The sequence below is a fragment of the Pontimicrobium sp. MEBiC06410 genome (assembly GCF_053601615.1).
The window spans coordinates 1-115,343 of sequence record NZ_JBSHNT010000143.1; the positions used below are offsets into that span (position 1 = coordinate 1).

Sequence of the window (115,343 nt, forward strand, 5' to 3'; positions counted from 1 at the left end):
TAGTTTCTGCTTTATTTATTATGCGCATTAAGTTTTTATCGTTTTCAATGGCTTTAGTGTTAAGCCTAGAAATGTTAACATTACTTTTTAATGCTGTTTGTTGTACTTGTAAAGTATCGTCTTCTTTTTGGCAGTTAAAGGTTAAAAAAGCTATGGATGCACAAAACGCTACTCGTTTTATATGTTTTAATAGTGTCATGTTTTTAAATTTTAATTATTTATCAACCTAGCACATAAACATTTAAAATAATCTGCGAGTAGCTTTACCTTGTAAAACAATGCTCTAATGGGTAAGTGTAGTTTCTATTTTTTCATGTTTTTAGTTCGTTTAAAATTATTGTATTAGTTAGCGTTATTATAGTGGTATTTAGTAAAACCATCGTTTCAATGCGTATCCCTTATATTATTAATTAGGCTTTAAAAACAATACGCTAGAGGCATGCGCCAAAATCTTATAAAAACGATGTTTTAAACCTTTATGTTTTAGCATACCCAATACAGCAAATGTGGGCATACCAATAAATAGGAGCTTTTCTTGTTTTAAATAACGTATGGTGCTTTTATTTATAGCCTTTACAGTCTTTTTGTGGTGTTTTTGGAATACAACTAGCCTTAAATTAACATCTCGCAGTTCTGTAGCTTTACAGTTTTTTAAATCGGCTTTATTTAAAGGCGTTTCGGGTTTACGTATTAAAAACTTAAAGGGTGGCTTATCGTTAAAATAAGCGAGTGCCTCTGTAGTGGTTTTTACTAAAAATACATCTACAAAAGGATAATAGTTGTTAAAATAACATTCTAAGTTCTTTTTATACTGTTCATCTTCGCTAGCTATTATTATTTGTAATGGGGCTATTTCTATAGTCACAATACTCATTTAATTTTTTTATGATTAATAGTTGTTTTTGTCTTCTCAATACAAGATTGAGAACACAGATATAAAAAGACCCTAGCTTTTAGGGAAAGCTTTAAAATAGGGAGCTGGTTAAGGGTCTATTCTATGTTTTTGTTTAAGTATATACAAGCTAGCATTGTATATACTACAGCCATTAATAATTCAACTTATAAATTATTTTTAGGCATATATTTATAACGCCTATAATTAAAGGGGCGTTTGTTTTTTATGTACATTTGGTAGTTAAGGGTGTTATTTGTGTTATAAACACCTTTAATACAAAACAAATATATAGAAAAATATCTCAACTTAATAATAAATGGAGAAAAATATCTCAAATTTAAAACAAAGAATGCTTCATTATATAGCATTTAAAGGTTTGAGTAAGCGACAGTTTTATATAGAAACAGGCATTGCAAATGGTGTTTTAGATAAAACCACTGGACTTTCTGAGGTTAATATAGAGCGATTTATCTCTACTTATAAAGAGGTGAGTTCACGTTGGTTACTTACAGGAATGGGAAGTATGATTTTAGATGATACAGAAGAGCGTATTGAGTGTTCTGAAATAGATGTAGAGTGGAATGAAAAAATGAAAGACGATAAATGGAGGTTAAAGTTTGAAGCCGAAGCTGCTAAATGGGCTTTGCAACAAGCTACGTTATATAACAACCAAAAATAGCATCTAGATCTTTTATATCCATATCTTTTATAGCTAAATGAAACGCGTTTAAATTAGCCTTCTTTTCTTTTTTTAACTTTTCAATATAAAGAGTTAAATCTATATCTAATTCTTCCAAAAATTCTTCAGGAAAACAATCAGCATCAGTTATCTTCTTTTTTTGATCCTCTTTATCCGACATTATCCAAAGTTTTTTTTATGAGTTCTCCTCTTAAGAGTTTATGCTTTTCTAGTGTTTCATCTTTTAAGTCCTTTTCAGATTCATAAATGTATCTAAAAAGCTTTCTTATAATATTTTTAAATTTTTCTTCTGAAGTTAAAAAACCTTTTTGAATTTTAGATAAAAAGAGACCAGAGCAGATAGACAATATTAACATGCTAAACCAATAAAAATATGGAGGGAAGTCTACAGTTCCGAATAATACTTTTTTGGGTAGGAATAGATTTAATAAAAAAAATGAAGAAACAAATAGAAACATATTTGCCCCAATTTTAACCAATTCTTTGTATTTACTTATGGTTTTAGACGCGATAAATTTCATAAACAGAGCAGAACATAATAAGGAATTAATTCTCCCAAAGGCGTTTAAAAAAGAAGACATATATCTATAACCAAATATGCCTTCTGTATCTTTAATACCATAGATTATATGAACAAAAGGAGATATACAACCTATGGATATTAGTAGTGTTAAATATAAACTATTCTTCGTCGTCAGGAATACCGTTACAGTTTCTGTCGTTTGGCGGACAATCTTTTTCAGGGTCGATAATAGCGGTAATGTTTTCATCTTCGGTTACTGGTTCTGTAGTGCAAGAAGTAAATGTAATAGAAACCAGTGTCAGCATTAAAAATGCAATAAATAAATTTTTCATAAGTTAATAAATTGTTTAGGTTGAATATTAAACAATAAATTACTTGATATTTAGTTGCATTTGGTCGGTTAAACTAATTACTTATTCACTAAATTATTAACGTACAGCGATTTGTAAGGGCGTGAATATATACTTTTTTAGTTTAATATCGCTAAGGATTTTCCTTACAATTAGTAAGGATTTTTGTTTTTAACAAAAAAAGAGCAAATACAACACATTGTATTTGCTCAAGCTAAAATATTAATTTATACTCATTGCTTAACAATGAGTACAGCAAAGGTGTTAAATTATTTTGCTAATATTGGGTTTTAACCCTTTATTTAAAATACTTATAAAAACTATTGATACCAAAACCAATTAATAGAATAGATAGCACTAATCTAAAATTACTATAAACTGTTTCAGTAAAATAATGACTGTAAAGTCGATAGCCTCCAACTCCAATAAAAAGGAATCCTAATAGTAAATTAAAAATATTTTTATTGTTTTTTGGAGAATTTTGTTCAGTCATAATTATCTTAATTCTGCACCTAACTTGTTTTCAAAATTAGATTGTAATTTACTCATTATTTTATCAATAACCTTGTCTGTAAGCGTTTTGTGTTCATCTAGAAACATAAAACTTACAGCATAACTCTTTTTACCTTTAGGTAGATTTTTACCTTCGTAGACATCAAACAAACTTACATTTTTAAGTAATTGTTTTTCCGTTTGTTTAGCAATTGTATGTATCTGTTCAAATGTAACATTATCATCTAACAATAACGCAAAATCACGACGAACTTCTGGATATTTTGGTATAGCAGTAAATTTAATTTTATTACGTTTAGCAACTTCAATAATATTATCCCAATTAAAATCGGCAAATAAAACGTTTTGAGAAATGCTAAAGTGTTTTAAAATAGAGTTTTTAACAACTCCAAAAGATACTAAAGGCATTTTATTACCTTGTTCAAACTGCATACCTTCGCTAAACACATCATTTTTAGTAGGAGCAGATCTATATCTATTAATTCCTAAACGTTCTAAAAGTGCTATAATAGTTCCTTTTAAATAAAAGAAATCACTTTTGGTTGCTGTTACACTCCAGTTTTCTGCTACTTTATTACCTGTAGTAAACAAAGTTAAGTGTTTATATTCTTCACGCTTATCGTTATAATTATGGTAAGTTTTACCAAATTCAAATAACTTTAAATCGCTCTGCCTTCTATTTATATTATGTAATATAGATTCTAAACCAGAAAATAATAACGATTGTCTCATTACAGATAAATCATTACTTAAAGGGTTTAGCATAGTAATATTATGCTCTTCCTTTAATTGCTCGCTTAATTTAATATAATTAGGAGTGGTTAACGAATTAGATAGGATTTCGTAAAAACCTTGAGACGCTAGTTGATTACCAACTACGTTTTGTAATTTATGATCCTCAAATCTAGACGTGTTAGAAATGGATGCGTTTAATTTTGTTGTAGTTTCAATGTTGTTATAGCCATATACACGAAGTATTTCTTCTATAACATCTGCTTCACGCTGTACATCATTTCTATAAGCAGGAACAGTAAGGCCCAAACCAGCTTCTGTTACATTATTAACCTTAATCTCTAAAGAAGAAAGAATGCTTTTTATTGTTTCTCTAGGTATTTCTTGTCCAATTAATCTTGTAACGTTATCGAAACTAATACGTACCTGAAAATCTTCTATTTTATTAGAGTAATCATCAGAAATATCACTAGTAATTTCTCCGCCTGCAATATCTTGTATTAATAAAGCAGCACGTTTTAAAGCATATTCTGTAATATTAGGGTCTATACCTCTTTCAAACCTAAAAGAAGCATCGGTATTTAAAGCGTGGCGTTTTGCTGTTTTTCTAACACCAACAGGATTAAAGTAGGCACTTTCTAAAAAGATATTAGTGGTTTGTTCTGAGACTCCAGAATCTAAACCTCCAAAAACCCCTGCAATACATAATGGTTTTTCTGTATCGCAAATCATTAAATCATCTTCATGTAATTCACGCTCAAGACCATCTAAAGTAGTAAATTTAGTACCAGCTTCTACGGTTTTTACTTCAATTTTATTACCTGCAATTTTATTAGCATCAAAAGCATGAAGTGGTTGCCCTAATTCATGTAAAACATAATTAGTAATATCTACAATATTATTTATGGGCGCTAAACCAATAGCTTTTAATCTATGTTGTATCCATGCAGGAGATTCTCCAACTTTTACTCCAGATATTGTTACACCACAATAGCGAGGTGCTAATTCTTTATTTAATACTTCAACATCTATTTTTAAAGTTCTATTCTCAACATGAAAAGCACTAACAGAAGGTGTAATTAATTCTAAAGTAATATCCTTTTGTTGTAATCCTGCTTTTAAATCGCGAGCAGTACCAAAATGACTCATAGCATCAGCTCGATTTGGTGTTAAACCAATCTCGAAGACTTGATCATTTTCAATATTAAATAAACTAGAAGCAGGAGTTCCTACTTTAGTATCATTATCTAAAACCATGATACCATCATGAGATTTTCCTAGACCTAGTTCATCTTCAGCACAGATCATACCATGACTTTCCTCGCCTCGAATTTTTCCTTTCTTTATAGTCCAAGCTTCTCCTTCTTCTGTATATAGAGTAGTGCCTATGGTTGCAACAGGAACTTTTTGCCCCGCAGCCACATTTGGTGCTCCACAAACAATTTGTACAGGAGCATCTTCACCAATGTTTACGGTTGTTACTTTTAAACGATCTGCATTGGGGTGTTGCGTACAAGTTAATACCTCACCAACGACTACACCTTCTAAACCGCCTTTTACACTTTGGTAAGCTTCTAAACCTTCGACTTCTAAACCTAAGTCTGTAAGTAATTCACTTGTTTGTTCTGGTGACCAATCTGTTTTAATAAATTGCTTTAACCAGTTATATGAAATTTTCATCGATAGATGTTTGTTTTTAATTTAAAATAATGCAACCTAAACTATTTATACAGATAACATTTTAAGACAACAAATATAAGAATAGTTGAGAGTTCTGGAAATTGAAAAAAGTGTTTTGTTTTAAAAATAGTTATTAACAGTTTTATAAATTGTAATTAACCTAATGGTAAAGAATTACTAACTATTAGTTACTATTTTCGAACGCTTATTCGAAAACAAGAAAAATTTTAGGTGAATACTAATTAAATTGCTTTATTACATAGATTAAAAACAACCAAAAAGACACAATTAAAATGAAACAAAAATTATTAATCCTACTGCTATTGGTTTCATCAATAGCATTCTCTCAAATCCCTGCATACTATAATGGAGTAGATGTTACACAAAATGGAACTGCTCTAAAAGATGATTTAGCAACTAAAATAATTAGTACGCATACTACTTTTTTAAGTTACACACCAGGCGTATGGAACGCATTAGAAAATGCAGATCAAGACCCAAATAATTCTAATAATGTACTATTAATATACGGGTATGATGATACAGATGGTAATGCGAAAACAGATAGAAGTAGAGCTAAATCTAGTAGAGGAGGAGGTTTAGGGCTTTGGAATAGAGAGCACTCTTACCCAAAATCTTTAGGAACTCCAGACCTAGGTACATCAGGCCCAGGAAGCGATGCGCATCATTTACGCGCAAGCGATGGGCAAATGAACTCTACTAGAAACAATAGAAAATATGCTAGTGGAAATGGAAATGCTGGCATAACAGCTCAAGGGCATTTTTATCCAGGAGATGAATGGAAAGGAGATGTTGCACGTATGATGCTATTTATGTATTTACGCTATGGAGACCGTTGTTTACCTAAAAATGTTGGTGTAGGTAATGCTTTAACTGTAGATAATAATATGATAGACTTGTTCTTACAATGGAATGTTGATGACCCAGTAAATGCATTTGAAGATAATAGAAATAATGTTATAGCTGGAATTCAAGGAAACAGAAATCCATTTATAGATAACCCAGCCTTTGCTACTAAAATATGGGGTGGCCCACAAGCAGAGGATCGTTTTGGAACAGGAACAGGTTCAGGAGGCGGAAACCCAGACCCAGTTGCAGAGTTGTTTATATCTGAATATGTAGAAGGATCATCTAATAATAAAGCTATAGAAATAGCCAATTTTACTGGAGGCTCTGTAAACCTTTCAACTTACACAATAAAAAAACAAACTAATGGAGCTGGAAGCTGGAGTTCTGGTTATAACTTAAGTGGCACATTAACTAATGAGAATGTTTATGTTGTAGCAAATAGTAGTGCATCTACTTCAGTAACTTCAAAAGCAAATATAACAACTGGTAATTCTGCTTTAACATTTAATGGGAATGATGCTGTAGGTTTATTTAAAAATGGAGTATTAATAGACATAGTAGGTACTTTTAACGGAGGTAGCTCTAATTTTGCTAAAGATAAAACGCTAAGAAGAAAAGCATCAGTTTCTAGTCCTAATACAACATATACTTTAAATGAATGGACAACATTTGCACAAAATACATTTAATGACTTAGGTACACATACTGTAAGTGGAAGTGCAAACCCTAATCCAACACCAACACCAGCGCCAGTAAATTACTGTAGCTCTAAAGGGGAGAATTCTAATTTCGAATATATAGACTTTGTAGGTATTGGTGGTATTTCTAATGCAACGGCTTCAAATGCGGGTTATGCCGATTTTACAAACCAGACAGGAAACGTGTCTTATGGAGCCAATACAATTGTTTTAAGTGCTGGCTTTGCTAGTACAACTTATACAGAGTATTTTAAAGTTTGGATAGACTTTAATAAAAATGGTACGTTTGAAGCCGCAGAAGAAGTTGTTACAGGATCTACTTCTAGCTCGGGTAATTTATCATATAACTTTAATATACCAAACTCAGCATTAGCAGGACAGACAAGAATGCGTGTTTCTATGAAATGGGATGCTACGCAAACAGCTTGTGAAACATTTTCTTATGGAGAAGTTGAAGATTACACAATTAATATTGGAAGTAGCTCAAAACTAGCGGGCGATTATATGCACATAGATGGAGCGTTAACTAAGTCAGTAAAAATATACGATGCTAACATATATAACACATTTTCAGGATTAAAAGTTAGTATGAAAGACGACAGACCTATAACGTACATTATATATAATTTAGCAGGAATAGAAGTAGATAAAGGTGCATTTAAACGTAACTTAAATGTAAAAACACTGGAGAGCGGTACTTACATTTTTCGTTTATACGATGGGCAACGCGTTATTCAAAAGAAGGTAATTAAAAACTAAACACATAAGAACTTTATAAGAAAAGCTCAACTTTGCAGTTGGGCTTTTTTATTTGTAATTAATTTGTTGTTTCTTCGAATAATAATAACAAAAGAAATTAATAATGCGCCATTTACTTAGTCTTATAATTGCCTTAGCAATATTTTCATGCAAAACTGAAAATAAAACAGAAAAAACCTCAGAAAAACTATCAAAAGGACAGTATAGAGCAGAATTAAAAGTAAGTGGTACAGAAGTCTTACCATTTACATTTAAAGTCAAAGATGCCAATCAATTAGATGTTTTTAATGCAGAAGAAGTAATAACAGTAGATGAAATAACGTACAGAAATGATTCTGTGTATATTAAAATGCCTGTTTTTGAAGGTTATTTATCTGCAAAAATCGAAAATGAAAAACTTAACGGTAGTTTTGTAAAAGCTGGCCTAAATAGAGTAGTCCCATTTTCTGCTGAAAAAAAAGAAGGAAGATTTGATATAAATAAACAACAAGAAGCAAACGTTACTGGTAATTGGGAAACTGTTTTTAGCCCAAATACAGAAGATAAATATATAGCCAAAGGGATTTTTAAGCAAAAAGGAAATAAAGTAACAGGAACTTTTAGAACAGAGACCGGAGATTATCGCTATTTAGAAGGTGTAATTAATGGAAATGAAATGAAACTCTCTACTTTTGATGGCGCTCATGCATTTTTATTTACAGCCACAGTAACCGATTCTACATTAAATGGAACATTTTATTCAGGAAACCACTGGAAAGAACCATTTACCGCAAAACGTAACGAAACTTACGAGTTACCAAACTCAAACGACTTAACATATTTAAACGAGGGTTATGACAGTTTAAGCTTTACATTTCCAGATAAAAATGGGAAAAAAGTGTCTCTTACAGATGAGCGCTTTAAAGATAAGGTTGTACTTGTACAAATTATGGGAACGTGGTGCCCAAATTGTTTAGATGAAAGTAAATATTATTCTAAATACTATAAAGCTAATAAAGTTAAAGGTTTAGAAATAGTAGCGTTAGCCTTTGAATATGCAAAAACTGAAGAAAAAGCATTTTCTAACATAAAACGTTTGTCAGACAGAATAGATATAGAATACCCAATATTACTGGCACAAACAGGAACTACAAGTAAAACTAAAGCACAAGAAAAGCTACCAATGTTAAACCATGTGTTAAGTTATCCAACAACAATATTTTTAGACAAAAAAGGAAAGGTTCGTAAAATACATACAGGTTTTAATGGGCCAGCAACTGGAGAAAAATTTACCGAGTTTAAAACAGAGTTTGAAGGTTTTGTAGAACAGCTTTTAAACGAATAAAAACGTTAAAAATACTATTAAAAAAGGCTCTTAATTTTAATTAAGAGCCTTTTTTAATTCACGATTTTTAGAATGATAAAATATTGTTTTTTTGTTTTACTTGATATGTTTTTGATGTAACTATTTGATAATTAGTTGTTTATTGTTGTAAGGTTTTTTGGAAAAACACTTGAATTTAAACAAGAAATGAGAGGAAGTGCAGAAATTATAACAGAAGAACTAACCCTAATAGAAAGAATATTTACCAATTTAGAGAACTCTTTAGATAATGATATTTTTATATAAAGCCCATTTCTTTTGCTTTTGTAATAAGTTCCTTATCGTTGTTTACACTTTTTACATCAAAAGTTCGCTTTAAATTACGTTTTCTTTTTTCTATACCAGCAAGAGATAGGGGTAGAATGTTAGGCAAATCTTTCATTTTGGTGTTAATAGATAACTCGTAAAGAAGTTTTCTATCTATATTATCAAGAAGTAAGTTGTTAGAGACCTCTTTTCTTATTTGAGAAGATACCGTTTTACTATAATATGTAGAGCCACCAAGAACATTTTTAACGGCAGTTTCTAATTCATTATGGTCAATATCACTTTTAATTAAAAAGCCATCGGGATTAAGGTTTTTTAGAATGCTATGAATTCTATAATTATTACCATAAGCGGTAGAAATGATAACTTTAGAATTAGGTAATAAGGAGTTGATTTTTAACCCTAAATCTTCACCAGAAAGTATTTTTCCATCTCTAGAAGAAGGTAAACTTATATCTAAAAAAATAAGGTTAATATTTTTAGAGAATTTATGGGAGTTTCTAATTATCGAGTAAGCGTCGTCACAGTTATGAGCAATATTTACATCAAAACTAATGTCTTTATTTTGGTCGTTTATTGAATGTAGAACATTTTTATAAACTTCAGTAATCATAGGGTGGTCATCTACTATTAATACCGAATATTTTTGATTTTTCATTTTTTACTAAAGAAAATTTCTTTTTTTACATGTATATTATCTCATATAAAAAGAATTGATTTAGTAGGGTTTCAATTTATTTAATAAGAATTATTTTTTAAATTACTAATAATAGACTACACAAGTAGCATTATAGTAAATACGATTAAAACATACCTATTGGATCATATAAGTTTCATATTCATTGTTTATAATTATATTAATAACGATTTCTGCATATGCATAATTTTAGATTAAAGGTAAAGAGCAAATATAAAATTTCAAAGGTCATTTACTTAAAAAAGATAATGTTTTGTAAATAAAAAGTTGAAAGCCCTATAAATACTACAATTCCATAATATATGTAATTTACAAAAAAGAAATAACTAGTTAAAATTTTATAAAAAATAGTATAGAGTCTTGATTATTAGAGAAGATACCACTAATTACTAATAACCCAAGCTAGTTTCATTAAATAAATAGTAGCATTTTAGAAACTTTTTTCCTACATTAGAACTTTAATATGCTATTATTAACCAAAATATTAATCATTAATTTAAGAAAAATGAAAAGTACTCATAGTATCTTCTTGAGCTTATTTTAATGTGTTAGTATTTTTAAAAATCCCCAATTAAATTATGTCAGGAATTAAAACATCAAAAGAAGGAAGAGCATTAGATCAAGCGTTTAATGGAAGACACGCAGCAATAAGTAAACTTATTGGTAAAGATGACAATCGTTCTTCATGGTGGTCTATTGAAGATTTAGAAAATTATATAGCTCATGCAAAAGCGCAGGCTAAAGAATTAGGTTATACTTTAAGCGGTATTCGCGCTTATGAAGGCGCAGAGAGCGATGAAGGTTATACCACTATTTTTCTATCTCCAACAGGGAGATCTAATACAGAACGATCCAGTGGTAAAGGAGATATTCCAGGTGGAGATATTTTAAATGACGGAGTAGCAGGTGTACCACCAAGTGCAAATTACCCGCAATAATATTAGTGGAAGAGTTTTTAAAATATAATTATACTCTCATAACACATAGTGTTGAAATTATAGCAGCTGTAACAGGTTTATTATTTTATAAAAAATATAAACTAACAGCTGCTAAGTATTTTATATGGTTTTTAGTTTATATTAATGTATGTGAAGGTTTAGCAGAATATTCTAATTATGTAAAGAATGATGGTATTTTGAGTTTTTTAGATGGAACACTATTCGAGAAAAATTATTGGTGGTCTGCATTGTATTGGAAGATTGGTTCTATTCTATTCTTTTCATTCTATTATTATAATATACTTAAAAATTACAGGCACAAGCTCATAATAAAATACACATCTATTTTATTTATGCTAATCTCATTAATATACATTTTATTTCATTTTAAAGATTTTTTTATTAGAAACCTTCCTATTATTAGTGTTATGGGGGCTCTTGTAATTATATTATGTTCAGTATTATATTTTATTCAAATTTTGCAAAGTGAAAGGATATTAACTTTTTATAAATCGTTGAATTTTTATATCAATAGCGCGATTTTGATATGGTGGTTGGTTATAACTCCTTTAGTTTTTTATGACGTTTATTTTGGTGAAAGAGACTGGGATTTTGTAATATTAAAATGGCAGATATATTTATTTTCCAATATATTTATGTATTCTGTATTTACTTTCGGTTTAATTTTTTCAGATGCTAAAAATGATTAATTTACTTATATTTACACAGGTTATTGAGAAACCTGTATCTACAGCGGCAGAAAGATACTTACTACTATACATGGTAGGAGTATTAATAATTGTCTGTACACTAATCATCCTATTTTTTATAGTTTTCCAAAAAAGAAAAAACAAACTTATTTTGGACAAAATTGCACAACAGCAAGCTTTTGAAGAAGAACTATCAAAAACCCAATTAGAAATACAGGAGCAAACACTTAAAAATATAGGGCAGGAGTTACATGATAATGTAGGGCAAATTTTATCTGTTGCAAATATGAATTTGAGCATACTAAGTATGCAAATTTCTGATGATATTAAAGAGTCTTTTGTAGAAACTAAAAATGCTGTAAAAGAAAGCCTAAGTGAATTAAGAGCACTTTCTAAATCATTAAATAGCGATGTAATAGTAAACAAAGGACTGCAACAATCTATAGAGCATGAGGCAAGACGTTTAAATAAGCTAAACTTACTTAAAACAACATTAGATATTAAAGGTAATCCAGAAAATTATAAAGACAGTAAAAACAGTATTATTTTATTTAGAATCATTCAAGAATTTATTTCCAATACTGTAAAATACTCTAAAGCCACTTTATTAGAAATAGTATTAGATTATAAAGCAGATAAGTTAAAAATTATAGTTTCAGATAATGGAAAAGGTTTTAATGTTAGTGAAGTAGAAAAAGGCTCAGGTTTGCTAAACATGAGAAATAGAGCGACATTAATAAATGCGAGTTATAGTTTAAAGTCTAACCTTGGAGAAGGTGTAATTTTAGAGCTGAGTTATAACTATAACTAACCTTTTAAGAAAGCCACTTAAATAGTGTTTTTATAACCTTTAGTTTGCCTTTGTACGGTGCATATCTAAAAGGCAGGTCTAACCAATTGGCTTTTGTAACCACGCCTTTTTTATGAGAAAAAGTATCAAATGATAATTTACCATGATAAGCACCAATACCACTATTTCCAACACCTCCAAAAGGTAACTTGTGGTTTACAAAATGAACAACAGTATCATTTATGGCTCCACCACCAAACGAAAATCTATTTATAAGTGCCTTTGCTTTACGTTTATTGTTACTAAAAACGTATAGTGATAAAGGTTTATGGTAATTAAAAATAATAGAATCTATTGTAGAAATATCTTCATAACTGATGACAGGTAATATTGGACCAAAAATTTCATCTTTCATAACCTCACTATCTAATTTAGGCTCATCTATTATAGTTGGCGCAATATATAGAGAATCTATATCCGTTTGGCCGCCAATAACACAAGTTTCTTCATAAAGCATTTGCTCTAAACGCTTAAAATTCTTTTCATTTATTATGCGGGCAAAATCATTAGACTCTTTTGGGGTTTTAGAGTATGCTAATTCAATTTCTTTTTCTAATGCTTTATAAAATTGTGCTTTTACAGACTTATGAATTAAAATATAATCTGGAGCAATACAAGTTTGCCCAGCATTTATAAATTTTCCCCATACAATACGTTTGGCACTTAATTTTATATTTGCAGTTTCATCTATAATACAGGGGTTTTTACCTCCTAACTCTAATGTTACTGGTGTTAAATGCTCCGCTGCGGCCTTTGCTACTATTTTACCAACAAAAACACTTCCTGTAAAAAAAATATAATCCCAACGTTGTGCTAATAACTCTGTAGATATAGTTACACCTCCTTTAACAACGCTAACATGATTAGGCTTAAAAACTGTAGTTATTATATTCTCTACAACATTAGAAGTGTTGGGAGTTAATTCACTAGGTTTTAAAATAACAGTATTACCAGCAGCTACGGCCGCAATTAAAGGCGCTAAAGCTAATTGATAAGGATAATTCCATGGTGCTATAATAAGCGTATTACCATAAGGCTCGGAGTATATTTTATCAGAAGAAGGAAAATTTAAAAGAGAAGGCATTACACGTTTAGGTTTTGCCCATTTTGTAAGTTTCTTTATTGTTAAATCTAATTCAGAAATTACCATAGCGATTTCTGTAGCATAAGATTCAAAAACAGGTTTTTTAAAATCTTTATATAGTGCTGAGTTTATTTCATCTTCACGTTTAATAAGCTCTATTTTTAAGCGTTTAAGAATCGCTTTTCTAAAACTAATAGATTTGGTCTCACCAGTTTTAAAATAGTCTTTTTGAGATTTTAATAATTCAGGTATCATAAAATAGTTTAAGCTATAAAGTTATAAAAGTTTTCAATAAAGAAACTAATACGCTTTACTGTATTAATAACAAGCGTTCCAAAGTGCATCTTTAGGAAGCGGAGCAGTTATATTTAATTCTTTTTTTGAAACAGGATGAATAAAACGTATCTGCCTAGCATGTAAATGAATGCTGGCATCTTTATTACTACGATCAAATCCATATTTAAGATCTCCTTTTATAGGGCTTCCAATACTTGATAATTGACAACGTATTTGATGATGCCTACCTGTTTCTAAATTAATTTCTAGTAGTGAATAGTTCTCAAGCGATTTTAATACTTTATAATGTAAAATCGCTTTTTTACTGTCTTTAACCTCTTTGCTATAAGGAGTAGATTTGTTGTTTTTTGGATTCTTTTTAAGCCAGTGTATTAGCGTGTCTGCGTGTTTTTTAGGCTTATTTTTAACTAAAGCCCAATAGGTCTTAGAAATATCTTTAGAAACAAACAACTTATTTAAGCGTGGTAGAGCCTTACTTGTTTTAGCAAAAATAACTAAACCAGTGGTAGGTCTGTCTAGCCTATGCACAGTACCTAAATAAACATTACCTGGCTTATTATATTTTTCTGCAATATATTCCTTAACAATATCGCTAAGAGGTTTATCTCCTGTTTTATCTCCTTGTACAATATCTCCAGCACGTTTATTAACTACTATAATGTGGTTATCTTCATAGATAACTTGTAGATTAGATTTGTTAGATATTATTTTAGACATTATTTGTAAAACTCCAAGCAATTAATATTGCTCCTTTTCACTAGGGAAGCTGCCATTTTTAACATCTTCTGCATACTGGCTAAAAGCATTAGTCATATCTTCATATAAATTCATATAGCGACGCAAAAAACGAGGGTTAAATTCATGCGTCATGCCTATCATGTCATGTGTTACTAGTACTTGCCCATCTACACCAGACCCAGCGCCAATACCAATAACAGGGATAGAAACACTAGCTGCCACTTCTTGCGCTAATTTTGCAGGGATTTTTTCTAAAACAATAGCAAAACAACCTGCTTTCTCTAGCATTAAAGCATCTTCCTTTAATTTAATAGCTTCTTGCTCTTCTTTGGCGCGAACTGTATAAGTTCCAAATTTATATATAGATTGAGGGGTTAAACCCAAATGTCCCATAACAGGTATTCCTGCATGTAGAATACGTTTTATAGAATCTTTAACTTCTTTACCACCTTCCATTTTTACAGCATGTCCACCAGACTCTTTCATTATTCTAATAGCAGAGCGCAATGCTTCTTTTGGATCACTTTGGTAACTACCAAAAGGTAAATCTACCACAACAAGAGCACGTTCTATAGCTCTAACTACCGAAGATGCATGATAAATCATTTGATCTAAGGTAATAGGTAATGTTGTTTCATGTCCGGCCATTACATTACTTGCCGAATCCCCAACAAGAATAACATCTATTCCTGCACCATCAACAATTTTAGCCATTGTATAATCGTATGCAGTTAGCATAGAAATTTTTTCACCATTGGCTTTCATATCTACTAAAGATTTAACAGTGACTCTTTTGTATTGTTTTTTTGCTACAGACATTTATAATAATTTAATATAGATTGTAAAAATACTAAATTAAGTAGATACTGTTAAACTTTTCTTTAATACTAAAGTACTTTTCTATATATATTTTACATTCGTAAAAAATCAATAATTATGGTCCGTATAATTACAATTATTGTAGTATTAATTGCTAATATTATAACAGCTCAAGTACAAGTAGACGAAAAGGTTGCAGTTAAACAAACAATAGAAACTTTTTTTGAAGGATTCCATAAAGGCGACACTACCTTAATGAAGTCTGTAATGATGGGGAAGTTTACAACACAAACAGCATATAAAAACAAAGCAGGTAAAGACATGCTTGTTACAGATAATTCTACTAAATTAATTGAAACTATTGGTAAAAGACCAGCAGACCAAAAATGGGATGAACGCTTATTAGATTTTAAAATAAGGGTAGATGGTAATATGGCAAATGCTTGGACACCATACGAATTTTGGTTTAATGGAAATTTTTTGCATTGTGGAGTAAATTCTTTTCAACTATTTAAAGATAATGGAACTTGGAAAATTATTTATTTAATAGATACTAGACGTAAAAAAGGTTGTAAAGAATAATTATAGAAATATTTTAATATATAAAAAACAGAAGTTAGTAGCTTCTGTTTTTTTATTATTTCTATTTTAATCTGTATCGATTATTTAGGACTAGAGATATTTCTTAATAGAATTAGCAATCTGCCATATTTACACGAATGGCTAACCCTCCTTCACTAGTTTCTTTATATTTCGTGTTCATATCTTTTGCAGTTTCCCACATGGTATCAACAACTTTATCTAAAGGCACTTTAGCATTACTAGGGTCTGTTTCTAAAGCTAATTCGGCGGCATTAATTGCTTTTATAGCTCCCATAGAATTTCTTTCAATACAAGGTATTTGTACTAAACCACCTATAGGGTCGCAGGTAAGCCCTAAGTGATGTTCCATTGCTATTTCTGAAGCAATTAAAACTTGTTCTGGAGTACCACCTAACAACTCACATAAAGCTCCAGCTGCCATTGCAGAAGATACACCTATTTCTGCTTGACAACCTCCCATAGCGGCACTAATAGTAGCTCCTTTTTTAAAGATGCTTCCTATTTCGCCAGCAACTAATAAAAATTGCTTTATGTGTTTAAAATCGGCATCATGATTTTCTATAACCATATAATACATTAAAACTGCAGGAATTACACCAGCACTTCCATTTGTTGGGGCTGTAACAACACGACCTAAAGCAGCATTTACTTCATTAACACTAAGTGCAAAACAACTAACCCATTTTAATATTTGGCGAAACTTAACTTCACTTTGTCTTATGCTTTGTAGCCAATCTTGAGAGGTTATATAAGGTACCTCTACATTTAACTTTTTATGCATATCAAAAGCACGACGACGAACATTTAACCCGCCAGGTAAAGTCCCCTCGGTATGGCATCCAGTAAACATGCAATCTAGCATGGTTTTCCATATTCTTTCAAGCTCATAATCAATAGTAGTATTATCGCGTAGTGAACGTTCGTTTTCTAAAACAATTTCAGAAACCGATTTGTTTTCAGCTTTACAATAGTTTATTAATTCTGAAGCTTTGTCTATTGGAAAAGGAAATTCACTTTTTAATTCTTTATTCTCTTCATGTACCGTACGTTCTTCTTTTACAACAAAACCACCTCCTATAGAGTAAAATGTAGATTGATGAACCTCAGATTCATCATAAGCCGTAAAAGTCATACCATTGGCATGAAAAGGAAGGAAGTTTTTATTAAATACAATATCATTATTAATGTCAAAAGGAATAATCATTTCATTATTTAATACTAGCTTTCCTGTATTTTGAATAGAAGCGATAATAATATCAATAGTTTCTGTAGGTATAACTTCGGGATCACTACCGCTTAAACCTAGCATTACAGCCAAATCTGTAGCATGCCCTTTTCCGGTTAGAGATAATGATCCGTATAAATCTATTTTAACACGTTTAACATCTTTAAATTTATTATCTTCTTTCAATTCATAAAGCCAGCGTTCTGCTGCTCTCCATGGTCCTAAAGAGTGAGAGCTAGAAGGGCCAACTCCAATTTTTAGCATATCGAAAACCGAAATACACTCCATATTTACTTAATTAATTAGAAAAACAAATATATAGTATTGTGTTTTATAAGTTTAATAGAATTTCAAGTAATTTTTTGTTTTTAAAACCTAGTTATAACTTTCTTAAATTTATATAAATACGGGCCGAAGTGTGCTACTTTTTAGGGATAAAACGCTGCTTTTTTGGTATATAAACTAAGGCTTTGTAGTATTATCTATAAGTAATTATAATTTTGAAATAATTATATTGCAAAAAGTCATTTTTTGTTATAATGTTGAAAAAAATATTTTTTTTAAGCTTAGTATTCAATTGTTTATTGTGTTTCTCGCAAACAAACGAGTTCAAAACTAAATTTTTGAACGCAACATTAAAGCAAAAAATTGAATTATACGATTCAATTTCAGATTCCTTAAAAAAGACTTATTCTTCCTTTTTTAAAAAAGAATTAAAAGCACTAAACAATTCTCAAATTACTAATTCAGATAAGGCAAAAATAGCTATAATACTAGCAGATATAGATAGAAACCAAGGAAAATATATAGAGAGTGTAAATACCTTACGAACGCTTTTAGAAGAAGGTAATGTTCCTTTAGCAGACAGTATAGACGTATTAGATAATTTGAATAAAACGTACTATTCACTTGGTTTGTATTCTGAAATTTTCGAGATAAATACTCAAATAAATAATTTAATAGACAAAGGAGCATATTATCCCTTATGGACCTATAATGTTAATAGTAAACTTTACCAACAATTAAATCAATATGAGAAAGCTGCTAAAGCATTAAAAATTGAAATAAAACAACTAGATAAAAACGAAAGAAGAGACTCTTTAATTATACCGTCTGCATATAATAATTTAGGATACTATTATTTTAAGGCAGCAAAAATGGATACAGCATTATTTTATTTTAATAAATCCTTAAAAGTTGCATCAAAATCATTGTCTAATGACCCAGTTAATAGAAATAGAATTATTGGTTTAGTACATGGTAATATCGCTGAAATTTTTATTATAAAAAAAGAATATAAAAAGGCTATTCCTTTATTACAAGAAGAGGTTAAATACAGTTTAGAATATAATCAAGACAAAAACAATTTAGTAAAAGCTTATTGTTTATTAGCCGAAGCATATATTAATACCTCTGCAAAAGAAGATGTTATTAGAGATGTATTTAAAGCCGTAGAAAAGCAATTATTAATAAGCCCACATAGTAAAAATAAAATTACATTTTATAAACAGAAATCTGCATTTTATAAAAAACGAAAACAAATGGATTCTGCTAATTTTTGGCTGAATGAAACGTTTAAAACACATAATGAAATAGAAGAATTTAATAAAGCTAGAGTAATAAAAACAAACGAATTAATTTTAGAAATTAATAAAAAGGATAAAGAGATTGAAGCTTTTAAAATAGAAGTTAAAAACAATGAGTTACTACAAAAAAATAAACAACAAAAAAGACTCTTTGTGTTTTTATTTATACTATCAATATTATTACTAATAAGTATATATGGTGTTTATAGAATAAAGAAAGACAAAAAAATATTATTAAGTAAGAATACAGAAATACAGAATAAAAATAAAGAAATTGAGAAGGCACTTATTGAAAAAGAAATATTATTAAAAGAAGTGCACCATAGAGTTAAAAATAATTTGCAAATAATATCGGGATTATTAGAACTGCAGAATATAAAGGTGGATGATCAAGAAATAAAAATAGCTCTAGAAGAAGGTAAAAATAGAATTCAGTCGGTAGCACTTATACATAAAATGATGTATCAATCTGATGCAATCAGTAAAATTAAAATGCAAGAGTACCTTGAAGAGCTGGTAGCCATGTTAAAAGTTTCTTATGAAAACCCTCAAAAACCGATAGATATTATTATAAATGTAGAAAAAATAAGTATTGATATCGCTAAAGCTGTGCCAATAAGTTTAATTATTAATGAGGCGACTTGTAATGTCTATAAACATGCTTTTACAACTGAAACCGAAAGAAGGTTAGAGGTTGTATTAAAACAAACAAGTAGTAACAATGAACTTATATTAGAAATAAAAGATAATGGTAGAGGTTTACCCAAAAATTATAGTTTAGAAAACTCAAAAACTATAGGTTTCGATTTAATTAAAGGGCTAACTAGACAGCTAAAAGGAAACTTAGTGGTTAAGAATAGCAATGGATTAACTATACAAATACAATTTAAATGAGCAAAGATGTAAAGGTATTAATAGTAGAAGATGAGTATATTACTGCCAAATTAATTGCAGAGTATTTAGAAAAAAACAATTATTCAATTGTTGGCATAGCAGTTTCTACAGAAGAAGCTTTACAATATTTAAAAGAAGACATTCATTTAGTAATATTAGACATTAATTTAAATGAAGAAAGAGATGGGATATGGTTGGCGAATTATATAAATATTAATTATAACATTCCTTTTGTATTTTTAACGGCATATTCAGACAAGTCTACCATTTCTAAAGCAATAGAAACAGACCCTTACAACTATTTAATTAAACCTTTTCAAAAACCAGAATTATTTTCTGCGATAGAATTGGCGTTACATAAACATGAAAAGAAAGCAAAAGCAAATAAAAAAGGGACGCTATTATTAAAAAACATAGACAAATTCGATCAAGTTAGTATAGATTCAATATTATTTATAGAATCCAAAAAAAACTATTTATTTATATACACAGAAGATAGAGAGTATAAATATAGAGCTACAATTAAAGAATTTATTAACCAATTAACAGAAGCTTTCGTACAAGTGCATAGAGGTTTTATTGTAAACATTCATGCCATAGAATCCATGGATAAAACGAAGCATACTATTTATATTAAAAATTATACTATACCAGTCTCTAATTCTTTCAAAAGGAGTTTGTTAGAAAAAATAAAAATATTTAAATATCCCTAAAATAAGTCCTTTTGTCCCACAAATTGTATTCTTTTGGGATAAGAAAGCATATTTGTGAAACACAACTTCCCATACAAATATGAAAAATGCAAGCTTACTGTTAATAAAAGCAGTACTTTTATTTAATTCTTTTGTGGTGTTCTCCCAAGTTGGTATAGGAACCACAACACCTGATGCTAGTTCAGCATTAGATATAGAATCTACAACTTCAGGATTATTAATTCCAAGGTTAACACAAGCACAACGAGATGCAATTACAACTCCAGCCACTGGATTATTAGTTTTTCAAACAAATAATACACCAGGGTTTTATTATTACGATGGCTCGGTATGGCAACCTTTTGGAGGTGCAGCTGATAGTGATTGGACCATTAGTGGTAATGATATGTATAATGCTAACTCAGGTAATATAGGTATTGGCACAACAAACCCAACAACTAAATTACATATAGAAAATACGAGTTCAGCCACTACAATTTTAAACCAAGATTTTGAGACAGCACTAGCACCACTAACTACAAGTGGAGATGCAAATTGGTTTACACAAACAACAAGCACAAATACAGGAACTCAGGCAGCAGAATCTGGTGATATTGCAGATAACCAAGAGTCAATTATGGAATACTCAGCAACAATACCTGCTAATGGAGCTACACTTAGTTTTTATTACGAGGTGAGTTCTGAAGCATCATTTGACTTTTTAGAATTTTCTGTAGATGGAACTGTTATAGACTCTTGGTCTGGTACAATACCATGGACAAATTATACTTATAATTTTGGAAGTGCAGGAACACATACATTACGTTGGAGGTATTTTAAAGATTCTTCTGCAGATGGCGGTAGCGATATTGCTAGAGTAGATGATATTACATTAATATCTAGTGGAGAAGCAGCCATAAGAATAATAGACGGAAACCAATCTTTAGGAAAAGTATTAACGAGTGATGCTAATGGTAATGGAAGATGGACAACATTAACAAGTAACGAAATTTCAGATATTCCAAATATTGCAACAATAGATACCATGGAAATCCCTATTTGCAATTCTAATTCGGTAGGATCTACAGGTACCTTTAACACCACTATAAAAGGTGTGGCTACTACAGTAACTTGGGAGGTGCTTCAGCAACAAACTACAGCTGGGCAAACAGCAACTATTAGTGGGCAAGATGTACTAGTAGCGCCTTTTTTGCCAGAGCGCTTACAAGTTAGGTATAGCTTTTCACCTAATTTACCTTTTAACCCAGGTGGAATTATTTTCTCTGCTAATAATAATAGTTCATTCCCAGACACCTTCAGTTTAAATTATGCAAGTAAATCTCAAGCAGCTATAGTTATGAATATAACAAGAACAGATACCTATGGAGATACTACAGCAAATTGTTGGGCAGGTCAATTCTATTTTGATATATTTATGACAGAAAATTAAATATTAGAATATCCCCGAATACTATAGAAAAGGTCTCATTTATATTGAAACCTTTTTTTTATTTTATGACATCGTGTCAGTTCTTTTTCGTTGGCACAATCATTGACTTATAGTAATCGTATTTAAAAATAATATTGAACACAAAAAAATAAAATTATATACTATTATGAGTAAAATTATAGGAATCGATTTAGGAACAACCAACTCTTGTGTTTCTGTAATGGAAGGTAACGAGCCAGTTGTAATTCCTAATGCAGAAGGTAAACGTACAACACCTTCAGTTATCGCTTTTGTTGAAGGCGGAGAAATAAAGGTTGGAGATCCTGCAAAAAGACAAGCAGTAACAAATCCAACAAAAACAGTTTATTCTATTAAACGTTTTATGGGTAATAAATATTCTGAATCTAAAAAAGAAGCAGAACGTGTACCTTATAAAGTAGTAAAAGGAGATAACGATACACCACGTGTAGATATAGATGGTCGTTTATATACACCACAAGAATTATCTGCTATGGTACTTCAAAAAATGAAAAAAACAGCTGAAGATTATTTAGGAACTTCAGTAGCAGAAGCAGTAATTACAGTACCAGCATACTTTAACGATGCTCAACGTCAAGCAACTAAAGAAGCAGGAGAAATAGCAGGATTAAAAGTTCGTCGTATTATTAACGAGCCTACAGCTGCGGCTTTAGCGTATGGATTAGACAAAAAAGGATCTGATCAAAAAATTGTAGTATTCGATTTTGGAGGTGGTACACATGATGTTTCTATCCTAGAATTAGGAGACGGAGTATTTGAAGTATTATCTACAGATGGAGATACACACTTAGGAGGAGATGACGTAGATGAAAAAATCATTAACTGGTTAGCAGATGAATTTAATGCAGAAGAAGGTATGGATTTACGTAAAGATCCTATGTCTTTACAGCGTTTAAAAGAAGCTGCAGAAAAAGCTAAGATTGAATTATCTTCTTCAGAGCAAACAGAAATAAACTTACCATATATTACAGCAACAGCAAGTGGACCAAAACACTTAGTACGCACATTAACAAGAGCTAAATTCGAGCAATTAATAGACGATTTAGTAAAAAGAACAATAGAGCCTTGCCAATCTGCATTAAAAGCAGCCGGATTATCTAAAAGCGATATTGATGAAGTAATATTAGTAGGTGGTTCTACACGTATCCCAGCGGTACAAAAAGCAGTAGAAGCATTCTTTGGAAAAGCACCAAGTAAAGGCGTTAACCCAGATGAGGTTGTATCTCTAGGAGCTGGAATACAAGGAGGTGTTTTAACAGGAGATGTTAAAGATGTATTATTATTAGATGTTACACCTTTATCTTTAGGAATTGAAACAATGGGTAACGTAATGACGAAGCTTATTGAAGCAAATACAACAATTCCAACTAAAAAATCTCAAGTATTCTCAACAGCAGCAGATAATCAACCATCTGTAGAAATCCATGTATTACAAGGAGAGCGTGCTATGGCAGGAGATAACAAAACAATTGGACGTTTCCACTTAGATGGTATTCCACCAGCACAAAGAGGAGTACCGCAAATTGAAGTAACTTTCGATATTGATGCTAACGGTATCATTAAAGTATCTGCTACAGATAAAGCAACAGGAAAATCACAAGACATTCGTATAGAAGCCTCTTCTGGTTTAACTGAAGACGAAATCCAGAAAATGAAAGCAGATGCAGAAGCAAATGCAGAAGCAGATGCAAAAGCAGCAGAAAATGCTAAGAAGTTAAATGAAGCAGATTCTATGATTTTCCAAACGGAAAAGCAATTAAAAGAATTTGGTGATAAATTATCTGATGATAAAAAGAAGCCAATTGAAGAAGCTTTAGAAGAACTTAAAAAAGCATTTGAAACTAAAGATTTAGCAGTTATCGACCCAGCATTAGAGAAAATAAATGAAGCTTGGAAAGTAGCTAGCGAAGAAATGTACAAAGCACAACAAGAAGCTCAAGGAGGAGCTCCAGGACCAGATGCTAATGCCGGAGCAGAACCAGCACAAGCAGAAGGAGACAATGTTGAAGATGTAGATTTTGAAGAAGTAAAATAAAAAATAAGTGTTTTCATATAAAAAACGCAATCATTAGTTTGATTGCGTTTTTTTGTGAAGCATAATTTTATTATGCTTGCATAGTAAAATTATAACTATATTTGTAAGACAAACGATTAAAAAACTATGAATACTAAGCTAACACAACTTCTAAATATTAAATATCCAATAATACAAGCTCCAATGTTTTTGGTATCTAACGTTGCTATGGTAACAGAAGCTATGAAAGGAGGTATTGCTGGTTGTATTCCTGCATTAAATTACAGAACTTTAGAAGAGTTAAGAGCAGCTATTAAAGAATTAAAAGCAAATAAAGTTGAAGGCGGTTCGTTTGGATTTAATTTAATTGTAAATAAATCAAACATAAAATATAAAGAGCAATTGCGAGTATTATGCGAAGAAGGTTGCGATTTTATTATTACCTCTTTAGGAAGCCCAGAAGAAACCATTAATCAAGCACATAAAGCAGGAATAAAAGTGTTTTGTGATGTTACAGACTTACGCTTTGCAAAAAAAGTAGAACAATTAGGAGCAGATGCAGCCATTGCTGTAAATAATGAAGCAGGAGGACATCGTGGTAACCTATCTCCAGAAGAATTAACAAATATGTTAAGCACTAGCTTAAATATTCCAGTAATATCTGCAGGAGGTGTTGGTTGTAGAGCAGATATAGATAAAATGCTTAGCTACGGAGCAGAAGGCGTATCTGTAGGAAGCCCATTTATAGCCTCTATAGAAGCAGGAGTAACAGAAGAGTACAAGCAAGCTTGTGTAGACTACGGAGCCAAAGATATAATCATGACAGAACGTATCTCTGGAACGCCATGTACAGTTATTAATACACCTTATGTACAGAAAATAGGAACCAAACAAACTTGGATAGAGAACCTATTAAATAAAAATAGAAAATTGAAGAAATGGGTGAAAATGATTCGCTTTTCCATAGGTATGAAAGCCACAGAAAAAGCAGCCAAAAAAGCCACTTATAAAACAGTTTGGGTAGCAGGGCCAAGTATAGAACATACTAAAGCTATTTTACCTGTAAAGGATATTGTTGAGAAGTTAGTTAATTAAACTATTAAAAACAGAATAAATATAAAGCCCAAATATTAAACTAATATTTGGGCTTTATTAATATAATTAATGAATGAGCTATTAATTTTTTATAAACTTTTTTGTTTCTATTATAGAGTCATTATTAAAGAATTTTATAATGTAAATACCCTTTTTTAATGCAGATACATTTAGTTTTTTACTATCAGATTTTAGTATCAAATCACCTCTCAGGCTATAAATATTTACACGATTAAAAGCGGTTGTTGCAGTTATATTAATAACATCTGTAGCTGGGTTGGGGTATATTTTAATAGTTGTATTATCTTTTATGGGCGTTGAGTTTAAAGCTAGTCTTCTTCTGTAAGTAACAGAAGTAGTTTTTACAGTAGAACAACCAGTATTTAAATTAGTTACTCTTACAGTATAAGGATAAGAACCTTCTTGACTTTTATAAACAGTAATTTGATTAGTAGTACTAATTACAGGAGTATTCGTCGATGTGCCTTCATACCATTGATAAGAGTAACTTCCATTTGGTAAACCAGTAACAGTCTTCGTTGCAGAAAAACCACCATTAATATCAATCCAGTTAATACCACCACTAAAACCATAAGTTGGCCCACTTACTATAACTCTCATTGTTCTAGATACCCATTGATTAGTAGGGCCAGAATTAAAAGAGTATTTAACACGATATTCTACAGGATCTCCATTTGGAGATGAAAAAGAAAAACCATCTTGAGCGTATAGTTGAGATACATTAATAGGAGAAAATGGCAAACCATATATAGTATGTGTAGACCAATTAGAAGTACTTCCATTAGTATTTACTCTATTAATTTGAATATAAGATCTAAGGTGGTGGTGAGTATCAACAGATTTAGAAGCATCTAAAATAACATCTTCACCATCGCAAATATTGATTCCAATATTAGTATTAGAATCCTGACCATTTAAAACCATAGACATATGAGTTTGTGCTAGAGTTCCACTCATACTAACATTATCTATATAAAAGTCTGCTTGTTTAGTACTTAAGTTGTTTGAGTTTAAATCTATATATGGAATAAATAATAGATACTTAAAGTTTTGAGTGGGTTGAAAGTTATAAGATTTATGATTCCAACCAGTATTAGCTATAAAATTTAAAGTTGGATTAACAAATTCCTTATGCCCAATGTTAGAAATAATATTGTTTGGATTATTATTAGAATTTGTTGGTAAAACATTACTGTTACTTATTTGCGTTCCTGTTGTGTTTGGAATTAAGTCATTTACTGCTATTACGTAGAAACGATTATAAGCTTTGCTAGACTTTAAGTCAAATTGTAAATTGTAATGCTCTCCGCCTTGCATAGGATAATACATAAAAAATGCTTGTCCAGTTCTTTTCCAATTAGACCCTCCTAAGTTTTCTAGTTTATGCCATGTATGAGCAAAATTAGTACCATCTGTAGCAGTTACATTTTGAAAACCATTAGACTTTATATTTGGACTAGTATTTCCATAGGCGTACCAATTTGGCCCTAATTGTTGTTGTGTAAATGCCGTGTGAAAAATGTTTGTGCTACCATTAACAGTTTCAAAACTTCCATTTTGTAGAAATTGAGCATTAATAAAATTAAAAAATAGTAAAAGAGTAATAACGAATGTGTTTTTCATGATAAATTATTTAAGGTTTAAATTATATATCAAAAGTATAGCTGTATAAAACTTGTCTTTAGATCAAATTTCCGAAATGCTCGATTCGCTTGGTAGAATGGCTTTATGGGTTTTTAAGTCTTAGCTAATAATTAATGCTTGAGGACAATTAGATAAAAAGTAGTAGGAAAAGTTTTCGCTCTACATAAGTAATTTTTTACAATAGGAATATAAAACTCAGTTTTCAATTTATATTCCTCAGTACAGTCAGGATTACAAATGTATTTACAAAAGCAATAATTCACTTTTCCTTTCTTGCTAATTATCTATTTTATTAAAATAAATGTTTAGGTTTGAATAATTTATTAGATAATAATGACAGAAATAATAGATTTAAGTCAAGAAATATACGAAGGTATGCCAGTATATAAAAGCTTACCACAAGTTAAAATGACTGTTCATAATACACATGAAGAATGGGATGGCGAAGAGAACTCTAAAACAGTAACACCAAGTGTTTATAAATTAGAATTAGGCGAACACACAGGCACTCATGTAGATGCTATAAATCATATGGCAAAACCCTACAAAGAACAATCTATAGATACTATGCCATTATCTATGTTTTATACCGAGGGGATTTGTCTAGATTTTTCCCATAAAAACAATGTCACCAGGTGTTCCAGGAGTATCAAATAAAAAAGTGCACCATATTTGTGGAGCCTTAGGCTTTACCCATTATGAAAACATGATAAATTTACACCTTTTAATAGGAAGAGGGCTGTTTCGTTTTATAGGATTACCTTTAAAAATTAGAGGCGGTACTGGGGCTCCAGTTAGAGCTGTAGCAATATTCGAATAACAAAAAATATAATGAGACATAATAAATTTAAACAACTAACATTAGTAGCTTTAATTGTTTCTAGTACCATTACAGCTCAAACAAAAACTTTAAAAATTACTAAACCAGAATTGGTAGGTATGTCTAGTGATAGTTTAGAAAAAATGAATACTCATTTCCATAGATTAGTAGACAAAAAGCAAATTGCAGGCATACAAACAGCAATTATAAAAGACAATAAATTAGTACATTTTAATACCTATGGTTATGCTAATATTGAAACTAAAAAGCCATTAGATAATGAAAGTATTTTTAGAATATTTTCTATGACTAAACCAATTGTTACCGTAGCATTAATGCAACTGTATGAAGAAGGAAAGTTTAAATTAAAAGACCCATTATATAAGTATTTGCCCATGTTTAAAACAATGTACGCCTATACAAATGGAGAAAAACAATTGGCTAAACGACCAATACTAGTTATAGATTTGTTGCGGCATACCTCAGGCTTTGGTTATGGTAGGGGAGATAATCAAGAGCTTAATGAACTGTATAGAAACTCAGGACTATGGAATGCAACAACTAACAAAGAGTTTGCAGAACAAGTGAGTAAATTACCCTTAACTTTCGAGCCAGGTACCGATTGGCATTATGGAGTATCAACAAATATATGTGGTTATTTAGTAGAAGTGTTATCAGGTAAATCTCTTGACAACTATTTAAAAGAATGTATTCTCAAGCCATTAGAGATGAACGATACCCACTTTCAATTGCCAAAAGAGAAGATTAAAAGGTTTACAGTAGGTTACCGTTGGACTAACGAAACACTAACCGTTTCTGAGACTGCTGAAAATAATAGATATGTAGAAGACGTAACACTATATAATGGAGGAGGCGGTTTAGTATCAACTACGCTAGATTATTTAAAATTTTGCGAAATGTTATTAAACAAAGGAAAGTATAAAGAAGAACGTGTTTTAAAAGAAGAAACAGTAGCCCTTTTATTTAAAGACCATATGGCAAATATAAGGCAATATCAAGAACGTTTTAGATTACCATTAGGCGAAGCTAGTTTTGGGTTAGGCTTTGCAATAAAAGGAGAGTATGGAGAACCTCTACAAAAAGTATACGGATGGGGTGGAGCAGTAGGAACCTATTTTAAAATAGATACAGAAAATAACTTAGCATACGTGTTAATGATTCAATTATCACCTTACAGACAGTTAGGTTTAAGACAACGGTTTCAAGACTATGTAAATGGAGCAATAATAGATTAATTAATACTATTACAAACATGTTTAAAATAGGATTTAATCACCCTATTTTTTTATTAATATTAGTAGGCTATTGCAATTAAAAGAAAGCTAAAAAAGACTATAAAAAGTGAAAGAATAGAATAAGCTTCGCAAATTCTGTATTTGCGAAGCTTATTTAAATTTATTTATCCAAATGGTGTTAAGTCTGGTTTTGCAGGTCTAACGGTGTTAAACAATCTTATAGTTTTTGAAGTTCTTACATGAAACGAATTTGTTGTTGGGCTTTGCTCGCAACCACTACCAGTCATTTCAATTTTAATATATTGATGAGTAGCTTGAGATAATAAGTTATTAAAAGTATTACGTAAATTTAAATACGGATACACAGAAGGATTTAGTGGACCAACACTTTGAGAAGATACAATATTACCTTGTGTATCTAACTCATAAGCCCAAAGTCTATATTCAAATATGTCACTAGATGGCGTCATATCAAAAGTAATATAATCGTTAGCGTAGAATTCATTAGAAGGTAAACTATTACCATTTTGAACAGATGTATTAGAAATACGATGTACTAAAAAAGCGGGTACAGCATAAGTACTATTTCTACCAATTGAAAAATTAGAAGTCGTACAAGTAAAAAGATTATTTTGACTATTTGCGTATGTAAGGTTTAAAACATAATCATTAGTTCCTGAAGTAGAAATCTGCGGAGATGAATAAACGAGTCGTGTTATTTGAGCAGAAGGACTTTGATTACTTAAATTCCCAGAAACAGTACTTGCTATTACGTTACCTTGAAAAGTAAGTTCTGCACTATAAAGATAAAAAGGTGCAGTATTAAATAAACCGCCAGTAACTGATATTACAGACATCTCACTTGCATACAATTGAATACCTTCATAACTACAAACATCCGTAGCACTAACTACAGCACCACAAGTGGACGAGCTTTTTGCTTCTAAATTTTTTGCTTCAAATTTAGATATTGTTTTATTTTCTTCTATACTTTCTATTTCTGAAATAGATGAAGATTCACAACTATTAAAGGCCGTAATGGTAAATAGTACAATAGCTATTTTTACAACTACATTATTTAATTTAGTTATTGGATAATTGATTAATAACAATAGGTTTTTCATAATAAAATTGATTTTAAAGTTTAAATCAAAATTATATTAGAGGTATAATGTTGTAAGCCCTTAACTTCTAAAAGGTGAATCTCAACTTCTGAAAATACTATTCTAGTATCATGTTTAATATTTTTTGTATTTTACTTATGTTATTAATTATAAAACCCCTCGTTATTGGAATCTATACAAACTATTGACCAAGTTATTATATATTTAGATGCTATCATTTTAAAATCTCAAGACGATAATAACCCGCTAGGATATTTTGCTACGCTATATAGAAAAGTCACTATAAAAGTAAAAGAAGGAATACAGAATAACATTTTTGATAATGGCCCTAGAATGGAACGATTAGATGTTATTTTTGCTAGTCGCTATCTAGAAGCATATTTTGCTTACGAAAAACAAGATCCCGTAACTAACTCTTGGCAAGAAGCGTTTAATTTATCTAATAATTATTGGCCTATAGTATTACAACACCTGTTAATAGGAATGAATGCTCATATTAATTTAGATTTAGGAATAGCAGCAGCTGAGGTTTCAAAAGGAGAAGATATAGAGCATTTAAAAGGCGACTTTAATAAAATAAATACAATCCTTTCTGCTTTAGTAATGGAAGTAGAAGACGATTTATCTAAGATTTGGCCTACATTAAAAAAGATATTAACGTGGACGCGTGATGTAGATGACTTCCTTATAGATTTTAGTATGGTTTTAGCTAGAAACGGAGCATGGAAATTTGCTGTGCAATTGGCCAATACACCAGAAGATAAAATAAAAGCAACTATAGCAGAAAGAGACCTTAAAATAGCAAAAAAAGGAAAACTTGTAACTAGCCCAGGAAAAATAGCAGGAATCATTCTTGGTATTATACGGTTGGGAGAACGCGGGAGTGTTTCGAAAAAAATTAAAGATTTAAAGAATTAAATACTTATTTTTGTATTAAATAAAGGTTGTTACAAACAATAAAAGGAATTGTGTTAAAATCGCAAGCTGTCGCGCAACTGTAATTAATAAGTAAATTATTATAAGCCAGATTACTTGCCTTTATTATTTTGCAATAATGCTTTCGCGATTTGAAGCTAATTGATAGTATGTAATCTATAAATACTATTTAAGTTTCATTAAAAGCAATTAAAATGAAACAAATGAGTAATAAAACACTACGAGGACCTTTAAAAAGCTGGGACATATACACACAAGCTATAGATAAGCAAGCAGAAGCATTTATACGAAATACAGAAATAGCCGTATTAAATGAATTTAAAGAACGGTACCATTGGAATCTTAATATTGAAGAGACTCTAAACAATACTACATTTGAGGCCATTATATTAACAAATATAGCTCAAGAGATAGAATGGGTAAATAAAGGTTTTATTAGCATGACAGGTTATCCGGTTAACTATGCAAAAGGAAAAAAACCTAGTTTTTTACAAGGACAAGATTCCTCAAAAGAAGTATTAAAGAAAATTAGAACCCATATTGCAGAAGAATTACATATTAAAGAACGTATTATTAACTATAGAAAAAATGGAGAAAAATATATATGCGATATAGAAATTTTTCCAGTAAAAGATGTTAATGGTAAATTAGCTCACTTATTAGCATTAGAAAAAGAAGTCTACACATTAACTTAAATCTTTAAAAACACTAGATTTAATAGTTGGCCATTCCTCTTTTAAAATGCCATAACAGCAAGTATTTCGTCTAAAACCGTCTTGCATAACAGTATTTTTACGAAGTATACCTTCAAGTATACCTCCAATTTTTTCAACAGCTCTTCTAGATTTATTGTTTCGCTCATCTATACGAAACTCTACCTTTTCAAAATTAAGTACTTCAAAAGCATATTGTAACATTAAAAATTTAATGTTTGTATTTAAACCACTACCTTGAAAAGACTTGCCTAACCAAGTCCATCCAATATGCAAAACCTTATTTTTATAATCCATAAGCCCAAAACGCGTACTACCAGCATAAGCTAACTTCTTTTTATCGTAAATAATAAATGGTAATACAGTCTTGTTATTAAAACCAGCAATGGCAGTTTCAACATAAGTTTTTAATTGGTTTGGAGAAGCAATTACACTAGGCGAGTAATAAATAAGATCTTTCTCTTTAGCAATGTCTACTAAATGAGTATAATTATCTACACTTAAAAGAGATAATTTTACTCTACTATTTTCTAAAGTTGGAGTCATAAAAAATGTTTTATAATACACGTATAATTATTATTATTTAACCTAAACTTGTAATAATACTATTATTAACCTCATGTGTGCCATCAAACGGAATAATAGTTACATTATTTTTAAATAAAGCATTAGCCCTTTCAGTTTCATAAGCAATACGTTCGGCATTAAGGTATTCATCTTTAGTACCATAAATTAAAGAAACATTTGTGTTTAAAAACTCAAAATCATCTGGCACTAATTCTTTAGGAATTCCTCCAGAATGTAAAATAAGTTGAGAACACTGTAACTGTCTTTTTGCAACATAACGCATGGCAACGCTAACACCTTGAGAATACCCTAGTATATTTAAATTTAAATGATTAGGTATGTTTTCAGTTTTTAAAATGGCATCAAAATACAACATAATATTTTCGGTTTCAGCTATTGTGTTTTCACGAGTTAGCCAACTTGCTCCAACATGCTTAAAAGCAGTACCTTGGTAATATAAACTTGGTGCTTGTGGTGCTATTATATAATTTTCATCTGGATTTAAATGCTTAAAATGTCTTAAAAAATAATAACTTAAATGTCCCATACCATGACAAACAAACCATACCGTTTTTGTATGTTCTGTAAGAGCGTTTAAAGTCGCATAAGGCTTTGTAGTATTATAAGATATTTCTTTTAGTGTAGTATTCATTTTAGGTTTAGCTTTTTGTATTTTCGCAGCGTAAAGTTCAATAAATATTTACTACTATGCAATTATCTAAAGCAGCCATTTTAGCAAAAGCAAATGCAATTTGTAAAAATACATTAATGGAAACCTTAAATATAGAGTTTATAGATTATGGTGACGATTTTGTTGTAGCTAGAATGCCTGTTAATTCTAGCGTTTATCAACCAGATGGAGTTTTGCATGGAGGAGCAACAGCAGCATTAGCAGAAAGTGTTGGTAGTTTTGCTTCCCATTTATTTTTAGATACTAAAAATACAATGGTTAGAGGTATAGAAATTACAGCAAACCATTTAAAAAGTGTTAAAGAAGGCTATGTATATGCTAAATCTACTTTTATACATAAAGGAAGAACAACACAATTATTAAATATTTCTATAACCGATGATAACAATAATTTAATATCTATTTGTAAGTTATCTACCATAACACTGCCAAAAAAGTAGGTTATGGATCAAGAACAATTTTTTAGTGCCATTACTACTCACTATACAAAAGCATTACCTTTTGTAGTATATAGAAAACCTAATACTATTTCTATAAAAGCTATGCTTCAAAATGATGATATAGTATATAAAACTGAAAACTTTAATGATAGCGGATTTATATTTGCTCCATTTAATTCAGAAAACGATACTATACTAATACCTGTAAAAAATTCCGAAGTTATTGAAGCAAAGTATATTTCTAATCCATTAGAAAGTAATATTTCTGAAATAATAACAGAAACAGAAACTAGTATAAATCCAGCAAAACTATTTCATATTAGTTTAGTAGACAATGCAATAAAAACAATAGTTGCAGACAATGCATTTAAAAAAGTTGTAATATCTAGAAAAGAAAAAGTAAAGACCTCAAAAACAGATGCTATTCAATTATTAAAGAAGCTTTTAAATAAATATAAAAAAGCATTTGTATATTGTTGGTATCACCCAAAAATAGGGCTTTGGCTTGGGGCAACTCCAGAAACATTATTAAAAGTACAAGGCAACCAGTTATCTACAATGGCTTTGGCAGGAACTCAACAATATAAAGGCACTACAGAGGTTATTTGGGGAAATAAAGAATCTATAGAGCAGAAACTAGTTACAGATTTTATAGTAGATAATATAACACCATTAGTAAAGCAGTTAAGTATAGGCAAGACAGAAACACTTAAAGCAGGTAACTTATTACATATAAAAACAGAACTGCGAGGCACTTTAGAAAAAGATAAAAAAAACTTAAAAGCGGTACTACTAGCATTACACCCAACACCAGCAGTTTGTGGAATGCCAAAAATTAAAGCCAAGCAATTTATTTTAGAGAACGAAAATTATAATCGTGAATTTTATACAGGTTTTTTAGGAGAGTTAAACCTTAAAGAAAATATAACACGAAATGCTAATAGGAGAAATGTAGAAAATAACGCCTACAATACTTTAAAAACAGTTACAAACCTTTTTGTAAACTTACGTTGCATGAAATATACAGATACTGAAGTTACAGTATATGTGGGTGGTGGTATAACCAAAGATTCTATTCCAGAAAAAGAATGGGAAGAAACAGTGAATAAAACACTAACTGTAAAAACTATTTTATAATATTTCGTATTTTTGTAAGATACCAACTAACACTTAATTTTAGAAGTTTTAATTAGCAAATGGTATAAGATTTTATCTTAACTATGATATACCCTAAAATCCCTTTAGCTCAAACAGTAATAACACTTTGTAAAGCTAAAAATATTAAACATATAATATTATCTCCAGGCAGCAGAAACGCACCTTTAACCATAGGTTTTACTCACGATTCTTTTTTTAAATGCTATAGCATAGTAGATGAGCGTTGTGCTGGTTTTTTTGCATTAGGAATAGCACAACAAACCAAAATGCCTGTAGCTTTAGTATGTTCGTCAGGTAGTGCTCTGTTAAATTATTACCCCGCAATATCTGAAGCATATTATAGCAATATTCCTTTAGTAGTATTGTCTGCAGATAGACCTAAATATTTAGTAGGTATAGGAGATGGGCAAACAATTAATCAAGAAAATATCTATAAAAACCATATACTATATTCTGCTAATTTAAAACAAGATTTAAAAGAAGGCCAAACGTTTAAAGACAATGAAAATGAATTGCCTATAATAAAAAGTATAGAAAATAAACTTGAAAAATATTTAGGATTACAACAAAGTATTCAGGAACAAAACGAGGTAGAGATAAACAAAGCATTAAATAGAGCGTTAATACAAAACGGGCCTGTGCATATTAATATCCCTTTTGAAGAACCTTTATACGATAGAGTAGAAACTTTGTCTGTAACACCACAAGTTATAAAACCAGTAACTCCAGAAATACTTAATGAAGATTATAATGAATTTGCTAAACTATGGAATAAAGCAAAGCGAAAACTTATTTTAGTAGGCGTTAACCCACCAAACACCATAGAACAACAATTTTTAAATAAATTAGCAGAAGACGATAGTGTTATAGTACTAACGGAAACAACATCTAATTTGCATCACAACTCGTTTTTTCCAAGTATAGATAAATTAATAGCACCATTAACAGATACCGAGTTCGAACAATTAAAACCAGATATACTGTTAACCTTTGGAGGCTTGGTAGTTTCAAAAAAAATAAAACGATTTTTAAGAGACTATCCACCAAAAGAACATTGGCATGTAGGTGAAACGAGAGCAAATGATACTTTTTATGTGTTAAGTAAGCACTTTAAAATGTCTGAAAATTATTTTTTCAATCATTTTTTTAAATACATTAAAGCTACAGATAGCACTTACAATAAGTATTGGCAATCTGTAATGCTAACGAGAAGAACTAAACACGAAGAATACATAAAACAAATTCCTTTTTCAGATTTTAAGGTGTTTAATATAGTATTAAAGACAATACCAAATAACAGATTACTTCAAGTAGGTAACAGCTCTGCTATACGGTATTTGCAACTGTTCGATATTAATAAAACAGTAGAGGTTTTTTGTAATAGAGGCACTAGTGGTATTGATGGTAGTACAAGTACAGCAATTGGAGCAGCTATAGTTTCTAGTAAACAAACTGTATTTATAACAGGAGATTTAAGCTTCTTTTACGATAGTAATGCGCTGTGGAACAATTACATCCCAAAAAACTTTAGAATTATAATTATAAATAACTTAGGAGGTGGTATTTTTAGAATTCTTCCTGGACATAAGAACACAGAAAACTTTGATACTTATTTTGAAACTAAACATGATTTAAATGCATCACACCTATGTGAAATGTTTGGGTTTGAATATTTAAAGGCTAATACAGAGAGAAATTTACTTACTAGTTTACACGATTTTTATGAAGATTCTAATAAACCTAAGCTATTAGAAGTATTTACACCTAGCGAAGTTAATGATTCTATTTTACTGGATTATTTCAAGGTTATTAAGTAGTTTGCCCGTTTTATTTGGTTTTTATCGATATCATATCGAAAAAAAAAATTAACTAAAAAATGATTGGCGTAAAAAATTTGTATATTTAGTAACCAATAAATAATTAAAACAATTTAGACATTATGAGTAAACGTGACGAGCTTATCGTAAAATACGCAGCAGACTTAAAAGATAAGTGTGGTGTAGAACCAGATATGGATTTTTTAACTAAAGTAACAGTTGGTTGTGGACCATCAATTTACAATAAAGACTCTTCTACTGTTTCTGGTACAGATGAATCTGAATTGGCTACAGTAAAAAACAATTTTTTAATTAAAAAATTAGGCCTAGCTGATAGTGCAGATTTAGATAAAGCTATAGACGATGTTATGGAAAAATATGGACGTTCTAACAGAACAAAGTATAGAGCTGTAGTATACTACTTACTAGCTAAGCACTTTAAAAAAGAAGCTGTTTATAATTAATAAAAAGCTTAAAATTATAATTTATAAAAGCGTTGCAATGTAGTTGTAACGCTTTTTTTATATTACTACCTTTGCAAAATGATAAATATAGGACAATACAATACTTTAGAGATTTTAAGAGATACAGAACCAGGTTTATTTCTAGGAGATGCAGACGAGAACGAAGTTTTATTACCCAATAGATATGTACCTGAACATTTTGAAATTGGAGATACTATAGAAGTCTTTATTTATTTAGATAACGAAGAGCGAATTATAGCAACAACAGATGCGCCTTATATTACAGTAGGTGAATTTGCTGTATTACGATGTAACGATGTAACCAAACACGGTGCATTTTTAGATTGGGGATTGGTTAAAGAACTGTTTTGCCCATTTAAAGAGCAGGTTTTTCCTATGAAAAAAGGAGGTTGGTATTTAGTACACTGCTATATGGATGAGAAAACAGAACGTTTGGTAGCATCTAGTAAAACCAATCGCTTTTTAAACAATGCAGAGCTAACAGTCTCAGAATTCGATACAGTAGATATTATTGTTTCGCATCCTAGTGATATTGGTATGAATGTTATTGTAAATAATAATCATTTTGGATTAATATATAAGGATAGTATTTTTCAAGATTTAAGCGTAGGAGATAAGCTTAAAGGCGTTGTGAAAAAAATACGTCCAGGAAATAAAATAGATATTACTTTAGGACAAATTGGATATAGAAATATAGAACCAAATGCGGAGTTAATTTTAAAAGCTCTAGAAGATAATTCAAACTACCTTCCGTTGCACGATAAATCATCACCTGAAGCTATAAAAGAACAGCTCCAGATGAGTAAAAAGAATTTTAAAAAAGCTATAGGATCTTTATACAAGCAAAAGTTAATAACTATTAAAAAAGACGGAATCTACCTAGTTTAATTTTTTTGCTAAAGTTGGTTTTAACGCATCCTTGTGTAGGGTAATAGATATGGTTTTTAAGCGCATGTATGCTTCACTCATGTATATGTAACCACCTTTACCAATTTTACCCCAAGAGTTTTTTACTTTATAATATTTAGTACCATTTTGGTCTTTTACTAATCCGGTAATATGCATTAAGTGATCATCTGTAGTGTTGTAATTTTCAAATTCTTGTTGTCTTAACTCAGGTGTAATATCTAGCTCTTTAACGGTATTTTTTAATGCACGTTCATTTTCACTAGCATTATGTGGCACCACAGCAATACTATTTTGGGCAGAAAATGTTTTTTCACTTACATCACAATCCAACTCAATAGTATATCCATTTTTTAAAGCATTATCTATTGTATCAATTAATTCGTCTAACGAAACATTATAAAAACTACCATTAGAAAAGTTATCAGGAATATTTAATATAAAGTTTGAATATAACGGTTTATGCGTAAAACTTGTTAAGTTAACATAATCTTCCGTTTTAATTTTTGTCATTTCTAAAAAAGTAAGAGGTGTGTACTCAACACTTTCGTAAGTAAAAGTCGAAACATTTTTACCAAGAGCATCATCTAAAATAGCATTAGTTTCTTGTTTCCAATCTGTTTTAGATTCTTTAATATAAGCAGTTAAAACAGCTTTAATATCTTTAACCATTTTAGAGTGGTTATGTTTTTTTGAATCATTTTTTAATCCAGAATAAGCACTAACAGGAACCAAACCATATTCTGCAACACTATTTAAAACATCATGAGCTAAACCACCCTCACTAAATTGTGCTTTACCTTGTCTCATAACATAGTTCCAAGCCTTTTTAGGATAAGTTTGTCTAACGGTATACATCTCAGATAAATCAATCTGTTTCCCCGTTAGCCTCATAATTTCACTTTCTAAAAACGAAGATGTAGAAAAACTCCAACAAGTTCCTGTATTTCCTTGGCTAATAACATCAGTAGCATCTAAATCTACTACTGTTTTAAAGTCGTACTCTTGAGAGAATATAGAAATGGAAAATAAAAAGAAAAGGGAGAGTAAAATTGAATGTTTCATAATTTAGTGTATCATTTATTAGATACACTAAAGTATAAAAAAGAAATAAACTAAAAATAAGAATTGAGTTAAAAGCTTAAAAAGCTATTAGTTTTATTTTTATTATTGGGTAGTTTTTTAGCCCACTCAACAGCTTCATATAAATCGGAAAAGTACTCTACTTTTGTAGATAAAAAAAACTTCTCTAAAATGGCATTAATCCAGCCTCTTTCTGTATAAGAAACAATAGCATAGCCATTTATAAAGTAACTGTTTTTAAAAAACTTTAACCAATCAGAAGGCCTTACTTCATATTTATTAACCCTATTTGTTATGTAACTAACAGATGGATTTTCACCATAATGCTCTAATACAGCTTTTATAACATCTTGAGCAGAATCCCAAGTATAAGTAACACCCTCATTTATTTCTGCAATGATAAAGTTTTCAAAAAAATAATAAGTTCCATTATCCGATATGTGGATATCTTCAATGAAGTCAGCTAAATTAGAGTCTTCTATTTTCATTTATTAAAGATGTTTGGCGTTTGGATATTACAGTGTTACACTATAAATTATATATGATTTTTTTATAAGTTTTTAAAATAAAATCACTCCTAACTTGTTTAATGATTTAATTGTGTGCATGCATAAACAGAATACTATAAACTTATTTGCTTAACCCAATTTATAGCCTTTTGTAAACTATTAAAATTTTCAACTTCCGTTTGTACAAATAATTTTTCTATAACCGAGTTTACCCAACCAGCTTCAGTATAAGTAACCATAGCATACCCTTTTAAACAACTCCTATTATTACTATTAAAAAATTTGTACCAATCAGCAGGGTTTACAGAGTAATTATTTACTCTATTTGTAATGTAGCATAAAGAGGGGGTTTTTCCATAATGTTTAAATATAGCAGGCAGTAAATCTTGAGCAACCTCCCAGGTAAAAACAACACCTTCATTAATTTCAGAAACTATAAAGTCTTTAAAAAAATAATAGTTTCCGTATTTAGATAAATAAACATCTTCGATTAAGTTCGATATTTTAGAATTTCTTATTGTCATATCTAATGTCTTAATAATTAATATTTTTAGCTATAATCTTGAGGGTATACAAATTTACAATGCATACATTGTATTGTTAGTTTAGCAATTCATAATTGAAATATTAAATCGTTTAAAAGGTTATTTTACCGATTAATGCAATTTTGTGGAAGATTTTACTTACAAATAATAATGTGTAAATCATTTATTTTTAGTGTTTTATGTTTTAATCTGTTGATTGAATGTATAGTCGTAAATAGAGAGTAATTCCTGTTTTTACTTTGTTTAAAACAACCAATTAAGATTGAAAATATAGTTGGATAAATTCTATTTTCCGTATTTTTATGCTCCAAAAATTTGAAATTATAATGAGCGAAATTAAATGGATAAAAGCTAAAGACTATGAGGATATTACATATAATAAATGTAATGGAGTAGCCCGAATAGCTTTTAATAGACCTAATGTAAGAAATGCATTTAGACCAAAAACTACTAAGGAATTATATGATGCATTTTATGATGCACAGGAAGATACGAGTATAGGAGTTGTATTACTATCGGCCGAAGGCCCATCTACTAAAGATGGCGTATATTCCTTTTGTTCTGGAGGCGATCAAAAAGCAAGAGGTCATCAAGGCTATGTTGGAGAAGATGGGTACCATCGTTTAAATATACTAGAAGTACAACGTTTAATTCGTTTTATGCCAAAGGCAGTTATTGCTGTAGTACCAGGATGGGCCGTTGGAGGAGGACATAGTTTGCATGTTGTATGCGATTTAACTTTAGCGAGTAAAGAACATGCTATATTTAAGCAAACAGATGCCGATGTAACTAGTTTTGATGGTGGATATGGCTCTGCCTATTTAGCAAAAATGGTAGGACAGAAAAAAGCGAGAGAGATTTTCTTTTTAGGAAGAAATTATTCTGCACAAGAAGCTTACGAAATGGGAATGGTTAATGCAGTTATTCCTCATGAAGAATTAGAAGCAACTGCATATGAATGGGCTCAAGAGATTTTAACAAAATCACCTACCTCTATTAAAATGTTAAAATTTGCTATGAATTTAACAGACGATGGCATGGTTGGACAACAAGTATTTGCTGGAGAAGCAACACGTTTAGCCTATATGACAGATGAAGCAAAAGAAGGACGAGATGCTTTTTTAGAAAAGCGTAAGCCAAACTTCCCAAAACAATGGATTCCTTAGGCTTATAATATATGAAACAACTTTCTGTATGGTTATCTGCTTTTAGACTAAGAACATTACCATTATCTATATCTGGAATTATTGTAGCTGGATGTTTAGCAGAATATAATGGAGTGTTCTCTTGGGAAATATTTACCCTAGCAATTTTAACAACCCTAAGCTTTCAAATTCTTTCCAATCTAGCTAACGATTATGGAGATGGCGTAAAAGGTACCGATAATGATGATAGAATTGGGCCAGAACGTGCTTTACAAAGTGGGGCAATTACACCAAACCAAATGCTAGGGGCTATAAAAATTAATATATTACTAAGTATAACATTAACAATAAGCCTAATATATACTTCATTTGGAGTTAAACACTTGTTATATGCTCTATTTTTTATGGCATTAGGATTAATGTCTGTATTTGCAGCAATGAAATATACTATGGGAGAAAAAGCCTATGGTTATAAAGGCTTAGGAGATGTATTTGTATTCATTTTTTTTGGTTTAGTTAGTGTAGTAGGCTGTTATATATTATTTGCAAAGCGAATAGATCATGTTGTATTTTTACCAGCCATTAGTATTGGTTTGTTAAGTGCAGGCGTGCTAAATCTTAATAACATGAGAGATATAGAAAGCGATGCAAAAGCCAATAAAATAACACTAGCTGTAAAGCTAGGAAAGCAAAAAGCAAAACAATACCATTTACTATTAGTAATAGGCGCTATCGTTTTATCCTTTTTATTTGGCATTCTATATTACACATCACCATTTAATCTTATATTTTTTATAGCTTACATACCCTTATTTAAACATATAAATTTTGTTAGAAAAAATACTGTTCCTAAACAATTTGATCCTGAATTAAAAAAACTAGCATTGTCTACAGTAGCACTAGCATTATTATTAGGAATAGGGCATTTATTATAAGTCATTTAAACAATAATAGTCATGAAAATTACATTTTTAGGCCACGCAACATTACAAATAGAAATAAACGATGTAACTATATTAGTAGACCCGTTTATTACAGGAAACCCTAAAGCATCTCATATAAAAATTGATGATTTAAAGGCAGATTATATTTTAATAACACATGCACATCAAGACCATATTTTAGATGTAGAAGCCATTGCAAAACGCACGAACGCAAAAGTAGTTTCTAACTATGAAATTGTTACGCATTTTGGTGCTAAAGATATAGAAGGTCACCCTATGAACCATGGAGGAACTTGGCAATTTGAGTTTGGTAAAGTGAAATATGTTAATGCAATACACACCTCTTCTTTTCCAGATGGTAGTTATGGAGGACAACCTGGTGGATTTGTAATTGAAACTAAACATAAAAATATTTATATAGCAGGAGACACAGCATTAACATTTGATATGAAGTTAATTCCATTACAAACAAAACTAGACTTAGCTATTCTACCAATAGGAGATAACTTTACAATGGGAATAGAAGATGCAGTTTTAGCCAGTGATTTTGTTGAGTGTAATACTATTCTTGGTTACCACTTCGATACATTTGGATATATAGAAATAAACAAAGAAGAAGCTAAACAACAGTTTGCAAATAAAAATAAAACCTTAACACTGTTAGAGATAGGAGAAAGTATAACGCTATAATTTGTTTTCTTTAAGCCATTCATCTCTTAAATCATCCGAAACTTTACCACTACCATCATGCCTCCAACCCGGAGGCTTAAAAAAATATTGTAATCTGCTAGAGAAAGATTTTTTTCCAGAAATTACATCTTTAAACATGGCAATCCATTCTAAAAAAGCAATTTTAATAGGGTTGTAGGTATTTATATTAACGGTAAGCCCATAGACTACTTTTTCTTCTTTAAGTTCTGGCTGGAACGTTTTAAATAACTTATCCCAAATAATAAAAATACCAGCATGGTTTCTATCTAAATAAAGAGGATTACTACCGTGGTGAACTCTATGATGAGACGGCGTATTCATTACTGCCTCAAACCATTTAGGAAGTTTATCTATGGCTTCAGTATGTATCCAAAACTGGTAAAGTAAACTAACAGACATTTGGAACATAATCATCGCAGGATGAAATCCTAAAAGCGGTAACCATAACCAAAAAATAAATGTGTAAAAACCACCAGACCATGTTTGGCGAAGCGCTGTACTTAAATTGTAATGCTGAGAAGAATGATGTATAATGTGAGAAGCCCAAAATAACCTACACTCATGAGAAATACGGTGAAACCAATAATATGCAAAATCATCTGCAAATAGTATAAGTATAAAACTCCACCATGTAACCGGAATTGTAAAAAATCTATAATTATCGTAAATATAAAAGAACGATACTATAACAAGCACTTTACTTAAAAAACCTAAGAAAACATTACCGAGTCCCATACTAATAGACGCTAAAGAATCTTTAACCTCATAACCTTTAATGCCTTGTTTAATAGTTACATATAATTCTAGTAACATAGCAAGTATAAAAAAAGGAATAGCAAATAAGATTATATCGGGGAAATCTGTCATTATTAAATGTAATTATAGTCGCTAATTTACTAAATAAATTTAAGTATTTTTGATGTATAATATGACAGCAACTTACCATAAATACAACCTTAACTTTAAAATGCCTAGCGGGACTTCACGAGGCATTTTAAAAACAAAGGAAACTTGGTTTATTATATTAAACCAAAACGGAAAAACAGGAATAGGAGAATGTGGTATTCTTAGAGGGTTATCTATTGATGATAGAGCGGATTACGAACAGCAATTAGTACACACATGCCAAAATATAGATAAAGGATTAGATGCTCTTTTAGTAGAAAATATAGCGTTTCCTAGTATTCAAATTGGATTAGAAATGGCTTTTATGTCATTAAAATCTGAAAATCAATTCAATTTATTCCCTTCAAAATTTACAGTAGGTCAAGAAGCGATTCCTATAAATGGATTGATTTGGATGGGGACAGAAGCTTTTATGAAACAGCAAATACAAGAAAAAATTGAAGCAGGTTTTTCATGTATTAAAATGAAAATAGGAGCTATAGATTTTAAAACAGAACTAAGCCTTTTAAAATCTATACGTAATAACTTTAGTGAAAACGATATAGAATTAAGAGTAGATGCTAATGGCGCTTTTGCCCCAAAAGAAGCTTTAGAAAAGTTAAAACAACTGTCCGAGTTTAAACTACACTCTATAGAACAACCTATAAAACAAGGACAATTTGAGGACATGGCTAAGCTATGTGAAGTAACACCTCTACCAATTGCCTTAGATGAAGAATTGATAGGCGTTTTCTCTATAACTAAAAAAGAAGAATTACTAAACATAATTAAGCCCCAATATATTATTTTAAAACCTAGTTTTATTGGAGGTTTTGCGGGTAGTAATGAGTGGATTAATTTAGCCGAAAACCATAACATAGGCTGGTGGATTACTAGCGCATTAGAAAGTAATGTAGGGTTAAATGCTATTGCTCAATACACCTATTTAAAACAAAATAAAATGCCACAAGGGCTAGGAACAGGAAGCTTATTTACAAATAACTTCGATTCTCCGTTGCAAGTAAAAAATGGTACATTGCAATACAATATAAATAACAATTGGAAATTTAAAATATAATATATGTATATAGCGCAAGCATTTAATGTTTTACACGATTGGTGGAGGTACTTTATAGGTACAATTTTAATAATTATAGCTTCTTTTATAGGTCAAGTACCCTATACTGTGGTGATTATGGGGAAAATGATAAAGGATGGAGATGATTTTACAAATATAGATCAAGCTACAATGATGTCTGTATTAGAACCTAATTTAAATCTCTTTTTATTGCTATTATCATTTGCTATAGGTTTAATAGGGTTATTTATAGTTGTAAAAGCATTACACAAGCAAACAATTACTCATTTAACAACAGCACGAGAGAAAATAGATTGGAAACGTATAATATTTTCTTTTTTCTTCTGGGGAATTTTATCTTCTAGTATGGTCCTTTTTGATTATTATTCAAACCCAGATGATTATGTTAATAATTTTGAGTTAAACCGATTTATAATTCTAGCAATAATTGCTATAGTATTAATTCCATTTCAAACAAGTTTCGAAGAGTATTTATTTAGAGGCTATTTAATGCAAGGAATTGGTGTTGTAACAAAGAATAAATGGGCGCCATTATTAATAACATCATTAATTTTTGGGTTATTACATATCGCTAACCCAGAAGTTGAAAAACTAGGGTACACCATCATGATTTATTACATAGGAACAGGGTTATTTTTAGGAATAATTACTTTAATGGATGAGGGTATGGAATTGGCTCTAGGATTTCATGCCGCTAATAATCTATTTACAGCACTTTTAGTAACAGCAAATTGGACTGCTTTTCAAACACATTCGGTTTTAAAAGATGTTTCTGAGCCAACTTTAGGATTCCTAGATCTTGTATTACCTGTATTTATAATTTTTCCAATTTTACTATTTATTTTTAGTAAAAAATACAAATGGACCAATTGGAAAGATAAACTATTGGGAGCTGTAGAAGCTCCTGTACTTGAGGATATAAATAAAATAGGAGAGTAGTGGTACCTAAATATAATAAAGTACATAATCGATTTCGATATAATAAAATACATTATTCATATCAAAACCTTAACGAATTAGCCTATAGTTTAATAAAGGAAGGCGAAAACTATCAAAAAGAAATAGGAGATTTTATACTAGATTGGCAAGACAACACCCCATATCTTTTAGCAAAAACATCTGGGTCTACAGGTCAACCAAAAACGATAAAACTAAGTAAACAAGCAATGGTAAATTCAGCCATAGCTACAGGTGATTTCTTTGGATTGCGTCCTGGAAACAGTACTCTATTATGCTTGCCAGCCTCTTACATAGCAGGAAAAATGATGCTTGTTAGAGCTTTTGTACTAGGCTTAGAATTAGACATAATTGAACCAAAATCTAGTCTTAGCATTAACGAAACAAAAGTGTACGATTTTTCTGCAATGGTGCCTATGCAATTGCAGAGCAATATAAATAAGTTAGGTAAAATAAAACAACTTATTGTAGGTGGTGCACCAGTTTCTAAAGCGTTAACAAATACAATACAAGATTTAAAAACTAGAATTTATGAAACCTATGGGATGACAGAAACAGTATCTCATGTTGCAGTAAAACAAATAAACGGAAAAGGCAAAACTCAAACATTTAAAACGTTACCTAATGTACGTATTTCTCAAGATAAAAGAGGTTGTCTAATAATAGAAGCACCAAGTATTACATCAAGTACAATAGTAACAAATGATAATGTTATTATAGAAAATGAAAAAGCCTTTAAATGGTTGGGACGTTTTGATAATGTTATAAATACAGGTGGTATTAAAGTATTCCCAGAGCAACTAGAAAATAAGTTAAAAGAAAAGGTAATACCCCGTTTCTTTATAGCATCAGAAAAAGATGAACGATTAGGAGAGAAAATTATACTAGTATTAGAAGGAGATTACACTATTAATAATTCTGTTTTTAGTGAGTTAAAAGCACATGAGAAACCTAAGAAAATATACAATATTTCTCAATTTTCAGAAACGACTTCAGGGAAAATTCAACGTAAAAAAACGTTAGAAAAATTAAAGTAAATAATACTGTAACAAAACAGATGTTACAACTACTAATTAAAAAAGATAAATTATAATGAATTTTATAAAACGCGTATTAGCTACAGTTACAGGAATCTTCGTTTTTTTCGGAATCTGTTTTGGTCTATTATTAATTATAGGCATTTTTGCAGGAGCCTCTTCAGAAAATATTATTACAGTTAAAGAGCAATCTGTATTAGACTTAAAATTAGATTTTCCTATAAAAGACTATGCCGCAAAAACTGTATTTAAAGAATACCCATTTTTAGATGAAACTAATAAAAATGGACTATTCGACATTATTAACGCAATAGATTATGCCGCAACCGATTCTAAAATAAAAGGAATATCTATAGATAGTAACTTTTTAATGGCGGGAGTCTCACAAACAAAAGCTATTAGAGATGCACTATTAAAATTTAAAGAATCTGGAAAATTTATAACAGCTTATGCCGATGTATATAGCCAAAAAGATTACTATTTAAGTTCTATTGCAGATACCATTTATATGAATCCTGTTGGTATTATGGAGTTTAAAGGGCTGTCTACAGAACGATTGTATTACAAAGATTTTCAAGAAAAAACAGGATTGAAAATGGAAGTAATACGACTTGGAAAATATAAAAGTGCTGTTGAGCCTTACTTAGAAAACGAAATGAGTGAGAATAACAGAGAACAAATAAGTGTATACTTAAACGGGCTATGGAGCGAAATTAAATCTGAAATATCGCAAAGCAGAAATATACCTACAAATGCTTTAAACACAATAGCAGATAATTTACTAGCAAGAACACCTACCATGGCAAAAGAAGCTAAATTAATAGATAAAATTGCCTACAGAGACGAATATGAAAGTGCTATAAAAGCAGCAATTGGTATAGATGCAGATAAAAATATAAATACAATTACTATAGAAGATTACTCTAATTATGTAGCAGATAAAAAATCTATACAATTTGCTAAAGCTAAAATAGCAGTAATTTATGCAGAAGGACAAATTATTTATGGAAAAGGGAATGAAAACTTTGTGGGGCAAGGTACTATGGGAGAAGCGCTTAAAAAAGCTAGAGAAGACGATAAAATAAAAGCGATTGTTTTAAGAATTAATTCACCAGGAGGAAGCGCACTAGCAAGCGAATTAATTTGGAGAGAAATAGAACTCACTAAAAAAGTTAAGCCAGTAATTGTGTCTATGGGAGACGTTGCTGCTTCAGGAGGTTATTATATAGCATGTAATGCCGATAAAATTTTTGCAGAAGCAACTACAATTACAGGAAGTATAGGTGTTTTTGGTACCTTGCCTAATGGAAAAGACTTAGCAGATAAAATGGGAATTAATGCAGAGCAAGTTAAAACTAATAAAAATGCAGTAACCTATAGTTTTTTCGAGCCATTAAGCGAAGAACAACGCGCATTTATAAAAGAAGGAATAAATGATGTATACGAGTTATTTACTCAGCGTGTAGCAGATGGTAGAGAAGGCTTAACACAAGATGATGTAAAAGCAATAGCGCAAGGACGAGTATGGACTGGAAGCGATGCTTTAAACAATGGATTAGTAGACGAGTTAGGCGGGTTAGATGATGCCTTAAAGTACGCTGCCGAACTAGCAGAAATTGAAGATTACAGAATAAAAGAACTTCCAGTTTACGAAAAAACAATAGAAGAGTTAGTAGAAGGGTTTGGTTTAATTAAGTCTAAAGAATCTATTTTAGAAGAAGAGCTAGGTGTTGAAAACTATAAGATTTTAAAGGAGATAAAGACAATGACAGAGCAAAAAGGAGTGCAATTATTATTTCCATTTAACACAGAGATAAAGTAAAATTTTATACAAATACATTAAAAATTAAAACAGTAAATATAAAAGGTTAAGCTAGTGCTTAACCTTTTTTGTTTTCCAAGTTCCCTCATTGAAAGCATGTATTCCCTCAATGTCGGTTTTGTAATACAGGCTTTGGTTATAGTTTTACTTCGAATTTAAAACATTAGCCATGAAAACATTAACTATTGCAAAACAAATAACAGGACTATTCTTTTTCTTGTTATTCACGCTTCAACTACAAGCACAAGAAAAAACAATATCTGGGATAATAACAGATGAATTAGGAGCACCACTCCCAGGAGTAACTATTGTTAAAGTAGGAACAAAAGTTAAAACTCAAACTGATTTTGATGGAAAATATGCCATACAAGCCAATAAAGGAAATATATTAAGGTACTTTTCATTAGGATATAAAACTACAGATAAAATTGTAGGAGACTCAAAAACAATAAGCTTTAATCTAGAATTAGATAATACAGCTTTAGAGGAAGTTGTCGTTACTACATTAGGTATAAAACGAAAGAAAGACGAAGTAACTTATGCATATCAAGAAGTAAAAACAGAAGCCTTAACCAAAACAAATAACCCAAATGTAGTTAATGGTCTAGCAGGAAAAGTATCAGGCTTGCAAATAACGCAAAACACTAACTCTGTAAGCAGAGGTACTAAAATTGTATTACGCGGAAATCGTTCTATAACAGAAGGAAACCAAGCATTAATTGTAATAGATGGTGTAATTGCTACTACTGCAGAACTAAATAAAATAAAACCTAGAAAAATAAAATCTGTAAATGTTATTAAAGGCGCTAGAGGAGCAGCATTATATGGCTCGCAAGGTGGAAATGGAGTTATAGTTGTAAATACTAAAAAAGGAAATTATAAAAGCTTAAGTAATAAGCAACAAAAATTACATATAAAACAAATAGAAAAGCCAGAGTCAGTAAAAATGGATAACGAATCATACTCTAAAATCCATGAAAATAAATTTAAAAGAGCAGTATTGGAGCCATTATCAACATTTTCTATAGATGTAGATAAAGCATCATACAGTAATGTGAGACGTTTAATTAATAATGGACAATTTGTACCAGCAGATGCAGTTAAAATAGAAGAAATGGTAAACTATTTCAATTATAATTACCCGCAACCAAAAGGAGAACACCCATTTTCTATTAATACAGAAGTTGCAAAAACACCATGGAACAAAGACACGAAATTGATAAAAGTGGGGTTACAAGGCAAAACATATAAAAACGAAGCACTACCAGCATCTAATCTTACATTTTTAATAGACGTATCTGGCTCTATGCATTCAACAAAAAAACTACCATTACTTAAATCGGCTTTTAAACTATTAGTAAATCAATTAAGAGATAAAGACAATGTTGCTATAGTTGTTTATGCAGGAGCAGCTGGAGTAGTATTAGAACCAACCTCTGGAAGAAATAAAGACGTAATTATAAAAGCATTAGATAATTTAAGAGCAGGAGGCTCTACAGCTGGAGGACAAGGCATAGAATTAGCATACAAATTGGCGCAACAACATTTTAAAAAAGGCGGAAACAATAGAATAATATTAGCAACAGATGGTGATTTTAATGTAGGGGCATCGAGTAATGAGGCGATGGAAAAGTTAATAGTAGAAAAAAGAAAAACAGGAGTGTTTTTATCCGTTTTAGGGTTCGGATATGGCAACTATAAAGACTCTAAATTAGAAACCTTGGCAGACAAAGGTAATGGAAACCATGCATATATAGATACTATGCAAGAAGCAAAACTAATTTTTGGAAAAGAATTTGGAGGCACACTATTTACTATTGCTAAAGACGTTAAAATACAAGTAGAATTTAATCCAGCTAAAGTACAAGCCTACCGATTAATTGGTTACGAAAATAGACTATTAGCAAACGAAGATTTTGTAGATGATACTAAAGATGCTGGAGAATTAGGAAGCGGACATAACGTAACAGGATTATACGAAGTAATACCAGTAGGTTCAAAAAGTGATTATTTAAAAGAAGTGACCAATTTAAAATACACAAAGACAAAAATAACAGACGTATATGCAGATGAATTAATGACAGTTAAGTTTAGATATAAAAAACCAGATGGAGACAAAAGTATAGAACTCATGCAAATAACAAAAGATGAAGTAACAGAAGCATCTGAAGATATGAAATTTGCTGCATCGGTTGCATTATTCGGAATGCAATTAAGAGCATCGCAATTTCATAATAACTCAAAAATAGAAGACGTAATAGCTCTAGCAGAAGCAGGAAGAGGCGATGATAAAGATGGCTACAGAGCAGAATTTATTAGGTTAATTTCTACAGTAAAATAGTGTAGCAGCTTTTTAGCCAAATACTGGTGGGTAAATGGTATATGTTGCAATCTATTTTGTAGAGTAAAGGTTAAGTAAATACTTAACCTTTTTTTAGTTTATAACTTCCCTCAGTAAAAAGAGTAGTTCCCTCAATATAAGTTTTTTAAAGTGCTTTTTAAGCATAACTTTATTGTAATTAAAACACAAAATTATGAAACATATAATAACCACACTAATTGCAGTATTGAGTATAACTATTGTTAATGCACAAAGCATAAATTTAAAAACAGAATCTGTTGAAATAGATAACTTAATCACATTTGTAGCAGATTATTTTCCAGCAACAGAAAAACCAAAAGAAAATACAATAAACTTAGTAAAAAACACTTTGTTTTTAATAGAAACAACAACCAAAAACTTCTCACAAGAAGATAAGATCGTTTTACAACAAAGCTTTAAGTTGTTAAGTAAAAGACTAACAAAAGAAGATACAATTACTATTGTTGTGTACTCGGGGCAAAATGGTATACTCTTAGAAAGTATTTCAGCAAAAGAAATAAAAAGAATTCTGTATACACTTAACGACATAAAATCTAATATCACAAAACAACATAAAGATGGTATTACATTAGCCTACAAACTAGCACAAGAGCAATTTAATGAAGAAGAAATAAATACAATAGTAATGGTTAGAAACCCAAAAGCGTTAACATCTAAACAACCTACAGTATCTAGTACATTAGCAGTAACTAAAACCGATACAGAACCTAAACCTAAAAATAATGGAGTTTTAATAACTGCAATTACATTATTGCCAGAATTAATTTCAATTATAAAAGACTAATAAAGCACAGAAAACCATGAAATATGTTTTACGAATGCTATGATTCATGTTAGTTACATTTAATGTACATGCTCAAGACATTCCAACTATAAAAATTGGAGATGATAAATGAGACATTGAATCATTAGTTATAAAAGAAGAAGTGAAATCCACTTTACTTAAACAAAAGTAGGGTTTACTCATTAGAAAGAGTGTTTCACTCAATTGCTTTTTATTTTTAGTATCTTTAATTATAGTTTTACTTTAAACTAAATTAATTAACTTATGAAAACAATATTCAAACTCTTACTTGTAACTTTTATCTCAGTACAGGCTTATGGACAAGATGCTCCTGCTATAGATCAAATTAATGTATCTGGAGTAATTTTAGATGAAGACGGGAACCCATTTCCTAATGTAAGTATTTTAGTAAAAGGGACAACAACAGGAACAGAAACTAATGTAAATGGTAATTATTCTATAGCAGTTAATACTGGAGAAGTTTTAACCTATTCTTTTAAAGGGTATTCTACTTCCGAAGCTTATGTAAATGAGCCAAAGAATATTAATATAACAATGGTTCCCAAAGAAAGTGAATCAAACGATGTTGTAGTAACAACTTTAGGCTTAGAACGTAAAAAGGATGAAATTACTTCTGCATATAGAGTAATAGATAATAAATTACTTACTCAAGCTAATAACTCTGATGTTTTAAGTAGTTTAGCAGGTAAAGTAAGTGGCTTAACTGTTTTAGAAAAAAATGGAAGTGTAAAATTAATATTAAGAGGTAATAGATCACTTAAAAGTGATAACTCTGTATTAATTGTTCTAGATAACGTAATTACTCCAGCAGATTTTGTAAGAACAATAGATCCAAGATCTGTAAAAAGTGTAAACGTAATTAAAGGAGCCGCTGGCTCTGCTTTATATGGTAGCCAAGGAAGTAATGGAGTATTGGTAATAACAACAAGTAAAGATTATAATTCAAAATTGCCAGTAGTAAATAAAAAAGTCAGTAAACTTAAAGCAGTAAAATATAAAGGGAGATTAAAAGTTAAAAAGAATAATAATAAAGCAGATTATATAAAAGTATTATCTAAAGCTAAAACAAATGAAGACGCATATAATATGCATGTGGCTGAATTAAAAGAAAAGCATAAAGATAATTTAGGGTATTATGTAGATGTCTACGATTTCTTTGTAAAAAAAGGAGCAGAGGAAGAAAGTAAGGCCATTTTAAATGAAATAATTAAATCAGAATACGATAATTACGAATTACTAAAAGCTTTAGGATACAAATTAGAAGCTGCAAAAAAATATAAGTTAGCTAGTTCAGTATATAAAAGAGTTTTATTATTAAAACCAGAAGATGCACAATCGTATAGAGATTTAGCATTAGCATACCAAGAAATTGGAAAAAATCAAAAAGCATTCGAATTATTAAACACTGTAGTTAGTGATGCCGTTTATAAAGCTAAAGACACTAAAAAATCTTTTGCAATGAATAATATTACTAAGAATGAAATTAATAGCTTAATTCAAAATGATAACACTATAAATAAAAGTACTTTAGATAGTTATAATGAAATAAACACTAATTACGATGTAAGAGTCGTTATCGATTGGAATAGAGCAGATACAGATATAGAATTACATGTTATAGACCCTAATTTAGAAGATTGCTTTTATAGAAATCCTAAAACACAAATAGGAGGGGAAATTGCAGCAGATGAAAACACAGGTTATGGACCAGAAGAATTTACATTACGTAATGCTAGAAAAGGAGATTATTATATTAAAGTAAATTATAATAATGCAGTATTACAAAACGATGAGAACCCTACGTTTATGAAAATAACAACATTTAAAAACTATGGTACTGCTAAAAGAACAAAAGAAGTACAAGTAGTAAGATTGGCTAAAAACAAAGGAGAGCAAATTGTAGGGAAAATTACTATTTAGAATCAATTAAAAAATTAATTATACAAAAAAGGAACACTTTTTAAGTGTTCCTTTTTATATGTAAAGACAAGATTTCGCTTTAATCTTTATGTATAAAATTAATTTTATGATTATTTTTTTTAAGAACCTCTTTAGCCACTTTATGCTGTTCTTCAAACGTTTCTAGGCTTGTACCTTTACAAATACCATAAGAATAATGATATTTTAAAAGTTCTATATCTAATTCCGATAAATTCTTATTAGAAGAGTAACAATTAGAAAAGTAACTATCGCAATTAAAATCGTTAATACGCTTGAAGTAACCTATAGCACTAAAAAAGTATTCTTTTAATTTATAAAGTCTAAGTTTAGAGTTAAAATATTTATTAGGGTCTATTTTAATAGCTGCTCTATAAAGTTGATTTTTTCCATTCCAGTACAAGTAATCAGACGTTTTTATATCTACTAATTTAGACTCATAATCATAATCTCCATTATAATAAATAACAAAATTTGAGTCTTCAACATGCTTAACTTGATGGATATTTAATGAATCAATTTGAGAACTTATAGTATTAACAAAAGACATTAATTCTTTTCTTTCTTTTTTAGAAATACTTTTAGAGAAAAATAACTTAATATCATCTTTCCAGTACTTCATTTTTGTATCCTTACTATACTTACCATTACTATGGTTAAACGCTACTTTTTTATAATAGTTTAAAAATGTAGAATCTTTATATTCATAAGGAACTCGCACACCTTCTGGGCGCTTATAGTTTTCAACTAAAACTAAAGTATCTTTATCTTTAAATTTAAAATTGAGACTATCTTTCTGTGTTAAAGGCTTTTTGTACTTAGTCTTATACATGCTTATAGGCATATAAGTAGTAACTTTTTGCCTATGTATTTCTTGTTGAGAATAACTAGAGCATGTAAAAATAAAAGATAAAATTAGTAATCTCATTCTTTATGTATGTTAAGTAATTTTTTAAATGTAGTACCATTAATTCTCTGATCGTATATAGCCCCATAATGGATTCGTAAAAGCTCTATATCTTTTTCAGTAATTTTATTAGAATTATTATACTCCATACTTAGTAAACTATCTTTTCCAATATATTTGCTAAATTGAAAATGACCTAAACTTATAAAGAACATTTGTTTTAATTGCTTTAATAGTTTAGTCTCAGTTCTAGATTGCGAAGGATTTACAGATAGAATACCACTATAAAATTTGTTGTTATTATCTGTTAATAAATGATAAATAGCTCCAGTAGTTATAGATTCCTCTTTATCTATTTTTTTATTAAAAACATAGTCTTCTCCATAAGTATAAATTGTTTCAGAACTTGTTTTAATATAAAAATTAGCCTTTTCTATATTATTTGTGAATGTAATATTAAGGTTTTTAATTTCATGTTTATTTATACTTGAAAAAAACGTTTTAAAGGCTTTTCTTATACTTTTTGGTAATTTAGGATCAAGATATACAACAATAGCCGTATTCCATTGTTTCAGTTCGTAAACTGTTTTTGATGTTTCTGTAGAATTACAAAATACAGCAAATTGATAAGTTTTAAAGATGTTTTTATAAGAATAAGCAGACGGGTTTAAATAGTTAATATCTTCTAATTCTGAAAAATTATAATTATCATACAAAGTATCGTTACTTATAATAACTTGTTCTCTAACATTTTTAGAGCTATAAATTTGTTTAGAACTAAATAAACGTTTGTGTGGAACAATACTATCAAACTTATTTTGAGCCAATAATGAGTTGGTAAAAATAATAAAAACTAAAAGAGTTAATAATCTATTCATAAATTACACCTGTAAAACCCCCATATTAAATGGTTTTTCAATTGGGGCATGGTTAGCAGCCTCAATACCCATACTAATCCATTTACGAGTATCTAAAGGATCTATGATGGCGTCAGTCCATATTCTTGCAGCTGCGTAATATGGAGAAACTTGGTTATCGTAACGCGATTTTATTTTATTAAATAACTCTTCTTCTTTTTCTTTGGTAAACTTTTCACCTTGTTTTTCTAAAGAAGCTTTTTCTATTTGTAATAATACCTTAGCAGCACTATTTCCACTCATAACAGCCAATTCAGCACTAGGCCAAGCTGCAATTAATCTAGGATCGTATGCTTTACCACACATGGCATAATTACCAGCACCATAACTATTACCAATAACAATTGTAAATTTTGGTACAACACTATTACTTACAGCATTTACCATTTTAGCACCATCTTTTATAATACCACCATGCTCACTTTTACTACCAACCATAAAACCAGTAACATCTTGTAAAAACACTAGAGGTATTTTCTTTTGATTGCAATTGGCGATAAAACGAGTGGCTTTATCTGCGCTATCATTATAAATAACACCTCCAAATTGCATTTCTCCTTTTTTAGTTTTCACTAATTTCCTCTGGTTAGCGACTATACCAACAGCCCAACCATCTATTCTAGCATAAGTTGTAATAATGGTTTGCCCGTAGCCTGCTTTATACTCATCATATTCTCCATTATCTACTAAACGTTTAATAATTTCAAACATATCGTACTGGTCTGCTCTAGATTTAGGCAAAATACCATAAATATCTTCAGGATTATCTTTAGGTTTCTTTGCTTCAACTCTATTATATCCAGCTTTATCAAAATCACCTATTTTATCCACAATACGTTTAATCGTATCTAAAGCATCATGATCGTCTTTAGCTTTATAATCTGTAACTCCAGAAATTTCACAATGTGTAGTAGCCCCTCCAAGAGTTTCGTTATCTATACTCTCACCAATAGCAGCTTTAACTAAATAACTACCAGCAAGGAAAATACTACCAGTTTTATCTACAATAAGAGCTTCATCACTCATAATTGGTAAATAAGCTCCACCAGCTACACAACTTCCCATAACAGCAGCAATTTGAGTAATACCCATACTACTCATAACGGCATTGTTTCTAAAAATACGTCCAAAATGTTCTTTATCTGGGAAAATCTCATCCTGCATAGGTAAATAAACACCAGCACTATCTACTAAATATATAATAGGAAGTTTATTTTCTATAGCAATTTCTTGAGCACGTAAATTTTTCTTTCCAGTAATAGGAAACCAAGCACCAGCTTTAACAGTAGCATCATTTGCAACAACTATACATTGTTTGCCTTTTACACACCCTATTTTTACAACAACTCCACCAGAAGGGCAACCACCATGTTCTTTGTACATGTCTTCACCAGCAAAAGCACCAATCTCTATGCTCTTAGACTTTTTATCTAATAGATAATCTATACGTTCACGAGCAGTTAGCTTACCCTTAGCATGATGTTTCTCAATACGTTTTTCTCCACCACCAAGTTTTACTTTGGCTAAACGTCTTTTTAAATTAGACAATAGTAATTTATTGTGATCTTCGTTTTTATTGAAGTTGATGTCCATATTAAATTTTTATTTGCCACGAATTTACAAAACCCAAACATGTATTAAAAGCGAATACTTATTAAAATAAATTACAGGGTAATATTTTCCTAGGTATATATTGATATTTAGTACTATATTTGCATAATAAAATCAACAAAAATGAAAAGAGATAAAATTATTTATTATACAGCAACAGGACTACTAACATTGTTAATGTTATTTTCTGTAAGCATGTATTTTTTTAATCATGATGATGTTTCGCAGATGTTTCGCAACTTTGGGTACCCAACTTATATTATTTATCCATATGCTGTTGCTAAATTACTTGGTCTATTTGCAATTTGGAATCCAAACTTTAAAATCATAAAAGAATGGGCCTATGCTGGTTTCTTTTTTGCTTTTATTTTGGCTTTCTTTGCTCATTACATGATTGGAGATGGAGAACAAACGGGGGCATTAGTAGCCTTAATACTATTAATAGTATCCTATATTTTTAATAAAAAAACTAATAAGTAAAAATGAAAAAAATTATAACTTTCGCAGGAAGTAACAGTAAACAATCTATAAACAAACAGTTGGCTGAGTATACCGCTAATCAAATTAAAGATGTTAATGTTGAGGTATTAGACCTTAATGATTATGAATTACCTATTTATAGCATTGATTATGAAATGCAACATGGTATTCCAGATAACGCTAAAGTATTTTTAGATAAAATAAAATCTTCAGATGGTATTGTTTTATCATTAGCAGAACATAATGGAGCCTATGCTTCCGTATTTAAAAATATTTTTGATTGGATGTCTCGTATAGATGGAAAATTATGGAACAATATACCTATGTTATTAATGGCTACATCACCCGGTGGAAGAGGAGGAGCAACCGTTTTAGACATAGCAAAAGGTAGATTCCCTTATATGGGCGGAAACATAATAGCAGATTTTTCTTTACCATCATTTAATGATAATTTTTCAGAAAATGGTATTTTAGATAAAAACCTAAATGAAGATTTAATTGTAAAAATTGAAAAATTTAAAAAAGCAATTTAAATGGGAGATTTGTCTAAAGATATTAATTCGAGCTTTCCAAATAATAAAGTAAAAGCGTTATTAAATGTAATTTATACTGCAAATTGGATAAATAATAAGCAAAATGCCTATTTTAGACCTTTTGGAATCTCTCCCCAACAATTTAATATTTTAAGAATTTTAAAAGGTGCAAAAAAACCAATAAAAGTACAAACTATTAAAGAACGTATGCTAGAACGTTCTCCAAATGCCACAAGATTAATGGATAAACTATGCGATAAACAGTTAATAGAACGTTTACCTTGTGCAGAGGATAGAAGAGTAGTTTATATAAGTATAACAGATAAAGGATTAATGTTATTAGATGACATTTCTAAAGACTATAAAAAAGATTTACTAGAAAATCTATCTGAGGAAGAAGCCCAACAATTAAGTAATCTGCTAGATAAAATGCGTTAAAGCATTTTTTTAAATAATTATTTTCCATGGAAAATAAAAAACAAAACACACAAATGAAATTAAATACAATAAAAACTGTAGGAAGAAGTGATTTCGTTAATATGGGACCTATTAAATTAAGACAACCCATACCTACTAACATTATAGAGAATATAGATCCCTTTTTATTATTACACCATTATGGACCTTACGACATAAATGAAAAAAATAACCCTTTCGATTTGGGGCCACATCCACACCGAGGCTTTGAACCAATTACTTTTTTACTTCAAGGGGAACAATTGCATAGAGACTCTTTAGGTAATGAAAGTGTTGTAAAAGCAGGAGATGTACAATGGTCTACAGCAGGAAGAGGAATAATACACTCAGAAGGCCCAACAAAATCATTTGTAAAACAAGGCGGTGTATTAGAGGGTATACAATTATGGTTAAACTTACCATCAGAAAAAAAAATGATCCCAGCAGCATACCAACATATTGAGGGCGATAGCTTTAATACAGTTAAATCTGAAGATAAAAAAATAACAATTCAAGTTATAGCTGGAGAGTTAAATGGAATTTATGGTAAAATTAAAACACAAACTCCAGTAAATGTATATATGATTTCTGCAGAAAAAGATAGTAGCCATACTGTTGAGATTGCTAAAAATCATAATGCATTAATATACCTTATTGATGGGAATGTTAACATTAATAAAAACAATAAATTAATTAAAAACGATAATCAACTTATAGAATTTAATAATGATGGAGAAGGCTTTACCATAGATGTCTTAAAGAGAAGCAAGTTATTATTTTTATCAGGACAACCGTTTAATGAAAAAATAACCTCTTGGGGACCATATGTAATGAATACACAAACTGAGATTATGGAAGCTCTTAGAGATTATCAACAAGGAAAAATGGGCTTTTTAGAACGATAACTAATAAAGTAAGATATATAATGTACTTTTTTGTCTAAAAATGCGATATTTGCGATTACCTAAATAAAATAATAGATTTAAAATAATTAAAGATGGCGATGAATAAGAATACAGTGTTAGCTTGGGCTACCACTATAATGATAATTGTTGGATTAGCATTAATTGCATTAGGTGCTTTTAGATACGATGATGTTGCTGGATGGGGATTTGCATCAGTAGGTATTGGTTTTTTTGCAATAGCATGGGTGTTTAATGCTTTAAAAGGAAGAGTTTAATTATTAATTTTAGACTAAACGTAAAATTTACATTACAATAAAATAACCAATAAAGATATGTCTGACGATAAAAAAATAATCTTCTCAATGGCAGGTCTAACCAAGACCTTTCCTGGAGCTAATACACCAGTATTAAAAAATATATACCTAAGCTTCTTTTATGGAGCAAAAATTGGAATCCTTGGACTTAATGGATCTGGTAAATCTACCTTACTTAAAATTATAGCAGGAGTAGATAAAAATTATCAAGGAGACGTAACATTTTTACAAGACTACTCTGTTGGTTATTTAGAGCAAGAACCACAACTAGATGAAAATAAAACAGTATTAGAAGTTGTAAAAGAAGGAGCAGCAGAAATTGTTGCGATTTTAGACGAGTATAATAAAATTAACGACATGTTTGGCTTAGAAGAAGTCTATAGTGATGCAGATAAAATGCAAAAACTTATGGACAGGCAAGCAGTTTTACAAGATGAAATAGATGCAGCAAATGCTTGGGAGCTTGATACTAAGTTAGAAATAGCAATGGATGCACTACGTACACCAGAAGGCGATAAAAAAATAGGAGTACTTTCTGGAGGAGAACGTCGTAGAGTAGCACTATGTCGTTTATTATTAAAAGAACCAGACGTGTTACTATTAGATGAGCCTACCAACCACTTAGATGCCGAATCTGTACATTGGTTAGAGCAGCATTTAGCGCAATACAAAGGAACAGTAATAGCAGTAACGCACGATAGATATTTTTTAGATAACGTAGCTGGTTGGATTCTAGAATTAGATAGAGGAGAAGGCATCCCATGGAAAGGAAATTATTCTTCATGGTTAGACCAAAAATCTAAACGATTAGCACAAGAAAATAAATCGGCATCTAAACGTCAAAAAACATTAGAGCGAGAGTTAGAATGGGTACGTCAAGGCGCTAAAGGACGTCAAACAAAACAAAAAGCGCGTTTGAAGAATTACGATAAATTAATGAGTCAAGACCAAAAACAGTTGGACGAGAAACTTGAAATTTATATACCAAATGGGCCACGTTTAGGAACAAATGTAATTGATGCTTCAGGGATTAGTAAAGCCTATGGAGACAAATTGTTATACGAAGACCTAAACTTTAGTTTACCACAAGCAGGAATAGTTGGAATTATTGGGCCAAATGGAGCAGGTAAAACAACTATTTTTAGAATGATAATGGGTGAAGAAACAGCAGACAAAGGTACTTTTACTGTTGGTGAAACAGCTCAAATTGCTTACGTAGATCAGTCACATGTTAATATAGACCCAGAAAAGACAATATGGCAAAACTTTAGTGATGAGCAAGATTTAGTCATGATGGGGGGAAGACAAGTAAACTCTAGAGCTTATTTAAGCAGATTCAATTTTAGCGGAAGCGAACAAAATAAAAAAGTAAAACTACTATCGGGAGGAGAACGTAACCGTTTGCATTTGGCAATGACCTTAAAAGAAGAAGGAAATGTTTTACTTTTGGATGAGCCAACAAATGATTTAGATGTTAATACACTTCGAGCTCTTGAAGAAGGATTAGAAAATTTTGCTGGATGTGCAGTGGTTATTAGTCACGATCGTTGGTTCTTAGATAGAATATGTACACATATTTTAGCGTTTGAAGGTGACTCTCAAGTATACTTCTTTGAAGGTGGCTTTAGTGAATATGAAGAAAACAAAAAGAAACGATTAGGAGGAGACTTAATGCCCAAACGAATTAAATATAAAAAACTAGTACGCTAGTTTTTTATATTTTTTCACATAATATAAAAGCACCTATTATTTAATAGGTGTTTTTTTAGGAGTTATTTTTCTAATTTTTTTCTCTCTTTTTCTAGTTTTAAAGCATTAACAATACTTTTTACAAGTAAAACTAGAACAGCTATTAAAGCTATAGAAAGTATTGTAACTAGTTTAGAAGATGTAAAATCTTCTAGAATAGAATTTAAGGTTAATAAATGGGGCATTTCTCGGTTATTTATGGTTAATAGCAAATTTACCTGTAACAAATATAAAAAAAATATTAATATAGCCGAATGATTTGTTATTAATTTAGATGTTTGTTTATCAGTGTTTTTTGTTTTTGTTGCATTGTAAGTAATAGACTAAGTGTTGTTTTTATCGGTTTAAATGTGTTTTTTGATTGTGCCTTTATAAAATTAAACAAGATATTTAAAACGATTAGTACACCTTAAAACAAGCAATTATTACTTCCAAAATTATATCTCAAAGAAGCTGATGATTTAAAAAATAGTATAGTAGAAATAAAAAGGGTAATTAAATCTCAACCAAATATTTCTATATCTACAGGCTATAGAAATTACCAAATAATTAAAACTCATTTCCCAAATCAAAATAAATATATATGGGCAATTAATAGAGTGGTTAATTATGCAGAATACACCGGAATCCGAAACATTTTAAAAGATAAAACTGTTAGTATAGTATTACTAAATTATAAAGCAATAAAAGGAAATCGTTAACGATATGTATTATTTACTTTTGTTAAAAATTGGAATGCGATACGATATAGTGTAACCATACCCAACACCAAAACTACCACTATCATAAGTTTTATTAAACCCAGGAATATATAAATTTTCAAAATTATCTGGCTTGTCTTCCGAAATAAGTCCTTTTAACTGTGCATTAATACCAATAAATAAATTGTTTAAAACCTCTGCCTTTATTCCAATAATAAGTTCAACCCAAATAGCGGAAAGTCCATTAAATTTTAAAGCCTCATTAGACGAAAATTGAGGTTGCCAATATTGGTCTGTAGTATATACGGTGTAGCTGTTACGTTGTTGTGAGAATGTACTAAAACCAGCTCTAAAACCAGCATATATCATATTTTCCATGTTTAACCAATTCTTGTACATGTTGTAGTCCATTCCTGCCTTAAAGTAACTACCAGAAGCGGTTGCGCTTAAAAAGTCTGTAGTCGTTGTTTTTTCTTCTGTACCTAACTCACCAGCAATAAACCAATCTTTTGTTAATCTGTAATCTCCATTAATTTCAAAACCTTTGTAATCATCTTCTAAAAACGAACGAATTAACTTACTAGCATCTGTACCAAGACGTAAACCGTATTTTTGTTTTATTTTTAAAGTATCGTTTTTAATCTCTGCATTACTAGTATCATTTTGTGCTCTAACAGTAACGCAAAGCAATAGTATAATTAAACTAGTGGCGTATGTTAAAGTGTGTCTCTGTCTCATTTTCTATAATTGTAATATCGTTTATAGCATCTATAATTTGTAACCAGTTGTCACTGTCGTTTTCAATGGTAATAGTAACATTTTTAAAAATGGTTTTGTAACCACAAGCTCGAGACACATAAACATCTTCTCTTGCGTATGCTATAGTTATAACATCTCTATTTACTAATTGAATGTCGTCGGTTTCATCATTTGGTGTTCCATTATCGTCAATCTCACCAAAATCTTTATAAAGCGCAAATTTTGTACTATCTTCTGTTGTTTTTAATGGTAGTATAACTTGGTTAGCTGTTACATTATTATAATCAGATAAAACACTTTCTGAGTCGTTGGCATCTTCAACTCTAAAGTTAAATACATTTTTAGAGTTATCTGCATTGGCAACATCTTTAAAATCAATAACCAATCGAGGTGTAGTAGGTGTATCTTCTGGGCATAAATCGTCTCTTTCACAACCCAAAACAAAAGTGATGCCTATTAATAATGGGATTATAATTTTTTTCATTTTATAAATTTAACTGTAATGTTACTAATGCTAATTGGTTTAAAAGCAATAGTTTTAATTTATTTAACAAATACTGTTTTATAAAAGTATAACTGCGCTATAAATTTGTAATGCAAAGATATGTTATAAAAACAACGTTTTATAATAGATATTTATTTTCTTAAAATTTGTTTTCGTATTAGGTTAATTCATCTAATTTTTAATCCATTTAAACCCTAATTTATTAAAAATAAAATAATAAAAAAATGTGAATTAGAATGATTCTGGGATTGAAAACTTAGCCTTAATAATGAATCAAGATTATCTATTTTAATAAATATTACATCAATTACTATTGAAAAAATCTAAGCTATAATGATGAATATAGTATAATATTAAATAGCATTTATTAAAAGTAATAAAAAAGTAAAAAAGGCAAATTAATTTGAAATATTTACAACATGTTGTAATCAGACAAAAAAACGTCAAAGTTCACTTTTCGTTAAAAAGCTATAAAAATCGACAAAAATGCTAAACATTGATAGTCAGTTGATTATTAACGTGTTTTTTTACGGTTAAAACCGTAGTTTCTAATAAATAGGTTTTTATGGCTAGTATCATTACCATAACTAAGAGTTTTTCTTAGTATAATTATACCTATATTTAGTTTCTTTATTCGTAAAATAATAATAACTAAATGAATCGCTTCCTTTTTGTTCTGTTATCTCTTGTGTTAACAACTCTTTTATTTAGCTGTTTCTAGACAGACTGGCTTAATATTGGTAATTTTTATATTCTAGTCTTTAACATAAAAAGATGATATAGAGTAAAGTGGATAGAGTCGTGATCCATTTATATAAAAAACGACTTAAATATTGTTTTGTTTTTAAGCCGTTTTTTGAGTTGTTATATTTTAAAATGTATTACTTATTTTCTTAATTCAAGCACTACAATGTTCTCGACGTGGAAAGTTTGCGGGAACATGTCCACCGCTTGTGTTTTAGTTACTTTGTATGTCGCATCCATTAAAGCTAAATCTCTAGCCTGTGTAGCACTATTACAACTTACATATACTACTTTTTTAGGAGCAACATTTAATATTTGCTGTACAACATCTTTGTGCATTCCATCTCTTGGAGGGTCTGTAATAATAACATCTGGTTGCCCATGTGTATTAATAAACTCTTGGTTAAATACGTTTTTCATATCCCCAACGTAAAAATCTACATTATCAATACCATTTAATAGGGCATTTTCTTTAGCAGCAGTAATTGCATCTGGTACAGATTCTACACCAACCACTTTTTTTGCATTTTTAGATACAAATTGCGCAATAGTACCCGTTCCTGTATATAAATCATAAACCAATTCGTCTCCTGTTAAATCCGCACAGTCACGTGTTAATTTATAAAGTTCATAGGCTTGCTCAGAATTGGTTTGGTAAAACGATTTAGCATTAATTTTAAACTTTAAACCTTCCATTTCTTCAAAAATATGATCTTGCCCTTTATAACAAATTACATCTTGATCATAAATAGTATCATTTGCTTTGCTATTTATAACATACTGTAAAGAGGTGATTTCTGGAAATGTTTCGGCTAGAAAATCTAATAATAGTTCACGTTTAACTTTATCTTCCTTAAAAAACTGAATCATGACCATAATATCTCCAGTAGAAGCAGTTCTAATCATCATAGTACGTAATAATCCTGTTTGATTACGCGTATTAAAAAACTCTAATTCGTTTTTAATAGCAAATTCCTTAACCGCATTACGTATAGCGTTAGACGGGTCTGCTTGCAAATGACATGTTTTTATATCTAGTATTTTATCCCACATTCCAGGAATATGAAACCCTAAAGCATTTCTGTCACCTAAATCTTCGTCAGACTGCACTTCTTCTATAGTTAACCAGCGAGAGTCACTAAAAGAAAATTCCATTTTATTTCTATAAAAATATTGCGCTTTAGAACCTAAAATTGGGGTAACTTCTGGTAATTCTATATGTCCAATTCTAGTTAAATTATTAGTAACCTCTTTTTCTTTATAAAACAATTGGTGCTCGTAGCCCATGTCTTGCCATTTACAACCTCCACATGTTCCAAAATGTTCACAAGCAGGAGTTACACGCTTATCTGATAATTTATGAAAAGCAATCGCTTTACCTTCATAATACGCTTTACGCTTTTTAAAAGTTTGTACATCTACAACATCGCCAGGTACAGCATTAGGTAAAAAAATAACCTTTCCATCTGCAGCACGAGCAATTGTCTTTCCTTTTGCCCCAGCATCTACAACTTCTACGTTTGTAAATACTTGTTTTCTTTTATTTTTTCTTCTTGACATAAATGCAAAAATAATAATAGCAATACATAAAAAGGAAGTAATTTGAATTATCTTTAAGAAACTTCTTTTAAAAAATGAACCTTTTTAATTTTTTGAGGTCTTTATAGTATAAGTTGCTCTTAATTTTAATGAATAAAAAAAGTAAAATAACAGACGGATTACTCGTTAAGCAATACCAAAAGGGAGATGCAAAGGCGTTATCGTTACTAGTAAAACGCTGGCATAAACAATTTTGTAGTAAGGCTTTTTGGTTAGTTAAAGATGCCGATTTAGCTAAAGACATTGCTCAAGATAGTTGGAAAACTATAATAGATAAATTAAATCAATTAAAGGAACCTAATTATTTTGGTAGTTGGGCGTTGCGTATTGTATATACAAAGTCTTTAGATAGTCTTAAAGCTAATGCTAAACAGCGAATATTATTAGAAAAATATTCTTATGCACACCAACTAGATAACCTTACTATTACAAATAATAGTAGTATCAATCAAAAATTATTGAAGGCGATATATGAGCTTCCAGAACATCAACAAATGGTAATTCGTTTGTTTTATGTGCAAGATTATTCATTAAAAGAAATAAGTAATGTATTAGATGTTTCGGTAGGAACCATAAAATCTAGATTATTTCATGCAAGAGAACGATTAAAATTAATATTAAAACATAACTAATTATGAAAAATGATACTGAAGCAATAGACGCGCTAATAAAAGAGACATTAACACAAGAAGAAGCTAAGTTTTATGAAGATTTAGACGAGCAAGGTGTTTTCCAAATGATATGGGGTTTGTTTAAAGGTAAAAACAAATGGATTATGCTATTAATGAACATAGTAACTGTAGTATTTTTTATCCTATTTATATATTGTATAGTGCAGTTTTTTAATGCAGAGGAGACAAAAGAATTGATAAAATGGAGTACAGGAACCATAATATTTTTGCTAGGAGTAAGCATGTTAAAAGTATTCGCATGGATGCAAATGGATAAAAATGCATTATTAAGAGAAATTAAAAGACTGGAATTGCAAGTTTCCTCTTTAGCTAATAAAATGTCGTCATAATATTTTAAAGCCTACGTATTATTTAGTAATTTGCGAGCTCTAGGGATGATTTCTCTCCCACGCTGAATTTTCGAATTCTTCGAAAGGATAAAGGTACAGTAGGAATGGTTATTTTATTCACATTTAAATTTTAATTAAAATGGCTGTTTTAGAACATTTAACATCGCAACAAGCGATAGATTTAGAAGACAAGTACGGAGCTCACAATTACCACCCACTTCCAGTAGTATTAAGTAAAGGAGAAGGTGTACATGTATGGGACGTAGAAGGAAAAAAGTATTATGATTTTTTATCGGCATATTCAGCCGTAAATCAAGGACATTGTCACCCAAAAATTGTGGGTGCTATGGTAGACCAAGCAAAGCAATTAACATTAACATCTAGAGCATTTTATAATGACGTATTAGGTAGATATGAGCAATTTGCAACCAACTATTTTGGTTACGATAAGCTGTTACCTATGAATACAGGAGCAGAAGCGGTAGAGACAGCTTTAAAGTTATGTAGAAAATGGGCATACGAAGTTAAAGGAATTAATGAAAATGATGCAGAAATAATAGTTTGTGAAAATAACTTCCACGGAAGAACAACAACCATTATTTCGTTTTCTAATGATCCTATAGCACGTAAAAACTTCGGGCCATACACAGCAGGTTTTATCAAAATAGAATATGATAATTTAAAAGCTTTAGAAGAAGCTTTAACTAACAATAAAAATGTTGCAGGGTTTTTAGTAGAGCCTATTCAAGGTGAAGCTGGAGTATATGTACCATCAGAAGGTTACTTAACCAAAGCTAGAGCACTTTGTAAACAACACAATGTACTATTTATTGCAGACGAAGTGCAAACGGGGATTGCAAGAACTGGTAAATTGTTAGCAATAGATCATGAAGAGGTTAAAGCCGATATTTTAATTTTAGGAAAAGCATTATCTGGAGGAGCATATCCTGTATCTGCAGTATTAGCAAACGATAACATTATGAATGTTATTAAGCCAGGAAACCACGGTAGTACTTTTGGAGGTAATCCTGTTGCTGCTGCTGTAGCAATAGCTGCATTAGAAGTCGTTAAAGAAGAATCTTTGGCAGAAAATGCACAAGAATTAGGAGAATTATTTAGAAGTGAAATAGCTAAGTATGTTGAAACTAGTTCTATTGTAAATGCTGTGCGAGGTAAAGGCTTACTTAATGCAATTTTAATAAATGATACAGAAGACAGCGATACAGCTTGGAATATATGTATGGCACTTAGAGATAATGGTTTATTAGCAAAACCTACACATGGAAACATTATTCGTTTCGCTCCACCTTTAGTTATGACTAAAGAGCAATTATTAGATTGTGTATCTATAATAATTAAAACACTAAAACAGTTCGAGGTTTAGTAAATGGAAGAAAAAATATCTAAGTTTGATAATTTCGAACTTAATATAGATAATGATATTATAGGTTTTTTAAAAGAAACTTCAAGTTGGACTTATTTTTTATCAATACTAGGTTTTTTTGGTATTGGATTAATTGTAATTCTAGGCTTGTATTTTTCTTTAATAGCAAGTACTAATGATGCTTTTAATCCTTATGCAGGAACAGGGTTTTCTATGGCCTATTTTGGATTAATTTATATTATTATGGGAGCTATATATATTATACCCATAATATATTTGTTTAATTTTTCTAGAAAAATGAAAGCAGCATTAAAAACAAAAAGTAATGTAGATTTAAAATCTGCTTTTTCTAATATGAAATCGCATTATAAATTTATAGGTATTTTTACTTTAATTGTCATTAGCTTATATGCATTAGCTCTTATTTTTGCTGTTATAGCAAGTATTTAGATAGATATAATAAAAAAAGCGACCATTGGTCGCTTTTTTTATGGAGCTAATATTGTAAATGGATAGATGTCTATATTTCTTAGAACCCAAAATAAGATAACTATAATTAATATTGTTTTGGTAACTATAGATCTATGTAATAAACTTTTTGTTTTTTTAGAAGTATATCTATTCATTAAAAAGATAAAACATTGATATACTAAAACAATAAAAAGTAATAGCAGTAATAAGTTATGCTTTAGCCCTTCAATTATATTTCCATGTAATAATTTATGAATTGCTCTTTGAGTACCGCAGCCTGGACAGTGGAGATTAGTTGCTTTATAAAATAAACACTCAGGAAAAATATGATGAACAATTGGGTCATAAAAAAAATACAGTGGTATTATTACTATCAATAATACCACTGTAATTGTAATAAATATAATCTTGTTCTTTATAAAAAAATTAGTATCCGCCATTAGCAATTACTGCAAAACCTATAAAAACAAAATAAAGAATAATTCCTACTGCTCCTAAAACAATAGAGGCTATTCCCCATGTTTTCGCATTTTTAGAAGACTTTTCTGCTAGTTCATAGTTTCCATCTTCGTATGCACTATTTACTTTGGTCGCGTATACTATACTTACTATACCTGTTGGTAAACAACATAAAATAGTACTAATTATTGCTAAAGCTAAATAACTATTTGGTCTTTGTGGTTTGATGTTTTCCATGTGATCTTTATTTTAAATGTTTAGTCAGTGTTTATTAATTATTGATTTTGTCTAGCTTGTTCCATAGCATCTTCCCATACTTGTCTTAACTCATCCATATCGTTGGTTGCTAAAACATAGATAATTCGTATTAATACTATTATACCTATAATAGATGATATTAACGCAACAGTTTTAGCTGTTTTCATGGCATTAATGTCAATACCATCTTCATAATCACCAGGGTTTAGCTGCGCATCTTTAATTTTATTATTAGCAATAAAATAAGCTGGAATTGATAAAAAAGCACCACCTAAGCAGCAACATACAAAGCCAGCTATAGAAAGTACGTATACTAAAGTTGGATTTAGTTTTTTTTTCATGTAATATATAATTTAGTTGATTTTCTTGATTATAAAACTAACAATAATTATTAAAACAGAAGCTATTGCTAGTATATTAATAATTTTATAGATGTATTTCTTTTTATAAAAAAAGGAAATACATATAGCTAATGCAAGGGGGATTAATGTAAATATTGCAGGATACATTTTAAAGGCTGCGATGAATTCCCCATGTATTAAAAAACTTAAAGACCGTTGTAATCCACAACCCATACATTCAAAACCAAAAAGTTTTTTATTTAGGCAAGGCAACATGTATTGTTCCTGTAATGGCATATTATTAGTTTATAACAAATGTATAAAAATAGACGTAATAAAAAAGTTGATAGTTTTTTAGGCTATCAACTTTTTAGTGTATTATTATTTAGTAATAGTTTCTGTTTACTTATTAGTCACTATTATTTTTTTATTTATAGCTTCTTCATTGTCTAATGTTACGTTAACAACATAAACACCATCGCTTAAATTTCTAGTAGGAAATTCATATAAGGTATTATTACTTAAGTTTGTGTTTTGCATAACACGTTTTCCAGCAACATCATATAATACTACAGATTTAATAGATAAAGCTTCTGGGTTTTTTATTGTTAATTGAGAGACTGTATTATTTTGGAAAATAGAGAAATCGCTAGTTTCAAACTCTGTAACACTTAATTGCTCGTTAGGATTTTTAAATGTAATCTCAAATCTATCTTTATATTCTCCAGCTTCTAAATTTGTATCAAAATTAATTTCATTTAAATCGTAGTATATATCTTCTTCTATATCATGTAAGTAAATTGGTTGTTCATCAAAATTTTGAACATCAAATATTCTTACCGTTATAGGCATATCTTCATCTATAACAATAGCTAAAGGTATTTTTAAATCGATATCAAAATCATGAGCTTGTACTATATATGCAGTATCTTCTAACATGAAATAGGCATCAGCTGGATTTGGATTTGAGTTATTTGACTCTAATCCATAATCAAAACCATCTGTTGCAGAGCTATGAAAGTTATGTAATAATTGTCTAGTATGTTGTTGATTAAAATCTACATTTAATCTAAAACGCTTATATTCTGGTCCTAAAATTTGAAAACCATCTTCGTTGTATTCTAATTCATTAATTGCACTTACAGAATCGTTATCTTCAGTAGCTGAAGCAGATGTTGTTTTAAAGAATTCACTGTCACTATCAGATTGTTTGTAATATTCTCTGTGACTGTTTCTAATAACTGCTGAACCATTAATAGTCCCTTCAATCATGAATCCTTGGGCTACTGGTATATATCTGTGCACTGCTTTCCCGCTTGTAGAAGTTGAACCTCCTGTATTTAAAGTTCCATCTATATTTACAGTGTTAAAAACCGCAGGAACAAAAGATTCTACCATCCCGTCCGAACTAATAGTATATGTTGCATAACCTCCAACATAAGCTGTTAAATTATGAGACATTACAGATAAATCGTGCTCCCAGAAAAACAGAGTACCAGTAATTGCAAGTGTGTTTGAAACGTCGTGAATATAATCTACTGCATCTATTGCAGAAGGATATGGATTACCTACTAAGGTAAATTGCCCATTTAAAACAGAAGTAAGTATTGTCCCTGTATTTGGCTTCCCTCTGTAATCGTACAATTGAGAAGTAGACCCAGTAGATCCTTTCATTGTAAATCCAAATCCAGCCGAAACATTATTTGAAGCTCCCACATAATCCCAGTCACTATAAGTTGTACCTGGACTATATTTCCATAACCAATATTGAGCAATTTGTAAAGGACTAGCTGTACCATCATAATCACCCGTTAAAGTAACAGCATTACTAGTGGTTAAACCTGTTACATCATGTATATTTAAACTAGGAATAAAACTTCTATTTGAGTTATTATTAAGAAGTACATTTCCAACAGGAGATGCCCAATAATTGTATGCGTAGTTATGCACAGTTCCAGTTTGGTAAACGCTTAATTCGCCAACTCCAGAGTTTCCAGTAGTACCAGAACCTTGAATAAGTTGAGCATCGTTTCTTAAGTAAATTGTAGCGTCTGTTTCTCCTAAGTTTACGTCATCTTCAACAAAGATAACTTCATCAGTAACAAAAACATAAGCATTATTTCTTACACTTAATTGCGCATAACTAGCGCTTAAAATGAAAAAAAATAGTAGGGATTTAATGTAAATATTTTTCATAATTATAGCATGATTTGGTATTTACAAACATAATAAAAAAAAAGTATATACAAAAGTATATATAAAGTACTTTCATGCAAGTGGTATTTGAAAATCAGAAGTTTAATGTTTGTAACGCTTTCTGTGGGAATAGTGCATAATGAACAGTAAGCAATAAAAACTCATTTTTTATAGTTAAATTTGTGATAGTATTACTCATTTAAAAAACGGTAGAAATCATTAAAATTTTAAATTACTTATTAATTATTATTGGTGGAATTGTTGCACTATACGCAAATGGGCGAGAGGAGCAGAATGTACTTATATTAATGGGAGGCATTATATTATTAATGTTAGGTATTTACAGAATATCTAGCACCATCCCTAGTAAAGAAGAACAAGAAGACCCTAACTTTATAAAAGAAGAAGAGGAGTAGTTATGGCATTTAAAGTAGGAGATACTGTATTTGTTTTAGATGAAGATATATCAGGGATTATTACCAATATATCCAGCACAACAGTAACTATTGAAGACTCGGATGGTTTTGAGCTTCAATTTGATATATCGGATATTGTAAAAGAAGAAAAACACTCATTCAAAAATGATATTTTTTCAAATAAAAGCATAAGTCAAGCCCTTTCCGAAAAAGAGAGCCTAAAACGTAAAACTACCGTAAAAAAGAGAGGTAAAGAACGTTACCAGCCTACTATGGAGGTTGATTTACATATCCATCAATTAATAAAATCTGATAAAGGTCTCTCTAGTCATGATAAAAAGATTTTACAGTTAGATACAGCAAAACATAAACTGGAGTTTGCAATGAAAAAGAAAATCCAGAAAATTGTTTTTATTCACGGTGTAGGGGAAGGGACTCTAAAACTAGAGTTAGAATATCTTTTTGGTCGCTACAATAATGTGAAATTTTATGATGCCGATTATAAAAAGTATGGATTAGGTGCTACCGAAGTGTACATCTACCAAAATGCAAAATCCGATTATTAGAACGTAGGTGTTACCTGTCTAGAAGATGTTGTAGCACTACCCTGTAATATTCCAAAATCTAATTCATCTTGCGATAGTATAGCTATATTTATTCCCATTAATAATAATCTAACTTCAAAAGTTTGCCCTATTGTATGTTCTCTGTAAGCTGTTGCTGGAACACTAGTGCTAACTTGGTCATTTAAATAGTCTGAACCTACACTATTATCGGTAATATCATTTGTTGGATCTTGATCTTGACTATCATTTTCTTCATCTCTGGTTAATACACCATCATCATCATCATCGGTATCTAAATAATCAGGGGTACCATCACCATCTGTATCTTGTGCATTTGCTAAACCATCTGTTATGTTATAATTAGGGCTTTCTGAAGCGGTTCTAACATTATCTCCATCATCATCATCATCTAAATAATTTGGTAAACCATCACCGTCTGTGTCTGTTGGGTTGGTGCTTGGATCATTATCTCCATCTGTATTTTCATCTTCAAATTCTGCAGGAATACCATCATTATCATCTTCTTCTAAAGTAACTGTAAATACGGCAGAAACTTCTGTAGAACTATAATCTTGAGTTATAGTAATATTAGATGGTGGTACATCATTACAAAAAATATCTACAGTAGTAGGGTCATTGTTGTAAGTCCTGTAGTTAAACTGGTTGCCGGTTGGAAAACTAATCATTGGGTTTACTAAATCTACAAATAAAGGGTTTGTAGTACTTGGTACAGTTTCTAAAAGGCTATTTATTGTAGTACCTTCTGTTACACCTATTTGTAAAGAAAGTGATTCGTTAGGCTGTGTTTTTGTTTTGTAAACAATTAGCTCTCCACAAGCTTCAAAAGTATTTCCAAATTCTAATTCTGCGGTAATGATATCTCCATCATCGCATGAAAATAAAAGAAAACAAATAACAAAAACCGAATATATTTTACGCATAAAAAAGTGTATTATTCAACAAAAATAATAGAATTGTCAAATTATAACGTAGCATATCTTAATTAATTTTATTTGAGTTATTTTTGTCTTATTAAAAGCACTATAAAACAGGTCTTTTTTTAACAAAAATTGAACTTGTTTAGTGTAAGAAAATAATAAACAGAGAAGTTGATGAAAACGGTATATTTCGATAGCGCTGCTACTACACAATTAAGAGAAGAAGTTATTTTAAGAATGACAAAAGTTATGCAGGAGAACTATGGAAATGCTTCATCTACGCATAGTTTCGGGCGTTCTTCTAAATCTCTTATAGAGAATGCAAGAAAAACCGTTGCTAAATATTTAAATGTTTCTGCATCTGAAATTATTTTTACATCTGGGGGAACCGAGGCCGATAATTTAGCGTTACGAAGTGCTGTAAGAGATTTAAATGTTAAAAAAATAATTACGTCAAAAATTGAGCACCATGGCGTATTGCATACAATAGACCAGTTGCAATTAGAATACGATGTTGCAGTAGAGTATGTAAAATTAGATACTAATGGCCATGTAGATTATGTACATTTAGAACAATTACTTAATTCACCAGAAAAAACATTGGTAAGTTTAATGCATGTTAATAACGAAATAGGTAATATTTTAGATATTAAACGAGTAGGAGCGTTGTGTAAAGCTAATAACGCTTTATTTCATAGCGATACTGTGCAGTCTGTTGGACATTATGTATTAGATCTACAAGAAATCCCCATTGATTTTATGGCAGTTAGTGCCCATAAATTTCATGGGCCAAAAGGTGTTGGTTTTGCTTTTATAAGAAAGCAATCTGGCTTAAAACCTTTAATTTTTGGAGGAGAACAAGAACGAGGTATACGTGCTGGTACAGAAGCTGTTCATAATATTGCTGGTTTAGAGACCGCATTAAAACTATCGTATAAAAATCTTGAAGAAGAACGCAACTACATAAAAGAGATTAAGTCTTATTTTATTAATGAATTAACTAAAGCATTCCCAGATGTTCATTGTAATGGTGCAAGCGGAAACTTAAATGAAAGTACTTATACCGTTTTAAATGTTTGTTTACCAATTGCAGGAGACAAAGCAATGTTATTACTTTTTAATTTAGATTTAAAAGGTATAGCATGCTCTAAAGGTAGTGCTTGCCAAAGTGGAAGCTCTAAAGGATCTCATGTATTATCGCAAATATTATCTGAAGAGCAGCTAGAAAGGCCATCACTTAGGTTTTCTTTTAGTAAGTATAATACAAAGGAAGAAGTAGATTATGTTATAGAAGCATTAAAATCGTTTGTATAATCTCTAATTATTGTATTTTAGCTCCTTAAAAATAATCTAGACTTTGTTAAATCATCATATTTATTTGCATAAAACTTCTAAACAATGGGTAACCTTTGTACACGGAGCAGGAGGGAGTTCGTCCATTTGGTTTAAACAAATAAGAAGTTTTGGAGCTGAGTTTAATGTGTTAGTTTTAGATTTAAGAGGGCATGGAAACAGTAAACCTGCTTTAAAGGATGCTTTTAATTCTAAATACACTTTTGATTCTATTACTAATGATATTGTAGAAGTTATAGACCATTTAAAAATTGAAAAATCTCACTTTGTAGGGATTTCTTTAGGGACTATTTTAATTAGAAACTTGGCAGAAAAGCATCCAGAACGTGTAGAGAGTATGATTATGGGAGGTGCTATAATGAAACTTAACTTTAGGTCTCAAGTATTGATGAAGTTGGGCGTTATTTTTAAATCTGTTGTACCATACATGTTATTGTATAAGTTTTTTGCTTTTATAATAATGCCAAGAAAAAATCATAAAAATTCGCGATTGCTTTTTGTAAACGAAGCTAAAAAACTGTACCAAAAAGAGTTTGTACGTTGGTTTAAACTAACTTCAGAAATAAATCCATTATTACGTTTTTTTAGAGCAAAAGACATTAAAATCCCAACATTATATGTTATGGGAGAAGAAGATCATTTATTTTTACCCTCTATTAAAAATGTAGTTGCAAAACATATTAAGTCGTCTTTATACGTCGTTAAAAACTGTGGACACGTTGTTAATGTGGAACAACCAGAATTGTTTAATAAAGAGACTATTAAATTTATTAAAGGGATTAGTTTAGCTTAGTAACTTTTTATAAACTTTTTCTCTACTGAGAAATTAATTAGGTTCATGAAATTTTCGTGAACTCCTAAATTTTTATCTAGTTGTAACTGTTCTATTAATTTTAAAATAAGGTCTGGCTGAAATTGTAAGTCGGGAATAGATACATATTTTTCAAAAAGCCCACCTATACTTTTATAATATAACTGCTCGAAGAGGTTTAGGTCTTCCGGCCTTTCTTCAATATATTCATAACTATTTATATTAAAAGACTCTAACACATCACCAACATAATCCTTATGTAAAATCTGTTTAGGGTTTACAATGTTTAGTTCTTTGATTTCAGGGTTTAAAAAAGCATAAAGCACTGCTTTTGAAACAAAATCTACAGGGACAATATTTAAACCACTTTTTTTGTCTATCCAAATTCTAAAATTGTCTATAGATTTTTTAGCGTACTTATCTAAAAATATAGCCCAAGAATAAAATACATCATATTTTGGAGTTTCGTAGAACGGCATATCTATTAATCGTCCACAAATAATACTTGGTCTTAGTATTTGAGATTGAATGTTTTTTGCATTACAAATCTCTTTTACATAGCGTTCACTTTCATATTTAGATTGCTCGTAAGGATTTCTAAAATCGGTTACTTCGTATTGTTCTATAGTATCATTAACTTTCTTATTCTGTATTCCAAAAGAATAGGCAGTACTTATGTATATAAAACGTTTAACATATTGGGGTATATGTTCTAACAGTTGTTTTGTTACTAGATAATTTTGAGCGTGTACTTTTTGTTTAGAATCTTTGGTGTGTAATAGGCTTGTAGAACCTGCACAATGTATTACTGTATCAAAACTATAATTTTGTAAAGTTTCTTTTGTTATAGTCGATAAATCATAGGGAATAACTGTAATTTTCTTTAAGCAATCTTCTAAAGAAAAATCATTTAAAAAAGCAGGGCGTGTTTTATGTTGTAGTATATTTTGTAAGCGTTGTTGAGCAGATGCTTCACCATCCCTAATAACAACAAATAAATGATTTACTGTTTTTTCTATAATGGCTTTGTGTAGCCATTCAAAAATAATATGACTCCCAACAATTCCAGTTCCACCAGTTAATAAACAATTCATAGTAATATTAGTATCCTAAATTATGAATCTGCGAAGTTACTATTATCTAGAATAATATACCGATGAAAAATAAATATTGTTTAAGCGCTTTTTTGTAGTACTTCAATTTGATCTAGTAATGTTCTAGCTTCAACTTGTCTCTTATCGCTTTCTTGTCTGTTAGTTTTAGACAGTTTATGTGCTTCTAGTAATAACTTTTTGTATTCATCTTGTAGTTTATCTAATCTACTTTTCTTTTTAAATAATCCAAACATAATCTTTTTATTACAAAGATAAAGCTGCTAAGGTGTAATAGATTAAAGGTTTTGTTAATTGTTCTGTTATAATTTTCTTAAAAATGTTAACCAAAAATAACATTGTGTAAATAGCGACCAGGCATTAAGGTAAAAGCTCCTGCAATAACCAATGCCCAAATATAAAGTATAATCATTTTGCGTTTATGTACAATTATATTCCCTTTTTTTATAGCTATGTATGCTGTAGGTATTGTATATAGTGTTAGTATGCTAAATGTGTGTACCCATCCAAAGTGATTAAAAAGCGTTGGTCCTACTACTGCTGGCATAAATAGAGAAACTATAGTGGTAAATAGCATAAGAATCATGTATAGCTTCCCAATAGCTTTATGTATAGGTGTTCCTTTTTTCAACAAAAAACTTATAGTTCCTAATATAAATGCTGGTAATACAGTATAAAGATGGATAAACATTAAAGTTTTGTAAGACATATTTTTGTTTTATAAGTTAGTGTAGTTGTTATTGTACACTGTAAAGGTCTTACATTACCTGTATAACTATAAATAATAGTTTCTGAGTTGTATTTTATTTAGGATGAGATGTTTTTTAATGGTCTAAATTATAATGTATTTTAGTTTTCAAGTCTATAAACAAACTCTTCTATTTCTTTTTTTCTTGCATTTGCAAATCCTTTTTCTTTTCCAATAGATTTGAAACCAGATTTTTCAAGAACTTTTTGTGAAGCATAATTATCAAAAGCGACTCTTGCAAAAAGAGGTCTTTTGTTAGTTAATGTAATAAATTGCTTTAAGCCTATTGTTGCATAGCCTTTTCCCCAATGCTTTTTATCTATCCAATACGATATATTGGTTTCACCCATGATATCAAAATGTATTACACTACCTATAATTGTATCTTTTACCCATAAAGTTTCCATTTTTATGTTTGGGTTCTCTACAATTTTACTCCATTTTTCCATGTAAGTGTCCTTGTTACAAGGATCTTCTGCTGTAAAAGCAGCCATCCATATAGCTTCACTATTGGTTTGAAAAACAAATAAAGTTTCTAAATCTTCTTGTGTCGTTTTTTTGAGTTCAATCATTTTTATTAGTTAGATTAATACATGTTTAGCTATAGTTTACACGCTCTTTTATATATAATAATTAAAAAAAGACTTCTAGTTTTACTATTAGTGGACGATGATCTGAAACAATAGGTGCTTTCCTTAGCTCTACGTTTGTCTTTTTTAAAGTCACACTGGCCGAATTTCTATAAATAAGATGGTCTATCTCTACTTTATTTTCACCTTGAAAACTTAAATTGTCTTGTCCTTTTTCTACAAACTTAAAGCCTTGTGCTTTAAAATATTGCATTGTTGGTGAATTAGGGGTGCAATTAAAATCACCTGTTATAATCGCTGCTTTGTTTAATGTATTAATATAATTTACCAATGCTTTTGCTTGACTTAATCGGTTATTACTGCCTTCTTTATTTTCAACCCAATCAAAATGAACATTTGCAAATACAATATTACAGTATTTAGTTAGTTTTATTTCTTGAACTATGGCAATACGTGGTTCATACAAAGCATCAGGTAGCTGTAGTAATTTAGTAGACACTATTGGTTTAGCAGATAAAGTAGCCATTCCATAAGCTCCGCCTTGAAGTTTCATGAACTCACCAAAAGTCCCTTCCATATTTGTTTTTTGAGATAAATAGGCTGTTTGCCCAATACTGTCTGATCGTAAACAAAAATTATCTACTTCTTGTAACCCACATAAATCTGGTTTTTCCGATTTTATAATTTTTGCAGAGCGAGACAAATCTAAAATAGTATCTAATCCTAAGCCATGCCTAATATTATAAGACATTATTTTTAGATTAGTGGATTGTTCTTTTTTTAGTTTGCATGAGGTAACAAAAACTAAGCAAACGAGAATGTATATAATTCTTTTCATTTTTTATTAGTAATCCACAACGCTTAAATAAACTTTGTTTTAACGCAGTTTTGGTTATGTTAGTTGCTGGTTTATTTTGGTTTGGAATATTTCTATTTGTCGTCTGTGCCTTAATACATGAACAATTGCATGCTGTATCAATTGTTCAACATCGAAGGTTTGATTCCATCTAACTTTAATTTTATGGTTAGAGTCTAATTCGGTCAATTTTATATTTGGATGGTTATTGAAGAGAGTTTCTGTAAAATTAAACATTTTAACTAATGCTAAATTATAGTCCTGAATACTATTTAGCGTTTCTCTATCTTTATAAGCAACATCTTCGCCTAACCACTTTCTTATTTCTATAACATAAGTATAACCGCTTTGAACGACATGAGTTAAAATTGATTGAATTGATTTGCAATCCTCATCTTTTGTTTCTGGGTCTACTACCAATTCCAGTTCATTCTGGTTTAAGTCCTTAATAATTAATATTAGATTGTTTATGGCCCTTTCGTATTCGTCAAGAAGAGCTCCTATTGCTCCATTGGCTCTATATTTCTTTCCTTTTGTCATGTAGTCAACTATACTTAGTTCCTTTATAAGCCTAAATATAATTCATTTTAATAATGTGATTATAATTATTAAAGGGAAACTCTAGAATACTAGAAGTAACTTTTATTTTTTCTCTATAAAATCTTTTATGCCATAAGTTATAGACAACTCTTTCATTTTTTTTGAAAACGCATGCCTGTAAAAGTTAGGTAGTCCGTTACTATTTTTAAAATAATGATTGTACCTATCTTCTAATTGCGGATAATGTTTTTTTATTGCATTTAAAATAAGTGTTTTACTATCGGCTTTACCATTACCAAAAAGTGTTAGTGTAGCGGGTAAAATATAATCTACTTTTGAAGCTTTAAAAGTAGAAAATAACAAATTTAAGTGTGCAGTAGTATCAGAAATAAAAGGTAATAAAGGCATTAAACTTACGCCAGTTAAAAAGCCTTCGTTTACTGTGTTTTGTAATGTTATTTGTCGTTTGGATGGCGGTGTAGCTCCTTTTTCAAAATGGTTAGCTACTGTATCATGTAATGTAGAAAAAGAAAAGGAAACGATAACACCTTTGCTTAATCTATTAGATAAATCATTAGGTATAATTGCTGTAGCATTAATATCGTGTAATAAATCGAAATCTCTTTCTATACCATCAGATTTTGTGATGACATGTACGGGGAATTTATATTTCTTTATTAGCTTTAATGCATTCCTCGTTAATTCATAATCTTTTTCAATAGGCATGTATGGTTCTGTAGCAGAAGAGAGTACAATAACTCCATATTGTTGCTTTTTTGCTCTATTGTATAGTTGCCTGTCTAATATTTCTATAGCATTAGTTTTAACAGACATACTCTGTTCTAAATTTGTGCCATACTTACTTCCTCTAATGTAGCAATACAAACAATTAAAAGAACAACTACTGTAGAGGTTAATAGTATAATCGTCTAAAAACCAAGGGTCTCTTTTTTTAGTTTTATTTAAAACCGATTTTACTTCAACTTCTCTTGGCATATTCATATCTATTTAAACCAATGGAAATTTTATTTTTAAACCAATTCTCAACAGTATTGGTATTATTAATTTCATTATGGAAGTCTTTTATAATTTCTGGATGAAATTTAGCTGTCGTTTTTGCAGCCCAACCAATACCTTGTCGTATTTCTTTATTTTTAGTATTGGCCATAGTTAACAATAGCTTAAAAACGGTTTTTACGTGATTGGAGTGTAATCCTTTTTTTATAGCATAATGTGTACCTGCACCTAGAGCACGAATAACCCAATGCGTTTCGTGTTTAGAAAGGCGGTTAAATTCTGCAATTGTAATATCTGGATTATGTAATAATGAGTAACCATAAACGCGTTCGCCAATAATATCGCAAACATACCAAATGTCTGCATCTGCAATATATTCTGTTGCTTTATTAATAGACTCTAAAAAATGATCTTCTAATCGTTTTTGTAGCATAATACCTAAAATAACATTACTGCCTTCAGTTTTTAAAGCCTGTATTTTATCGCAAAAAAGAAGATGCTCGTTTGGTTGTAAGCGTAGATAAAATTCTTGAGCACAATACTCTAAAAGTGGAAATTTTACTTTTTGCGATAGTAGCAATGTTTCCAATTCATGCAAACATTCTATTAAACCTTCTGAGTAGTATAAGTTTAAACATTTAATGAGACGTTCTTTTACTTCAGCTTTTCGTGTAATTACTTTCAATGGTTATAGCATATTATCTGTTGGTAATAACTTTTTTATTAATGTAATTTGCCCTAAATGGTAATAACTATGCTCTATCATTGCATTTATATTTCTTCTATAATTGCCATGTTTTTCATCTACAAAAATAGCTTCTAACGTATTATCAGGGAAAGTTTCTAAAATAGAGGCAAAGTCTTCTGCATTTGTTAACAAGGTATTTACCAATTTTTGCCAGTCTTTTTCTGATGTTATTGGAGTGCAATTAAAACTATAAGCATCTTTAATATCTAAATTGCCTCCTTTAAAAACATTGAGTACACCAGCAATATAATAATTAATATGAAAGGTTAATGCAGCTATCGTATTTAGGTTATATACTTTATAGGTCGCTTGTTGCCATGTTATATTTAAAAGTTGAGCTTTATAGTTTGTATTAGCAATCCACGTACCATTTAAAATAACTTCTCTAAAACGGTTGGCTATTTGTTTAGTCGTTTCCATGTTTATTTTTTAATTAGTAAAATAAGAAATAAAATAGAGTAGTTATTAATAATTTAAGTGATTAAGTCTTATTTATTTTAAACAGCACTAGTTTGTTAGTTTTTTCATTACCCATTCTAAAGGCCCAACAGTTTTATGCTTTAACCAAAGTACAGCAAATATGATGCATAAGGCACTAAAAATTAATCCATAAACAACAGAAAATACTAAAGAATATTCTCCTAAAGGTTTTAAGTGCAATATGTCTATTAATCCCATACCAATAACAACATGGGCGACATAAAAACTTAAAGCTAACTGCCCAGTTTTAGCTAGAGAAATAATAAGAATGTTATGTTGTAGTTTTTTAGAGATTAAAAGAGAAAGCGAAATGATAAATAAGGCAAAACTGCTAGCTGTAATCATATAAAATGGGAGTGGAGGCATTGGGCTTGTTCCAAAAATTTGAGAGAGTTCTAAAGTAGTACTAGGTGCTCCATTAGATAATAGAGCGATAAAAACCATAGATAAAATTTTAAAAGTTAAAAATACTCCTAGACTAATTATAATAGATTTTTTTATAAAAACAGTGTTGTTTAAATCTTGCCTGCCAAACCATAAGCCAATAAGCATAAAAACAACCCAAGGCATTACTGGATGAAAACCATTATAGAATAAGTTTCTTATAAAACCTGCAATACTCCAAAAATTAGCATACTCGAAGGTTTTAAAGTTCCAATTGGTTTCATAATTAAAACAAATAAGAAATACTGGATACAAGAGAATTATTACAAGTGCAGCTTTTAAAATAAATAAAGGCTCCTTTTTTATAAATAGTAATGTAAATAGCATATATATGCCATAAAAATGAAGTATATCTGCTGGCCAAATAAAAAGATAAGACAATCCAATAATAAACAGGAGTATAGCTCTTTTAATAATCTTTAGGTTTCTTTTTTTTAGTAGACTAGTATTATTAGTTTCAAGAGCTTTATTGGTTATAAATGCAATACCAATTCCTGCTAAAACAACAAATGTAGCTGCGGCTTTACCGTCTAAAACAGAAACAATAGATTGTAAGCCTACAGACCCTTTGGACCCAAATACCATTTTAAAGTTTACTATAATCATGCCTATTATAGCTAAAGCTCTAGCGACATCTATTCCTATTAAGCGTTGATTCATATATAAATGGAGTCTTTATTTAATAAGACGTAAATTAATACTAAAAGGTTGCTTTACTTTTCTCTTTTTTATTCATCTGCCATTAATTTTACTTTTAAATTGGGGTATTTTGCTTTTAAAGCTTTTTCTAAGCCAACAACATGCGCAGCTCCTACAATTACAATGTTTTTTTTATGTTTATTGGCTATAACTTGAGTAGCTATGTTTTTTGCCATTCTTTCGTTACGTTCATTCCAATAACGCTCGCCTAAAGTACAACCTTTAGTCTTTTGGCTAGCGTATGTAAACGAACTCATTTTGTGTAACCGGTTTAATGACTTTCGTTTGTTTACATGTTTTCCAAGTTTTCTAAAAATAGCAGGTAGAATAGCACTATTATAATCCTTTTTATATAGTTTATTATTTATAGCATTGTTTCCATTTGTTTTGCCTTCTGTATTACATTTACGCCATGCATCATGATATTCTCCATTTGTTCTTTGGTCGTCCATTGGTGTTAATGTTTTAATGTTTAAAGCTATTGCTAATGGTATAGATAAATCTCCGTCTTCATGTCTTGTAGGTTTCTTAGACCCTTTTATACCATGTTTTTTAATATAAGTATAGAAATGATAATTGGGTTCGTTTCTTAAGTATGCAAAACTGGTAATTAAATACTTTAAATCTGAAATAGTTAATGCTTTAAAAGTTTTTTTTAAGATAGTATTAAACTTAGTTTCATTAAAAGTGAATGTGTTTTTAAGCGAATCGGATAACTTATAAAATGCTTGATAGTTTTTTGACCATCCGTTTTTTAGATATTCCCAACTAAGCGTATCGTTTGGCATTGGACTTTCTACATAAATAGCTTGTGGATTATACTTTTTAGCATATTTAAGCATCGGTTTATAACTGTGTTTTACAATTTTTGGAACTGTATGCATAGTGCCCACAATTAAAATTTCTTTTTGAGTATTGTCTTGTGAAAATGTGTTTGTAATTGCAATAAAAAACACGATTAAAAAGGTGATTGTAGTTTTCATAATATAGAAAATGTTAGTTAAACGTCTTGAAGCAAAACTAATTATGAAAACACTATAAACTCAGTTATATAGTACGTTTGGGGCGAAATAAAGCTATACTGTGGTGAAATTAATAGCTGTTTTTACATGAGAAGCATAAGTTTTAGAAACAGGAACTTCTACCGCATGAGAAAGTAAAAGAAATGGTTTCCCTTTTTCTGTTTTCCACTGCTTAAAATGAAAAGGGTTTATAATATAAGAGCGATGTGTTCTTAATAGTTCAGGAAATGTTTCTGCAATAACTGATAATTTGGTTCTAATTAAACTTTTTTTCAAAATAGTACCAGATAAGTAAAAGACTTCTACATAATTGTCTGATGATTGTATACAAACCAATTCGTTTAAAAGTAAACGTATACTTTCATAATTTCCTTCACCTTTAATTTCTATCCTTTGCTCTTCTAATTTTTTGTCTTTATATTTTCCGAAGGCATAACGGCCAAAAATTATAATGGGTAAAATAGTTGCCATAGCTGGCAACATAATATAATTTAAATGATAAGAAAATGAATAGGGATTGGGCTCACCTGCAACAATAATATAAAGATAGAATAGTCTTAAAAAAACAATACATATTAGACAAAGCGAAACAATAAAGATTAGTTCCTGTGTTATAGTCCAAAGTTGTTTGTTTTTTTTATAAAGATAGTATTGTAATGGAATAAAAAACAAGTATATAATAGCACCAATTCCTCCATACAACGGTAAGTATATTAATTTTTCACGAGCTGTAAGTTCATTAACATCTAACGGTTCTGTAAAATATAAAAAAACAAAAATCCATATTGCTAAACCTAGTGCAATTATAAAATGATGTTTTAAATTAGTATCAAAAGGGTATCTTTTTTTTAAAAGCATAGATTTAATAGTAGATGATAAATCTAAAATTATTTAATAAAATAAAAAAGACATTAAACCGAGGTTAATAATGTCTTTTAGAGAATAGTTGGTTAATTTATTATGAGATCCAGCCTTTGGCTGTCGCATTTTTCGAGTAAAAATATAAGAATACACCAATAACTAATACCATTATTGGCATAATTATAAAACCAGGACCATAAACCTCCATAGCTTTACTAATAAAGACATTATAAATCATCTGTACTACAATGGCTATTAAAGAGATTAAATATAATGGAGTTGCCCAACGCTTTCTTAGTAATAATAAAACACTCGCTAAAAAGCCAAAGAAAACAGCAATGGCAAAAGCACCCATTACCCAACCTGGCGTATTTAATGCCATTTCTAAAACATTCTCATCTGGATACATTGCTTTAAAAGCATCGGTTTGATAGGCCTGTTGTAAGTATTGATTAACACCCATTGCATTCCAGATAACAGCAATAGCTGCTATAATCCAGAACATTACTGGAGGTTTTTGAGTTGTAGAATTAGTCATAAAAATTTAGTTTTATAGGTTAGATTGCTCTACAATGTATAAAAATTTTGTTAAATCTCATATTATCGATTACTTTCGAAGCTATTAAATAAACTATTTTGAATAAGTATTTCTACGTTATAAATATCCAATATCTAGGCTATCGTTTTCATGGTTGGCAAAAGCAACCTAATTTAAAGACTCTGCATTTAATGGTAGATAGAACCTTAAATTATATTCTTGAAAAACAATACTTTAAAACCTTAGTTTCTGGTAGAACAGATGCAATGGTTTCTGCAGAAAATGCCGCTTTCGAGTTATTTTTAAAAGCACCTATTGAAGATTTTGATGCCTTTTTAGAGTTGTTTAATTATAATTTACCGCAAGACATTCGTGCCTTAAGTATACGAGAAGTTGATGCAAAGTTTAATATTATAAAACACTCTAAAGTTAAAGAATACATTTATATGTTTGCTTTTGGCGGTAAATTTCATCCCTTTTGTGCGCCAATTATGACAACAATTTTAGACGATTTAGATGTAGAGCTTATGGCTGAAGGCGCAAAGTTGTTTGAAGGCGAACATTACTTTAAAAACTATTGCTATAAACCAACAGATAACGGTATATATAACAGAACCATTTTAAGTTGCGAATTAGTTAAAAACACAAAGTATACAGCAAATTTTTTTCCCGAACACAGCTATTTACTAAAAGTAAAAGGCAAAGGCTTTATGCGTAATCAAATACGTTTAATGATGGGAACTCTAATAGAGTTAGGGCAGGGTAAACGTACACTAGAAGATATAAAAGCAAGTTTAAAAGAAGACTATTCTGGACAGATCTATTATATAGCTCCGGCATCGGGATTAATATTAAATAACATTGCATTTGAATAAGGCTAAAAGCTTTTGTAAATTTAAAATCTAAAACTTAGTTTATAATGAGTACTACTGTAGATAAAAACGTGTTTCCTTTTTTTAAAAAATTAGAAAAAAATAATAATAGAGACTGGCTTAATGAAAATAAACCAGAATTTAAAGCACTTGAAAGCAATATAAAAGTATTCTATAACTCTATTTTAGAACGTTTAAATGTACATGACGAAATAGATAAATTAAAGCTTTTTAGAATTTATAGAGACGTTCGGTTTTCTAAAAACAAACTACCATATAAAACTCATTTTGGAGGGGCTTTCCATAGAACAAAACCAAGACTTAGAGGCGGTTATTATTTACACTTACAGCCCAATAATGAGAGTTTTATTGCTACTGGATTTTGGGAACCTGCTAAAGAAGATTTATTACGCATTCGTAAAGAGTTTGAAATGGACGACCAAGAGATACGAGATATTATAAACAATAAAACGTTTAAAAGTATTTGGGGAGAGTTTGTTGGAGAAGAAGTAAAAACGGCACCTAAAGGATTTAGTAAAGAGCATCCAGCTATAGACTTAATAAAAAAGAAACAATTTATTTTTACTAGGAAATTTACAGATAAAGACGTTTTAGCTTCAGATTTTTTAGATAAGGTAGATGATGCTTTTAAAGCTATTAGACCCTATTTTGATTATATGAGTGATGTATTAACTACAGATTTAAATGGAGTCTCTATGTTAGAAGATTAGATTTTAAAATAGGAGATACAGAAACTAAAAATGTAATTATTTATTACCAGAAATAGAATAATAGCAAATTAATTCATTAACGGCATTCACTGGGGTTTTTACCTACATATTTTTTAAATGTTTTATTAAAATGACTAGAATCTACAAAACCTGTTTTTTCTGAAATTTCAGAAATAGTTAAATTGGTTTGCTTTAATAAACGCTCTGCCATTTTTACTTTGGTTTGAATAACATATTGTTGTATAGATATACCAATGTGTTTTTTTATAAAGATACTAACATAATTTGGAGACATGTAAAAGGCTTTAGCAATAGACTGTATTTTAATTCTTTCTTTATCAAGAACATGCTGCCTAACATAAGTTAAAATAGTATCAATTTTTTCTTTATCAGAAACCTGAGGATTGTGTAACGTTTTAGTACTAGATTTTAAATTCCTTGAAATAATAATAAGTAAAGCTCCAAATAATTCTACTAGCACGGCTCTATTGTAAACTAAAGAAGTTTCAATTTCGTGTTTAATTAATTCGTATAAATTAAATAATTGTTTTCTATCAGAATCATAAGCAACGATGCTTTCAGGTATAATATTAGAATAGAAAATAACAGTTTCTAGGTTTTTCCTCCAATGCTTACTTGAAGCTACATTTGCTTTTTCTAAAAATAGTTGTTCAGTAAATTTTATAATCCCAAAAATAGTAGCCTCAACAACTACAAATTCGTGTTCGTCTTTTGGTGTTAAAAAAAAAATATCCCCTTCCTTATATTCAATAGTACTCTCGTTTAGTTTATGCCAACCTCTTCCTTTTATAATAAAAGTCAGTTCAAAAAAATGATGCTTATGTCTAGGGTATCCCCAGTTGTTAACCGCTTCAAATTGAAGTACATCTAAGTTTTTAGTAATATAAAATCGTTTTGACACTCTAAATGATATATTTATACAAATATACAATGTATTTATACAACATTAATGCTTGTATTCTCTTCTACCTTTGTCTTAATAAATTAGAATAAGAAATTATGAAAGCAACAATAACAGCAGTCCTCATTATAGTATGTTTATTTGGTCTGTACTCATGTAAAGAAAAAAGTAAAGGAGCCATTCAAGTAAAACATAAACAACAAGAAGCACCTTCAGGAAAGTATTGGCCAAATGGAGCTCAACTGGTCATTTCATTTTCTATGCAGTTTGAAACTGGAGGACAACCAGAAGGGGCAGAAAGCCCATTTTCAGGAAATCCATTACCAAAAGGAAATCCAGATTTACCAGCAGAAAGTTGGTTTCGTTATGGAGCAAAAGAAGGGGTTTACAGAATGTTAAACCTATGGAGCAAACACAATATAAAAGTAACTTCTCATATTGTAGGGGAAGCAGCAATAAAATACCCAGAAGTTGCTAAAGCAATAAGTAATGAAGGCCATGAAATAGCAGCACACGGAATAGCATGGAACGATCAATGGAATTTATCTTACGCAGATGAATTAGCATTTGTTAAAAAAGGAATAGATACAGTAGAAGCAATTACAGGGCATAGGGGTGTTGGTTACAATAGTAACTGGTTACGAAGAAGCCCAAATACACTAAAAGTATTACAAGAACTTAATTTTCTTTATCATATAGATGATTTAAGTAGAGACGAACCATTTATAACCAAAGTAAGAGGAAAAAACTTTGTTGTTATGCCATACACTTTACGAAATAACGATATCGTAAATATAGCTGGTAAAAATTGGAGTCCAGACCAATTTTTGGCTCAACTAAAAACAGAGTTTAACCAATTATATCAAGAAGGAGCTACTAAAAGAAGAATGATGAGTATAAGCCTGCATGATAGAATAGGAGGTGGCCCAGCCATTGTAAATGTAGTAGACCAATTTATACAATATGCCAAACAACATGAAGGAGTCGTATTTATGCGTAAAGACGAAATTGCGAAAATGATAAAAGATGACCCTAATACACCTATAGATAATTCAGAAATAAACTATAACAAATAAGAGCTTTAGTATATTAATTGTTAGAGTTTTTAATTAAAGTAATTAAATAAATTATTTAAACCTTATTAAAAGAGTAGTAAAATAAAAACCATTATCAAATTAGTAATAATTACAATAGTAATCATTGGTAATGCCCAAAATAATCCTCCATTTCAATTAGAGAAAGATTGGGAACTTACTGGATTTAAAAACCCAGAAAGTGTTTTTTTAGATTTTAAAAAACTAAAAAATGAATAAGAGACAAGAACAAATAGCATTTCTATTATTGCGTATAACAATAGGAGTAAACTTTCTAGGGCATGGCTTGGCACGTTTCTCTAAACTAGAAGTATTTAAAGAGTGGATGGTAACTAGCTTTAAAAACAGCATAATCCCAACTCCATTAGTAGCAATATGGGGAAGTATATTACCCTTTTTAGAGTTTGGAGTTGGGTTGTTATTAATTATAGGATTATTTACATACAGAGCAAGTGTTACAGGAGCATTAGTAATTATTATGTTGCTTTTAGGCTCTACATTAATTGAAAAATGGGATTGGGCAGGAATGCAAATGATTTATGCTCTATTCTTTTATATATTAATAAACCATATCAATAAAAATTACTATTCAATTGACACTATAATCTACTCTAACAATGAAAATGAAAATAATAAATAAAAGCGGCAATTGGAGTGCCTTGTGGACAACAGATTTGAAAAAATCCTTAAATGAAAACTTAAAAAATGAAACCGTTGGAGAACACTTATTATTAGAAAACGATTTTATAAAAGTTTGGAGTATACATTTGCCAGCAGGACAATCGTTACCCTTTCATAAACACAATAAACCTTATTTCTATACAGTAAAAAATGAAGGTAAATCAAGATCCTATTATGCAGATGGAGCAATAATAGAAACAGAATATGAAAAAGATGATATTAAGTATTTTAATAATTTAAACACTACCAATTTTTTTACTCATAATTTAGAAAATATTGGAAATACAACATTAATATTTACAACAGTAGAATTTAAAAAATAGACAATGAAGTATAAAAACGCAATCTTACACGCACTTTTAGTCGGGCTAATATCTGCCTTTGTAATATTGGTTTCAGGTGTATTAGCTGTAAAAGCATGGGTTGTATTTTTTGGTTGGGCAAATTACTTTTTGCACGCATGCAATATGAAAAAATCCTTTAAAATGTTACTGGCCTTTTTTGTGGGTATCTTTATTGCTCTTATTGGCACTTATGCCATTGCTTACTTAAACACAATGGCACCAGCACAAACCGAATTATACGTAACAGCCTTTGTTGTTTTTTGGGTAGCAACAATTTTAATATTCCTTGAAATTATAGAAGATTGGGGAGAATTTGTACCAGCAACATTTTTGGGAACAGTTCTATTTTTTGCATCAGGAGTAACGTTTACAACCATAATACCCGAATTATTAGTTCCTCTACTCGTAGGAATATTTGCAGGATTTACAACCATATTTAGTCGAGAAAAATTAAACTTATTATTAAATAAAAGACAATAAAAATGAAAAATACATTATTTACACCATATAACATGGAAGGGATTTCATTAAAAAATCGTTTTTTAATGGCGCCAATGACACGATCAAGAGCATCACAACCAGGAGATATCCCTAATGCATTAATGGCAGAATATTACGGGCAAAGAGCATCGGCAGGACTTATTATTACAGAAGCAACACAAATATCACTTCAAGGAAAAGGCTACTCTAAAACACCCGGAATTTACACTAAAGAGCAAATTGAAGGATGGAAACTAATAACAAATGAAGTACATAAAAAAGGAAGCAAAATATTTTTGCAATTATGGCATGTAGGTAGAGTATCTAGTTCTAAAGTAAATGGATTACAACCAATAGGACCCTCTGCAAAAATAGCGAAAGAAACTAAAGTTTATATTTTTGATGGAGCACCCAATGGAGATGCCACTTTTGTACCAGTTGAGACACCCAAAGCGATGCAAAATGAAGATATTGCACAAGTTATTGAAGAATTTAGAATTGGCGCTAAAAATGCTATAGAAGCTGGGTTTGATGGTGTAGAAATTCATGGAGCAAATGGCTATTTAATAGACCAGTTTTTAAGAAGTAACTCTAATTTTAGAGTAGATGACTATGGTGGAAGTAAAGAAAATAGAGTTAGACTATTAACAGAAATAACTAAAGCAGTAGTAAATGAAATAGGCTCAGAAAAAACAGGTGTTCGTTTATCTCCATTTATAAGTTTTAAAGATATGAATGATCCCGAAATTTTAGAGACTATTGAGTTAGCCACAAAAAAAATGGAAGATATAGGAATTACCTACATTCATTTATGTGAGGCAGACTGGGATGATGCTCCCCAAATACCTCTTAGTTTTAGACATCAACTACGAGATACATTTAGTAAAACAATAATTGCAACAGGAAATAAAACACCAAAAGAAGCTAATGAATTGCTGGACGATAACTTGGTAGATTTAGTTGGTTTTGGTAGGCATTTTTTAACTAACCCAGATTATCCTAAGCGTGTTAAACTTAATGCACCATTAAATAAAATTACAGATAACCATACACTATTTGGAGGCGGTACGGCAAAAGGTTATACAGACTATCCTTTTTTAGAAGCATAATTTTCAATTACAAAATCGCCCCAATTAGCTATCGATTTAATTAATGGAATAAGTGTTTTACCAAAGTCGGTTAACGAATATTCTACTTTTAAAGGAGGTTTAGTAGTATACACTGTACGTTGTATAATATTATCCTCCTCTAAAGCTTTTAATTGTAAACTTAGCGTGCGTTCTGTAACCGTTGGTATTTTTTTTCTTAATTCATTGTAACGTAAAGTGTCATTTAATAAATGATATAAAATTACAGTTTTCCATTTTCCTCCAATAATACCCATTGTTAAACTTGCGCAGCATGGATATTCTTTTCCGTTATAAGTATGCATAAATTAAAGTTAAAATTATACTATCCTTTTAGACCGTTATTGCAAAGATAAAATACTATACTTAGTTTTGCAACTATAAAAAGTATAGTAATTAAAAATATTTAAAATGAGTTTTATAGAATTAATGAATAAGCGTTATACTACAAAAAAGTATAATAGTATAAAGAAAATAACAGAAGCAGATAAAAAAGCTTTAAAAGAAATTTTAAGGTTAAGTCCGTCATCTATAAATAGTCAACCATGGAAATTTACATTTGTATCAGATAAAGATATTAGATACAAACTGTCTGAAGTATCGTGGTTAAATAAAGGTAAAGTGCAAGACTGTGATACAGTTGTTGTATTTAACAGAATTAATGACTTAGCTTTATTTGAAGAGCAAATAGAACGCGAATTACCAAAAGGAGCAGTAGACTATTATAAAGAATTTATAAAACCAATGCCCGAAGCACAAATAAAAGCATGGTTTGATAGACAAGTGTATTTAGCCTTAGGTATTTTTTTAAGTGCTTGCGCAGAAATGGGAATAGATTCTACACCAATGGAAGGCATAGAGCCAGAGAACTACAATAAAATACTAAAAAATAAAAACTATACTACAATAGTTGCTGTAGCTATAGGGTATAGAGACGAAGAGGATAGTAATCAACCTCATAAAAAAGCAAAATCTAGAATAGATATCGATAAAATAATAGAAACGATTTAAAAGTTTAAGCATATGAGTAAACTAACAATTGTAGCGAAAATTTTAGCTAAAGCAGATAAACGAGAGTTAGTAAAAAGAGAACTATTAAAGTTAATAGACTTAACTAAAGCAGAAGAAGGCTGTATAAACTACGATTTACACCAAGATAATGAAAATGAAAATTTATTTTTATTTTATGAAAATTGGAAAAATAAAGCGCTTTGGCAAAAACATATGAATAATGTGCATTTAGCCGAATATGTTATAGCAACGGAAGGAGCAGTTGAAGATTTTGTACTTAATGAAATGACACAAATAGAATAGTAACTATTAGCAAGACATAAAGATATTATTAAAGGCAAGATAATTTAGTCTTTAATAATATCTTTATACGTTTCAAAGAAGGCTTCGAAAGCACTCATTTTCTCATTAAAAAACTCCATAACCATTTGCCAAGAGTTTTTATTATGAATAGAAACTTTTTGATCTAAATACAGATGTATTCTGGAGATTTCTTTACCATTCTCTAAATAATATTCCTCTTCAAAAATGGCATCGGGTAAATACTCGTCTTTTAATATCGTTTTAAGCGATTGTAGCTTCTCCCAGTATTTAATTCTATTTTCTAAATCATCTTCCAAATCTAAAAATACAGCAGCAGTTTTATTATCAAAATGAAATTTAAAGCTAAAACCTTTAATTTTTGTATTATATAAAATCCATTTTCTTGGGAAAGACTTTCCAAAGCTTGTCCAAAAAAGTTGTCGTATTTGTCTTGATTCTTCCTTTGAGAACATAAGTTTTAATTAAATATAGTAAGCAATAACTACAGCAGAAACAATAGTTAATAGTTTTGTAATATTAAATTTATGGCCTTCGTTACTTTCAAATAAAATAGTTGTAGAAATGTGAAGAAAAATTCCAATTACTATAGCAGAAATTTCCATAAAATAGGTTTGTATAAACTTAAAATTGGCCGATAAAAACATACCAAAAGGAGTCATTAGTGCAAATAATAATAAAAATAATAAAGCACTAACTCTGCTTAATTTTGAGGCTAACAAAAATGTAGCTAAAATAATAGCTACAGGTAGTTTATGTATAATAACACCATACATTAAGTTGTGGTGCGTTTCTATGGGGATACCCTCTAAAACACTATGTATACTTAAACTAATAAATAATAACCAAGGAAAATTTGTTGCGTTTTTATCTAAATGTACATGGCCATGTTCTGCGCCTTTAGAGAAAAACTCTAAAATAATTTGTAGCAAAATACCAATCATTATAAATAAACCTACATGTTTACTATCATGATGATACACTTCTGGTAAAAAGTGAAATACGGTAATAGATAATAAAAAAGCACCACTAAATGCTAGTAATAATTTAAGGTTTTTGTTTTGTTTAGGTTTTAAAAGCCAAACAATTAAAAAACCCAATACTACAGAAATAATAGGAAGTATAATTGTAAGCATTCGCTATTTAAAAATAAGGATTAAACGTTCGGATGATTTTTTATCAAATTTACGTAATTTATAATCACCGAAAATATCTATTAAATGTATGCCCGCTTGTTCAAAATACGCTTCAAAATCTGCTAAAGTTAACGCTTTAACGCGTTCTTGAAATTGATAGGCTTTATCCTTATAAGTAAACGAAATATCTTTTACTATAAACCCATCAATAACAGAGCGTTTTTGGTGGAAATCTATACCATCAACAGTTTTTATATTTTCAGGTACTAAATTATCTATAACATAATCACTATTCATAAAATCAATAACGCCAAAACCAGTTTCGTTTAAATTAGTTTTTATAGCTTTTATAGTGTTTAAATTATCCTCAGGATTATCAAAATAACCAAAACTTGTAAAAAGGTTAAAAACAGCATCAAACTCCTCATTAAACGACTTGGTCATGTTATGAACCTTAAAAGTTAAAGTTTCATTCTCAAATTGTTTAGCATGAGCAATACTATTTTCAGATAAATCCACACCAGTTACGTTAAAACCTAGTTTATTTAAATGAATGGAATGTCTACCTTTTCCGCAGGCTAAATCTAAAATTTTACCATGCTCAGGAATGTTTAAATATTCGGTAAGATTAAACATAAAGGCTTCAGCTTCTGTATAATCTCTATCTTTATATAATATGTGGTAAAACGGGGTATCAAACCAAGAGGCATACCATGTTGTTTCGTTTTCTGTCATAATTTTTCTCATGAAAATGAGAATCTGGTTTTACTTAATAGTCAGTTTCGTGCAAAAATACTCTATTTTTGCAATCTATTAGACGAAAATAATGGAAGAAAATTTCAGAATGGTAGCCAAAACCTTATTTGGCTTTGAAGAGTTATTATCTAAAGAGTTAACACAGCTAGGCGCACGTGAAGTAAAAATTGGTGTACGTAATGTTAGTTTTGTTGGAGACAAAGGGTTTATGTACAAAGCTAATTTAGCATTACGTACTGCTACAAAAATATTAAAACCAATACATACATTTCGCGTTAGAAATGAAAAAGACTTATACAATCAAGTTTATAAAATGGATTGGAGTAAATACATGAAGCCTTCTGGTAGTATTGCGGTAGATTCTACTTTAAACTCTAAAGTTTTTACGCACTCGTTGTATATTTCTCAAAAAACAAAAGATGCTATTGTTGACAAGTTTAGAGATACAACAGGAGAACGCCCAAATGTAGATTTAAAGTTTCCAGATTTAAAGATAAATGTACATATAGATAGAGAAACGTGTAATATTTCTTTAGACGCATCTGGAGACTCGTTACATAAAAGAGGTTATAAAATGGCTACTAATATTGCGCCAATTAATGAAGTTTTGGCTGCAGGGTTAATAATGCTATCGGGTTGGGATGGGCAATCGGATTTTATGGATCCTATGTGTGGTAGTGGTACCATGCTAGCCGAAGCAGCTATGATAGCTTGTAATATTCCTCCAAACTTAATGCGTAAAGAATTTGCTTTTGAGCGTTGGCAAGATTGGGATGTAGATTTATTTGAAAAAATTGAAGAATCTTTATTAAACAAAACAAGAGATTTTCATTATAAAATTTTTGGTTTCGATAAATCGCCAAGTGCTGTCACAAAAGCAAAGGACAATATTAAAAATGCACATTTAGAGGAGTTTATTACTATTAAACATGAGGATTTCTTTAAAACTCAAAAAGGAGGCGATAGAAAACTTCACATGGTGTTTAACCCACCCTATGGAGAACGTTTAGACATTGAAATGGAAACCTTTTATAAGCAAATAGGGGATACCTTGAAGCAAAATTACCCAAATACAGAAGCATGGTTTATTACCTCTAATATAGAATCTATTAAACATGTTGGTTTAAGGCCTTTTCGAAAAATACATTTAAAGAATGCAAAATTAGAATCTCGTTTTTTAAAATATGAAATTTATGCTGGTAGTAAGAAAGGGAAGTATATAAAAAAATAATACAAAACTACAGAATACCAAAAGCGCTCACTTTATAGTGAGCGCTTTTTTTATCTCGAAAATTTTAAACTAACTAACTAATAAGATTAAGAGATAAAGGATATGATGGGGTTTCTCCATTACTAGCTTTAATGGCATTAATAATAGGAAATATAACTGCTACTATACCTAAAATGATTAGTCCTAAAGCACCTAATCCAAATAATAAAATTAGTGGCACACATACTATGGCATAAATAATTAAACTTAATTGAAAATTAATAATGCTTTTGCCATGGCTATCCATTTGGTAAACACGTTCTTTTTGAGTAACCCACAGTATTAATGGTAAGATTAAACTACCAAATCCTGTTAATAAAGTTACTAATTGACTTAAATGGGTAATTACTAATAATTGTTTGTCTTCTTTCATTGCGTTGTGATTTTTTTGATTGATACTTATATGACGCACAATCTTTTAAAACGTTACAACATCTATTGAAAAAAAATAAAAAGGATGTGTTAAGGCCTATTATTCGTAAAAAACGGTGACTTCCTCCAATGCTTTTCTTTTTAAATCGGGGACAAAAGTGGGAAGTTTTGGATATCCAACAGGAAGCAATAAAAAAGCCCTTTCGTTTGAAGGTCTATTTAAAATTTTTGTTAAAAAATTCATTGGGCTAGGGGTATGTGTTAATGTTACTAAACCAGCATCATGAATTGCAGAAATTAACATACCACAAGCAATTCCTATAGATTCATTTACGTAATAATTATTATGCTTTTCTCCGTTTGCTCCAAATTCATACACTTTTTTAAAAGCTATAATTAACCATGGTGCAATCTCTAAAAAAGGTTTGTGCATATCTGTTGCTAGAGGTGCTAGATCTCTTTTCCAGCGTTCACTCATTCTGTTCTCGTAACTTTCTTTTTCTTCAATTTCTGCTTCTTTTCTAATTTGTGTTTTTAATAAAGGATTAGAGATAGCACAGAATGTCCAAGGTTGTTTGTGAGCTCCAGATGGAGCAGTAGAAGCACTTTTTATTAAATTTTCTATAACTTGTTTTGGTACTGGCGTATCTGAAAAATCTCTTACAGATCTTCTTTTATCTAACCAGTCATGAAAAGCTTTACTTTTTTCTATTAATATATTTTCTGAAAATACCTCTGTATTATAAGAAACATGTTTATATCCATTAATTATTATATAATCTGTAGATTCCATAATATATCTTTTATTTAAGTTTTGTTAGCTACTTACTTAAGATATAGTTAATTAAAAGGTATATGCTTGTATAGACTTTATAATCGATGTGTTAAGTAGCGTTTATATATAGTTAGTTATATGTAACTAATTTAATAAATAAAAACTAAATGGATATCTATAAAAGATAGACTAATATAGCTGCACTAACCATTAAATAGACTAGTGGTGATTTATATATAATTGCTTAATTCTATTAAGTTCATGTCTGGGTCTCTTAGATATATTGATTTTATTCTTCCAAGAGCTCCTGTTCTTTCTACTACACCTTCTACAATTTTAACTCCTTTATTTTCAATCTCTACTTTTACGAGTTCAATTTTTGTTAAAACAATAAAACATAAGTCACTAGACCCACAGGTTGGAAAATTAGCTTTTGGCATAAATTCTTTACCTTTTTCATGAAGGTTTATTTTCTGGTTTCCAAAAGTTAGGGCTTTTCTATCTGTACCAAAAGTTACAGCTTTCATGCCTAAAATTTCAGTATAGAATTTAATTGTCTCTTCAATATTTTTTACAGTTAAAACAATATGGTCTATGTGGTCAATTGTCATATTAATACTTTTTAAGTATGCGCAATTAAAAAAAGATATTGGATCACTGTTTAATGAGGTAACTTCTTTTTTAGTAAGCCATAAACAAAAGTACCTAAAAGTGCTCCAAATATTAAAACCAGAATACTAACAAAACCAGAACCTAATAATACATACATAGGTCCAGGGCATGCTCCGGCTAGAGCCCAGCCTAGTCCAAAAAGAATACCTCCAGAAATATAACGTACAAATCCTTTTTCTTTTGGAGCGATAACAATAGCCTTTCCATTAATGTCTTTTGTTTGTGATGCTTTAAAATATTTTACCACTAAAATGCCTAGTACAATTGCAGAGCCGATAATACCATACATGTGAAAGCTTTTAAACTGGAACATTTCGTATATACGAAACCAAGATGCTACTTCCGATTTAATAAATAAAATGCCTAAAAATAATCCTATACTAAAAAAATATAATACTTGTTTCATCTTAAAAAATTAAAGGGAATATTAAATGTACCATAACTAAACCTCCTATAAAAAAACCAATAACAGCAATTAGAGAAGGAAGTTGTAAATTACTTAACCCAGAAATGGCATGTCCAGAAGTACAACCACCAGCATAACGTGCTCCAAACCCAACTAGAAAGCCTCCAATTAATAATATAGAAAATCCTTTAAGTGTAAGCATATTGTCTAAACTAAAAAGCTCTGTTGGTAAAAAAGAACTGTTTGTACTATTTATTCCTAATTCCTGTAGTTGCGCTACAACATCACCGTGTATTTGTGGTGGAGTAGGTGTTAAAAAGTTAAAAGCTATAAAGCCACCAACGATTACCCCAGCAACAATCCATAAATTCCATTTACTAGCTTGCCAATTAAATTTAAAAAAGTCTGAAAAGCGCCCTGCACCTCCAATAGCACATAGTGTTCTTAAATTAGAAGACATACCAAATTTTTTCCCCAGTTTAAGGAGTAAAAACATTATAAAAGCAATTAATGGGCCAGCGACGTACCAAGGCCATGTGTTGTAAATAAATTCCATTTATGTATAATTAGGATTATTTTAAAGTTGAAGGACAAACAAAATCAGAAATAGGAATGCCTACTTTTTTAATAGCTCCCATACCTCCAGCAACATCTATAATATTGTGTATGCCTCTACTTTTTAAAATAGAAGCTGCTATAACTGAGCGATAGCCTCCGGCACAATGTACGTAAAAAGGCTCATTTTCCGGAAATTCAGATAAGTGATTGTTTATATTATCTAAAGGTGTAAAGTTTGCTTTTTCAATATGACCCGCAATAAATTCGCCTTCTTTTCTTACATCAAAAACAGGAATAGTATTAGCTTCAAGTCTTTCTTTGAATGTCTCGGCAGAAATAGATTCTAGAGTATCTATTTCTTTTCCAGCGTTTTTCCAAGCTTCAATACCACCTTTTAAATATCCTAAAGTATTATCAAACCCAACACGAGACAGACGGGTGATAGCTTCTTCTTCACTACCTTCATCTACAACCAAAAGTAATGGCTGATTTATATCTGCAATTAATGCTCCAACCCATGGTGCAAATCCACCTTTTAAACCTATAAAAATAGAACGAGGAATATGGCCTTTTATAAATTCTGATTGATGACGAACATCTAAAACTAATGCATCGGTTTCGTTTGCAGCTGCTTCAAAAGCTTCTGGCGATAAAGCTTTATCGCCTTGTTTTATAACATCGTCTATGTGCGAGTAACCTTCTTTATTTAACTTTACATTTAACGGGAAATATAATGGAGGAGGTAATAAACCATCGGTAAGTTCTTTTATAAACTCTTCTTTAGTCATATCGGCTCTTAAAGCATAATTCATTTGTTTTTGATTGCCCAAGGTGTCTACCGTTTCTTTCATCATGTTTTTTCCACATGCAGAACCTGCTCCATGTCCAGGATATACTATAACATCATCCGCTAATGGCATGATTTTGTTTCTTAAACTATCGTACGATAAGCCTGCAAGTTCTTCCATTGTCATATTAGCCGCTTTTTGCGCTAAATCTGGCCTGCCTACGTCGCCTAAAAATAAGGTGTCTCCACTAAAAATGGCATGTTCTTTTCCATTTTCATCTATTAATAAATAGGTTGTACTTTCCATAGTATGGCCAGGAGTGTGCAATGCCTTAATGGTAACTTTTCCTAATTTAAACTCTTGTCCATCTTTAGCTATAATAGCCTCAAAAGAAGGGGTTGCTGTAGGCCCATATATTATAGGTGCTCCAGTTTCTTTAGATAAAGTTAAATGCCCGCTAACAAAATCGGCATGAAAATGAGTTTCAAAAATGTATTTTATAGTCGCATTATTGTCTTCTGCGCGAGCAATATAGCCTTTAACTTCTCTTAGAGGGTCTATAATTGCTACTTCTCCATTACTTTCTATATAATATGCCCCTTGAGCTAGGCAACCTGTGTATATTTGTTCAATTTTCATATGAATAAAAAAATCATTAGTTTTTATAATTACAAAACTAAAATAATTTTTAGAGTATACGGTTATAACCTAGAGTATAATTATGATAACTAAAAAGTTAAAACGTAAATAAAGCGCTCCTTTTGGGTAAATAATAGGGTGTTTTGTGTTGGTTTTTCCTATAATGTTTAAAATTTATAAAAAGGTTACATGACATTAATGGTTAAAATCATGATTACCTTTTTGCAGGATTTTGTTGAAAACACTGTTTAAGAATATTATAAAGTTTTGGATGTTTCTTTTTAAAAAGTTTTGGTCTTTCAAAAAAATACTCTGAAGTAACTGCAAAAAACTCAGCTTCGTTAGTTAATGCATATTTTCTAATATCCGATTGATCGTTATTTATTGCTTTCATTTCGCTATGCATTAATTCTTGCCATGGCTTTATATAATCTTTACCTAAAATGTGTTCAGGAATACCGTCAGTTTTACCATCCATTTTATCTACTAAATGAACAAATTCATGTACAGGTGTATTATGTTTATCTGTGTCATTTAAAAAAGCTTGGCGTAGTGCTTTACGAGAAAGAATCATTTGTTTTTCAAAACGTCCTGTTCCCACCATGCCTAGGATACGTCTTTTTTTTCCTTTATTAGAGAATTCTAAGTCTTCGTTAAAAGTATCTGGGTATAAAATAATTCCACTTAAATTATTATAATACCATTCTTTAAAACCAAACACAGGAATAACTGCACTGGCAGCAATTAAGACTTTATCTAGAGTTTCAATGTTTATAGAAACCCCATCTATATGTACTTCACTTAAAAAAGCCATCATTCGTTTTTGAAATAATACCTGTTTAGATGCCGATAGGTTTCTGTAAAATAAAACATGTTCTAATAAAATAGGGTGCCAATCTTTAGGGAAAGTGGCTACCGGTTTTCTTTTTATTTTTGATAGGGCAATAATAGCAAAACCAACTAAAAAGCCGAAAATGATAAATGTAATCATGTAAATTAATATAGGATTAATTTTCTATTATAAAATTGTAATAACAGCAATTAAATATAAGAACTATAATTATATTCGCTTAACTAAAAATAAAATTATGCTTAAAGCAGTACTTTTTGATATGGATGGGGTTATTGTAGATACAGAACCGTTGCACCATAAAGCGTATTATATGATGTTTGATGCGTTTAATATTGAGGTTTCTACAGCGTTATACGAATCGTTTACAGGGCAATCTACTATAAACATTTGCAGACGTTTATGCGACCACTTTAATTTAAGTAATGATCCTGAAGAATTAGTACAGAGTAAGCGTTCTGCTTTTACAAATTTATTTCATAATGATCCTAGTTTACAACTTATTGATGGTGTTTTAGATTTAATAAAAGATTATTATAATAATGGTGTTACGTTAGTATTAGCATCTTCTGCCTCTATGTTTACTATAAACAATGTATTTACGCGCTTTAACTTAGATCAGTATTTTATTGCTAAACTAAGTGGTGCCGATTTAAAAGCGTCTAAACCACATCCAGAAATTTTTGAAAAAGCAGCAAAAGTATCGGGGCATAAAAGAGAGGAGTGTATTGTTATTGAGGACTCTACAAACGGTATTAAAGCCGCTAAAGCTGCGGGTGTTTATTGCGTTGGATTTGATAGTATAAATTCTAAGAACCAAGATTATAGTCTAGCAGATATGGTAATTAACGATTTTAAATCTATTAGATATGAGGCCATAAAAACATTTTCGGTTATAAAATAAACAGAATCTATTGTTTGGCTTTTTTAGTATATTTAAAATGTTCTAATAAATAGCGTATTTATACGGGGGTTTATAATTAAAGTAATCCTTATTTTTAGCACACCATAAAATAACTAACTAAAACTAAACAAAATGGCCGATACCAATCCTATTACGCCAAAAACAACTACACCTAAAGTAGAAACAAAAGCGACTACACCTAAAACTAATACAACAAAAAAAGGAGCATCAAAAACAACAACATCCACTCCTAAAGCTACAATACAACCTAGTGCAACCACAAGCAAAGCGACTACAACAGACCAGAATATAAAACCGATAGATACAGCAAAATCGGGCATTTCTCAGCAAGTTATAGATAAATTAAGTTTAGAGATAAATAACATGTTATCTTTTGCTGTGTATAATGGGATTATAATAAATACAGAAGTAAACGCATTAATACAAAATAGTAATGTAGACGATTTAATTAATGCTCATAATTTATTGTGCAAAAACATAGCGCCTGCTACCCCAAAATCTATAGAGTATACTAAAAAACTTCATGAAAAAGGTCAGGATAAAACCTTTTTTAGTAAACTTCCTTTAGTACGAAACTTAATATTATTAGCAATTTTCTTTTTAGCAGTTTTTATATTTACTGGTCAAACTAAAGAAGTAAGTAATGAATCTTTAGATCAAGGTATGATGGCAAATAATGGTATTAATTTGTTACTTAACTTAGGGTATTTAGCATCCGTTTCTGGACTTGGTGTTCTATTTTCTATATTAAAAAGAGTAAGTGCTTCAGTTTTAAACGGAACTTTAGTTCCAGAAGAAACAATGGAATATGCTGCACAAATTGTATTAGGTATTATAGCTGGATTATTAATGTCTGAAGTTATTTCCTTTTATACCACAGATGCCGAAGCTATTAATTTATTTAATAAAAGTGTTTTAGCTCTTATAGGTGGGTTTTCTTCCGAAGCTATTTTTAGTATATTACAAGGTGTAATAGATAGAGTAAAAAACATTTTCGTACCAACAAAAAATGCTTAAAAATTATGGTTACAGAAGCAGAATTTAATGCTGTTATACCAGATGTAAATTGGAATTATGCTAAGCCTTATGTGCCTTTATTTATAGCAATTGTAGACAATTATGAAATAAATACACCACTAAGGCAAGCTCATTTTTTAGCGCAGATAACGCATGAAAGTGGTGGCTTTAAGTATGTTACAGAAAATTTAAATTACTCTGGTAAAGCACTATATAATATTTTTAGAAAATATTTTCCTACTTTAGATAGTACTATCAACTATGCAAGAAAACCAGAAAAAATAGCAAATAGAGTATATGCTAATAGAATGGGAAATGGTGCAGAGTCTAGTGAAGAAGGATGGAAGTATAGGGGAAGAGGCCTAATACAATTAACAGGAAAATCTAATTACGAATCCTTTTCTAAAGCCGTAAATAAGGACTTTATTGCCAATCCAGATTTAGTTGCTACACCTCAATGGGCATTAGCTTCTGCTTGTTGGTTTTGGAAACAAAGAAAAATTAATCAGTATGCAGATGCAGATGATATACATATGGTAACTAAGCGCATTAATGGTGGTTTTAATGGATTAGAACATAGACAGCATTATTTAGATGAATATAAAAAGTTATTTAAAACATAATAACAGAATCAAGTCGATATTAACATATATAACTAATGAAAAAACAAACTATAATTATTGCATGCATAACAAGTTTAATGTGCTTTACTTGTGCTAGTATACCAAGCTCTACAGTAACATTAACACAAGAGGTTATAAAGGAAGCAGACCAAATGCACCAATTAAACATTACTTTGGTGAACCAATTGTTTGAAGAACGAAAGCAAGTGATTAATTCTTTTATAACTAACCAATATACACCAACATTGATAAAGAATTATGAGAAACTGTTACCAGATACTTTAGATTATAAGAAATCGCTTCCAAAAATAATGGAAAGTATTATACCTGTTATTAATAGAAAAAAAGATTCTTTACAAAATGTATTAAGTGCACAACAAGAACGAATAATAAGTAGTTTAAATGATAATTATTTAAATTATACAAAAGCGACAACTTCTTTGCAAAACTTAATAAACTCTGCGGTTAAGGTAAAAACAGCAGAGAATGATGCCATTTCTTCTATACAAAATTTAACTGGTGATAAATTAGATATAAAGAAAGTTGAGAACTCAATAGATAGTTTAATCATTAAAGTTGGTGGAGATATGAATAAACTATTGGAAGTTGCTAAATAATACATAACCAAAAGAATTAACATTAATAAGATATAATTATGAGCGAAATAAATTGGGATGATTTAGCCGATAAAGCTGCTTCGCAAACAGATGAAGAATTTAATGCACAAATGGCAAACTTAACAAGTTTAAAAGTTACAGAAATTGATGCTTTTATTGCACAAAGTGCTATAACCAATGCTAATGCAGTAAAAGTTTTAAAAGAAATTAATGATGCTACGGCATCTAATAACCAAAAGGCTGTAGCTATAGCTAACGTAGATAAAGGCGTTAATTTTTTAGTAAGCTTAGTTACGAAAATAGTATAATTAAATTTCTGTTGAGGGGCAGAAATCATTCTAAATATTACTTTTTTTAGAATGAGAAAACGTACACTTATCGCTGTGTACGTTTTTGCTTTATATTAGGTGTTAATTACTCTTTTATTTTAATTAGAGTAGAGTTCAATTAAAGTTTTCATACTTTGTTTCATTTCTGTTAAACCAAAAATAAAGGTATGTCGTAATATATTCACTGAAGTATCTTCCTCAGAAATTTTTACATTCTCAATTAAATCTTTTATTGTTTCAAAAAAATCTTTGCTAGTGCTGTCGGCTATTTCTTTTCCTTTAGAGAGGTTTTCTAAAATTGTATTTACTAGAGCTTTAATCTTTTCTGTATCTTTTTCAATATTTGAAGTTTCATCTATAACATTGGTTTGCGATTCTTGTCCTACACGATGAATTATTATTATAGAATTGTAGAGAGTTCTTATATGTTTAATTCGAGATTTTAAATTATCGCTATCTGAAAACCTGACATTTTCAGTCATGTCTTCGGCCAAGTTTATATATTTATGGAATAAACTTGCATGTTTACTACCATCCTCATTATCTTTTTGTTTAGTATTAGCTATCGCAGAATTAAACCTATTATTAGCTGCTTTTAAAGCTTCTTTCATATAGCGTTTTGCTCTATCTTCAGACTTATCTGGCCAGATAATAAAAGTAACAAGTGTGCCTACACAAACTCCAATAGCTATGGCAATTAATCTATCTATAGTAACATTTAAGATACCACTTTCTGATGCTAAGGCAATTGCTAGTGCAGCGACAATACCATAACGCCAACTCTTTTTAAAACCAGTAATAAAATTAATAACTAGCATAGAAACACCTAAAGATATTGCGGTACCAACATTTGATGGTATTATGGTAGAAATTGTAAAGCCTATAATGCTGCCAACAATAGTCGCCACAACTCTAGATTTAGCTTGCGATATTGTATTTCCTATACTTGGTTCTACTATAAATACTGCCGATAATACGCATAAAAAAACTTCTTTGCTTTCTATACTTTTTATAATAACAAAAGCAAGTATAGCTGCTGTTGCAGACTGTAAAGCTAAACGCAAAGCATCTTTTTTATTGTTTGTATTGAATTTTATGTTAAATGGTAATTGCATGTGGCAAATATATAAAACAAAAAAACGCACACTGTAAAGTGTACGTTTTGTATATAAACTATAAAAGTTGTTTTATATCGTTTTTAATTATGCATTAAGCATTACTGGCATAACTAACATGGTTACATTTTCTCCTTCATCTAAACCATCAATTGGTGTTAAAATACCAGCTCTGTTAGGCATACTCATTTCTAGTTGCACATCGCTAGCATTTAAATTATTTAACATTTCGGTTAAAAAGCGAGAGTTAAAACCAATCTGCATATCATCTCCTTGATAATCGCAAGTTAAACGTTCTTCAGCTTTATTACTGTAATCAACATCTTCAGCAGAAATATTTAATTCTGCTCCGGCAATTTTTAAACGAATTTGGTGAGTTGTTTTGTTAGAGAAAATACTAACACGTTTTACCGAGTTTAAAAACTGAGTACGATCTATACTTAACTTATTAGGGTTTTCTTTAGGAATAACCGCTTCATAGTTAGGATATTTACCATCTATTAAACGACATATTAACACTGTGTTCTCGAAAGTAAACTTTGCATTAGAGTCGTTATACTCTATAGTTACTTCTTCATCACTTGCAGATAAAATACCTTTTAATAATGTTAAAGGTTTTTTAGGCATGATAAACTCTGCTACTTGAGAAGCACTAACATCTTCGCGAGTGTATTTTACTAACTTATGCGCATCTGTAGCAACAAAGGTTAAGTTGTCTGTAGAAAATTGAAAGAAAACACCACTCATTACAGGTCTTAAATCGTCGTTACCAGCAGCAAAAATAGTTTTGCTAATAGCTGTAGCTAAAATATTTCCTGCAATAGTTGTAGCACTTGGATCCTCTAAAGCAACGGCTTTAGGAAACTCATTGCCATCTGCATATGCTAATGCATATTTACCATGATTAGAGCTTATTTCTACAGTATTATTATCCTCTATTACAAAGGTTAAGGGTTGTTCTGGAAACGTTTTTAAAGTGTCTAATAATAAACGAGCAGGAATAGCAACGCTACCAACACTATCACTTTCTATATCTAAAACAGAAGACATTGTTGTTTCTAAATCGCTTGCAGAAACGGTTAGTTTAGAATTATCAATATCAAACAAGAAATTATCTAAAATGGGTAAGGTGTTAGAACTATTAATTACACCTCCTAAAACTTGTAATTGTTTTAGTAAATAAGTACTCGATACTATAAATTTCATTTGGTTATTTATAAGGTATTATATTATGGTTTGTTATTGTGAGTTTTGAGGTTGTTACTATTAGGGATAGCTTACAAAATGACACAATAAATACTAACTTTTAATTTAAATTATTCACAAAAAGTTATCAACACAAATATATTATTTAACTCTTTAATAGAGAAACAAACTTATTAACAAGTTGAGCCCTTAAAAAGTGCTATTGTAGAGTTGTATTTATTAAGCTTTTTTGGAATATTTTCTTTTTCTTAAAAAGTTAAATAAAAAGCCAAAAAGCCCTAAAATAAAGAGTGGTAGCACAATATTTATTAATTGCCACTTGGTTTTTTCTTTTGCTATTTTTTGCTGATCTAAAAATGCTACAGCCACTTCTTTAGAGCGAATGTTTATAAGTCCATCGTCATCTAAAAGATAATTTACAGCATTTAGTAAAAATTCTTTATTCCCAAAGGTTTGTAGCGTACCACGATCGAAACCTAATTCTTCTGGTCCATTTCTGCCAATTTCATTTTTTATAACATCCCCATCGGAAATGACAATCATTTTTGTATCGGTACTTTTATTTTTAATATCTGGTAAATCAAAAGGCTTAATTCTATTATTGTAAACCGATGTAAATTCACCTTCTAATAATACAGCTAAAGTTTGTGATCCTTTATTAAAGGTTTTAGGGTCTGGTGCTTCATTTACAGATTCTAAGCTAATAATTGCAGGAGTTCCTTCTAATTTACTTAATGGAGCACTTTCTAGTAAAATGGTCTTTTTAATATTGTTTTTAAGCGTATCTATTGGGTTTGCAAAATCAAACTTTAAAAAGTTCAAGTTGTTTACAATAGGGTGTTTACTAGAACTCGTAGCCAATGGTGAATAGGTCCATGGTAAATTGTCTACACGAGATTCGCTACCTTCTCCTTGCGCTAAAGTTATAGGAGCCGAATACATAGATTTTACAAGTAATGGGTTAGTACGAACTCCATATTTGAAAAAGAAATCGGTTAAGTTTAAATCTCTACTTACTGCAACATTTTTACCTTCAATATTGTACAGGCTGTCTTTTTCCATAGCAACAGCATCCAGTAACCAGAGACTTTTCCCTCCGTTCATGGTGTATTGGTCTAGTACTAATTTTTCATTTTCTGAAAAGGCTTCTGTTGGTTTTGCTGAAATTATTAAATCGTAGGTATTTAACGATTTAGATGTTTTTATGGGGTTTGTTGCAACACTATCTAATGTAAATGGCGCAATAAAATAGTAATCGCGAAGGGTCTTTACAAAATCGAAAATATATTTATTTTCTAATTGTCCGTTACCTCTTAAAATACCAATTTTTCTACGCTTCGGGTTTACTAACTTACCAAAGCCATCTGCAAAAGCGTACTCTAAGTGTTGTACAGAATTAGATACTAATTCTTCTTGCGTAGCACCAATTTTATTTTTTACTAACGGAATTTTTACCGTTTGGTTATTAAAACTAGCCAATGCCCAAGGAAATATAACTCGTTGTGAATTTTGTCCATTTTTACCCTGTACACTTAACTGCATTGGTGTTAGTCCACGATCATTTAATATTTGCATACTACGCTCTCGTGTTTCTTCTTCCTCAATAGGGTTTATAAACTTAAATTTAATATTACCATTATAAGCAGAAAACTCTTCTAGAATTTGTTTAGTTTCGGTTTGTAGACGTCTAAATTCTGAAGGAAAATCTTCACCTTCTAGAAACACATCTATTATAATAGGTGAATTAACTTCCTTTACAACATTTAAAGCCGCTTCGCTTAGTGTATAGCGTTTATCTGAAGTTAAATCGAAACGTTTATATACAGATGAACTTAATATGTTTAGTACGAGTAATACAACAGGAACAATAGCTATATAAGCCCATTTTATAGGTTTTGAACCTTCTCTATTAATACGTTTAACTGTAAAGAAGAGAAAAATAGCTGTTATACTTAAAAAATATAAGATATCTCGTGTATCTAATACACCAAGACTCATACTTTTATAGTGTGCACTCATTCCTAATTGCTCTATAAAATTGCTTGTACTTAAATCTGCTACACCTTCGAAGCCTATGTAAAATAGAAAGCACATAAACACCGCACTAATAAATGCAACGATTTGGTTATCAGATAATGTAGATGCAAATACACCAATAGCAGTATAAGCAGCTACTAGAAATAACAGTCCAAAATAAGAACCTAAGGTACTGCCAACATCTAAATTGCCAACAGGGTTCCCTAATTGATTGACTGTATAAACATATAAGAGGGTAGGTAAAAGTGCGAGTATGATTAATAAGAATGCGCCTAAGTATTTACCTAATACAATTTGTAAATGCGAAATTGGTTTAGTCAATAACAGTTCTAAAGTACCTTGTTTTTTCTCATCGCTAAAACTACGCATGGTAACCGCAGGAATTAAGAAAATAAGAATCCAAGGCGATAACAAAAAGAACGAGGATAAATCGGCAAAACCGTAATCAAGAATATTAAATTCTCCTTTAAAAACCCATAAAAAGAGTCCGTTTAATATTAAAAATATTGCAATCACCAAGTAACCTATTGGTGAAGCAAAAAATGAGTTTATTTCTTTTTTTAGTAATGCGAACATCTAAAATTTTATGTTTTTAGTTCCCGCAAAGGCGGAAATTGTATTGTTTATTTTTATCAAAGATATTAAACCTGCAGATAATTTAAATGACTTTAAATTTAAAGAAATCTAATCCTTTTTCTTTTTTCTAATCACCCCACTTATCAGAAAAACTGATATACCTATTATTAAAAAAATAAATCCCCTTTTAGAATGCTCAGAACTTTCTTTTTCTAGCTCTTTAGCTTCATTATAATACTCTTGAGATGTTTTATTAATAGAGTCTAATTGTATATTGGTATTTTCTTTTACTCCTGAATTATTAATTGCAGACATGGAGTTGTTTGACAATATATAAAATGATAAAAATAAATACAGTAATGTTTTTTTCATGATTTTAAAATAGAATGTATAAAATTTCGTCAATCGTCAATCGTCAATCGTCAATCTAAACTCACCAATTTATCTACACTCCATGCTTCTGGTTTACCATCAAACATCGGCTTAGTTTGTGCCCAAACGCCTTTAAATAAATCGGAATGTCTGTAATTTTCTAAATCGGCTTCAGTATTCCAATAACTATACGTAAAAAAGATATTAGTATTGTGTTTGTCTCTGTATAATTCTAAAAACTGACAGCCTTCAAAATTACGAATGCGTTGTTTTACAGTTTCAAAATTTGCTAAAAATTCAGGAATATGCTCTTCAGCAAAACTCATTTTTACAATACGTACAAACATTAAAAATTGTTTTTTGTTTCTGGGTATGGCGAAACCTTGTTAATAAAATTAACGGTAACAGTATCTCTTAAATTTAGTCCCATAAGCGTACTAGCACTACCAACCGAACTACTATTACTTTTATAAATAGCGATTTCTAAATAATTAGACGAATTAAAAACAACTAAGCCACGGCCTTCGTCATTTCGTTTATCCTCAGGGATTTCAAAATTAACAATATCGCTATATTTCGAATATATTTTTTTGAACTTATAATTTCTGGCAGAAATTTCAAAGGCTCTTCCTTTTTGTATTGTTTCAAAAAAGGCCTGTTTTATATTAGTAATAACATTGCCGTAATTATCTATATAAATGATACTACCTATAATCTGTGTTTTTTCGTCATTAACATAAGGTGCTAAATTTCTTATAGGCTTTATATTGGTTATAGGTTTACCAATAATACCCAAAGCACCACCTCGAGCAATGTGGCAAGCAACCTTTACAAAAGCATCCAATACAGGGAAACTAGTTTCTATTCTATCGTGTATATTAATTTCTACAAGTTGTTCTGGAGTAATTTCAGAACAAATCATACTCATAATGCCGTTATTAGCACAAACAAAATAATGTCCGTTAAGTTTTATAGCAATATGTTTGTTTTCTTCATTAATTTCAGAATCTATACCAATAATATGTATTGTGCCTTCTGGAAAACTACTGTAAGCGTTTTGAATTATATAAGCGGCTTCTGGAATGTTGAAAGGAGAAACAGAATGTGAGATATCAACAATTCTAACATCGGGTAATTCGCTATAAATAGCTCCTTTTACCGCACCAGCAAAGTGATCTTTCTCACCAAAATCTGTTGTTAATGTAATAATTGCCATGGACTAATTGTTGATATTTTTTTGAATTAACAAACTTAAAAATGTGTAAGTTTGTTAAGTAATTTGTTGGTATAGCTTTACTGTAGCAAAACTAATAAAACTTAAGAGAAAAATTTAATTAAATCGTCTAGCTTTTGAACGAAATTATAATAGAACTTGAAGAAATAAGCCCAAAAGAGTTTTTTGGAACTGGAAATGAAAATATTGTACTACTTAAAAAGTACTTTCCTAAATTAAAAATTGTAGCCCGCGGTAATAAAATAAAAGCATTTGGAGAAGAAGAATTATTAGATGAATTCGATAGGCGCATGACGATGCTTTTAAAACATTTTGGGAAGTATAATAAACTAGACGAAAATGTTATAGAGCGTGTGTTAACTAGCCAAAGTAGTGATGATTATACAACGTCTACACAAAGTGGAGAAGTTATAGTGCATGGTGCAAATGGAAAATTAATTAAGGCACAAACTGCAAACCAGCGTAAATTGGTAGAGCTAATGCGTAAAAACGATATGGTTTTTGCAATTGGCCCAGCAGGTACTGGAAAAACTTACACAGGGGTAGCTTTAGCAGTACAAGCGTTAAAAAATAAAGAAGTAAAACGTATTATATTAACACGTCCAGCAGTAGAAGCAGGGGAGAACCTAGGGTTTTTACCAGGAGATTTAAAAGAAAAATTAGATCCATACATGCAACCGTTATACGATGCATTACGTGATATGATTCCGGCAGAAAAACTTGCGCATTACATTGAAAACGGAACAATACAAATTGCGCCTTTGGCATTTATGAGAGGTCGTACGTTAGATAATGCTTTTGTTATTTTAGACGAAGGGCAGAACACGACACATAACCAAATGAAAATGTTTTTAACCCGTATGGGTAAAAGTGCTAAGTTTTTATTAACAGGAGATCCCGGACAAATAGATTTGCCACGACGTACCATTTCTGGCCTAAAGGAAGCTCTTTTAGTGTTAAAAGACGTTGAAGGTGTTGGCATGGTGTTTTTAGATGATAAAGATGTAATACGCCATAAACTGGTTAAGAAAATTATTGCAGCATATAAGCAAATTGAAAATGCAGAATAAGGTTGAAGTTGAAGTAGAAGTTGAAAATGACGATATTAAATTAGGCTTTTTGTAAAAAAGAAACAAAAGCCAAAAAACAAGAAGTATTTAAAATTATACAGAATATATTCAGAACTATTTAAAGGACTAATGAGTAATACAATAATAGATTCCAATTTTAATTTTCCAGGACAAAAAAGTGTTTATAAAGGAAAAGTAAGAGCTGTTTACAGTTTAGAGAACGACCGTTTGGTAATGGTAGCTACCGATAGATTAAGTGCTTTCGATGTAGTAATGCCAAAAGGAATACCTTACAAGGGGCAGATATTAAACCAGATTGCTACTAAATTTATGGCACAAACTGAGGATATTGTGCCAAATTGGTTAACAGCAACCCCAGACCCAAATGTAGCGATAGGAGAGTTATGCGAGCCTTTTAAGGTAGAAATGGTAATTCGCGGCTATATGTCTGGTCATGCTGCTAGAGAATATAAAGCGGGTAAACGTATACTTTGTGGAGTACCTATGCCTGAAGGTATGAAAGAGAATGACAAGTTCCCAGAGCCAATTATTACGCCTGCAACTAAAGCAGAAATGGGAGATCATGACGAAGATATTTCTCGTGAAGATATTTTGAAGAAAGGTATAGTTTCGGAAGCTGATTATTTGGTTTTAGAGGATTACACACGCAAATTATTTACTCGTGGTACTGAAATTGCTGCTTCTCGAGGTTTAATTTTAGTAGATACTAAATACGAATTCGGAAAAACTAAAGATGGAAAAATCGTTTTAATAGACGAAATACACACGCCAGATTCTTCACGCTATTTTTATGCAGATGGTTATGAAGAGCGTCAAGAAAAGGGAGAAGCACAGAAACAATTGTCTAAAGAGTTTGTGCGCCAATGGCTAATTGCTAATGATTTTCAAGGCCTTGAAGGGCAAACTGTACCAGAAATGAGCGATGCCTATATTGAGAGTGTTAGCGAACGTTATATTGAGTTGTACGAAAATATTATGGGAGAGCCTTTTGTAAAGGCAGATGTTTCTAATATTCAAGAACGTATTAGGAACAATGTGGAGGCGTTTTTGGCTGAATAAAAAAACTAAAACAGTTATAATATTTTGAAAAGACCTTGATTTTCTCAAGGTCTTTTTTACTTTGAAAGTAATTTATCTGGAATCTCATAAGTTGCAGAGTACATTAAGTTTTTATTGCTTTTTTTGAATTGTTCTAAAGCCTTTTTTCGCCATTCTGTATCTTCAACTGTTGTATTAAAATCTTCATAAGTTAGAACATCATAAAATTCTCCATTTAACCAAGGTTCTATACCGTGGATAATTATTCCTTTTTCCTGAATACGTTTAAGTACAATTTCAAAATCAGTTTCTGAAAAGTAATAGGAGCTTTCTACATCGAAACCATTGTTTAAATTTTTAAGCCCGTAGAATATGTTTGCTTTTAGATAATTTGTATCTATTTCTGGCTTCTCCATCCATTTTGAATATTTTTCATATTGTGAATCTGTATATTCCGGAAACCAATCGTAATTAAAATGAAGTAATTTGTCATTTTTAAAAGTCAAGACTATATAATTATAATCTGGTCTTCTATTAATCGTTAAATCATCATAAAACCATATGTCTTCTATTTTATTACTTCCGTTACGACTATTATTTACGTGTACATTTGGATATATCTTTTTAATATCATTAATAGTCGTTTTTTCTGAAAGTATAATTTGGGGGAATTTTATTTCTAATCCATTCTTAAATACTAAATGTCCCAGAAAAGCAGTGTTTTCATGAATTCTATAGACTAAATCCCAATTTTCTTTATAAACATGACATAGTAAGTTAAAATCTCCTTGATTAGGGAGAATTCGTGTCGTAGTGCAACTATCTACTATTTGAATCGGTTTATCGTATAACTTATCAAGTAATTTTGGTGATAAAATAATGGAGTGTTCATTAAATTTTGCTTTACTTATTTCAAGTTTATTTAACTCTAAATAGCCTTCTTCGTTTTTAGAATTGCTTTTACAACCAATTATTAGGATAATTAATACTATTAAGATTTTAATTTTATTCACTTTAAAGTATTTATTAAATAAGATATATCAAATTTAACTTAAAATAAAAATAGTAAGTATACTAAATAATTATAATGTGAAAAAAGAAGTAGTCAAAACGCATAGATTTTGACTGTGCTCGAATATACATAAGTGTATTTTTAGTTATTCTGTAAAACCTCTAATATATCTTTAGGTTCTGCACGCTCTGTATAACGCTCGGTAACAAAATCGTAAATAATTTTACCATTTTCGTTTATAATGTATGTGGCAGCTAATGGTAGCTCGTAATTGTTGTTACCATTGTGTTTATCTACATGAATGTTAAACTCATTACTATATAAATCTTGTAAATCTTTTGGCATTTTAAATACTAGGCCTAGGTTTTTAGCAACTTTATTATCTACATCGCTTAATACTTGAAATGATAATTCGTTTTTTTCGCTTGTTGTTAAGGATTGGTCTGGAACTTCTGGAGAAATAGCTATTAATTCGGCATTATTAGCTTCAATTTCTGGTAATATATTTTGTAATGCTCTTAACTCCATATTACAATACGGACACCAACCACCTCTATAAAATGATAACACTACACGTTTGTTTTTTAATCTATTAGATAGTGTAACAGGCGTATTTGTAGCATTTACTAATGTAAAATCGTTTATTATATCTCCTGTTTTTAAAGCATTTTTGGTAATATTAGATTGTATTAATGCTTGAGTTGCATTATCCATTATATTATATTTTTCGCTAGCTAGTACTTTTTTTGTGGCAGCTGCTTTAGTATCTAATTGT

At 30.2% G+C, this 115,343-nt stretch carries 128 protein-coding genes and 1 riboswitch (1 of these 129 running past the window's edge); of the genes, 62 read left to right on the plus strand and 66 right to left on the minus strand.

All coding sequences use genetic code 11. The annotated features are described in order from the left end of the window. Positions 1 to 199, minus strand: a 199-nt coding sequence (locus ACVC08_RS04660) for a hypothetical protein (RefSeq protein ID WP_452601170.1), incomplete at its 3' end; no start/stop codon positions are given. 207 nt (positions 200 to 406) lie between these two features. Then, positions 407 to 874: a hypothetical protein gene (locus tag ACVC08_RS04665; protein ID WP_452601171.1), complete on the minus strand. Its 468-nt coding sequence runs from the start codon at positions 872 to 874 to the stop codon at positions 407 to 409. A gap of 337 nt (positions 875 to 1,211) precedes the next feature. Between ACVC08_RS04665 and ACVC08_RS04670 the strand changes: the two genes are divergently transcribed. Continuing rightward, positions 1,212 to 1,574, plus strand: coding sequence for a hypothetical protein (locus ACVC08_RS04670; protein WP_452601172.1), 363 nt, complete (start codon positions 1,212 to 1,214; stop codon positions 1,572 to 1,574). On the opposite strand, the gene ACVC08_RS04675 is transcribed toward ACVC08_RS04670, so the two are convergent. From ACVC08_RS04675 to pheT, 5 genes are all read right to left on the minus strand, one after another. Then, positions 1,549 to 1,755, minus strand: a complete 207-nt coding sequence (locus tag ACVC08_RS04675) for a hypothetical protein (RefSeq protein ID WP_452601173.1) — start codon at positions 1,753 to 1,755, stop codon at positions 1,549 to 1,551. The two genes, ACVC08_RS04670 and ACVC08_RS04675, sit on opposite strands and share 26 nt — an antisense overlap. Next, positions 1,745 to 2,176, minus strand: a complete 432-nt coding sequence (locus tag ACVC08_RS04680) for a hypothetical protein (protein ID WP_452601174.1) — start codon at positions 2,174 to 2,176, stop codon at positions 1,745 to 1,747. Before ACVC08_RS04680 ends, ACVC08_RS04675 begins: the two co-directional genes overlap by 11 nt. Before the next feature lie 100 nt (positions 2,177 to 2,276). Beyond that, the gene (locus ACVC08_RS04685) at positions 2,277 to 2,423 is read right to left on the minus strand and encodes a hypothetical protein (RefSeq protein ID WP_452601175.1); all 147 of its coding nucleotides are present in this window, start codon (positions 2,421 to 2,423) and stop codon (positions 2,277 to 2,279) included. A gap of 343 nt (positions 2,424 to 2,766) precedes the next feature. Beyond that, on the minus strand, positions 2,767 to 2,961 hold the full coding sequence (locus ACVC08_RS04690) for a hypothetical protein (protein ID WP_452599551.1): 195 nt from the start codon (positions 2,959 to 2,961) through the stop codon (positions 2,767 to 2,769). A 2-nt stretch (positions 2,962 to 2,963) separates the two neighbouring features. Further along, entirely contained in the window at positions 2,964 to 5,393 is a 2,430-nt protein-coding gene (pheT, locus tag ACVC08_RS04695; RefSeq protein WP_452601176.1) for a phenylalanine--tRNA ligase subunit beta, read from the minus strand. A gap of 293 nt (positions 5,394 to 5,686) precedes the next feature. Here pheT and ACVC08_RS04700 point away from each other — a divergent pair, with 293 nt between their 5' ends. Beyond that, positions 5,687 to 7,720 carry an endonuclease gene (locus tag ACVC08_RS04700; protein ID WP_452601177.1) on the plus strand — a complete coding sequence of 678 codons (2,034 nt, stop codon included), beginning with the start codon at positions 5,687 to 5,689 and terminating at the stop codon, positions 7,718 to 7,720. 103 nt (positions 7,721 to 7,823) lie between these two features. Beyond that, positions 7,824 to 9,044: a peroxiredoxin family protein gene (locus ACVC08_RS04705; RefSeq protein ID WP_452601178.1), complete on the plus strand. Its 1,221-nt coding sequence runs from the start codon at positions 7,824 to 7,826 to the stop codon at positions 9,042 to 9,044. A 277-nt stretch (positions 9,045 to 9,321) separates the two neighbouring features. On the opposite strand, the gene ACVC08_RS04710 is transcribed toward ACVC08_RS04705, so the two are convergent. Beyond that, on the minus strand, positions 9,322 to 10,008 hold the full coding sequence (locus tag ACVC08_RS04710; protein ID WP_452601179.1) for a response regulator: 687 nt from the start codon (positions 10,006 to 10,008) through the stop codon (positions 9,322 to 9,324). 617 nt (positions 10,009 to 10,625) lie between these two features. Between ACVC08_RS04710 and ACVC08_RS04715 the strand changes: the two genes are divergently transcribed. From ACVC08_RS04715 to ACVC08_RS04725, 3 genes are read left to right on the plus strand one after another with little or no spacing between them, the layout of a single operon-like run. Continuing rightward, a complete protein-coding gene (locus ACVC08_RS04715) occupies positions 10,626 to 10,985 on the plus strand; it encodes a hypothetical protein (protein WP_452601180.1) in 360 nt (119 codons plus the stop codon). A 5-nt stretch (positions 10,986 to 10,990) separates the two neighbouring features. Beyond that, positions 10,991 to 11,695 (plus strand): hypothetical protein, encoded by a 705-nt coding sequence (locus tag ACVC08_RS04720; RefSeq protein WP_452601181.1) that lies wholly within the window; start codon positions 10,991 to 10,993, stop codon positions 11,693 to 11,695. After that, the gene (locus ACVC08_RS04725; RefSeq protein WP_452601182.1) at positions 11,688 to 12,506 is read left to right on the plus strand and encodes a sensor histidine kinase; all 819 of its coding nucleotides are present in this window, start codon (positions 11,688 to 11,690) and stop codon (positions 12,504 to 12,506) included. The genes ACVC08_RS04720 and ACVC08_RS04725 overlap by 8 nt, the downstream gene beginning before the upstream one ends. A gap of 4 nt (positions 12,507 to 12,510) precedes the next feature. Here ACVC08_RS04725 and ACVC08_RS04730 read toward each other — a convergent pair whose 3' ends face one another. From ACVC08_RS04730 to panB, 3 genes are all read right to left on the minus strand, one after another. Beyond that, positions 12,511 to 13,884 (minus strand): aldehyde dehydrogenase, encoded by a 1,374-nt coding sequence (locus ACVC08_RS04730; RefSeq protein ID WP_452601183.1) that lies wholly within the window; start codon positions 13,882 to 13,884, stop codon positions 12,511 to 12,513. Positions 13,885 to 13,947: 63 nt separating this feature from the next. Continuing rightward, positions 13,948 to 14,643: an RluA family pseudouridine synthase gene (locus ACVC08_RS04735; protein WP_452601184.1), complete on the minus strand. Its 696-nt coding sequence runs from the start codon at positions 14,641 to 14,643 to the stop codon at positions 13,948 to 13,950. 21 nt (positions 14,644 to 14,664) lie between these two features. Next, entirely contained in the window at positions 14,665 to 15,483 is an 819-nt protein-coding gene (gene panB, locus ACVC08_RS04740) for a 3-methyl-2-oxobutanoate hydroxymethyltransferase (RefSeq protein ID WP_452596578.1), read from the minus strand. Between the two features lie 117 nt (positions 15,484 to 15,600). On the opposite strand from panB, the gene ACVC08_RS04745 reads away from it, so the two are divergent. After that, a complete protein-coding gene (locus tag ACVC08_RS04745; RefSeq protein WP_452601185.1) occupies positions 15,601 to 16,065 on the plus strand; it encodes a nuclear transport factor 2 family protein in 465 nt (154 codons plus the stop codon). A gap of 112 nt (positions 16,066 to 16,177) precedes the next feature. Here the strand turns inward: ACVC08_RS04745 and ACVC08_RS04750 are convergent, their stop codons facing one another. Beyond that, positions 16,178 to 17,599, minus strand: coding sequence for an L-serine ammonia-lyase (locus ACVC08_RS04750; protein ID WP_452601186.1), 1,422 nt, complete (start codon positions 17,597 to 17,599; stop codon positions 16,178 to 16,180). Positions 17,600 to 17,934: 335 nt separating this feature from the next. Here ACVC08_RS04750 and ACVC08_RS04755 point away from each other — a divergent pair, with 335 nt between their 5' ends. From ACVC08_RS04755 to ACVC08_RS04775, 5 genes are all read left to right on the plus strand, one after another. After that, entirely contained in the window at positions 17,935 to 19,791 is a 1,857-nt protein-coding gene (locus ACVC08_RS04755) for a tetratricopeptide repeat-containing sensor histidine kinase (RefSeq protein ID WP_452601187.1), read from the plus strand. Beyond that, complete coding sequence (locus ACVC08_RS04760; RefSeq protein WP_452601188.1) at positions 19,788 to 20,504, plus strand: LytR/AlgR family response regulator transcription factor; 717 nt, start codon at positions 19,788 to 19,790, stop codon at positions 20,502 to 20,504. Before ACVC08_RS04755 ends, ACVC08_RS04760 begins: the two co-directional genes overlap by 4 nt. Positions 20,505 to 20,583: 79 nt before the next feature. After that, positions 20,584 to 21,933 (plus strand): hypothetical protein, encoded by a 1,350-nt coding sequence (locus tag ACVC08_RS04765; protein WP_452601189.1) that lies wholly within the window; start codon positions 20,584 to 20,586, stop codon positions 21,931 to 21,933. A 166-nt stretch (positions 21,934 to 22,099) separates the two neighbouring features. Next, positions 22,100 to 24,007, plus strand: a complete 1,908-nt coding sequence (gene dnaK / locus ACVC08_RS04770; RefSeq protein WP_452598094.1) for a molecular chaperone DnaK — start codon at positions 22,100 to 22,102, stop codon at positions 24,005 to 24,007. A 126-nt stretch (positions 24,008 to 24,133) separates the two neighbouring features. After that, positions 24,134 to 25,081: an NAD(P)H-dependent flavin oxidoreductase gene (locus tag ACVC08_RS04775; protein ID WP_452598093.1), complete on the plus strand. Its 948-nt coding sequence runs from the start codon at positions 24,134 to 24,136 to the stop codon at positions 25,079 to 25,081. An 81-nt stretch (positions 25,082 to 25,162) separates the two neighbouring features. Here ACVC08_RS04775 and ACVC08_RS04780 read toward each other — a convergent pair whose 3' ends face one another. Then, a complete protein-coding gene (locus tag ACVC08_RS04780; protein WP_452601190.1) occupies positions 25,163 to 26,725 on the minus strand; it encodes a T9SS type A sorting domain-containing protein in 1,563 nt (520 codons plus the stop codon). Positions 26,726 to 27,079: 354 nt separating this feature from the next. On the opposite strand from ACVC08_RS04780, the gene ACVC08_RS04785 reads away from it, so the two are divergent. From ACVC08_RS04785 to ACVC08_RS04795, 3 genes are read left to right on the plus strand one after another with little or no spacing between them, the layout of a single operon-like run. Continuing rightward, positions 27,080 to 27,403, plus strand: coding sequence for a cyclase family protein (locus ACVC08_RS04785; RefSeq protein WP_452601191.1), 324 nt, complete (start codon positions 27,080 to 27,082; stop codon positions 27,401 to 27,403). Beyond that, the gene (locus ACVC08_RS04790; protein WP_452601192.1) at positions 27,372 to 27,566 is read left to right on the plus strand and encodes a hypothetical protein; all 195 of its coding nucleotides are present in this window, start codon (positions 27,372 to 27,374) and stop codon (positions 27,564 to 27,566) included. Before ACVC08_RS04785 ends, ACVC08_RS04790 begins: the two co-directional genes overlap by 32 nt. Before the next feature lie 11 nt (positions 27,567 to 27,577). Next, a complete protein-coding gene (locus tag ACVC08_RS04795) occupies positions 27,578 to 28,822 on the plus strand; it encodes a serine hydrolase domain-containing protein (RefSeq protein ID WP_452601193.1) in 1,245 nt (414 codons plus the stop codon). Positions 28,823 to 28,986: 164 nt separating this feature from the next. Here the strand turns inward: ACVC08_RS04795 and ACVC08_RS04800 are convergent, their stop codons facing one another. Further along, positions 28,987 to 29,946 (minus strand): hypothetical protein, encoded by a 960-nt coding sequence (locus ACVC08_RS04800; RefSeq protein WP_452601194.1) that lies wholly within the window; start codon positions 29,944 to 29,946, stop codon positions 28,987 to 28,989. Positions 29,947 to 30,111: 165 nt separating this feature from the next. Between ACVC08_RS04800 and ACVC08_RS04805 the strand changes: the two genes are divergently transcribed. Continuing rightward, positions 30,112 to 30,864, plus strand: coding sequence for a DUF5995 family protein (locus ACVC08_RS04805; RefSeq protein ID WP_452601195.1), 753 nt, complete (start codon positions 30,112 to 30,114; stop codon positions 30,862 to 30,864). A gap of 6 nt (positions 30,865 to 30,870) precedes the next feature. Next, a riboswitch (cobalamin riboswitch) is annotated at positions 30,871 to 31,000 on the plus strand. 85 nt (positions 31,001 to 31,085) lie between these two features. Then, positions 31,086 to 31,577 (plus strand): PAS domain-containing protein, encoded by a 492-nt coding sequence (locus tag ACVC08_RS04810; RefSeq protein WP_452601196.1) that lies wholly within the window; start codon positions 31,086 to 31,088, stop codon positions 31,575 to 31,577. Here ACVC08_RS04810 and ACVC08_RS04815 read toward each other — a convergent pair. Both ACVC08_RS04815 and ACVC08_RS04820 read right to left on the minus strand, forming a co-directional pair. Further along, a complete protein-coding gene (locus tag ACVC08_RS04815; RefSeq protein ID WP_452601197.1) occupies positions 31,569 to 32,141 on the minus strand; it encodes a GNAT family N-acetyltransferase in 573 nt (190 codons plus the stop codon). The genes ACVC08_RS04810 and ACVC08_RS04815 overlap by 9 nt on opposite strands. 37 nt (positions 32,142 to 32,178) lie before the next feature. Beyond that, complete coding sequence (locus tag ACVC08_RS04820; protein ID WP_452601198.1) at positions 32,179 to 32,814, minus strand: alpha/beta hydrolase; 636 nt, start codon at positions 32,812 to 32,814, stop codon at positions 32,179 to 32,181. 56 nt (positions 32,815 to 32,870) lie between these two features. Here ACVC08_RS04820 and ACVC08_RS04825 point away from each other — a divergent pair, with 56 nt between their 5' ends. From ACVC08_RS04825 to ACVC08_RS04845, 5 genes are all read left to right on the plus strand, one after another. Further along, a complete protein-coding gene (locus tag ACVC08_RS04825) occupies positions 32,871 to 33,293 on the plus strand; it encodes a PaaI family thioesterase (protein WP_452597685.1) in 423 nt (140 codons plus the stop codon). 3 nt (positions 33,294 to 33,296) lie between these two features. Continuing rightward, on the plus strand, positions 33,297 to 34,430 hold the full coding sequence (locus ACVC08_RS04830) for a chorismate-binding protein (protein ID WP_452601199.1): 1,134 nt from the start codon (positions 33,297 to 33,299) through the stop codon (positions 34,428 to 34,430). Positions 34,431 to 34,513: 83 nt separating this feature from the next. After that, entirely contained in the window at positions 34,514 to 36,268 is a 1,755-nt protein-coding gene (gene menD, locus ACVC08_RS04835) for a 2-succinyl-5-enolpyruvyl-6-hydroxy-3-cyclohexene-1-carboxylate synthase (RefSeq protein WP_452601200.1), read from the plus strand. A 122-nt stretch (positions 36,269 to 36,390) separates the two neighbouring features. After that, the gene (locus tag ACVC08_RS04840; protein ID WP_452601201.1) at positions 36,391 to 36,732 is read left to right on the plus strand and encodes a DUF2853 family protein; all 342 of its coding nucleotides are present in this window, start codon (positions 36,391 to 36,393) and stop codon (positions 36,730 to 36,732) included. 78 nt (positions 36,733 to 36,810) lie between these two features. Beyond that, positions 36,811 to 37,641, plus strand: coding sequence for a CvfB family protein (locus tag ACVC08_RS04845; protein ID WP_452601202.1), 831 nt, complete (start codon positions 36,811 to 36,813; stop codon positions 37,639 to 37,641). Here ACVC08_RS04845 and ACVC08_RS04850 read toward each other — a convergent pair. The 3 genes from ACVC08_RS04850 to ACVC08_RS04860 all read right to left on the minus strand — a co-directional run bounded on the left by ACVC08_RS04850 (position 37,633) and on the right by ACVC08_RS04860 (position 39,775). Beyond that, positions 37,633 to 38,724: a C1 family peptidase gene (locus tag ACVC08_RS04850; protein WP_452601203.1), complete on the minus strand. Its 1,092-nt coding sequence runs from the start codon at positions 38,722 to 38,724 to the stop codon at positions 37,633 to 37,635. The genes ACVC08_RS04845 and ACVC08_RS04850 overlap by 9 nt on opposite strands. 68 nt (positions 38,725 to 38,792) lie before the next feature. Then, a complete protein-coding gene (locus ACVC08_RS04855; protein ID WP_452601204.1) occupies positions 38,793 to 39,230 on the minus strand; it encodes a hypothetical protein in 438 nt (145 codons plus the stop codon). 134 nt (positions 39,231 to 39,364) lie between these two features. Next, positions 39,365 to 39,775: a hypothetical protein gene (locus tag ACVC08_RS04860; protein ID WP_452597678.1), complete on the minus strand. Its 411-nt coding sequence runs from the start codon at positions 39,773 to 39,775 to the stop codon at positions 39,365 to 39,367. Positions 39,776 to 40,122: 347 nt separating this feature from the next. Between ACVC08_RS04860 and ACVC08_RS04865 the strand changes: the two genes are divergently transcribed. From ACVC08_RS04865 to ACVC08_RS04875, 3 genes are read left to right on the plus strand one after another with little or no spacing between them, the layout of a single operon-like run. Then, positions 40,123 to 40,962: a 1,4-dihydroxy-2-naphthoyl-CoA synthase gene (locus ACVC08_RS04865; protein ID WP_452601205.1), complete on the plus strand. Its 840-nt coding sequence runs from the start codon at positions 40,123 to 40,125 to the stop codon at positions 40,960 to 40,962. Between the two features lie 11 nt (positions 40,963 to 40,973). Continuing rightward, entirely contained in the window at positions 40,974 to 41,876 is a 903-nt protein-coding gene (gene menA, locus ACVC08_RS04870) for a 1,4-dihydroxy-2-naphthoate octaprenyltransferase (RefSeq protein ID WP_452601206.1), read from the plus strand. A 21-nt stretch (positions 41,877 to 41,897) separates the two neighbouring features. Next, complete coding sequence (locus ACVC08_RS04875; protein ID WP_452601207.1) at positions 41,898 to 42,575, plus strand: metal-dependent hydrolase; 678 nt, start codon at positions 41,898 to 41,900, stop codon at positions 42,573 to 42,575. Here the strand turns inward: ACVC08_RS04875 and ACVC08_RS04880 are convergent. Next, complete coding sequence (locus tag ACVC08_RS04880; protein ID WP_452601208.1) at positions 42,570 to 43,463, minus strand: sterol desaturase family protein; 894 nt, start codon at positions 43,461 to 43,463, stop codon at positions 42,570 to 42,572. The two genes, ACVC08_RS04875 and ACVC08_RS04880, sit on opposite strands and share 6 nt — an antisense overlap. A gap of 61 nt (positions 43,464 to 43,524) precedes the next feature. Between ACVC08_RS04880 and ACVC08_RS04885 the strand changes: the two genes are divergently transcribed. The 7 genes from ACVC08_RS04885 (at position 43,525) to ACVC08_RS04915 (ending at position 53,504) form a co-directional block, all read left to right on the plus strand. Beyond that, the gene (locus ACVC08_RS04885) at positions 43,525 to 44,559 is read left to right on the plus strand and encodes an o-succinylbenzoate synthase (protein WP_452601209.1); all 1,035 of its coding nucleotides are present in this window, start codon (positions 43,525 to 43,527) and stop codon (positions 44,557 to 44,559) included. Positions 44,560 to 44,562: 3 nt separating this feature from the next. After that, positions 44,563 to 45,519 (plus strand): CPBP family intramembrane glutamic endopeptidase, encoded by a 957-nt coding sequence (locus ACVC08_RS04890; protein WP_452601210.1) that lies wholly within the window; start codon positions 44,563 to 44,565, stop codon positions 45,517 to 45,519. Further along, on the plus strand, positions 45,519 to 46,574 hold the full coding sequence (locus ACVC08_RS04895; RefSeq protein WP_452598183.1) for an AMP-binding protein: 1,056 nt from the start codon (positions 45,519 to 45,521) through the stop codon (positions 46,572 to 46,574). The genes ACVC08_RS04890 and ACVC08_RS04895 overlap by 1 nt, the downstream gene beginning before the upstream one ends. A 55-nt stretch (positions 46,575 to 46,629) precedes the next feature. Next, the gene (gene sppA / locus ACVC08_RS04900; protein WP_452598184.1) at positions 46,630 to 48,396 is read left to right on the plus strand and encodes a signal peptide peptidase SppA; all 1,767 of its coding nucleotides are present in this window, start codon (positions 46,630 to 46,632) and stop codon (positions 48,394 to 48,396) included. Between the two features lie 169 nt (positions 48,397 to 48,565). Continuing rightward, on the plus strand, positions 48,566 to 50,737 hold the full coding sequence (locus ACVC08_RS04905) for a YfbK domain-containing protein (RefSeq protein ID WP_452601211.1): 2,172 nt from the start codon (positions 48,566 to 48,568) through the stop codon (positions 50,735 to 50,737). A gap of 193 nt (positions 50,738 to 50,930) precedes the next feature. Then, positions 50,931 to 51,563, plus strand: a complete 633-nt coding sequence (locus ACVC08_RS04910) for a hypothetical protein (RefSeq protein ID WP_452601212.1) — start codon at positions 50,931 to 50,933, stop codon at positions 51,561 to 51,563. Positions 51,564 to 51,827: 264 nt separating this feature from the next. Beyond that, positions 51,828 to 53,504: a carboxypeptidase-like regulatory domain-containing protein gene (locus tag ACVC08_RS04915; protein ID WP_452601213.1), complete on the plus strand. Its 1,677-nt coding sequence runs from the start codon at positions 51,828 to 51,830 to the stop codon at positions 53,502 to 53,504. 79 nt (positions 53,505 to 53,583) lie between these two features. Here ACVC08_RS04915 and ACVC08_RS04920 read toward each other — a convergent pair whose 3' ends face one another. Genes ACVC08_RS04920 through ACVC08_RS04930 form a run of 3 tightly spaced genes read right to left on the minus strand, consistent with a single transcriptional unit; the run spans position 53,584 to position 56,939 of the window. Then, a complete protein-coding gene (locus tag ACVC08_RS04920) occupies positions 53,584 to 54,450 on the minus strand; it encodes a hypothetical protein (protein ID WP_452601214.1) in 867 nt (288 codons plus the stop codon). Continuing rightward, positions 54,447 to 55,307 (minus strand): hypothetical protein, encoded by an 861-nt coding sequence (locus tag ACVC08_RS04925; protein ID WP_452601215.1) that lies wholly within the window; start codon positions 55,305 to 55,307, stop codon positions 54,447 to 54,449. Before ACVC08_RS04925 ends, ACVC08_RS04920 begins: the two co-directional genes overlap by 4 nt. Positions 55,308 to 55,310: 3 nt before the next feature. Continuing rightward, entirely contained in the window at positions 55,311 to 56,939 is a 1,629-nt protein-coding gene (locus ACVC08_RS04930; protein WP_452601216.1) for an acyl-CoA carboxylase subunit beta, read from the minus strand. A gap of 141 nt (positions 56,940 to 57,080) precedes the next feature. Between ACVC08_RS04930 and ACVC08_RS04935 the strand changes: the two genes are divergently transcribed. The 6 genes from ACVC08_RS04935 (at position 57,081) to ettA (ending at position 61,355) form a co-directional block, all read left to right on the plus strand. Continuing rightward, positions 57,081 to 57,437 carry a DoxX family protein gene (locus ACVC08_RS04935; RefSeq protein WP_452601217.1) on the plus strand — a complete coding sequence of 119 codons (357 nt, stop codon included), beginning with the start codon at positions 57,081 to 57,083 and terminating at the stop codon, positions 57,435 to 57,437. A 2-nt stretch (positions 57,438 to 57,439) separates the two neighbouring features. Beyond that, complete coding sequence (locus ACVC08_RS04940) at positions 57,440 to 57,970, plus strand: NADPH-dependent FMN reductase (protein ID WP_452600217.1); 531 nt, start codon at positions 57,440 to 57,442, stop codon at positions 57,968 to 57,970. Further along, the gene (locus ACVC08_RS04945; protein ID WP_452600216.1) at positions 57,971 to 58,408 is read left to right on the plus strand and encodes a MarR family winged helix-turn-helix transcriptional regulator; all 438 of its coding nucleotides are present in this window, start codon (positions 57,971 to 57,973) and stop codon (positions 58,406 to 58,408) included. A 26-nt stretch (positions 58,409 to 58,434) separates the two neighbouring features. Continuing rightward, positions 58,435 to 59,331: a pirin family protein gene (locus ACVC08_RS04950; RefSeq protein ID WP_452601218.1), complete on the plus strand. Its 897-nt coding sequence runs from the start codon at positions 58,435 to 58,437 to the stop codon at positions 59,329 to 59,331. Between the two features lie 92 nt (positions 59,332 to 59,423). Continuing rightward, positions 59,424 to 59,606, plus strand: coding sequence for a CAL67264 family membrane protein (locus ACVC08_RS04955; RefSeq protein WP_027878875.1), 183 nt, complete (start codon positions 59,424 to 59,426; stop codon positions 59,604 to 59,606). A gap of 57 nt (positions 59,607 to 59,663) precedes the next feature. Further along, a complete protein-coding gene (gene ettA / locus ACVC08_RS04960) occupies positions 59,664 to 61,355 on the plus strand; it encodes an energy-dependent translational throttle protein EttA (RefSeq protein WP_452600214.1) in 1,692 nt (563 codons plus the stop codon). A 62-nt stretch (positions 61,356 to 61,417) separates the two neighbouring features. Here ettA and ACVC08_RS04965 read toward each other — a convergent pair whose 3' ends face one another. The 4 genes from ACVC08_RS04965 to rlmD all read right to left on the minus strand — a co-directional run bounded on the left by ACVC08_RS04965 (position 61,418) and on the right by rlmD (position 65,663). Then, the gene (locus ACVC08_RS04965; protein ID WP_452600213.1) at positions 61,418 to 61,579 is read right to left on the minus strand and encodes a hypothetical protein; all 162 of its coding nucleotides are present in this window, start codon (positions 61,577 to 61,579) and stop codon (positions 61,418 to 61,420) included. A gap of 525 nt (positions 61,580 to 62,104) precedes the next feature. Next, complete coding sequence (locus tag ACVC08_RS04970; protein ID WP_452601219.1) at positions 62,105 to 62,833, minus strand: DUF6048 family protein; 729 nt, start codon at positions 62,831 to 62,833, stop codon at positions 62,105 to 62,107. After that, on the minus strand, positions 62,799 to 63,338 hold the full coding sequence (locus ACVC08_RS04975) for a DUF6452 family protein (RefSeq protein WP_452601220.1): 540 nt from the start codon (positions 63,336 to 63,338) through the stop codon (positions 62,799 to 62,801). Before ACVC08_RS04975 ends, ACVC08_RS04970 begins: the two co-directional genes overlap by 35 nt. Positions 63,339 to 64,244: 906 nt before the next feature. After that, positions 64,245 to 65,663 carry a 23S rRNA (uracil(1939)-C(5))-methyltransferase RlmD gene (gene rlmD, locus ACVC08_RS04980; RefSeq protein WP_452601221.1) on the minus strand — a complete coding sequence of 473 codons (1,419 nt, stop codon included), beginning with the start codon at positions 65,661 to 65,663 and terminating at the stop codon, positions 64,245 to 64,247. Between the two features lie 128 nt (positions 65,664 to 65,791). Between rlmD and ACVC08_RS04985 the strand changes: the two genes are divergently transcribed. The 4 genes from ACVC08_RS04985 (at position 65,792) to ACVC08_RS05000 (ending at position 68,557) form a co-directional block, all read left to right on the plus strand. Next, a complete protein-coding gene (locus ACVC08_RS04985; protein WP_452601222.1) occupies positions 65,792 to 66,334 on the plus strand; it encodes an RNA polymerase sigma factor in 543 nt (180 codons plus the stop codon). Between the two features lie 2 nt (positions 66,335 to 66,336). Continuing rightward, positions 66,337 to 66,723, plus strand: a complete 387-nt coding sequence (locus ACVC08_RS04990) for a DUF6768 family protein (protein ID WP_452601223.1) — start codon at positions 66,337 to 66,339, stop codon at positions 66,721 to 66,723. A 139-nt stretch (positions 66,724 to 66,862) separates the two neighbouring features. Next, complete coding sequence (gene rocD, locus ACVC08_RS04995) at positions 66,863 to 68,107, plus strand: ornithine--oxo-acid transaminase (RefSeq protein ID WP_452599418.1); 1,245 nt, start codon at positions 66,863 to 66,865, stop codon at positions 68,105 to 68,107. Positions 68,108 to 68,110: 3 nt separating this feature from the next. Beyond that, entirely contained in the window at positions 68,111 to 68,557 is a 447-nt protein-coding gene (locus tag ACVC08_RS05000; RefSeq protein WP_452599419.1) for a DUF5362 family protein, read from the plus strand. A gap of 38 nt (positions 68,558 to 68,595) precedes the next feature. Here the strand turns inward: ACVC08_RS05000 and ACVC08_RS05005 are convergent, their stop codons facing one another. From ACVC08_RS05005 to ACVC08_RS05025, 5 genes are all read right to left on the minus strand, one after another. Next, positions 68,596 to 69,018, minus strand: a complete 423-nt coding sequence (locus ACVC08_RS05005; protein WP_452601224.1) for a DUF2752 domain-containing protein — start codon at positions 69,016 to 69,018, stop codon at positions 68,596 to 68,598. Then, positions 69,005 to 69,274 (minus strand): CD225/dispanin family protein, encoded by a 270-nt coding sequence (locus tag ACVC08_RS05010; RefSeq protein ID WP_452598387.1) that lies wholly within the window; start codon positions 69,272 to 69,274, stop codon positions 69,005 to 69,007. The genes ACVC08_RS05005 and ACVC08_RS05010 overlap by 14 nt, the downstream gene beginning before the upstream one ends. Before the next feature lie 38 nt (positions 69,275 to 69,312). Beyond that, on the minus strand, positions 69,313 to 69,636 hold the full coding sequence (locus ACVC08_RS05015) for a CCC motif membrane protein (RefSeq protein WP_452601225.1): 324 nt from the start codon (positions 69,634 to 69,636) through the stop codon (positions 69,313 to 69,315). 12 nt (positions 69,637 to 69,648) lie between these two features. Next, the gene (locus ACVC08_RS05020; RefSeq protein WP_452598389.1) at positions 69,649 to 69,933 is read right to left on the minus strand and encodes a DUF2752 domain-containing protein; all 285 of its coding nucleotides are present in this window, start codon (positions 69,931 to 69,933) and stop codon (positions 69,649 to 69,651) included. A gap of 105 nt (positions 69,934 to 70,038) precedes the next feature. Continuing rightward, entirely contained in the window at positions 70,039 to 71,832 is a 1,794-nt protein-coding gene (locus tag ACVC08_RS05025; protein WP_452601226.1) for a T9SS type A sorting domain-containing protein, read from the minus strand. Between the two features lie 418 nt (positions 71,833 to 72,250). On the opposite strand from ACVC08_RS05025, the gene ACVC08_RS05030 reads away from it, so the two are divergent. After that, positions 72,251 to 72,814 (plus strand): DNA mismatch repair protein MutS, encoded by a 564-nt coding sequence (locus ACVC08_RS05030; protein WP_452601227.1) that lies wholly within the window; start codon positions 72,251 to 72,253, stop codon positions 72,812 to 72,814. Here ACVC08_RS05030 and ACVC08_RS05035 read toward each other — a convergent pair. Further along, the gene (locus tag ACVC08_RS05035) at positions 72,811 to 73,755 is read right to left on the minus strand and encodes a hypothetical protein (protein WP_452601228.1); all 945 of its coding nucleotides are present in this window, start codon (positions 73,753 to 73,755) and stop codon (positions 72,811 to 72,813) included. The genes ACVC08_RS05030 and ACVC08_RS05035 overlap by 4 nt on opposite strands. Before the next feature lie 171 nt (positions 73,756 to 73,926). Between ACVC08_RS05035 and ACVC08_RS05040 the strand changes: the two genes are divergently transcribed. Then, entirely contained in the window at positions 73,927 to 75,066 is a 1,140-nt protein-coding gene (locus ACVC08_RS05040) for a cysteine desulfurase family protein (protein ID WP_452601229.1), read from the plus strand. A 43-nt stretch (positions 75,067 to 75,109) separates the two neighbouring features. Then, a complete protein-coding gene (locus ACVC08_RS05045; protein WP_452601230.1) occupies positions 75,110 to 75,898 on the plus strand; it encodes an alpha/beta fold hydrolase in 789 nt (262 codons plus the stop codon). Here ACVC08_RS05045 and ACVC08_RS05050 read toward each other — a convergent pair. From ACVC08_RS05050 to ACVC08_RS05110, 13 genes are all read right to left on the minus strand, one after another. Beyond that, positions 75,895 to 77,010: an SDR family oxidoreductase gene (locus ACVC08_RS05050; RefSeq protein ID WP_452601231.1), complete on the minus strand. Its 1,116-nt coding sequence runs from the start codon at positions 77,008 to 77,010 to the stop codon at positions 75,895 to 75,897. The two genes, ACVC08_RS05045 and ACVC08_RS05050, sit on opposite strands and share 4 nt — an antisense overlap. Positions 77,011 to 77,090: 80 nt before the next feature. Beyond that, positions 77,091 to 77,264 (minus strand): Lacal_2735 family protein, encoded by a 174-nt coding sequence (locus ACVC08_RS05055; protein WP_452598396.1) that lies wholly within the window; start codon positions 77,262 to 77,264, stop codon positions 77,091 to 77,093. Positions 77,265 to 77,350: 86 nt separating this feature from the next. Beyond that, positions 77,351 to 77,737: a DUF2306 domain-containing protein gene (locus tag ACVC08_RS05060; RefSeq protein WP_452601232.1), complete on the minus strand. Its 387-nt coding sequence runs from the start codon at positions 77,735 to 77,737 to the stop codon at positions 77,351 to 77,353. Between the two features lie 140 nt (positions 77,738 to 77,877). Further along, a complete protein-coding gene (locus ACVC08_RS05065; protein ID WP_452601233.1) occupies positions 77,878 to 78,348 on the minus strand; it encodes a GNAT family N-acetyltransferase in 471 nt (156 codons plus the stop codon). Between the two features lie 61 nt (positions 78,349 to 78,409). Further along, positions 78,410 to 79,117, minus strand: coding sequence for an endonuclease/exonuclease/phosphatase family protein (locus ACVC08_RS05070; RefSeq protein WP_452601234.1), 708 nt, complete (start codon positions 79,115 to 79,117; stop codon positions 78,410 to 78,412). A gap of 141 nt (positions 79,118 to 79,258) precedes the next feature. Then, positions 79,259 to 79,762 (minus strand): DinB family protein, encoded by a 504-nt coding sequence (locus tag ACVC08_RS05075; RefSeq protein ID WP_452601235.1) that lies wholly within the window; start codon positions 79,760 to 79,762, stop codon positions 79,259 to 79,261. A 102-nt stretch (positions 79,763 to 79,864) separates the two neighbouring features. Further along, positions 79,865 to 80,758: a hypothetical protein gene (locus ACVC08_RS05080; RefSeq protein WP_452601236.1), complete on the minus strand. Its 894-nt coding sequence runs from the start codon at positions 80,756 to 80,758 to the stop codon at positions 79,865 to 79,867. After that, positions 80,742 to 81,464 (minus strand): DNA alkylation repair protein, encoded by a 723-nt coding sequence (locus ACVC08_RS05085; RefSeq protein WP_452601237.1) that lies wholly within the window; start codon positions 81,462 to 81,464, stop codon positions 80,742 to 80,744. The genes ACVC08_RS05080 and ACVC08_RS05085 overlap by 17 nt, the downstream gene beginning before the upstream one ends. Before the next feature lie 3 nt (positions 81,465 to 81,467). Next, entirely contained in the window at positions 81,468 to 81,947 is a 480-nt protein-coding gene (locus ACVC08_RS05090) for a DUF1572 domain-containing protein (protein WP_452601238.1), read from the minus strand. Positions 81,948 to 82,034: 87 nt separating this feature from the next. After that, complete coding sequence (locus tag ACVC08_RS05095) at positions 82,035 to 83,111, minus strand: DUF418 domain-containing protein (protein WP_452601239.1); 1,077 nt, start codon at positions 83,109 to 83,111, stop codon at positions 82,035 to 82,037. Positions 83,112 to 83,179: 68 nt separating this feature from the next. Beyond that, a complete protein-coding gene (locus ACVC08_RS05100; RefSeq protein ID WP_452601240.1) occupies positions 83,180 to 84,133 on the minus strand; it encodes a DUF5694 domain-containing protein in 954 nt (317 codons plus the stop codon). Between the two features lie 93 nt (positions 84,134 to 84,226). Beyond that, positions 84,227 to 85,030: a LytTR family transcriptional regulator DNA-binding domain-containing protein gene (locus tag ACVC08_RS05105; RefSeq protein ID WP_452601241.1), complete on the minus strand. Its 804-nt coding sequence runs from the start codon at positions 85,028 to 85,030 to the stop codon at positions 84,227 to 84,229. 100 nt (positions 85,031 to 85,130) lie between these two features. Then, positions 85,131 to 85,571 (minus strand): hypothetical protein, encoded by a 441-nt coding sequence (locus tag ACVC08_RS05110; RefSeq protein ID WP_452599080.1) that lies wholly within the window; start codon positions 85,569 to 85,571, stop codon positions 85,131 to 85,133. A gap of 98 nt (positions 85,572 to 85,669) precedes the next feature. Between ACVC08_RS05110 and ACVC08_RS05115 the strand changes: the two genes are divergently transcribed. Both ACVC08_RS05115 and ACVC08_RS05120 read left to right on the plus strand, forming a co-directional pair. After that, positions 85,670 to 86,446, plus strand: a complete 777-nt coding sequence (locus ACVC08_RS05115; RefSeq protein ID WP_452601242.1) for a tRNA pseudouridine synthase A — start codon at positions 85,670 to 85,672, stop codon at positions 86,444 to 86,446. Positions 86,447 to 86,490: 44 nt separating this feature from the next. Continuing rightward, positions 86,491 to 87,174 (plus strand): DUF2461 domain-containing protein, encoded by a 684-nt coding sequence (locus ACVC08_RS05120; RefSeq protein WP_452601243.1) that lies wholly within the window; start codon positions 86,491 to 86,493, stop codon positions 87,172 to 87,174. A gap of 76 nt (positions 87,175 to 87,250) precedes the next feature. Here ACVC08_RS05120 and ACVC08_RS05125 read toward each other — a convergent pair whose 3' ends face one another. Further along, complete coding sequence (locus ACVC08_RS05125; RefSeq protein WP_452601244.1) at positions 87,251 to 88,096, minus strand: AraC family transcriptional regulator; 846 nt, start codon at positions 88,094 to 88,096, stop codon at positions 87,251 to 87,253. Between the two features lie 98 nt (positions 88,097 to 88,194). Between ACVC08_RS05125 and ACVC08_RS05130 the strand changes: the two genes are divergently transcribed. The 5 genes from ACVC08_RS05130 to ACVC08_RS05150 all read left to right on the plus strand — a co-directional run bounded on the left by ACVC08_RS05130 (position 88,195) and on the right by ACVC08_RS05150 (position 91,804). Continuing rightward, complete coding sequence (locus ACVC08_RS05130) at positions 88,195 to 89,172, plus strand: polysaccharide deacetylase family protein (protein ID WP_452601245.1); 978 nt, start codon at positions 88,195 to 88,197, stop codon at positions 89,170 to 89,172. A 229-nt stretch (positions 89,173 to 89,401) separates the two neighbouring features. Further along, positions 89,402 to 89,830, plus strand: coding sequence for a DoxX family protein (locus ACVC08_RS05135; RefSeq protein WP_452601246.1), 429 nt, complete (start codon positions 89,402 to 89,404; stop codon positions 89,828 to 89,830). Continuing rightward, complete coding sequence (locus ACVC08_RS05140) at positions 89,814 to 90,194, plus strand: hypothetical protein (protein ID WP_452598830.1); 381 nt, start codon at positions 89,814 to 89,816, stop codon at positions 90,192 to 90,194. Before ACVC08_RS05135 ends, ACVC08_RS05140 begins: the two co-directional genes overlap by 17 nt. 3 nt (positions 90,195 to 90,197) lie before the next feature. Beyond that, on the plus strand, positions 90,198 to 90,695 hold the full coding sequence (locus ACVC08_RS05145; RefSeq protein WP_452601247.1) for a DUF1097 domain-containing protein: 498 nt from the start codon (positions 90,198 to 90,200) through the stop codon (positions 90,693 to 90,695). A 2-nt stretch (positions 90,696 to 90,697) separates the two neighbouring features. Beyond that, positions 90,698 to 91,804: an alkene reductase gene (locus tag ACVC08_RS05150; protein ID WP_452601248.1), complete on the plus strand. Its 1,107-nt coding sequence runs from the start codon at positions 90,698 to 90,700 to the stop codon at positions 91,802 to 91,804. Here ACVC08_RS05150 and ACVC08_RS05155 read toward each other — a convergent pair. Then, a complete protein-coding gene (locus tag ACVC08_RS05155; protein ID WP_452601249.1) occupies positions 91,783 to 92,127 on the minus strand; it encodes a winged helix-turn-helix transcriptional regulator in 345 nt (114 codons plus the stop codon). The genes ACVC08_RS05150 and ACVC08_RS05155 overlap by 22 nt on opposite strands. Before the next feature lie 106 nt (positions 92,128 to 92,233). Here ACVC08_RS05155 and ACVC08_RS05160 point away from each other — a divergent pair, with 106 nt between their 5' ends. Both ACVC08_RS05160 and ACVC08_RS05165 read left to right on the plus strand, forming a co-directional pair. Beyond that, positions 92,234 to 92,833 (plus strand): NAD(P)H-dependent oxidoreductase, encoded by a 600-nt coding sequence (locus tag ACVC08_RS05160; RefSeq protein WP_452601250.1) that lies wholly within the window; start codon positions 92,234 to 92,236, stop codon positions 92,831 to 92,833. 12 nt (positions 92,834 to 92,845) lie between these two features. Beyond that, the gene (locus ACVC08_RS05165) at positions 92,846 to 93,136 is read left to right on the plus strand and encodes a putative quinol monooxygenase (RefSeq protein ID WP_452598835.1); all 291 of its coding nucleotides are present in this window, start codon (positions 92,846 to 92,848) and stop codon (positions 93,134 to 93,136) included. A gap of 44 nt (positions 93,137 to 93,180) precedes the next feature. Here the strand turns inward: ACVC08_RS05165 and ACVC08_RS05170 are convergent, their stop codons facing one another. Genes ACVC08_RS05170 through ACVC08_RS05180 form a run of 3 tightly spaced genes read right to left on the minus strand, consistent with a single transcriptional unit; the run spans position 93,181 to position 95,025 of the window. Further along, positions 93,181 to 93,609, minus strand: a complete 429-nt coding sequence (locus tag ACVC08_RS05170) for a DUF4268 domain-containing protein (RefSeq protein ID WP_452601251.1) — start codon at positions 93,607 to 93,609, stop codon at positions 93,181 to 93,183. A 9-nt stretch (positions 93,610 to 93,618) separates the two neighbouring features. Continuing rightward, entirely contained in the window at positions 93,619 to 94,290 is a 672-nt protein-coding gene (locus tag ACVC08_RS05175) for a ZIP family metal transporter (RefSeq protein WP_452601252.1), read from the minus strand. A 3-nt stretch (positions 94,291 to 94,293) separates the two neighbouring features. Beyond that, positions 94,294 to 95,025 (minus strand): class I SAM-dependent methyltransferase, encoded by a 732-nt coding sequence (locus ACVC08_RS05180; RefSeq protein WP_452601253.1) that lies wholly within the window; start codon positions 95,023 to 95,025, stop codon positions 94,294 to 94,296. Positions 95,026 to 95,116: 91 nt separating this feature from the next. Between ACVC08_RS05180 and ACVC08_RS05185 the strand changes: the two genes are divergently transcribed. Next, a complete protein-coding gene (locus ACVC08_RS05185; protein ID WP_452601254.1) occupies positions 95,117 to 96,277 on the plus strand; it encodes a THUMP domain-containing class I SAM-dependent RNA methyltransferase in 1,161 nt (386 codons plus the stop codon). A gap of 73 nt (positions 96,278 to 96,350) precedes the next feature. Here ACVC08_RS05185 and ACVC08_RS05190 read toward each other — a convergent pair whose 3' ends face one another. The 7 genes from ACVC08_RS05190 to ACVC08_RS05220 form a co-directional block, all read right to left on the minus strand. After that, entirely contained in the window at positions 96,351 to 96,689 is a 339-nt protein-coding gene (locus tag ACVC08_RS05190) for a DUF4870 domain-containing protein (RefSeq protein WP_452601255.1), read from the minus strand. A gap of 99 nt (positions 96,690 to 96,788) precedes the next feature. Continuing rightward, positions 96,789 to 97,481 carry a nitroreductase family protein gene (locus tag ACVC08_RS05195; RefSeq protein WP_452601256.1) on the minus strand — a complete coding sequence of 231 codons (693 nt, stop codon included), beginning with the start codon at positions 97,479 to 97,481 and terminating at the stop codon, positions 96,789 to 96,791. Positions 97,482 to 97,693: 212 nt separating this feature from the next. Next, entirely contained in the window at positions 97,694 to 98,074 is a 381-nt protein-coding gene (locus tag ACVC08_RS05200; protein ID WP_452601257.1) for a VOC family protein, read from the minus strand. Between the two features lie 50 nt (positions 98,075 to 98,124). Then, complete coding sequence (locus tag ACVC08_RS05205) at positions 98,125 to 98,541, minus strand: YeeE/YedE family protein (RefSeq protein WP_452601258.1); 417 nt, start codon at positions 98,539 to 98,541, stop codon at positions 98,125 to 98,127. Position 98,542: 1 nt separating this feature from the next. Beyond that, complete coding sequence (locus tag ACVC08_RS05210; RefSeq protein WP_452601259.1) at positions 98,543 to 99,097, minus strand: YeeE/YedE family protein; 555 nt, start codon at positions 99,095 to 99,097, stop codon at positions 98,543 to 98,545. Positions 99,098 to 99,113: 16 nt separating this feature from the next. Further along, positions 99,114 to 100,526, minus strand: coding sequence for an MBL fold metallo-hydrolase (locus ACVC08_RS05215; protein WP_452601260.1), 1,413 nt, complete (start codon positions 100,524 to 100,526; stop codon positions 99,114 to 99,116). Positions 100,527 to 100,740: 214 nt separating this feature from the next. After that, positions 100,741 to 101,517 (minus strand): M90 family metallopeptidase, encoded by a 777-nt coding sequence (locus tag ACVC08_RS05220; protein WP_452601261.1) that lies wholly within the window; start codon positions 101,515 to 101,517, stop codon positions 100,741 to 100,743. Between the two features lie 97 nt (positions 101,518 to 101,614). Here ACVC08_RS05220 and ACVC08_RS05225 point away from each other — a divergent pair, with 97 nt between their 5' ends. From ACVC08_RS05225 to ACVC08_RS05245, 5 genes are all read left to right on the plus strand, one after another. Next, positions 101,615 to 102,280 (plus strand): HAD family hydrolase, encoded by a 666-nt coding sequence (locus ACVC08_RS05225; RefSeq protein ID WP_452601262.1) that lies wholly within the window; start codon positions 101,615 to 101,617, stop codon positions 102,278 to 102,280. A gap of 132 nt (positions 102,281 to 102,412) precedes the next feature. Continuing rightward, positions 102,413 to 103,318 (plus strand): hypothetical protein, encoded by a 906-nt coding sequence (locus ACVC08_RS05230; protein WP_452601263.1) that lies wholly within the window; start codon positions 102,413 to 102,415, stop codon positions 103,316 to 103,318. Positions 103,319 to 103,323: 5 nt separating this feature from the next. After that, positions 103,324 to 103,941 carry a glycoside hydrolase family 19 protein gene (locus ACVC08_RS05235; RefSeq protein WP_452601264.1) on the plus strand — a complete coding sequence of 206 codons (618 nt, stop codon included), beginning with the start codon at positions 103,324 to 103,326 and terminating at the stop codon, positions 103,939 to 103,941. A gap of 35 nt (positions 103,942 to 103,976) precedes the next feature. Beyond that, positions 103,977 to 104,558, plus strand: coding sequence for a hypothetical protein (locus ACVC08_RS05240; RefSeq protein WP_452601265.1), 582 nt, complete (start codon positions 103,977 to 103,979; stop codon positions 104,556 to 104,558). Positions 104,559 to 104,596: 38 nt separating this feature from the next. Beyond that, positions 104,597 to 104,866 (plus strand): hypothetical protein, encoded by a 270-nt coding sequence (locus tag ACVC08_RS05245; RefSeq protein WP_452600433.1) that lies wholly within the window; start codon positions 104,597 to 104,599, stop codon positions 104,864 to 104,866. Positions 104,867 to 104,985: 119 nt separating this feature from the next. Here ACVC08_RS05245 and ACVC08_RS05250 read toward each other — a convergent pair whose 3' ends face one another. The 6 genes from ACVC08_RS05250 to ACVC08_RS05275 form a co-directional block, all read right to left on the minus strand. Next, the gene (locus ACVC08_RS05250; protein ID WP_452600432.1) at positions 104,986 to 106,002 is read right to left on the minus strand and encodes an FUSC family protein; all 1,017 of its coding nucleotides are present in this window, start codon (positions 106,000 to 106,002) and stop codon (positions 104,986 to 104,988) included. Positions 106,003 to 106,089: 87 nt separating this feature from the next. Then, positions 106,090 to 107,208 carry a DNA polymerase III subunit beta gene (dnaN, locus tag ACVC08_RS05255; protein ID WP_452600431.1) on the minus strand — a complete coding sequence of 373 codons (1,119 nt, stop codon included), beginning with the start codon at positions 107,206 to 107,208 and terminating at the stop codon, positions 106,090 to 106,092. 219 nt (positions 107,209 to 107,427) lie between these two features. Next, positions 107,428 to 109,821, minus strand: a complete 2,394-nt coding sequence (gene gldG, locus ACVC08_RS05260) for a gliding motility-associated ABC transporter substrate-binding protein GldG (protein ID WP_452601266.1) — start codon at positions 109,819 to 109,821, stop codon at positions 107,428 to 107,430. Between the two features lie 108 nt (positions 109,822 to 109,929). Beyond that, positions 109,930 to 110,193, minus strand: a complete 264-nt coding sequence (locus tag ACVC08_RS05265; protein WP_452601267.1) for a hypothetical protein — start codon at positions 110,191 to 110,193, stop codon at positions 109,930 to 109,932. Positions 110,194 to 110,243: 50 nt separating this feature from the next. Further along, positions 110,244 to 110,540: a putative quinol monooxygenase gene (locus ACVC08_RS05270; protein WP_452601268.1), complete on the minus strand. Its 297-nt coding sequence runs from the start codon at positions 110,538 to 110,540 to the stop codon at positions 110,244 to 110,246. Next, positions 110,540 to 111,409 carry an SAM hydrolase/SAM-dependent halogenase family protein gene (locus ACVC08_RS05275; protein WP_452601269.1) on the minus strand — a complete coding sequence of 290 codons (870 nt, stop codon included), beginning with the start codon at positions 111,407 to 111,409 and terminating at the stop codon, positions 110,540 to 110,542. The genes ACVC08_RS05270 and ACVC08_RS05275 overlap by 1 nt, the downstream gene beginning before the upstream one ends. A gap of 134 nt (positions 111,410 to 111,543) precedes the next feature. On the opposite strand from ACVC08_RS05275, the gene ACVC08_RS05280 reads away from it, so the two are divergent. Together ACVC08_RS05280 and ACVC08_RS05285 are read left to right on the plus strand one after the other, a co-directional pair. After that, positions 111,544 to 112,497, plus strand: a complete 954-nt coding sequence (locus ACVC08_RS05280) for a PhoH family protein (protein ID WP_452601270.1) — start codon at positions 111,544 to 111,546, stop codon at positions 112,495 to 112,497. 129 nt (positions 112,498 to 112,626) lie between these two features. Beyond that, positions 112,627 to 113,577, plus strand: a complete 951-nt coding sequence (locus ACVC08_RS05285; protein WP_452601271.1) for a phosphoribosylaminoimidazolesuccinocarboxamide synthase — start codon at positions 112,627 to 112,629, stop codon at positions 113,575 to 113,577. A 56-nt stretch (positions 113,578 to 113,633) separates the two neighbouring features. On the opposite strand, the gene ACVC08_RS05290 is transcribed toward ACVC08_RS05285, so the two are convergent. Further along, positions 113,634 to 114,569 carry a hypothetical protein gene (locus tag ACVC08_RS05290; RefSeq protein WP_452601272.1) on the minus strand — a complete coding sequence of 312 codons (936 nt, stop codon included), beginning with the start codon at positions 114,567 to 114,569 and terminating at the stop codon, positions 113,634 to 113,636. A gap of 140 nt (positions 114,570 to 114,709) precedes the next feature. Then, positions 114,710 to 115,343: the 3' portion of a peroxiredoxin-like family protein gene (locus ACVC08_RS05295; RefSeq protein WP_452601273.1), read on the minus strand. Its footprint extends 14 nt past the window's final position; only the last 634 of its 648 coding nucleotides appear in the window; its start codon lies off the right edge, out of view; the stop codon is at positions 114,710 to 114,712.

Bases quoted from the DNA above. Each gene is read 5' to 3' on its own strand.
- ACVC08_RS05100 (WP_452601240.1), bottom strand. From the start codon at position 84,133: ATGAAAACTACAATCACCTTTTTAATCGTGTTTTTTATTGCAATTACA.
- ACVC08_RS04865 (WP_452601205.1), top strand. From the start codon at position 40,123: ATGAGCGAAATTAAATGGATAAAAGCTAAAGACTATGAGGATATTACA.
- ACVC08_RS04730 (WP_452601183.1), bottom strand. From the start codon at position 13,884: ATGATACCTGAATTATTAAAATCTCAAAAAGACTATTTTAAAACTGGT.
- ACVC08_RS04850 (WP_452601203.1), bottom strand. From the start codon at position 38,724: ATGAAACATTCAATTTTACTCTCCCTTTTCTTTTTATTTTCCATTTCT.
- dnaK (WP_452598094.1), top strand. From the start codon at position 22,100: ATGAGTAAAATTATAGGAATCGATTTAGGAACAACCAACTCTTGTGTT.
- ACVC08_RS05030 (WP_452601227.1), top strand. From the start codon at position 72,251: ATGGCATTTAAAGTAGGAGATACTGTATTTGTTTTAGATGAAGATATA.
- ACVC08_RS05225 (WP_452601262.1), top strand. From the start codon at position 101,615: ATGCTTAAAGCAGTACTTTTTGATATGGATGGGGTTATTGTAGATACA.
- ACVC08_RS04915 (WP_452601213.1), top strand. From the start codon at position 51,828: ATGAAAACAATATTCAAACTCTTACTTGTAACTTTTATCTCAGTACAG.
- ACVC08_RS04790 (WP_452601192.1), top strand. From the start codon at position 27,372: ATGTCACCAGGTGTTCCAGGAGTATCAAATAAAAAAGTGCACCATATT.
- ACVC08_RS04885 (WP_452601209.1), top strand. From the start codon at position 43,525: ATGACAGCAACTTACCATAAATACAACCTTAACTTTAAAATGCCTAGC.
- ACVC08_RS05130 (WP_452601245.1), top strand. From the start codon at position 88,195: ATGAAAGCAACAATAACAGCAGTCCTCATTATAGTATGTTTATTTGGT.
- ACVC08_RS04940 (WP_452600217.1), top strand. From the start codon at position 57,440: ATGAAAAAAATTATAACTTTCGCAGGAAGTAACAGTAAACAATCTATA.
- menA (WP_452601206.1), top strand. From the start codon at position 40,974: ATGAAACAACTTTCTGTATGGTTATCTGCTTTTAGACTAAGAACATTA.
- ACVC08_RS04890 (WP_452601210.1), top strand. From the start codon at position 44,563: ATGTATATAGCGCAAGCATTTAATGTTTTACACGATTGGTGGAGGTAC.
- ACVC08_RS04935 (WP_452601217.1), top strand. From the start codon at position 57,081: ATGAAAAGAGATAAAATTATTTATTATACAGCAACAGGACTACTAACA.
- ACVC08_RS05285 (WP_452601271.1), top strand. From the start codon at position 112,627: ATGAGTAATACAATAATAGATTCCAATTTTAATTTTCCAGGACAAAAA.
- ACVC08_RS05005 (WP_452601224.1), bottom strand. From the start codon at position 69,018: ATGGCGGATACTAATTTTTTTATAAAGAACAAGATTATATTTATTACA.
- ACVC08_RS04990 (WP_452601223.1), top strand. From the start codon at position 66,337: ATGAAAAATGATACTGAAGCAATAGACGCGCTAATAAAAGAGACATTA.
- ACVC08_RS04765 (WP_452601189.1), top strand. From the start codon at position 20,584: ATGAAAAATGCAAGCTTACTGTTAATAAAAGCAGTACTTTTATTTAAT.
- ACVC08_RS04795 (WP_452601193.1), top strand. From the start codon at position 27,578: ATGAGACATAATAAATTTAAACAACTAACATTAGTAGCTTTAATTGTT.
- ACVC08_RS04760 (WP_452601188.1), top strand. From the start codon at position 19,788: ATGAGCAAAGATGTAAAGGTATTAATAGTAGAAGATGAGTATATTACT.
- ACVC08_RS05235 (WP_452601264.1), top strand. From the start codon at position 103,324: ATGGTTACAGAAGCAGAATTTAATGCTGTTATACCAGATGTAAATTGG.
- ACVC08_RS04970 (WP_452601219.1), bottom strand. From the start codon at position 62,833: ATGAGACAGAGACACACTTTAACATACGCCACTAGTTTAATTATACTA.
- ACVC08_RS05010 (WP_452598387.1), bottom strand. From the start codon at position 69,274: ATGGAAAACATCAAACCACAAAGACCAAATAGTTATTTAGCTTTAGCA.
- ACVC08_RS05075 (WP_452601235.1), bottom strand. From the start codon at position 79,762: ATGACAAAAGGAAAGAAATATAGAGCCAATGGAGCAATAGGAGCTCTT.
- ACVC08_RS05035 (WP_452601228.1), bottom strand. From the start codon at position 73,755: ATGCGTAAAATATATTCGGTTTTTGTTATTTGTTTTCTTTTATTTTCA.
- ACVC08_RS05015 (WP_452601225.1), bottom strand. From the start codon at position 69,636: ATGAAAAAAAAACTAAATCCAACTTTAGTATACGTACTTTCTATAGCT.
- ACVC08_RS04700 (WP_452601177.1), top strand. From the start codon at position 5,687: ATGAAACAAAAATTATTAATCCTACTGCTATTGGTTTCATCAATAGCA.
- ACVC08_RS05025 (WP_452601226.1), bottom strand. From the start codon at position 71,832: ATGAAAAATATTTACATTAAATCCCTACTATTTTTTTTCATTTTAAGC.
- ACVC08_RS04800 (WP_452601194.1), bottom strand. From the start codon at position 29,946: ATGAAAAACCTATTGTTATTAATCAATTATCCAATAACTAAATTAAAT.
- ACVC08_RS04665 (WP_452601171.1), bottom strand. From the start codon at position 874: ATGAGTATTGTGACTATAGAAATAGCCCCATTACAAATAATAATAGCT.
- ACVC08_RS05155 (WP_452601249.1), bottom strand. From the start codon at position 92,127: ATGCATACTTATAACGGAAAAGAATATCCATGCTGCGCAAGTTTAACA.
- ACVC08_RS05095 (WP_452601239.1), bottom strand. From the start codon at position 83,111: ATGAATCAACGCTTAATAGGAATAGATGTCGCTAGAGCTTTAGCTATA.
- ACVC08_RS04855 (WP_452601204.1), bottom strand. From the start codon at position 39,230: ATGAAAATAGAAGACTCTAATTTAGCTGACTTCATTGAAGATATCCAC.
- dnaN (WP_452600431.1), bottom strand. From the start codon at position 107,208: ATGAAATTTATAGTATCGAGTACTTATTTACTAAAACAATTACAAGTT.
- ACVC08_RS04975 (WP_452601220.1), bottom strand. From the start codon at position 63,338: ATGAAAAAAATTATAATCCCATTATTAATAGGCATCACTTTTGTTTTG.
- ACVC08_RS04920 (WP_452601214.1), bottom strand. From the start codon at position 54,450: ATGAGATTACTAATTTTATCTTTTATTTTTACATGCTCTAGTTATTCT.
- ACVC08_RS05040 (WP_452601229.1), top strand. From the start codon at position 73,927: ATGAAAACGGTATATTTCGATAGCGCTGCTACTACACAATTAAGAGAA.
- ACVC08_RS04745 (WP_452601185.1), top strand. From the start codon at position 15,601: ATGGTCCGTATAATTACAATTATTGTAGTATTAATTGCTAATATTATA.
- ACVC08_RS05205 (WP_452601258.1), bottom strand. From the start codon at position 98,541: ATGAAACAAGTATTATATTTTTTTAGTATAGGATTATTTTTAGGCATT.
- rlmD (WP_452601221.1), bottom strand. From the start codon at position 65,663: ATGTCAAGAAGAAAAAATAAAAGAAAACAAGTATTTACAAACGTAGAA.
- ACVC08_RS04710 (WP_452601179.1), bottom strand. From the start codon at position 10,008: ATGAAAAATCAAAAATATTCGGTATTAATAGTAGATGACCACCCTATG.
- ACVC08_RS04775 (WP_452598093.1), top strand. From the start codon at position 24,134: ATGAATACTAAGCTAACACAACTTCTAAATATTAAATATCCAATAATA.
- ACVC08_RS05060 (WP_452601232.1), bottom strand. From the start codon at position 77,737: ATGTCTTACAAAACTTTAATGTTTATCCATCTTTATACTGTATTACCA.
- ACVC08_RS05250 (WP_452600432.1), bottom strand. From the start codon at position 106,002: ATGCAATTACCATTTAACATAAAATTCAATACAAACAATAAAAAAGAT.
- ACVC08_RS04670 (WP_452601172.1), top strand. From the start codon at position 1,212: ATGGAGAAAAATATCTCAAATTTAAAACAAAGAATGCTTCATTATATA.
- ACVC08_RS05055 (WP_452598396.1), bottom strand. From the start codon at position 77,264: ATGTTTGGATTATTTAAAAAGAAAAGTAGATTAGATAAACTACAAGAT.
- gldG (WP_452601266.1), bottom strand. From the start codon at position 109,821: ATGTTCGCATTACTAAAAAAAGAAATAAACTCATTTTTTGCTTCACCA.
- ACVC08_RS04845 (WP_452601202.1), top strand. From the start codon at position 36,811: ATGATAAATATAGGACAATACAATACTTTAGAGATTTTAAGAGATACA.
- ACVC08_RS05160 (WP_452601250.1), top strand. From the start codon at position 92,234: ATGAGTTTTATAGAATTAATGAATAAGCGTTATACTACAAAAAAGTAT.
- ACVC08_RS04750 (WP_452601186.1), bottom strand. From the start codon at position 17,599: ATGGAGTGTATTTCGGTTTTCGATATGCTAAAAATTGGAGTTGGCCCT.
- ACVC08_RS04955 (WP_027878875.1), top strand. From the start codon at position 59,424: ATGGCGATGAATAAGAATACAGTGTTAGCTTGGGCTACCACTATAATG.
- ACVC08_RS04735 (WP_452601184.1), bottom strand. From the start codon at position 14,643: ATGTCTAAAATAATATCTAACAAATCTAATCTACAAGTTATCTATGAA.
- ACVC08_RS04875 (WP_452601207.1), top strand. From the start codon at position 41,898: ATGAAAATTACATTTTTAGGCCACGCAACATTACAAATAGAAATAAAC.
- rocD (WP_452599418.1), top strand. From the start codon at position 66,863: ATGGCTGTTTTAGAACATTTAACATCGCAACAAGCGATAGATTTAGAA.
- ACVC08_RS05165 (WP_452598835.1), top strand. From the start codon at position 92,846: ATGAGTAAACTAACAATTGTAGCGAAAATTTTAGCTAAAGCAGATAAA.
- ACVC08_RS04905 (WP_452601211.1), top strand. From the start codon at position 48,566: ATGAAAACATTAACTATTGCAAAACAAATAACAGGACTATTCTTTTTC.
- pheT (WP_452601176.1), bottom strand. From the start codon at position 5,393: ATGAAAATTTCATATAACTGGTTAAAGCAATTTATTAAAACAGATTGG.
- panB (WP_452596578.1), bottom strand. From the start codon at position 15,483: ATGTCTGTAGCAAAAAAACAATACAAAAGAGTCACTGTTAAATCTTTA.
- ACVC08_RS05215 (WP_452601260.1), bottom strand. From the start codon at position 100,526: ATGAAAATTGAACAAATATACACAGGTTGCCTAGCTCAAGGGGCATAT.
- ACVC08_RS04725 (WP_452601182.1), top strand. From the start codon at position 11,688: ATGATTAATTTACTTATATTTACACAGGTTATTGAGAAACCTGTATCT.
- ACVC08_RS04945 (WP_452600216.1), top strand. From the start codon at position 57,971: ATGGGAGATTTGTCTAAAGATATTAATTCGAGCTTTCCAAATAATAAA.
- ACVC08_RS04840 (WP_452601201.1), top strand. From the start codon at position 36,391: ATGAGTAAACGTGACGAGCTTATCGTAAAATACGCAGCAGACTTAAAA.
- ACVC08_RS05195 (WP_452601256.1), bottom strand. From the start codon at position 97,481: ATGGAATCTACAGATTATATAATAATTAATGGATATAAACATGTTTCT.
- menD (WP_452601200.1), top strand. From the start codon at position 34,514: ATGATATACCCTAAAATCCCTTTAGCTCAAACAGTAATAACACTTTGT.
- ACVC08_RS04825 (WP_452597685.1), top strand. From the start codon at position 32,871: ATGCAATTATCTAAAGCAGCCATTTTAGCAAAAGCAAATGCAATTTGT.
- ACVC08_RS04985 (WP_452601222.1), top strand. From the start codon at position 65,792: ATGAATAAAAAAAGTAAAATAACAGACGGATTACTCGTTAAGCAATAC.
- sppA (WP_452598184.1), top strand. From the start codon at position 46,630: ATGAATTTTATAAAACGCGTATTAGCTACAGTTACAGGAATCTTCGTT.
- ACVC08_RS04780 (WP_452601190.1), bottom strand. From the start codon at position 26,725: ATGAAAAACACATTCGTTATTACTCTTTTACTATTTTTTAATTTTATT.
- ACVC08_RS04860 (WP_452597678.1), bottom strand. From the start codon at position 39,775: ATGACAATAAGAAATTCTAAAATATCGAACTTAATCGAAGATGTTTAT.
- ACVC08_RS05020 (WP_452598389.1), bottom strand. From the start codon at position 69,933: ATGCCATTACAGGAACAATACATGTTGCCTTGCCTAAATAAAAAACTT.
- ACVC08_RS05210 (WP_452601259.1), bottom strand. From the start codon at position 99,097: ATGGAATTTATTTACAACACATGGCCTTGGTACGTCGCTGGCCCATTA.
- ACVC08_RS04815 (WP_452601197.1), bottom strand. From the start codon at position 32,141: ATGACTCCAACTTTAGAAAATAGTAGAGTAAAATTATCTCTTTTAAGT.
- ACVC08_RS04950 (WP_452601218.1), top strand. From the start codon at position 58,435: ATGGAAAATAAAAAACAAAACACACAAATGAAATTAAATACAATAAAA.
- ACVC08_RS05135 (WP_452601246.1), top strand. From the start codon at position 89,402: ATGAATAAGAGACAAGAACAAATAGCATTTCTATTATTGCGTATAACA.
- ACVC08_RS05050 (WP_452601231.1), bottom strand. From the start codon at position 77,010: ATGAATTGTTTATTAACTGGTGGAACTGGAATTGTTGGGAGTCATATT.
- ACVC08_RS04675 (WP_452601173.1), bottom strand. From the start codon at position 1,755: ATGTCGGATAAAGAGGATCAAAAAAAGAAGATAACTGATGCTGATTGT.
- ACVC08_RS04925 (WP_452601215.1), bottom strand. From the start codon at position 55,307: ATGAATAGATTATTAACTCTTTTAGTTTTTATTATTTTTACCAACTCA.
- ACVC08_RS05275 (WP_452601269.1), bottom strand. From the start codon at position 111,409: ATGGCAATTATTACATTAACAACAGATTTTGGTGAGAAAGATCACTTT.
- ACVC08_RS04910 (WP_452601212.1), top strand. From the start codon at position 50,931: ATGAAACATATAATAACCACACTAATTGCAGTATTGAGTATAACTATT.
- ACVC08_RS05120 (WP_452601243.1), top strand. From the start codon at position 86,491: ATGAGTACTACTGTAGATAAAAACGTGTTTCCTTTTTTTAAAAAATTA.
- ACVC08_RS05230 (WP_452601263.1), top strand. From the start codon at position 102,413: ATGGCCGATACCAATCCTATTACGCCAAAAACAACTACACCTAAAGTA.
- ACVC08_RS04785 (WP_452601191.1), top strand. From the start codon at position 27,080: ATGACAGAAATAATAGATTTAAGTCAAGAAATATACGAAGGTATGCCA.
- ACVC08_RS05265 (WP_452601267.1), bottom strand. From the start codon at position 110,193: ATGAAAAAAACATTACTGTATTTATTTTTATCATTTTATATATTGTCA.
- ACVC08_RS05185 (WP_452601254.1), top strand. From the start codon at position 95,117: ATGGAAGAAAATTTCAGAATGGTAGCCAAAACCTTATTTGGCTTTGAA.
- ACVC08_RS04680 (WP_452601174.1), bottom strand. From the start codon at position 2,176: ATGTCTTCTTTTTTAAACGCCTTTGGGAGAATTAATTCCTTATTATGT.
- ACVC08_RS05150 (WP_452601248.1), top strand. From the start codon at position 90,698: ATGAAAAATACATTATTTACACCATATAACATGGAAGGGATTTCATTA.
- ettA (WP_452600214.1), top strand. From the start codon at position 59,664: ATGTCTGACGATAAAAAAATAATCTTCTCAATGGCAGGTCTAACCAAG.
- ACVC08_RS05110 (WP_452599080.1), bottom strand. From the start codon at position 85,571: ATGACTAATTCTACAACTCAAAAACCTCCAGTAATGTTCTGGATTATA.
- ACVC08_RS05170 (WP_452601251.1), bottom strand. From the start codon at position 93,609: ATGTTCTCAAAGGAAGAATCAAGACAAATACGACAACTTTTTTGGACA.
- ACVC08_RS05000 (WP_452599419.1), top strand. From the start codon at position 68,111: ATGGAAGAAAAAATATCTAAGTTTGATAATTTCGAACTTAATATAGAT.
- ACVC08_RS04880 (WP_452601208.1), bottom strand. From the start codon at position 43,463: ATGACAGATTTCCCCGATATAATCTTATTTGCTATTCCTTTTTTTATA.
- ACVC08_RS05240 (WP_452601265.1), top strand. From the start codon at position 103,977: ATGAAAAAACAAACTATAATTATTGCATGCATAACAAGTTTAATGTGC.
- ACVC08_RS05090 (WP_452601238.1), bottom strand. From the start codon at position 81,947: ATGGAAACGACTAAACAAATAGCCAACCGTTTTAGAGAAGTTATTTTA.
- ACVC08_RS05220 (WP_452601261.1), bottom strand. From the start codon at position 101,517: ATGATTACATTTATCATTTTCGGCTTTTTAGTTGGTTTTGCTATTATT.
- ACVC08_RS05245 (WP_452600433.1), top strand. From the start codon at position 104,597: ATGAGCGAAATAAATTGGGATGATTTAGCCGATAAAGCTGCTTCGCAA.
- ACVC08_RS05070 (WP_452601234.1), bottom strand. From the start codon at position 79,117: ATGTCTTATAATATTAGGCATGGCTTAGGATTAGATACTATTTTAGAT.
- ACVC08_RS05065 (WP_452601233.1), bottom strand. From the start codon at position 78,348: ATGATTGAACTCAAAAAAACGACACAAGAAGATTTAGAAACTTTATTT.
- ACVC08_RS04810 (WP_452601196.1), top strand. From the start codon at position 31,086: ATGAGTAATAAAACACTACGAGGACCTTTAAAAAGCTGGGACATATAC.
- ACVC08_RS05080 (WP_452601236.1), bottom strand. From the start codon at position 80,758: ATGCCAAGAGAAGTTGAAGTAAAATCGGTTTTAAATAAAACTAAAAAA.
- ACVC08_RS05270 (WP_452601268.1), bottom strand. From the start codon at position 110,540: ATGTTTGTACGTATTGTAAAAATGAGTTTTGCTGAAGAGCATATTCCT.
- ACVC08_RS04705 (WP_452601178.1), top strand. From the start codon at position 7,824: ATGCGCCATTTACTTAGTCTTATAATTGCCTTAGCAATATTTTCATGC.
- ACVC08_RS04820 (WP_452601198.1), bottom strand. From the start codon at position 32,814: ATGAATACTACACTAAAAGAAATATCTTATAATACTACAAAGCCTTAT.
- ACVC08_RS05175 (WP_452601252.1), bottom strand. From the start codon at position 94,290: ATGCTTACAATTATACTTCCTATTATTTCTGTAGTATTGGGTTTTTTA.
- ACVC08_RS04830 (WP_452601199.1), top strand. From the start codon at position 33,297: ATGGATCAAGAACAATTTTTTAGTGCCATTACTACTCACTATACAAAA.
- ACVC08_RS05180 (WP_452601253.1), bottom strand. From the start codon at position 95,025: ATGACAGAAAACGAAACAACATGGTATGCCTCTTGGTTTGATACCCCG.
- ACVC08_RS05145 (WP_452601247.1), top strand. From the start codon at position 90,198: ATGAAGTATAAAAACGCAATCTTACACGCACTTTTAGTCGGGCTAATA.
- ACVC08_RS05190 (WP_452601255.1), bottom strand. From the start codon at position 96,689: ATGAAAGAAGACAAACAATTATTAGTAATTACCCATTTAAGTCAATTA.
- ACVC08_RS04930 (WP_452601216.1), bottom strand. From the start codon at position 56,939: ATGGACATCAACTTCAATAAAAACGAAGATCACAATAAATTACTATTG.
- ACVC08_RS05140 (WP_452598830.1), top strand. From the start codon at position 89,814: ATGAAAATAATAAATAAAAGCGGCAATTGGAGTGCCTTGTGGACAACA.
- ACVC08_RS05105 (WP_452601241.1), bottom strand. From the start codon at position 85,030: ATGCTTTTAAAAAAAAGATACCCTTTTGATACTAATTTAAAACATCAT.
- ACVC08_RS04685 (WP_452601175.1), bottom strand. From the start codon at position 2,423: ATGCTGACACTGGTTTCTATTACATTTACTTCTTGCACTACAGAACCA.
- ACVC08_RS04965 (WP_452600213.1), bottom strand. From the start codon at position 61,579: ATGCCCCATTTATTAACCTTAAATTCTATTCTAGAAGATTTTACATCT.
- ACVC08_RS05200 (WP_452601257.1), bottom strand. From the start codon at position 98,074: ATGACAATTGACCACATAGACCATATTGTTTTAACTGTAAAAAATATT.
- ACVC08_RS04690 (WP_452599551.1), bottom strand. From the start codon at position 2,961: ATGACTGAACAAAATTCTCCAAAAAACAATAAAAATATTTTTAATTTA.
- ACVC08_RS04715 (WP_452601180.1), top strand. From the start codon at position 10,626: ATGTCAGGAATTAAAACATCAAAAGAAGGAAGAGCATTAGATCAAGCG.